The sequence below is a fragment of the Photorhabdus luminescens subsp. luminescens genome (assembly GCF_001083805.1).
GTDB classification, from domain to species: domain Bacteria; phylum Pseudomonadota; class Gammaproteobacteria; order Enterobacterales; family Enterobacteriaceae; genus Photorhabdus; species Photorhabdus luminescens.
On record NZ_JXSK01000006.1, the window covers coordinates 57,672 to 173,014 of the forward strand.

Consider the following 115,343-nt stretch of genomic DNA (forward strand, 5'->3'; position numbering starts at 1 on the left):
GGATTCTTCTAACAACTGAGCTTTATTATTTATACCCGTCATCTTTCAAGTTGCCTCTTTGTTGGCTGTACTTACTCACCCCGGTCACATCGTTATCTATGCTCCCGGGGGGCGCTCCCTTGCCGTCGCGATGCATCTTGAAATCCATAGGGTATATATCTAGATATTACTACGACCATTACCGAATCAAGTACAAATTAAAGAGTTTGAGTTTAATAAAATACCGGGCTCAGATCTTGATGAGCGAGTGATTTAAATTGCTCAATTTTTTTTGGAATAATTCACAAGGTTGGGGTAGTTTTGGCTGTTATATTTTTTGAATAAGTATTAGTTACAAAAATTTTAATTGATCTTACTGAATTTTTTGCAAAATAACTTAATTTTAATAATTTCTGTATCAATGTTTTTTTAACTAGAATGGATACAAGAAATAAGAGAGAGATAATTATAATTCAGTTTTTATATATATGGAAATATTAAATTGGTTATTGAAAATAATAAAATCCAATGCCAAGGATAATTGCGAAACGAATAAAATCAAATCATAATAACCTATAAATAATTCAGTGGTTATATTGACTCTTTTTTTAATAAAATCATTCTCAATTGATATTTCTATTTTCACAATAAGTCCAATTTAATTCTCTCAAGGGAAAACTTTATAGAATAGATAAAATATTATCTGATAATACATATTTCCCTTATTTCTGTGGCCTATTCTAATAGTTACTTAATAAAATCATTAATAATGATTTTATAAGAACTTTTAAGTTCACTGAATTGATAGTTAAAGATGTAATAATTTTAAAAGAAAATACTGATAAGAAATTAGGGATATTTTTTGTCTTAAATAGCAATGTTATATAAAACAATTGCTTATACCCTTCATCTTTCAAGCTGCTGCTTTGTTGGATGCATTCACTCACCCCGGTCACATAGTTATCTATGTTCCCGGGGATTCGCTCCCTTGCCGTCGCGATACATCTTGAAATCCATAGGATATATTTGTTTTATGCTATTTTTATCACGTTTATATTAAAAAAATATGTTAATTGTTTTTTACGTAATTAACTTTAGTGTTACTTTTATGGGAAAGGATTTTTAATTGTGTGGCCGGGATAGCCCATCACTTATAGGTTTTATTGACAGGTGTTTAATTAAATAAAAAGATTTTTATATTTGAGATTTTAACTTATGGAGAAATATATGTCATTAAAGAGGAAGATTTCATATTTGGAAGAAGTTAATGGTTCAGCAAAGGCAAATGAGGTACTGACCTGGTTACAGGCTTATATACCCGGTAAAGATCCTAATATTGTCGTTGGGCATGAGCCAAGTAAAGATGCGGCAAAAGAGTTAATCCGAAGTGATTATCGTTGGGGGCATCAGAGTAATGACAAATCTGAAACTTTCCAATTAACGTATAATTTCCTGGAGAGTGAGCCGGAGAATATGCCGTGGAGTATTTACGGCTTTTCAGCATTTAATGAAGAGCAAAAAGCTGCTGCAAAACTGTCAATTCAATCTTGGACTGATGTCGCCAATATTAAATTCACTGAAACCTCTGATGCGAGTAAGGCGAATGTCACTTTTGGTTTCTTTGATCTTAGTTTAACCGGGGATTATGCGTTTGCTGAGATGCCGTATCCGCATTTGAAACAAGTGGGAACTTGGTATAATGCGGAAAGCCGTACTTTCTTAAAAAATGATATTGAATTGAATGGTTATGGCCGACATACGTTTACTCATGAGATTGGTCATACATTGGGGTTGGATCATCCGGCTGATTATGATGCGTCTGATGATGTAATACCGACTTACAAGAACAAGGCGACCTATTTTGAAGATAGCGGCGCTTATACCGTCATGGGTTATTTCAGTGAAAAAAATACCGGACAGGACTTTAAAGGTATTGATTCTTCTGCGCCATTACTTAACGATATTTCAGCCATTCAAGCAATATATGGCGCGAATAATACTACCCGTGCTGGTGACACGATATATGGCTTTAATTCCAACACCGATCGCGATTTCTTTACGGCAAAAGATGCAAAGAGCAAAATCGTGTTCACTGCCTGGGATGCGGGTGGTAATGATACCTTTGATTTCTCTGGTTTTACTCAGGATCAACGTATCAACTTGAATGAAGCTTCTTTCTCGGATGTTGGGGGTTTGAAAGGAAATATCTCTATCGCCCGCGGCGTCACGATTGAAAATGCGATTGGCGGCAATGGTAATGACATTCTGATAGGGAATGATGCCAATAATACTCTGAAGGGCGGTGCAGGTGATGACATCATTTACGGTGGCTTGGGAGCTGATCATCTTTGGGGTGGGGAAGGCAAAGATACATTTGTCTATCTAAACGTCAAGGAATCACCTTTTCTTGAGCGTGATTGGATCCATGACTTTATTTCCGGTGAAGACAAGATTGATTTGTCATTGTTCGATCTAGGTGAAACAGGGAAAGGTAGTATTAAGTTTGTCGAAGAATTCACTGGTACCGTTGGGGAAGCGGTGATTAGCTATGATAGCGTTAACAAGGTAAATGATTTCGTTATTAATATGGGAGGAGAATTATCCCAAGATGGTTTTGGGGTGAAGATCGTTGGAGAGCCGCTGACAGAGGCTGATTTCATCCTTTCATAACACAACAACACAACCGCATCTGACTGGATGCGGTTATTCGTTTAAATTTTGCTGTATTCCGTATTCCGTACTCTGTCTTCTGTCTTCTGTCTTCCGCATTCTGTCTTCTGCCCATGTGGTTGGAGTTCCTAATCTACTATTTTTCTATTATATAATAAGTCAAATACATTTAAATAAGTAATTAATTGTGTGATCTTTTTATTTAAAAACAATCTCAAAATAATTTATTTTTAAATTAAAATTATTTATTGATGATATTAAACATAATTAATATATACATTGGTCGTATTATTTCATTATGACAAAACAATATATATGGAAGTTAGTTTTAATTTGAAATTGTTTCATATCGGTGTTAAATATAATTAACGTTTACATTAGTTGTATAATTTGATTATTATAAAATAATATGTAATCAGGCAGGTTGATAATTTTTACGTGTATAAATATACATTAATTAATATAACCAAATGATAAATCATGTTTTTTATGGTGCAGTCCGTTTCCTGTTGGAATGCGGGTAGGTTTATTTTGCAGAGAATTATTAAAGTAAATTCGATGTTAATTGGAGGTAGGGAGGTTTAATTTGTCTTTATAACTACTTAATTTTTTTATGAAATAATTTATATATGATATTAATTCTAAATGGACAAAATACCGCAAGGATTTAGCACTCATGCCAGTAAATATATTCAATACATCCATTTTCATATAGTTATGGTAGTTATGAAATTCAGCGTTAGCCAATAAAAAATTGCACAAAATCAAAGGCGCTTATTAAAAAAATAGGAACAAAAATGGAATATCTTTTGCCGGTTCACTGCGTGAACCATTTATTCCGTTGTCAGGAAAATAATTGTCGCAGAATTGTTAATTATCCGGTTGTCAACCGGGCTATTACATCCAGCGTTCAAGAGAATGTGCTGTCTGAGGATCTTAATTGATACCTGGTATGTGCCCATTTTTATTTCTTTGGGGAACGAAAGAAGGGCAAAACATTTGTGATGACTGTTGAGAATGACAGTTTTCAAATAACTAACAGATTCGTTGAGGTAGTAAGTAGATGAGAGATAGCATGGTTAAAGAAGAAATTATCTTTGACGCTAGATTAGTACAAGTACCGCCAGAAAAGGTCGGTGATGACATATCTGTTCAGAAACTTAATTTGTTGTCAGAGGCTGAACGCACACTGCTGCTGGAAACCTGGAATGCCACCGAAACCGTCTATCCTGACCAGTTAGGTATCCATCAGTTGTTTGAACGACAAGTAGAGAAAACCCCGGCAGCGACGGCGCTAATCGCAGGGGATAAAACTCTGAGTTATGCGGAATTGAATGCTCGCGCTAACCGATTGACTCATCAACTGATTAAACAGGGAATTGGCCGCAATGATCATGTGGCAATCCTGTTAGAGCGGTCTATCGAGTTGGTGGTAGCTCAATTGGCTATTCTCAAGGCGGGAGCGGTTTATATCCCTATCGATCCCGGAGTACCGGACGAGAGAAAAAATTGGCTGATAAACGATTGCTTAGCTAAATTGTTGCTCACCAGTGCAGAAGCGGATATCCCGGCTGATCTGGATATTCCGCTAATTCGTCTCTCTGATGAGACAGACGTGAGCAAGGAGAAGGAGGAGGGTTTTAATCTTGACTTACTTTGTGCCAGTACCGCGCCAGCATACATCATGTACACTTCCGGCTCGACTGGCACCCCAAAAGGGGTGATCGTGCCTCACCGCGCGGTGGTTCGACTGGTTATTAATAATGGCTATGTTGAAATTGAACCTAATGATCGGGTTGCCTTCGCAGCTAACCCTGCGTTCGATGCCAGCACTTTTGAAGTTTGGGCTTCTTTGCTTAATGGCGGGGCGCTGGTGGTTATCGACCACACCACTTTGTTGACGCCACAGGAATTTGTACAAGCATTAGACAGTTATCAAATTAATATCTTATGGTTAAGCGTCGGCCTGTTTAACCGGCTGGCGGCGGAGTTGTCTCCCGTCCTTCCACAGATGAAAAACCTGATTGTCGGCGGCGATATCCTTGATCCCCATGTGATTACCCAAGTTTTACGCAATAACCCGCCTCAACAATTATTGAATGCCTATGGACCGACCGAGGGTACCACCTTTACTACCACATATCGGATCGATGCTTTGGCCGCAGGAACAACTAACATCCCTATTGGCCGACCAATTGCTAACACGCGGGTTTACTTACTGGATGAGCAGGGCCAGCCGGTGCCATTGGGTAGTATTGGCGAGATTTATGTTGGCGGCGACGGGGTGGCCTGCGGTTATCTCAATCGCCCTGAATTGACCGCCGAACGCTTTGTGGTTGATCCATTTAGTAATGTATCGGATGCGCGGATGTACCGGACCGGGGATTTAGCCCGCTACCTGCCGGATGGCAATCTCGAATTCCTTGGCCGCAACGATCAGCAGGTGAAAATCCGCGGTTTTCGGATTGAACCGGGGGAAATTGAGGCCCGATTGGTAGAGTATTCGGCAGTACGTGAAGCGGTGGTCTTGGCGTTAGGAGAAGGGCAGAACAAGCAGTTAGTTGCTTATGTGTTGGCGGAGCCGGATAACGAGTTGCCTACTCACTTGCGTGAACACTTAAGTGTGCGGTTGCCTGATTATATGGTGCCGGCGGCTTTTGTACGGCTGGATGAATTCCCGTTAACTCCCAATGGCAAACTGGATCGCCGGGCGTTGCCGGCACCGGGTGAAGAGGCTTTTGCTCGTCAGGTTTACGCAGCACCGCAAGGAGAGCGAGAAATTGCATTGGCTACCATCTGGCGTGAGTTGCTGGGTATTGAGCAGATAAGTCGGCATGACAGCTTCTTTGCACTAGGCGGCCATTCGTTGCTCGGCGTGCGCATGATTGAACAGCTACGCCATTTAGGACTGACATTGGCTGCCCGTGACCTGTTTCAATCGCCAATACTGGCTGAATTGGCCCAAACATTGGGGCAGCATCAGATTATGGCAGTGCCGCCGAATGTCATTACTTCGGGGACCACTGAATTGACACCAGCGATGTTGCCGCTGATTGATTTGACTCAGCCTGAGATTGATCGCATCGTCGAGCAAGTACCGGGTGGGGTGGTCAATATTCAGGATATTTATGCGCTGTCACCGTTGCAGGACGGTATCCTATTTCACCATCTGCTGGCAAAAGAAGGTGACCCCTATTTGTTGGCTTACCCGATGATCTTTGCTGATCGTGATTTGCTAGACCGCTATTTATTTGCGGTACAACAAGTGGTTGACCGCCATGATATTTTGCGTACCGCTTTTATCTGGCAAGGATTATCCATTCCGGCGCAGGTGGTTTGGCGTGAGGCTCCGTTGTCAGTGACTGAACTGACGCTGAACCCGGCTGACGGGACGGTCAGTGATCAACTGACGCAACGTTTTGATCCGCGGCAATACCGTCTCGATCTAAGTCAGGCGCCGTTGTTACGCTTTGTGATAGCACAGGAAACGGATGGCCGCTGGTATGTACTGCAATTACAGCATCACTTGATTGGCGACCATACCACGCTGGAAGTCATGAACCACGAAGTTAGGGCCTATCTTGACGGACAGGACGATAATCTACCGGCGCCGGTACCTTTCCGCAATTTGGTGGCTCAGGCTCAGCAAGGGGTTGACCAGACAGAACATCACCGGTTCTTTACTGACATGTTGGCAGAAGTGGATGAACCGACGTTACCGTTTGGGCTGACTGAGGTACATCGTGATGGTTCTCAGGTTGTACAGGCGCACCGGATGCTGTCTTCCACGCTGAATGACCGCCTGCGTGCGCAAGCGAGACGTCTGGGCGTCAGTCTGGCAACTTTGTGTCATCTGGCTTGGGCACAGGTGTTGTCGCGGACCAGCGGACAAGAGAAAGTGGTGTTCGGCACTGTGCTGTTTGGACGTATGGCGGCGGGGGAAGGGGCTGACAGCGGCATGGGGCTATTTATTAATACCTTACCACTACGGCTGGATATAGATAATACCCCGGTACAGGATAGCGTCAGGGTGGCGCATGCCCGATTGGCTGGACTGCTGGATTATGAACATGCTTCACTGGCGCTAGCTCAGCGTTGCAGTGGGGTACAGGGAGGAACGCCGCTTTTTAGTGCTCTACTGAACTACCGGCATAATGAGCAACCGATGATTCCGTATGAGGCAATGCCGGGTATCGAATTTCTGGGCGAACAGGAGCGGACCAACTACCCGTTTGTTCTATCGGTGGAGGATGGCGGCGCCACATTGGGGTTGACTGCTCAGGTGGTACAACCGTTTGATTCAGAACGGGTATGCGGTTATATGCAACAAGCGCTGGAAAGCCTGGCGGATGCCCTTGAACTAGCGCCGGAAACGTCGATACGAGCGCTAAACGTTTTGCCTGCATCGGAACGCACACTATTACTAGAAACGTGGAACGCGACAGAAACACCCTATCCTGAACAACGGTGTATCCATCAATTGATTGAACAACAGGTGGAGAAAACCCCGGATGCCACGGCGCTGGTGTATGAAAATCAGACGCTCAGCTATGGACAACTGAATGCCAGCGCTAACCGGCTTGCTCATCAACTGATTACCTTGGGTGTCGTGCCAGATCAACGGGTGGCGATTTGCATGGCAAGTTCACCCGCGCGGGTGATCGCGGTGTTAGCCGTGCTGAAAGCGGGTGGGGCCTATGTGCCGTTAGATCCGGCTTATCCGGGAGAGCGACTGTCGCATATCCTGACCGATGCAGCCTCGGCTAGGGGGGTGAAGACAATAGTGCTGGCGGATAGTACCGGGCGGGCCGCATTGGGGGAGCAAGCGCTTGCGGGGCTGACGGTACTGGACCCGAATATCTTACCTGACCAGCCAGACAGCAATCCGCAGGTTCTTGCCTTGACCTCCCGCCATCTGGCCTACGTCATTTACACTTCTGGATCGACCGGGGTACCTAAAGGGGTGATGATTGAACATCGTGGGTTGGTCAATCTTATCCGGGATAAAATCACCCGATTCGATATTTGCCCTGCCAGCCGGATGTTACAGTTTGCTTCATTTGGCTTTGATGCCGGTGTCTGGGAAATCATGATGGCATTAGGTAGTGGCGCCTGTCTGATTATTCCGGCCGAAACCGTTCGTCAAGATCCGCGTCGCCTCTGGCATTACTTGGAAGAGCAATCGGTGACGCATGCCTGCTTGACTCCTGCTTTGCTGCGAGAAGGGGCCGATTTGCCAGCGATAACAACAAAACCGACATTGATATTGGGCGGTGAAGCTCCTAGCCCTGTGCTACTACGAGCACTAAGCCATCAGGCAACGCTATTTAATGCCTATGGCCCGACAGAAATTACCGTCTGTGCCACCAGTTGGCGTTGTCCGTCAGACTATACTGATGTGTTGGTTCCCATTGGGCGCCCGACAGCGAATACACGTCTTTACCTACTGGATAACCACGGCCAGCCAGTTCCATTGGGCGCAGTGGGGGAACTCTATATTGGTGGGGATGGTGTCGCTCGTGGTTATCTGAATCGTCCTGATCTGACTGACGAACGTTTCCTGATTGATCCATTTAGTGATGCTGCTGATGCCCGGATGTACCGGACCGGGGATTTGGTGCGCTACCTGCCGGACGGCAATCTGGTGTTTGTTGGCCGTAACGACCAGCAGATTAAAATCCGTGGTTTCCGCATTGAACAGGGTGAAATTGAAGCCCGGTTGGCAGAACACCCTATGGTGCGCGAAGCGCGGATAGCGGCCTTGGGGAATGGGCAGGATAAGCGTTTAGTTGCCTATGTTGTAGCCGACGAGGATAGCGGACTGGCGGCCAGTTTGCACACCCATTTGAGCGCTATGTTGCCTGATTATATGGTGCCGGCGGCCTTTGTGCGTTTGGCGGCCTTCCCGCTGACGCCAAACGGTAAATTGGATCATCAGGCATTACCGGCGCCGGGGGAGGAAGCCTTTGCTCGCCAAATTTACGTCGCGCCACAGGGGGAAATGGAAATCGCAGTGGCGGCTATCTGGCGTGAATTACTGGGGGTTGAGCAGATCGGCCGACACGATAATTTCTTTGCCTTGGGCGGACATTCCCTATTGGCGGTACGGATGATCAACCGGATAGCGGTTTTCGGCGTCGATCTGCCGTTGGCTGAGTTGTTTATGTTTCCGTCACTGTCTGCGTTTACCGAGAAGATCTGCGAACAACGTCATGCGGGCAGTGATGAATTACCTGAAATTAGGCCGATATCCCGTGATAGTCTCTTGCCCTTATCGTTTGGTCAGCAGCGTCTGTGGTTTCTGGCGCAATTTGAGGGGGTTAGTGATACCTATCATATACCGACCTCCTTGCGTTTATGTGGCCGGCTTGACCTTTCTGCTTGGCAGCAGGCTCTGAATCGCTTGTTTGCTCGTCATGAGGCGTTACGTTCGGTCTTTATCACCGTGGATGGTCAGCCTCAGGTTGAATTGTTACCGGCGGAATTTGGTCTACCGGTGAAAAAATACGATTTGCGTAAAGCCTCTAACGTGGATGAACAATTTAAGCGCTTGTGTGTACAGGAAGCCAAAACGCCGTTTGATCTTGCTCGTGGTCCCCTAATTCGTTGCGCACTGATCCAACTGGCCGATGAAGAGCATATATTCTTACTGACTCAGCATCATATTATTTCCGATGCTTGGTCTTTAAAGATACTTGAATCAGAACTGGTTGCGCTCTACGCGGCTTGTGTAAATCAACAGCCAGATCCGTTGCTGCCATTGACCATTCAATATCCTGATTATGCTGCCTGGCAGCGGCAGGTATTTTCAGGTGAAGGAGTACAGGCACAGTGTGATTACTGGCGTCGGACGCTGGCAGATGCGCCGGTGTTGCTTGAGTTGCCGATAGACAGACCTCGACCTTCCCAACAATCATTTACCGGCGGCCGGGTAGCGGTGCACATTGATGCCCCGTTGGTACAGGCTCTAAAACGTTTGGGGCAACAACACGGCACCACTCTGTTTATGACACTGTTGAGCGCTTGGGCTGCGCTGTTGTCGCGCTTATCCGGGCAGGATGATGTGGTGATTGGTATACCGAGCGCCAACCGCAACCGGCGTGAAATTGAACCCCTGCTTGGTTTCTTTGTTAACACACTGGCGTTGCGTATCGATTTATCCGGTATGCCGGATATGGTCACGTTACTACGGCGTGTACGGCAGACGACATTGGGAGCGCAGGAGCATCAGGACTTGCCTTTCGAGCAGGTAGTGGAAATTGTTCAACCGCCGCGCAGACCGGAACATACGCCAATATTTCAGGTGATGTTTGCCTGGCAGGAGAATGAAACAGAGGAATGGCAATTACCGGAATTGGCGGTAACACCATTCGAACTGGAATACGATATAGCGAAATTCGATCTGCAACTGGAATTAACGGAGAAAGCGGGCGAAATTGTTGGAGAGCTGAATTATTCTTCTGCTCTGTTCGACCATGAAACCATTGAAAGACAGGCTGGTTACTTGCAGGCCATATTGCGGGCAATGGTGAACCAGCCTCAACAACCTGTCACGGCTATCGACATTTTGTCATCCGCTGAACGGGAGTTATTGCTGGAGAATTTGAATGCGACCGAAGAACCGTATCCTACTCAGATATGTGTTCATCAGTTGTTTGAACAACAGGCAGAGAAGACCCCGGATGCCATCGCGGTAATCTATGAAAACCAGACGCTCAGCTATGCAGAATTGAATACCCGGGCCAACCGGTTAGCTCACCAGCTTATCGCCTTGGGCGTAGAGCCAGATCAACGGGTAGCGATTTGTGTGACCCGCTCACTGGCGAGAATAATTGGGTTATTGGCGGTGCTAAAAGCGGGCGGGGCCTATGTGCCGTTAGATCCAGCCTATCCCGGTGAACGTCTGGCTTATATGCTCACTGATGCTGTACCCGCTAGGGGATTGAAGGCAATCGTGCTGGCGGACAATGTTGGGCGGGCAGCACTGAGTGAAGACGTTCTGGCGACGCTGACGGTGCTCGATCCGAATACCTTACCGGAGCAGCCGGATAATAACCCGCAAGTCTCTGGATTGACGCCACAGCATCTGGCCTATGTGATTTACACTTCCGGTTCAACCGGCAGACCAAAAGGCGTAATGATTGAACATCGTAGCGTGGTGAATTTGACGCTGACACAAATTACCCAGTTTGATTTTTGCGCCGCCAGCCGAATGTTGCAGTTTGCCTCATTTGGTTTCGATGCCAGTGTGTGGGAAATCATGATGCCATTGAGCTGTGGGGCCATGCTGGTTATTCCGACAGAAACAGTGCGACAAGATCCGCAGCGCCTCTGGCATTATCTGGAGGAACAGGCGGTGACGCACGCTTGTTTGACACCGGCAATGTTTCACGATGGCGCTGATTTACCGGCGATAGCGATAAAACCAACCTTAATATTTGCAGGAGAAGCGCCGAGTACCGCGCTATTTCAGGCACTGTGCGACCGGGCCGATGTGTTTAACGCTTATGGGCCGACGGAAACCACCGTGTGTGCGACCATTTGGGATTGCCCGTCAGATTATGCTGGGGGATTAATCCCCATCGGCAGCCCGACCGCCAACAAGCGTCTTTATCTATTAGATGAACACCGTCAGCCAGTCCCATTGGGCACAGTGGGAGAATTGTATATCGGTGGCGTTGGGGTAGCGCGTGGCTATCTTAATCGCCCCGAGTTGACCGCTGAACGTTTCCTGAATGATCCGTTCAGTGATGAAGTGGGTGCCCGGATGTATCGGACTGGGGATTTAGCCCGCTATTTGCCGGACGGCAATCTGGTGTTTGTTGGCCGTAATGACCAACAGGTTAAAATCCGAGGTTTCCGCATTGAGCCGGGAGAAATTGAGGCACGACTGATTGAATGTCCAGAGGTAAGTGAAGCGTTGGTATTGGCGTTGGGTGACGGGCAGGATAAACGTTTGGTTGCTTATGTGGCGGCGCCAGTAGATGACGGACTGGCGACCAGACTGCGTGAGCGCCTGAGTGATATTTTGCCTGATTATATGGTACCGGCGGCTTTTGTGCGTTTGGATGTTTTTCCGCTGACCCCTAACGGTAAACTGGATCGCCGGGCGCTACCGGCACCGGGGGAGGATGCCTTTGCTCGCCAGGCTTATCAGGCGCCCCAAGGGGAAATTGAGATAGCATTAGCCGCTATCTGGCGCGAGTTACTGAATGTTGAGCAGATTGGCCGACATGACAGTTTCTTTGCCTTGGGCGGTCATTCGCTGTTGGCTGTCAGGATGATTGAACGTTTACGACGTATTGGGTTGGGTCTATCGGTGCAAACGCTATTCCAGCATCCGACATTAAGCGTATTGGCCCAATCTTTGGCGCAGCATCGTGAAATTAGCGTGCCTGATAACGGTATTACAGCGGATACGACTGTGCTGACGCCAGCAATGTTACCGCTGATTGATCTGACTCAAGCTGAAATTGATCGCATTGTTGAGCAAATACCGGGTGGGATTGCCAATATTCAGGATATCTATGCGTTATCACCGTTACAGGATGGCATTTTGTTCCACCATTTATTGGCAAATGAAGGTGATCCCTATTTACTGATCACTCAACAGGCTTTTGCCGATCGTCCTTTACTAGACCGCTATCTGGCAGCAGTTCAACAGGTGGTTGACCGCCATGATATCTTACGTACTGCCTTTATCTGGGAGGGATTGTCTGCGCCGGCTCAGGTGGTTTGCCGTCAGGCGCCGTTGTCAGTAACGGAATTGACGCTTAATCCGGCTGATGGGCCGGTCAGCGACCAACTGGCTCAACGTTTTGACCCGCGGCGGCATCGTATTGACCTGAATCAGGCGCCGTTATTGCGTTTTGTGGTGGCACAGGAGAGGGATGGCCGTTGGATTGTGTTGCAATTGTTGCATCACCTCATTGGCGACCATACCACGTTGGAGGTGATGAACAGCGAAGTGCAGGCCTTTCTCACTGGGCGAATAGATAGCCTGCCTGCGCCGGTCCCATTCCGTCATTTAGTGGCACAGGCTCGGCAAAGAATCAGTCAGGCAGAACATACTCGCTTCTTTACCGATATGCTGGCTGAGGTGGATGAGCCAACGTTGCCGTTTGGGTTGGTGGAAGCACATCATGATGGTTCACAGGTGACGGAATCTCACCGGATGCTGACCGCAGGACTGAATGATCGCTTACGTGGTCAGGCGCGGCGGTTGGGCGTCAGTGTGGCGGCGCTGTGTCATCTGGCTTGGGCGCAGGTGCTATCGCATACCAGCGGGCAAAAGCAAGTGGTGTTCGGCACCGTGTTGTTTGGCCGTATGCAGGCGGGTGAAGGATCTGATAGTGGCATGGGACTATTTATTAACACCTTGCCGTTGCGGTTGGATATTGATAATACCTCGGTGCGAGACAGTGTACGCACAGCACATAGCCGATTGGCGGGATTATTGGAACATGAACACGCGTCACTGGCGCTGGCGCAGCGTTGCAGTGGCGTAGCAAATGGAACGCCGCTTTTTAACGCGCTGTTGAACTATCGACATAACACCCAGCCGGTCACGCCAGATGAAATCGTGAGCGGCGTTGAATTCCTTGGCGCACAGGAGCGGACCAACTATCCATTTGTGTTGTCGGTAGAGGATGGGGGTTCTGATTTAGGGTTGACAGCTCAAGTGGTACAACCATTCGATCCAGAACGGATATGTGGCTATATGCAACAGGCGTTGGCAAGTCTGGTGGATGCCCTTGAGCAGGCGCCGGACATGCCGGTACAGCAGTTAGAAATTCTGCCGGCAACCGAACGCACATTGTTGTTAAAAACCTGGAATGCTACTGAAACCGCGTACCCTGAGCGGTTGTGCATTCATCAACTGTTTGAACAGCAGGTGGAGAAAGCCCCGGATGCCACGGCGCTGGTGTGTGAAGAGCGATCCCTCAGTTATGCCGAGTTGAATGCTGATGCTAACCGATTGGCGTACCAACTTATTGCACTGGGCGTAGCGCCGGATCAGCGGGTGGCGATTTGCGTAGCAAGTTCACCGGCGCGGATAGTGGCGCTGTTGGCGGTGTTAAAAGCGGGAGGCGCCTACGTGCCGTTGGACCCGGCCTACCCGGGGGAACGTCTGATTCATATTTTGACTGATGCTGAACCGATTATTTTATTGGCAGATAGCGTTGGACGCTCAGCCTTAGGTGAACAAATGCTGGTGGGGCAGACAGTGATTGATCCAAATTCATTGCCGGATCAACCGGATAACAACCCACAACTGTCTACATTAACCTCCCGTCATCTGGCTTATGTGATTTACACTTCCGGCTCGACCGGCACGCCAAAAGGGGTAATGGTTGAACATCGCGGGCTGGTTAACCTTATCCGGGATAAGATCGCCCGCTTCGACATTCTGCCCGCTAGCCGGATGTTGCAGTTTGCTTCATTTGGTTTTGATGCGGGGGTCTGGGAAATGATGATGGCGCTATGCGGTGGCGCCGCTCTGGTTATTCCTGATGAGGCTGTTCGTCAAGACCCACACCGCCTTTGGCATTATCTGCAAGAGCAGTCAGTGACGCACGCCTGTTTGACACCGGCTCTGTTGCGGGATGGAACAGATTTGCCGGCGATAACGATAAAACCCACATTAATACTGGGAGGTGAAGCGCCCAGTGCGGCATTGCTTAAAGCGCTGCACAACAAGGCCACAGTATTCAATGCTTATGGCCCGACAGAAATCACCGTTTGTGCGACCAGTTGGCGTTGTCCACCAGACTATGCCGATGTGTTAGTTCCCATCGGGCGTCCAACGGCTAACACTTGTCTCTATCTGTTGAATGCCCTCGGTCAACCCGTGCCGCTAGGAGCAGTGGGAGAACTCTATATTGGCGGCGTCGGTGTAGCACGTGGTTATCTCAATCGCTCTGAGCTGACTGACGAACGTTTCCTAACTGACATGTTTAGTGAAATTGCGGGTGCTCGAATGTACCGAACCGGGGACTTGGTTCGCTATCTGCCGGATGGCAATCTGGTGTTTGTTGGCCGTAACGACCAGCAGATTAAAATCCGTGGTTTCCGCATTGAGCCGGGAGAAATCGAAGTCCGGCTGACAGAACACTCCGCAGTGCGTGAAGCATTGGTATTAGCTTTAGGTGATGGTCAGGACAAACGGCTGGTGGCTTATGTGGCGGCGGCAGAGGATGACGGGTTGGTTAACCACCTGCGTGAACATCTGAGTGCGCTGTTGCCTGATTACATGATACCGGCGGCCTTTGTGCGACTGGATACGTTCCCGCTGACGCCTAACGGTAAACTGGATCGCCGAGCGCTACCTGCGCCGGGGGAAGAAGCCTTTGCCCGCCAGATTTACGCTGCGCCGCAGGGAGAAACCGAAACCGTACTGGCTAATATCTGGCGTGAATTATTGGGTATTGAGCAGATCAGCCGATACGACAGTTTCTTTGCCTTGGGCGGCCATTCGTTGCTTGCGGTACGCATGGTTGAACGTCTGCGTAACTTGGGATTAACGCTGGCGGTACGTGATCTGTTCCAATCCCCGGTATTGTCTGAATTGGCGCAAACGTTGAGGCTAAATCAGGCGGAGAGTGTGCCTGCCAACGTCATTACGCCGGTCACCACTACGTTAACGCCAGAAATGTTACCGCTGATAGATCTCACTCAGTCTGAAATTGATCACATCATCGAACAGGTACCGGGCGGGATAGCCAATATTCAGGATATCTATGCCTTATCGCCGTTACAGGATGGGATTTTGTTCCACCATTTGCTGGCAGACGAGGGCGATCCTTATCTGTTGGCTGGTCAAATGGCCTTTGCTGATCGGAAGCTGTTAGATCGTTATCTGGCGGCGGTTCAGCAGGTGATTAATCGTCATGACATTCTGCGGACTGCTTTTATCTGGCAAGGATTATCTGTGCCGGCACAGGTTGTTTGCCGTCAGGTGCGGTTGTCGGTGACGGAATTGACATTAGATCCGGCTGATGGACCGATTAGCGATCAATTAGCGCAACGTTTTAACCCACGCCGATATCGTCTCGATTTGGGACAGGCGCCGCTATTACGCTTTGTGGCGGCGCAGGAGGGTGATGGCCGCTGGATTGTGTTGCAACTAATGCATCATTTGATTGGCGACCATACCGCACTGGATGTGATGAGTTACGAAGTTCAGGCATACCTTGACGGGCAGGAAAGCCGTTTGCCTGCCCCGGCGCCATTCCGCAATCTGGTAGCGCAGTCCCGGTTAGGGATGAGTCAGGCAGAACATACCCGTTTCTTTACTGAGATGTTGGCTGAGGTGACTGAACCAACATTACCGTTTGGGTTGGCGGAAGTTCGCCATGATGGTTCGCGGATGACCGAATCGCACCGAATGTTGACGCCTGAATTAAATAACAGTTTACGTGGTCAGGCGCGGCGATTGGGTGTCAGTCTGGCGGCGCTGTGCCATTTGGCTTGGGCACAGGTGTTGTCGCGTACCAGCGGACAGCAGCAGGTGGTCTTTGGCACTGTCTTGTTTGGACGCATGGCGGCGGGTGAAGGGGCTGAAAATGGCATGGGGCTGTTTATCAATACTTTACCGCTACGGTTGGATATGGATGATACCTCGGTGCGAGACAGTGTACAGATAGCCCATCACCGGCTGGCGGGATTGTTGGAACATGAATATGCCTCGTTGGCGCTAGCTCAGCGTTGTAGCGGTGTGCAGGGAGGAACGCCGTTGTTTAGTACCTTGCTGAACTATCGACACAATGCGTCGTCGGCGACGTCGAATGAAATCGTGAGCGGTGTCGAATTCCTTGGTGCGCAGGAGCGGACTAACTATCCGTTTACGCTATCGGTAGAAGATTTTGGCGATGCGCTAGGGCTGACAGCGCAAATCGTCCAGCCGTTTGATGCCGAGCGGGTGTGTGGTTATATGCAACAGGCGCTGGAAAGTTTGGCGGCAGCGCTTGAATACGCTCCAGAAACCCCGGTTCGGCAGTTGCAAGTTTTACCGGCAGTAGAAAAGAAACTGCTATTGAAAATCGGCAATGGCCCGCAAACGGCCTATTCCGATCAGTTGTGCATTCATCACCTGTTTGAACAGCAAGTGGCGAAAAATCCTGCGGCTACGGCACTGGTATATGAAGAGCAGACTTTCAGCTATGCAGAATTGAATGTGTGTGCTAACCGACTGGCTCATCAGTTAATTGAACTCGGCGTAGAGCCTGATCAGCGGGTAGCGATTTGTGTCACGCGTTCACCGTCAAGAGTGGCGGCGTTGCTGGCGGTACTGAAAGCGGGCGGCGCTTATGTTCCTTTAGATCCATCTTATCCGGGGGATCGGCTGGCTTATATGCTTACGGATGCGGCGCCATCAGTGGTACTGGCGGATAATGTGGGCCGTACCGCGCTAGGCGAGCAGGCGCTTGCTGCATTAACGGTACTTGATCCAACGCTCTTGCCTGATCAACCAAATAACAACCCGCACATTCCAGCGCTGACTTCACGGCATCTGGCGTATGTGATTTACACCTCTGGTTCCACCGGCACGCCGAAAGGGGTGATGGTGGAGCACCGCGGCTTGGTCAATCTGATTGGGGAGAAAATCACTCAATTTAACATTCGCGCGAATAGCCGACTGTTGCAATTTGCCTCATTTGGTTTCGATGCCAGTGTCTGGGAAATCATGATGGCGCTGTGTGGAGGAGCGACACTGGACATTCCGGTTGATACCGTTCGTCAGGACCCGCTGCGCCTTTGGCATTATCTGGAAGAACGGCGGGTAACACACGCCTGTTTAACCCCGGCTCTGCTACGGGATGGGGCCGATTTACCGGCGATAACGATCAAGCCCACGTTAATACTGGGCGGAGAAGCGCCCAGTGCGGCGCTGTTGCAGGCACTACGTGGTCGGGCAACGCTGCTTAATGCTTATGGTCCGACAGAAATCACTGTTTGTGCAACCTGTTGGCGTTGTCCGCCAGATTATACGGATGTGCTGATCCCGATCGGGCGCCCGACAGCGAATACACGTATTTATCTTCTGGATAATCACGGCCAGCCCGTGCCGTTTGGGGCCGTGGGAGAATTGTACATTGGCGGCGCTGGTGTCGCGCGTGGCTATCTCAACCGCCCTGATTTGACGGATGAACGTTTTCTTACCGATCCATTCAGTGATCAACCGGATGCTCGCATGTACCGAACTGGAGATTTGGCTCGTTATCTGCCGGATGGCAATCTGGTGTTCGTTGGTCGTAATGATCAACAGATTAAAATCCGTGGTTTCCGCATTGAACCGGGTGAAATCGAAGCACGGTTGATGGAGTATCCTGATGTGCATGAGGCGATTGTATTGGCGCTGGGCGACGGTCAGGATAAACGTCTGGTGGCTTATGTGGCGGCGCCAGCGGATAACGGATTGGCAAACCAATTACATCGTCATTTAAGAGCTTTGTTGCCTGATTATATGGTGCCGGCAGCCTTCGTGCGTCTGGACGCCTTTCCGTTGACTCCGAACGGCAAACTGGATCACCGGGCATTGCCAGCGCCTGATCAGAACGCCTTTGCCCGTCAGATCTATGAGGCGCCGCAAGGAGAAACCGAGACTACCTTGGCGGCCATCTGGCGTGAATTATTGGGGGTTGAGCGGATTGGTCGGCATGACAACTTCTTTACCTTGGGTGGACACTCGCTGCTCGCTATGCGGATGATCAATCTGGCCGCAGAACGGGGATTAATTTGCTCATTGAATAATCTGTTCCAATTCCCGGTACTAGCGGAACTGGCGGCAGAGATCACCTCAGATCCGCTGTCTCATTGGCAAAGCAGCGCCATACCGGTGCGGCCGGGTGGTACCGAGCTACCGTTATTCTTCGTACCAAGCGGCATGGATGATTACTCATACGTTTTCGGGCTGGCTCAACATATTCAGGCGGATTACCCAATTTACGCGCTTCCTTGGCCGTCCATCAATGAAGAACCAGTGTCAACCATTGAAGCTCTGGCAGCCAGAATGATCACCTTTATGAAGGCGGTGCGACCAGAAGGCCCATATCGGATATACGGCTACTCTTCTGGCGGTATACTGGCTTATGCCATTGCTCAGCAACTGTTACATGCCGGAGAGACAGTTAACTTCTTGGGACTAATTGATACACCTGCTCCTCACTGTTTCAAGACACGGGTCGATCAACCTAAACTTCAGTTCCTTGCTGAATTAGCAAGGCAATCAGTGGATGAGCATCCTCAAGAGATTGCTACATTGCATCAGAAAATGGATGAACTGAATTTAGTGCAATTTATTGCAGCAGCGCAGGAGCTGGAATTATACCCATCAAATCTGCGCCCTGACTTAATTGCCAAACGTTGGCTACAGATGGGAAATTATGTCCAAATGGTCAAGGATTATCAGCCGAAAGTTCTGGCGATAACACTGCATCAGTTCTATGCAATGGAATCTTATCCGCAGATCCCGTTTGTTACGGATGTTGCGCTCCAGTCGGTAACAATGGAACCGTCGTTAGGTTGGGAGCAGATAATTCCTGACTCTGCGCTACAGTTAACCTCGGTTCCGGGGGATCATTTTAGCCTGATGGAAGACAGCGAAAATAAAACTGTTTTGGCTAAGACCTTAAGCATGGCGTTGGCAATGAATTGTGAGGCGGAGGCGCTGTAATGCCAGTGATATTGTGGGATTAAAAGTTGTAATTAATTATCCCGGTTAAAGGTTTTTATAATAGCCGGACAATCTTGCTGAATATGGGCGCCGAATGTTAATCACTTCGGCGCCTTATTTTTTTATCAAGTTCCACACCTGACGCTAACGGAGAAATCCTATTTTTCAACATTGCCTACGCTGGTAAACAATGCTTACACCTTAAAATATATCTTAAACACTCATGACGCTTTCATGACGAATGTAATGAGAATTATTTTCTATCATTTACATACTTATAATCTTATAGAGTTTGGAATAATGGTAGGTATGTTTCTATCCTACGAAGCGGAAGATGCTATGTGAAAATGAGAGTAATGACAGTTCTTATTAATCCATCTTGCCAGGCTATTATCACTGTGTGATTGAATTTATTCTCATTCGCATTAACTTAAGCTGATAATCATGCCTTTTTTACCTGTTTTACTAAATATTTTACCTGTTGTGCCGTGGAGGTAAAAATTTTCTTAGTTATTGGTAAGTTGTTTAATCTATTGAAAATAAAATAGAATTTAATATTTTCATCATTAATTAGACCTATTTAAATAATATAACTGACCGGAAGATTAATATTATTAAAATAAGTTCAATTTTTATGAAAATAAATTCAATTTCGTTTAGATTTCGTTGATATATTGTTTTTTTAATCTCTTGATTAAGATGTTTTATATCTGGTGGAGATGAAACAAAAAATGTTTTATGATAAAAAATGACTTGATTTTATATAAAACTGTTTAGAGAATCCTCTTGTCCAGAAAATATCCCACCTGATAAATCTATTTATCTGTTGTAGTGGGTGTTGTCGGTTTTCTCTTATTTTCCGCTTGGTTAGTGCCTGCTTTGAAATATCTGAATCCGGTTTTTGTTTCTGAAATGCGTTGTGGCATGAACATCATGCCGCTCATTCTATTTTGTTGTTGAGGAGTCACTTATGACACATAGTTTTCAAAACGAGATCCCTAAATCGCGTATTAATATCAAATTAGATTTGCATACAGGAGGTGCGCAGAAAAAAGTGGAGCTGCCGCTGAAATTATTGGTAATGGGAGATTACAGCAACGGGCAGGAACAGCGCCCTCTCGCGGAAAGGAAAAAGGTCGCTATCAATAAAAATAACTTTGATAGCGTCCTGGCTGAATTTAGCCCTACGGTTAATTTGACGGTTGAAAATACTCTGGCCGGAGATGGCAGCGAGGAGAATATCGCCCTTGTTTTTCGGCAAATAAAAGACTTCGAGCCTGAACAAATCGCTCGCCAAATCCCGCAACTGCGGGCCCTGCTTTCGATGCGCCATCTATTGCGCGATCTGAGATCCAACCTGCTTGACAACGCCACCTTTCGCCGGGAGCTGGAACATATCCTCAAGGATCAAGCGTTAAGCGATGAGCTACGGGCTGAATTGGCCGCGCTGGCGCCAAAAACTATTTGATTATTACGGTATTTAAATCAGGAGATAGGATTAATGACTGTACCAGAACAAACCTCTGCGGCTACGGTAACCACGACTCACGCCGAAGGCAGTATCTATCAATCATTATTTAAAAAAATCAATTTACAGCCGGTGGAGCAATTAAGCGATATTGAACGCTTTCAGAACAGTGACGCGCTGGCTGATGTGACGGCGGACGAGCGAGTCACGGCGGCAGTCAGCGTTTTTCTCTCTATGCTGAAAACCTCAGCGCAAAAAGTTAAACGGCTGGATAAAGCATTATTGGATAACCATATCCGCGAGTTGGACGAACAAATCAGCCGTCAATTGGATGTGGTCATGCACCACCCTGAGTTTCAACAGGTGGAATCTTCTTGGCGCGGCCTGAAATTCTTGGTTGATCGTACTGATTTTCGTCAGAACGTCAGGATTGAGGTATTGGACATCACCAAAGACGATTTACGGCAAGATTTTGACGATGCGCCGGAAATTGTTCAGAGCGGTTTCTATCACCACACTTACATTCAAGAATACGATACGCCGGGCGGCGAGCCTATCGGATCGGTGATTGCCGATTATGAATTTGATGCCGGCACGCAGGATATTGCGCTGTTGCGTAATATCGCCAAAGTCTCGGCGGCGGCGCATATGCCATTCATTGCCGCTGCTGGCCCGGCTTTTTTTGGCAAACAAACGATGGATGAAGTGGCCGCGATTAAAGATATCGGTAACTACTTTGATCGCGCCGAATACATCAAGTGGCAAGCATTCCGCGACAGTGACGATGCTCGTTATATCGGTTTGACTTTACCCCGCGTGTTAGGGCGTTTGCCCTATGGCCCAGACACCGTACCGGTGCGGACTTTTAACTATGTTGAAGAGGTCGCCGGCCCGGATCACGATAAATATTTATGGACCAACGCCGCCTTTGCTTTTGGCGCGAACATGATCAAAAGCTTTGTCAGTAATGGCTGGTGTGTCCAGATCCGCGGTCCGAAAGCAGGGGGAGCGGTGACTGATTTGCCGATCCATCTCTACGATTTGGGGACCGGTAATCAGGTCAAAATTCCGTCAGAAGTGATGATTCCAGAAACTCGCGAATTTGAATTCGCCAATCTGGGCTTCATTCCGCTCTCTTACTACAAAAACCGGGATTATGCCTGCTTCTTCTCCGCTAACTCGGCGCAAAAACCGGCGTTGTATGACACCGATGAAGCGACGGCTAACAGCCGTATCAATGCGCGTTTGCCCTATATCTTCCTACTGTCACGTATTTCCCATTATTTGAAACTGATTCAGCGGGAAAACATCGGCACCACGAAAGATCGACGTCTGCTCGAAATTGAACTGAACAACTGGATCAACACCTTGGTAACCGAGATGACCGATCCCTCCGATGATTTGCAGGCTTCTCACCCGCTGCGTGAAGCGCACATCACTGTTGAAGATATTGAAGACAACCCCGGTTTCTTCCGGGTCAAGTTGTATGCGGTGCCGCATTTTCAGGTAGAAGGGCTCGACGTCAACCTTTCTCTGGTTTCTCAAATGCCGAAAGGTAAAGGTTAACAATAGGGGGAACATCATGAAAATTGAGCGCCCGCTATGGGTGACAGGCGCCATCTTGTCTCCCCAACAGTTTCAGCAGCAGGCTCGTTGGGAGGCATATGCCAATGAGTCTATTGCTCGTCTGGGACTGGCGCATCCTTGGGGCGTGCTGACCGCGGTGTTTGATCAAAACACCTTAGCGTTGGGGCAGTTGAAAGCGGATCGCCTGTGTGTGCGTTTTGCTGATGGGACGCTGATTGACACCGATCAAGCGGATCGCTTACCGCCGGTGCTGGAATTGGCTGCCGTTTTGCCGGCAGATGCGCAGCAGGTCACGGTCTTATTGGCCTTGCCGCACACTTACGCCAATGGCGGCAACTGCCTTAAACCAGATGAACGCGCCGATCGTCCGGCGCGTTACCAGCAGGAGTGGGTGCCGGTACAGGATGAATTCAGTGATCGCGTTGAATCGATGGCGGTTGCCCGTTATGCGATATCGCTGCGTTTTGACAGCATGGAAAACGGCCAGTATCTCACCTGCCCGGTGGCTCGTCTGTTGCGTGACGCTCAGGGAAAATGGATTTTTGATGAGCAATTTGTGCCGCCATTACTGCGTCTTAACGCGCATGCCGGTTCGATAGCTCGGCTCGATCGGTTGTTGACGCAATTACGTGCAAAACAGGCTCGATTGATGGCAATGCGCCGAGAGAGTAATGAGCGGATGGCGGATTTTGCGGTGGCGGATGTGTCGTTATTCTGGCTGCTTAACGCGCTTAACAGCTATGAACCGATATTGAGTGATTTTAAGGCTCACCCAGAAGCGCATCCAGAACTGTTCTACCGTGAAGCAGTAAGGCTGGCGGGCAGTCTGTTGACTTTCTCACTGGACCATAACGCTGGCGTGATCCCGCGTTATCAGCACGATAATTTGACGGCGGTATTCCCGCCGCTATTTGACTTGCTGAGTCAATTGCTGGAGATCAGCTTGCCGTCGCGGATGGTGACGATTGAGTTGAAGAAACCATCGGAACAGCAGTGGATAGCCACCCTCCACGATGCCCGCTTATGTGAAGCGGCGGATTTTTATCTTTCTGTCCGCTCTTCCATACCGGCGCACCAGTTGTACACCCGGTTCCCGTTGTTATGTAAAGCCGGTGCGCCGGACGAGGTTGACCGGATGATTAGCCGGGCATTAACCGGAATCCCCTTAGTGGCGCTTAGTCATGTCCCGGCTGCGGTCCCGTTGCGGCTGGAGAACCAGTACTTTGCCCTTGATCTCACCCACCCGGCGGGCAAAGCCATGCTGGCGGCGGGGAGCTGTGCTTTCTACGTGCCCGGAGTACTGGGCGAAATTCAGCTTGAATTGTTTGCGGTATTGAGGACATGAATAAATCACCTTTGTTAACTAAAAAATCGCCGCTGGATATCGATGCCTTGTTACAGAACAGCTACCTGTTGGTGGCAGAGCTTTGTCAGGGCGCATCGGTGGAACAGGCGGATGTGGTGTGGCAGCACTGTACCCACGAGATAGAACAGACCCGGCAAGCGCTGCGTGACGCGGATATCAGTGAATCCGCGATTAATCATATCAGCTACGCCCATTGCGCCCTGTTGGATGAAACCGTACTGGAACGGGCGCCGGAACAAGGATATGCAGCCTGGCGGGCAACATCATTGCAGGAGCATTTCTTTGATACCGCCGAGGCCGGTCACCAGTTGTATGAACGGATGCGTACTGTACTGGATGAACCGGCCCCTGATCGGGCAGTACTGACCTGTTTTCACCGCGTGTTGTTGTTGGGATTTCAGGGAAAGTGTCAGGAAGATACCGCATTGATACGTGAACAACTGGTAACTCGTTTACGTCAACAGGTCGTACCTTTCGGCACGGCTCAACAATCACCGGCGTTAACCAATGTGTCGCCGGACCGTCTCAGGTTAGGCGCCATAGTCGGCCGACTAGCCGCGGCGATCTCCGGGATGGTCATCGTGTTGCTCGGTGTCTGGTGGGGGTTAGGCCACTATCTGGCAACGCTATTTCCGGGGTTGGCGAGATGAGTGTCACGTTGCAGCGGATGTTATGGGGATGGGGAGCCGGGCTGGCGCTGCTGCTCTGTCTGGTCTGGTTGCCCTTATCGCCGGTGGGCCGGTGGGTGGGGGCAGTCATTGTCCTGTTCTGCACGCTGGCGGGGCTGCTTTATAACGGGCGTTCTCGACAGCGAGAGTGCCTTAACAGCCTGTCAGCGGCGCTGCCGCCTGAAAGTGATCGCTTGCCGGTCGTGTTGGTATATAGCGACATCCAGGACAGCTTGTTTGGTGATGAACTGTTGCGTCAGACGCCGCAAGGCTACTGGTTGTGCTTACCGTCAGGGACTTCGCTGTCTGACGGGGTGTCAAGCTTACTGGCTGCCCGGCCCTCTTGGAGCGGCCAGTTAAGTGTAATGGCGGTGATCAACCCTCAGCAATACCGTGACGCCGCCGTGTTGGCAGGTTGGGTGCGAGAACTACGCTGGCAGCTATCCCAAGTGCGTCAACAACACGCTGTTTCGCTGCCTTTACTGTTAGCGGGCTATTTAGCCGGGCCATCCCGACAACCTGATGATTCACCGTGGTTTGAGTGGCAATCAGGATGGACCACGGTGACGGCCTGGCGCGAAGGCGCCTCTTTTCAACCACTCGCGGATTGGTTGGAACAGGGCACGCTAACAGAACAGATGGAGCGTTTTCAGCGTGGGGTTGAGTTGACTAGTTGGGCTGATTGGATGAAAGCGCATGTATTGCCCGTCTGCCTGACCCCGGAAGATGGCTTATCTCCTTGTCCACCGCTGGCGATGGTATTGAAGTTTGTATCGGCATTACCGCATTGGTCAACCGGCCATGTCTGGCAACAGTGGCTACAAACCAAAACGGCGCTGAACAGGGCGGGCGATCCGATAGACACATCGGGTACCGGTGATGCTGCCGCTACATTGCCATTCCCGGACAGTGTATTGCGCCTGCTGCCCGCAAGTGCACGGACACCGGTTCAACGGGCCGTGGGGATAGCGCTGGGGCTGTTTCTGTTGGCGGGCATAACCGCGCTAGGTTGCTCGGCCTGGCATAACCGACAGTTATTGCGTCAGGTGGAGAGTGATCTGCGGCATTACCAGTCCATTGCCGTGACGGATGATAACCGCAAGGCACAGGCGGCGGCAGTACTGAGGAGCGACGCTGACCGGCTTGAGCGGTATTACCGGGACGGCGTGCCGTGGCGTCTGGGATTGGGGCTATATCAAGGGGCGCGATTACGTCCGCCATTGGATGCGGCCCTTGCCGGTTACCACGCTAAACCGAGGGAGAAAACGCCGGTAACGCCAGTGGAACCCCAGACGATCAGCCTTAACAGTCTGGCGCTGTTTGATGTGGGACAGGCGAAACTGAAAGCGGGTTCAACCAAAGTATTAGTCAACGCGCTAATCAACATCCGCGCCAAACCGGGCTGGATGATCCTCATCACCGGCCACACAGATTCCACCGGTGATGCCACGAAAAATCAGGCGCTGTCATTGGCACGCGCCGAAGCAGTCCGCGATTGGCTATTGCAAACCAGCGACATACCGCTGGCTTGCTTCACTGTACAAGGCAAGGGAGCAACGAGTCCGATCGCGACTAACACAACCGCTGCGGGGCGAGCAGCCAACCGTAGGGTTGAAATTCGTCTGATACCGCATGCGGCTGCCTGTGCGCGACCGTAGGAAGTACCGGACACCTTATCAACAACGTCGCCGCTACAGGCGACATCACCCAAGTAACAATTAGGAGTAATCATTATGGCGATTCCCGCTTATTTATGGCTGAAAGATGACGGCGGCGCTGACATCAAGGGTTCTGTCGATGTACAGGGCCGGGAAGGGAGTATCGAAATTGTGGCGTTGGAACATATGTTGCACATCCCGACGGACAACAATACCGGCAAACTGACGGGGACCCGTGTGCACGCTCCGCTGGTGTTCACCAAAGAGGTGGATGCATCAAGTCCCTATCTATACAAAGCGGTCACCACCGGCCAGACACTGAAATCCGCTGAAATCAAATGGTACAGCATTGATGACGCAGGTCAGGAGAAAGAGTACTTCATCACCCAACTGGACAACGTGAAGGTGGTGAAAGTGGCGCCGCTGATGCATGACATCAAAGACCCTGCCAAAGAGAAGCATAACCATCTGGAACGCATTGAGTTGCGCTACGAAAAAATCACCTGGACCTACAAAGACGGCAACATCATTCACGCTGATGCGTGGAATGAGCGCACGACGGCGTAACCAGTGTGGCAGACGGTTTAATCCGTCTGCTGTTTATTCATTTTTTGCGTGATAGCGGGGGCGGGAGGCCCCGCTGTAAAAAAATACGAATCTAGATAAATCATAACCTTATGGGCCTCGGTATACGGCTATGGGCGGTAGCGTACCCAAATGACTGAGGAATAATCGGAAGAAAATATGACGAATCCAACACCGATGATCATCTTTGATCACAGCCGCTACAAGATAAAAGTGTGGGGCAATAAAGCGCCGCTGGATGTCCTGACTTTTACCGGGCAGGAAGCCTTAAGCCAGCCGTTTCGCTATGCCATTGAATTCACCAGTGCGGAGAAAGGGATTGAGCCGGCCCAGATGCTGATGCAGAAAGCCTCCTTTACCCTGACTTCGCCTGAGATCAATCCGGGGATACGGTGGATGCCGATTGTGCCTCCGGCGCCGCTGCGCTCAGTTTACGGGGTGATCAGCGGCTTCAAACTGCTCTCCGCCTCGCGGGACGAAAGCCGTTATGAAGTGACGCTGGAGCCACGGCTGGCGCTGCTGGCGAGAAGCCATCAATACGCCATCTACCAAAAACTGTCGGTGCCGGAGATTGTGGAGAAAATCCTGCGGGAGCGGCATGGTTTTCGCGGGCAGGACTTCCTGTTCAGTCTGGCCTACGACTACCCGAGGCGGGAACAGGTGATGCAATACGGTGAAGACGACCTGCGCTTTATACAACGCCTGTTGGCGGAAGTAGGCATTTGGTACAAAGTGACGGCGGATGACCGGTTAAAGATCGACGTGGTGGAGTTTTACGACGACCAGCGTGACTACCAGTTCAACGTCTACCTGCCTGCCCGCAATCCGTCAGGCATGCACGGCGAAGAGGACGCGGTGGTGTGGGGCATGGAGACCGCGTATCAGGTGGTGGAAGGAAAAATTACCACCCGGAATTATGACTACCACGATGCCCGGCTGTATCCCGGCCTGAACACCGGGGCGGATGTGGCGCGGGATGACCGGACGACCTATGGCGAAGCGTACCATTACCGCGATCACTACCGGATACCCGGCGATCGCTACGCCTATCAACCGGAGACGGAAAGCGGGGTGTTTTATGCCCGCCTGCATCACGAGCGCTACCTGAATCAACGCATCCGCCTGCGGGGGATGACCACCTCCGCCACGCTGGCGCCGGGGCAGGAATTGAAAGTGAAGGGGGACGCCCCGGAAGCGTTTCGCAAAGGGGCGATAATCACCCAGATTACCAACAGCGCCCGCCGGGACAGCAGTTTTGAGATGGCGTTCACCGCCATTCCCTATTCCGAAACCGTGTGTTTTCGCCCGGAGCGGATACCGAAACCGGTGATGGCGGGCACGATACCCGCGCGGGTGAGCAGCACGAAAGTGAATGATATCTACGGCGATATCGACAAAGACGGCCTGTATCGGGTGTCGTTTGACTTTGACCGGGAGAAATGGCCGCAGGGGGGCGAAAGCCTGTGGGTGCGTCTGGCCCGCCCGTATGCGGGGGAGAAATATGGCTTTCACTGGCCGTTGCTGGAAGGCACCGAAGTGGCGATCGCCTTTGAAGGGGGCGACCCGGATCGGCCTTATATCGCTTACGCGTTGCACGATTCAATGCACCCGGATCACGTCAATCTCTACAACTACAAACGCAACGTTCTGCGCACCCCGGCGAATAACAAACTGCGGATGGATGACGAGCGTGGTCGGGAACATATCAAGCTGAGTACCGAATACGGCGGTAAAAGCCAGTTAAATCTCGGTCATCTGGTCGATAGCCAGCGCCCACGCCCGGATAAACGGGGAGAAGGTTTTGAGTTGCGAACCGACGACTGGGGCGCGATCCGGGCCGGTAAGGGATTGTTTATCAGTACTGATGAACAATTAAAAGCACAGGGAAAAACGCTGGAGATGCAGGAAGCGTTATCGGCACTGGCACAAGCTAACCAGCAAATGCAGACGCTCAGTGAGGCGGCCACGCAGGCGGCGTCTTTTGCCGCCGACATACAAACACAATTGAACTACGTCCGGGAACAAGTAACGCAGTTGCAGACAGCGGTGCTGTTAGCCAGCTCACCGGCGGGTATTTCTCTGGTCAGCGGCGCACATATGCAAATGGCCGCAAAAGAAAACCTGATGGTCAATGTTGGCAAGCACGCTGATATCGGGGTTATGAAACGTTTGTTTATCGGCGTTGGAGAGGCGTTTGGTTTGTTTGTCGAAAAACTCGGCATCAAGCTCGTTGCCAATCAGGGCAAGGTACTGGTACAGGCCCAGCATGACGAAATGGAATTGATGGCACAACAGGAGATAACGCTCTCCAGTAGCGATAACAACATCACGATTACCACCCCCAAAACGCTGACGCTGAACGCAGGGGGAACCTATTTGAAGATGGATGGCAATGGTATCGAATTTGGGACGCCGGGTAATTATCAGGTGAAATGCCAGGGTTACAACGTGAAAAAAGGTGGCGCATCAATCGACACGAAAGTATCCGCCTTCCCCAAAACAGAATTAAAAGAAACGACCCCCGATCACACGGGTTCAATTTCAGGATAAGGAGCCTGCACGAATGAAAATTTATTTTCCTGTCAGTCGAGAAAACGACGGTCAGCCTTATCAGGCCGCCGATGATAAAAGCCTGCAAGCCATGCTGGCGAAACTGCGTTCTGAGCCCAACGGCGCCTGGCTGATTGGGGCGAATGGTCAATGGCACGGCGGTATACACCTTAGTGACCGGGCCAGTGCGCCGTATGCCAAATTGACGCCGGATTTGTTGCAACAGAACAAAGTGATGCCGCTGCGCTGCATGGTTGAGGGGGAAGTGGTGGCTTACCGGCTAAATAAAGCGTATTTACAAGCCCCCTATTTTCGTGATGAACAACTAAAATATTCCAGCACTTTTGCTCTGGTAAAATCAGAATACAAGGCACAGGATGAAACACTGCTGACATTCTACAGCTTGTATATGCATCTGGCGCCGGTGAGTGATTACCCGGCGTACCCACGGTATAGAGCGATTGTGCAGCACACACTGAATACCCACCGGTTTACTGCAAATAATGAGGAGCAATACGGTATACCCTCTGATGTGACGGAACGGGGTGAACGGCGTGATTATGATATTCCGCCGACAAACGGCCGTCTGAAACACGGTGATGAATTTTTGGTGTATCAGACAGCGGATTTCTTTATGACCACCATCATCTCGACCCGTTATGACAAAGTACGCTTTGGTCTGGCGCAGAAGCTGGAGGGTGGCGTGGTAAAAGATGAGAAGAAATTTTGGGTGGAATTAGATCCTCAGTTTGTTGAGCAGATAGGTGAAGCCTGTCCCCATATGCCGGTTTGGATGCAAGCGGCAGTTAAAAAAGGAACGTTTGACTGCGTACAGACTTTGACCGGTGACGAGGTAATTAAAATTAACGCGGGCGACCCGATAGGCCATCTGGGGTTATTTGAATCGCCGGCGGCCCGGTTGCCTGACCGAATGTCTTACTATTTTACGCATATTGAAGTGTTGAGTGCCGACGATAACTTGCCGGACTTTGTGAATAACACCAAACATCTGGCGGATGGCCGGAAGTATGTTATCTGCGGCCTTGATCAGATGTTGCACAGTTATGATGTAACACACAAGACTTTTACCCCCTTAAAGGTCAGAACGCAGCAAGAAATCGTGCTGGCGAAAGCGCTGACCAGCCCGGTGAAGGATAAAAACGGGGTGAACTGGTACAAAGTGACGCAGACCGGCTGGGTAAAACAGAATGGGGAACTTGTGACGGAGGTCGATCAACATGACCTGAATAAACTGGGATTTCGTTTGTTGGAAGAGGAGGCGACCACGGATTTCAGCAAATTAACGGCAGAGGAATGCGTGAAAGCCCTATTGCGTCATTTACTGGCGGCGGCAAAACAGGACCGACGGATAGACCATGCCTTGGTCCCGGCCCGTTATGAACGTATTTTGCGGAAGCTGGATAAAGACGGCGATGGACAGTTGAATGCTCAGGAAGTGCGCCTTGGATTGTATAACCCGGAGATGATTAACGTGGTGACGCGGTTTATCGTGAAGCACAGCAGTGAATGGTATGAAGACAGTCAGGGAGGAGCGTGGGAGAACTTTTTTACGAATGTGGTAAAGAATCGCACGGCGAATAAGTTCTGGCGGCAGTATCTGGATGATCAGGTATGGATGAAGGCAGTAGAACCATTCAGTAGTGGGAAACCAGTGTGGCATATGCATCCCGTGGTGTTTTTAGATGCATTATCTGAATATGGTTTATGTAAAGATAAGTTCAAAAAAATATCAAGGATAATATTAAAGCATGAAGGAGGATATGTTAATGATCCAGACGATAGTGGAGGTGAGACAAATATGGGTATTACTTTTAATACATGGAAAGCGTATGCGATGAGTGATTTAGGGATTGAACCGTCATCTGAGAACTTAAAACACCTTACTAAAGATCAAGCAGAGATTATTTATTATAATCATTATTGGGAGCCTAGAGGTTTTTGCAAGATAGAAAATTCAAAAATTGCATTAATGATTTATGATTGGACTATTACGTCAGGAAAAGCCATAAAAGAGACAAGAAAGTTAATTAATAGTGAGTTTTACTCAAAATTACCTATATCAAATTCAATCGATGATGACATGATACATTCGATTAATGCAATAGAAGGGCAGGGTAATTTTTTGCAAAGATTAGCTGACGTCAGAAAGAGATATTATGAATCATTAACATATACAAATGGTGTTCGTAATAATCAAATAAAATATCTTGCAGGATGGTTAGGTAGAGTCGATGATTGTTTAAAGGTGGTTATATGAAAAAGATCTTTTTTTTATTGTTGTTTTTTTGCTCCCAATCATTTGCTTTTTCTGGCTATTGGATTTCACAGTATCATAATGACACTTATAAGCTTTATTTAAAGGAAAATAAAAATGAAATAGTAGGTAGGTATTGTTTTATAACAAATAATGGCAATAGAATAGATTGCGAGGATAATGATATATTAAATATAAAAGGTCATATAAATGGTAATGTTGCTGATGTTTATTTTATGAGTACTTTTGGTGGCAATGGAACAGCTAAAATAACAAAAGAAAAAAATAAACTTATATGGATTATTGAAGATTCAAGGCCATTTGATGATGCTAATATGAGCGTGAGAAAAAAAATAATATTTATACGGAGTAAATAAATTTTCAATGACTATTTTGTTAATTTTAATTGTATAATAATAGGTTGATTAATGCCATAAGAGCAAAGGATTGACTATCCTTTGCTCAGATATACAACGGGCCTCGTCAGAATGGATATGATGTAAAAATGAGTAGGAATTATGATGCGATTATATCTCACAGGTAGTTTAGTACTTTTGCTTTCTTTACTTTCTTTTCACAACTTTTATGCTAAGAGTGAAAATAATTCAGATGTTTATTTTTCATGTAATACAAATAAAGGTAATGTAAAGCTGGAAATAAAAGATGGTACGTTATCATACTCTTTGTCAAAAGAGGGAATAAACAGTTTTATATTTAATTCTCTTGGAGATAACTATTCTGGTTTTTTATATAATCATTATACGAGATATCAAGCGGAGTATATTTATGTTTATTTTGTCAATGGAAATTATAGATATACGGTATTTGATAATTATGAAAATAATAAAAAATCTAGTGGAGTAAGTGTTGTAAATAATGATAATAAAAAAGAGTTTCTGCTGATGTGTAAGACAGTGAAAAAAAATAATCTTAGAAATCTCATTACGTTTTTAGAGTGTGATAAGGATAATGCTTTGGGGTGTTGACAATCCAGATTTAATTACAACGGATACAACTATAGGATTAGAAACAGCATTTGCCTTTTGGATAAGTAAAAGTATAAATATTGCTACTGATAATTATGATGTCAAAATAGTAACAAAACTGATAAATGAGGAGTGGCGGGGTGCTTAAAATGATAAAATTAATGGTATTTATTCTATCTTTTTTGTTTTCAATTCACGCTTTGGCATGTGGCGAAGTTAATAGAGATATATTGAATCGGAATTCTCCTGATCAACATTATCAACAAGCTATTAACTCTGATAGGTTGGCTAATAATAGTGCATTACTATTCTTTTATAGTAATAAAAATGAAGATTATCCTGATGTTAAAGCATTTTTCTCACCTGATCGTTGTAATATTAATAATGGTGTTTTTTTCGACTCTTATGGATATAATGCTGGAATTGCAGATGTTATTTCTGTTTTCTGGGGCAAAGGAAAATACACAGACAGATTCTTTACTATAATTAAATGGAATGTTAATGCTGGAGGATCACCATCCTACGGATGGTATTATATGGTAAATGCCTATTTTTTTCCCGGTCAGGACAATTTAATTAAAAAAGACGAAAAACTAACTTCATATTTTGGACAAGGTATAGAAGGAATCAGCAATGGTGAAATCAGTCATTTCAAATACAAAACAGCAAGTGATGTATGGAAAGCATTGGAATGGGTAGATTGATTCTTTTTACCAAACGCCAGGTGGAGCAAATCATGCCAAATGAGTTAAAGAGTTTCTGAAAATTATCTAGTTAAGTTAAATAATGGAGAATTGCTGTGAATAAATTATTTTTTATTTTAAGTGTGTTTTTTGTTTTTGATGTTGGTGCCAGTGAATTAAGGTGTGGTTGGTTAGTTAACCCATCACCATCTAATATCTGGTTACTGGACAGTGAGGGTGAATGGATCATATCAATTCAGGGAAGTTATAGTTCAGAGGGATTGGATAAGATTAAAGATTTTCCTACAAACCAATATATTAAAACAGGCATAAATTATGGTTATGGATGCTCTTGTTTGACTGTAGAAACCAATAAGAAAAAAATGATGATAACCAATATATTGAAATCAAAAAACCTTACTTTATTGGAGTGTAAAACAGACAGGAAACTACAAAAAATGCCAAACTTACATCTCATTAATTAGGTAAAATATTATGACAAAAGCATTAATGTATATTTTATTGTTACCTTTTTATTTGTTTTCATTATAAGTAAACGCTACCAATGAGATTGAGCAGAAATCAAAATAAATTTCTCCATATGCTTTTTTAAATGCGACTAAATGGGAATGCTCACATGTTTCCTCTTCTATAATATATTCAACAATAGAGTTGAATGATAATTTCTATAATAAAATTTTTTCTGGAAAAAATATTCAATTTGAAAATGATATGGTAAGTATTTCTGGAAAATGTTCATATCAATACGCGATTCAAAAAAATCTCCGTTAGAATATTGGCATAGCGAAAAGACAGTTGGTATTTATAAAAAAATTTTTCTGATAATGATGTAAAAATGAGTAGGAATTATGATGCGATTATATCTCACAGGTAGTTTAGTACTTTTGCTTTCTTTACTTTCTTTTCACAACTCTTATGCTAAGAGTGAAAATAATTCAGATGTTTATTTTTCATGTAATACAAAGAAAGGTAATGTAAAGCTGGAAATAAAAGATGGTACGTTATCATACTCTTTGTCAAAAGAGGGAATAAACAGTTTTATATTTAATTCTCTTGGAGATAACTATTCTGGGTTTTTATATAATCATTATACGAGATATCAAACGGAGTATATTTATGTTTATTTTGTCAATGGAAATTATAGATATACGGTATTTGATAATTATGAAAATAATGAAAAATCTAGTGGAGTAAGTGTTGTAAATAATGATAATAAAAAAGAGTTTCTGCTGATGTGTAAGACAGTGAAAAAAATAATCTTAGAAATCTCATTACGTTTTTAGAATGTAATAAGGATAATGCTTTGGGGTGTTGAGAAACTATAAAAGGCTGTAATATAACAGTAAATACTATTGAGTACTTGGAAAGGATTTATTGATTTATTCTAATGTTCGTATTTCTGATCTTTCAAAAAATTAAGGTGGTTGGTATGTTTATAAAAATAATTTTCATTACCTTTTGTTTTTTTCCTTTTTTTTCTAATGCCAGTGTGAATTCTTATGTTAACTGTTTTACTTCCAGTGATCAGAAAGGGATTAATTTAAAGTTTGTTACTATAAATGATGGAGGACGAGATAAATGGTTAGGTGGATATGTAAAATATGAGAAATCTAATTACCCTATAACTGTTGTTCCGATTAAAGAAAGTGCAGAGAAATTTACTGAAGGAAGACCATATGAATATACTACAACCTGGATAGAAATTATCAATGGTAAACCTGAAGGTAAATACATGACTGTAAGACAAGGAGCTATTTTCTCTTCTTTTGTATATATAAACACAAAGTCGAAAAAACGGTACGATTTCACACAGGTATTTGATGCTATGAATGATGGTTCTTGTCAATGGAAAAAGCACTGATTAGTCCGGTAAAGATAAAAACGGGGTGAACCGGTACAAAGTGATGCAGACCGGCTCGGTAAAACAAAATGGGGAGTTTACGGCGGGGGTAGTCAACATGACCTGAATAAACTGGGATTTCGTTTGTTGGAAGAGGAGACGACTACGGATTTCAACAAGTAAACGGCAGAGGAATGCGTGAAAGTCCTATTACGCCATTTACTGGCGGTGGCAAAATAGGACCTGCGGATAGACCATGCCTTGGTCTTGGCCCATTATGAACGTATTTTGTGGAATTGAGGTAAGATTTATGAAGATATTATTTTCCATTATGATTATTTTTAGTTCAATGGCTTATGCAGGTCAGATAGATGATTCCTTAGATGCTTGTTTAGATAAATCATTTTCAACTCCTGATATAAGTTTATGTTACAGCAATGCTACTGATGAATGGGATAAAGAGCTTAATATTGAGTATAAAAAACTCTTAAATATTCTCGATAATAATCAAAGAAAGGAACTAATTAGGGCTCAAAAATCTTGGTTAGAATATCGTGATAATTATTATTCTTTTCTGAGAGATTTTTATACCAGAGATGGAACTATGTGGGGAAACTTAGGCGCAGAAAAAAGAATGGAGTTAGTTAAAGAAAAAGTTAATAACTTAAAGAGTTTATTTGATAGTGTACAGCCTAAGTAAATCCTGTATCGTTCATATATAGAACGAGATCAGGGAACTATGAAAATAAAGCGCGGGTTATCTTATAACCCGCATTGTTTGAACGTTAAAATAGTTTCTTAATGGCGTTTGCATTTTTCAAATCGCATGTAAGTTTTCTCTTTTCTTCGTATGAGTATCCATCTATACATGAAAATTTACTACTTAACTTGATTTCTGGTATGCTTTGCTTTGAAGTATCATAAGAATGAACTTGATATAATGTACCATCAATAGCAGCATTTGAGTCAAATGTTGATGTAAGCACAAATATTTTTGGGTATTTGTTATTGGAAGTTTTTTTTAGTACGACAGTAAGAACTTTAGGCATTTCTTTATAGAGGTCATAACAGTCGATTATAATCTCTTTTTTAGGAGTTATAACTTTAGCGATAATACCTGTTCCTTCTCCACCACAATACTCAGGACCTTCATTGTTGGATGCTTCATAAAACACTAACTGGCTTTTTCCCATAATTGTATTTATGTTAATAATTGGATGAACATAGCTTTGTACCGCAGCAGCGAAAGTCACTCCCTGCAATGAAAAAGTGAATGGAATGATTAGAAAAAGTAGCTTATTCATTGATATCTCCTGTTGATAGATAAAATAGTTTGGTAGATTTACATAATAAGTGCAACATCGTTAATCCGGAAGTAAACATGTTCGTATTCCCTTAAATAATTCATTCGGTGTTTTCCCTCCAGGAGTTTTTCGATGGTGATGATTTAATCGATTTTGGACAAGCAAAACAGATAAACATGGTGTGTATTTGAAAGATCTTGCTAAGCGATCTTCGGTTAGAGAAGTTACTCAAGTTGTAAATGGAGGGCAAAATGGATATGCAGATAGACTAAAAAGATATAATAAAGTGGCATTTCTTCCTGGGCTTGAAATTGAAAGAGAGTGATTGAAATTATGAAACGCATTATATTATTTTTTTTGTGTCTTTTATATGTCAGGCACAAGATAATATTGTACAAGGGCCTTTTTCGCTAGATAAGAATCTAATTATTTCTTTTGTTAAGGAAAGAAATAAATCTATTTCACTTGTAGCAAAATGTGGTAAAAATAGAAAGGTGATTGATAATTACAATGTTTATGATGGTATCCTTGAAATTAAAACTGTTTTCTTTATCTTTGTTGATAAAGTTAAAAATGCTGCTGTTCTTGTATCATGGAATGAGGGAAATATCAGTGCAATTCGTTATAAAGTTTTTTTCTACAGATATGATAGAGATGAATTAGTAATAAACAGAAGACTGACGAATGATGAAAATTTATCAGGATATGATGGTTATGGTTCATCTGGTTTAATATTTTATTATAAAGATTCAGATTCTATAAGTAATTATATAAAGGAAAAATATAAATAAAATTATATTGTTCTATATTCATTAACTAAAGGTTGTAACAAAATCTTATCCCGGTTGAAATTATTAGTTCAACGACGGTTAGCCTTATCAGTCAACTGATGGTACAAGCAAGACTGGCGTGTTTTCTTAGTTCATCATTGCTCGGATATGTATTAATAGGAGTATATCTGAGCAAGGTAAATATAGCATTGAAAAGAGATACTTCTTTTCAACGATTTTTTATCGATTAACCATTTTAAATATGGAGGGCATTTATGCCAACATTTATTCGTAAGGGTGATAAAACTTCATCCGGAGGAACCGTTTTAGAAGGATCTGACTTAATTGAGTTCGATAATATTCCTGTTGCCCGAAAAGGCGATAAAGTTTCTTGTCCTAAACATGGTGAAACAACAATTGCTGAGGGCTGTCCTGATTATTTTGATGATGGACGGGAAGTCGCGCTGAATGGGCACCGTTGTGCCTGCGGTTGTACGTTAATCAGTTCATTTTCAGAGGGGGCAGTAGATTAATATGTCCGTTAATCTTGATGCTATTCCGGATAAAGCTCCACGTCCGGTACGCCCAGTCACTTTACGCTGGTTAATATTTTTAATCGTTTGTCTGGTAACTGGCGCAATAACGACATTATGGTTTTGGAAAGATACGCGTTCAGGCAGTGTGTTCTGGTACTGCTTTTTCGTTTTCCCGTTTTCATTCTGGTTGCTTTGTTTTGGAATACGACGACTTGGCTATAAATGCCAGCAAGTATGGGCCGACGGTTGGGACAGGGAATGTCAGACCATGCGTGAACAGGAAATTCGCAGAGGGCAGCGCAGTGCCCGGTTGATTTTCGTTCACGCGTCTACGCCTGTAGGCGATGATGCCACACAGCTTCCGGGTACATTGCAAGAGAAACAAGTATTGATGTCTGGGGTAACATCAAAAGATCAAGACGCAGTGATCCAGTATGCCCAGCTTTCTGCTGAATTACCTGCTGCCAGACGTTTTATGATAGCTCGGGAGCTGCTTTTGGCCGATGTGCTCCCGCTCATAGAAGCGCTACCTTCCCACTGGCGCCGCTACTGCTCTATTCAACTCAATGTGAGTGAATCTGATGTCATGATGCCGGAGATATCCCTTCAAAATACATTGATTTGTCCGGGACAAGGACTGGCAGTTTTGGATAACTGGCTGGATATGAAGCCAACTTCACCTTCGGTTTTGATCATTATTGCCGCAGAAGTACAGGATGTGCCTTTGGATATTGCCGGGGAAGCCGTTGTGGCACTAGTTTTTTCTAATCACCCCATTCCTGAGGAGATCTCGACTGAACTGGCAATGATCCACAGACCACATTGTGAACCTGTTGTAAAGGCATCCGTGGTTATAGAGCGGGCACTGCTCTGGGCGAAACAAACGGTGGATAACATTCACAATGGCTGGTTAACCGGTTGGGGAACATCGACCGACAGTGTTTGGAATACGGCAATGGAACAACAGGGGTTTTTACTTAAGGATGGAGAGACCTGTTGGTTACTGGAGAAATCCTTTGGCTATACAGGCTGCGCGGCGCCTTGGCTAGCTTTGATTTGCGCCAGTGAGCAAGCCAGACAAGGACAGACCGCACAATTGTATGCGCATAAAACCAGCACTGATCAACTTTGGGCGGGTGTCGCTACCCCCTTATTTTCAGGTAAACAGGATATTTCATGAAACTTCATTCTTTATTTGTATCTATTCTCACGGTCATTCTTGGCATCTTGCTTTGGTTCGGAGGAGCATTGTTGATGTTTCCAGAGCAGGTTGTTCAGTGGTTTGGCTGGGATGCTCTGTTTTGCCGCACGATGTTGATGGCTTGTGGTTTCCTAACTGCATTGTGTGTCATGGTGGGTTGGCTGATAAATATGTGGTTGACCGCCAGTGGGAAAGGAAATGCTCGGTTGAAGTGGGGTAAATTTGAGGCAGAAAGTAATGGCAATAACGAAAAAATTTCTGTAGCGACGCAACTCTCTGAATCAGTCTCCGCTATAAAAGACTTACCTGACCGCTTGCGCCTGCGTTACGGGCGGTTCTGGTGGTATAAAGTGCGGATTTTACTGGTGGTGGGCGAAGCGGAGCAGGTGGAAGCCATTGCGCCGGGACTCGCCACGGCGTATTGGCAGGAAGGTTATCGCTCGTTGTTGCTCTGGGGCGGCAGTTTGCAGGCGGAACCGGATACCGCTCAGTTGATGGCTTTGCGTCGCTTGCGCCGTTACCGGCCGCTCAATGGCATTGTCTGGGCGCTGACCGAACACCAGAGCGCACAACCGGTGTGGATGGATAAAGCGCTGCGGACGTTGCAAAAACAGGCCCAGCAGTTGCGCTGGCAGGCGCCGGTCTACCTGTGGCAGGTGTGTTACAGCCGCTGGTCTCAGGAAGGCCGTATTACTCAGACCGTCGGCTGCTTTTTTCCTGAACGCTGTACCCCGGATATTGTGGCGACACAGTTGCAAGAATTGGTTGACCCGTTGCGCCAGCGCGGGATGCAGCAACTGCTGGAGAAGACCGCCCACGATTTTCTCTGTCGCCTGTCTGCGAACCTAAAGCAACAGGGGATTGCGCACTGGAAACAGGTCCTGACGCCGTGGTTAGCGGAGTATGGCGATGTGGTGTCGCTGCGCGGTTTGATGTTCAGCTTACCGCTCAGGGCGCAGACGACTCGCCTGCCGCAAATCTGGCTGCCCGACACCGCCTGGCAGGGGGTATTGGAGGGCAGCCGTCGTTTCCACGGCCGGCGGGTGGGTATGCTCCACGCACAGACCGTCTGTCGCGGCCTGATGGTGCTGGGCTTGTTATGGGGCGCCGGCATGGCGCTCTCCTTTTTCACCAACCGTGACCAGATAGCCGTGGCGCAGGCGGCGGTCACTGACCTGAAAGTGCGCCCGGAAGGTTCTGATGCCCAGTTGATGGCCTTAAAGGAGCTGCGTAACGAGGTGGGCCGATTGCAATACCGGGCTGAACACGGTGTGCCGTGGTACGAGCGTTTTGGTTTGAGTCAGAATCAGAAACTGTTGACGGCAGTGCTGCCCGATTATGCGCAAGTCAATAACCGCCTAATACGGGACAAAGCCGCTGCGGTATTGCATGCGAAACTGAGCGCGCTGGTGAATTTACCGCCGGGCAGTCCGTTGCGGGCGAAGTGGGCGCCAGCCGGTCACGACCAGTTGAAAGCTTACCTGATGATGGCGCAGCCGGAAAAAGTGGATGCCGCGTTTTTAACCCGGATACTGAATGAAAATGAGCCTGAGCGGGCCGGTATTGCCCCCGGTGTCTGGCTGGATGCGGCGTGGGATTTATGGGGTTTTTATGCGGAGAATCTGCCCGCGCATCCCGAATGGCGGATCACCCCGGATAAGGCTTTGGTTAAACAGGCGCGTCAGTTGTTGCTGCTCCAGCTAGGTAAGCACAATGCCGAAGCGGCGCTTTACCAGCAGATGCTGCAATCGGTGGAGAAGAACTATGCGGACCTGACGTTAAGGCAGATGACCGGCGACACCGATGCGGAACGGCTGTTTACCACCTCTCGCGTGATACCGGGGATGTTTACCCGTCAGGCGTGGGAAGGCGGGATACAAAAAGCGATCGCGGAGGCGGCGGCCTCACGTAAGGAGGCGATTGACTGGGTGCTGAGTGATAACCGTCAGGCCATCTCGGCTTCGGTATCGCCCGAAGAGCTGAAAGCCCGTCTGACGGCCCGTTACTTTACCGATTTTGCCGGGGCGTGGCAGGATTTTCTCAACAGCCTGCGCTGGAACAAAACCCGTAACCTGTCGGATGCCATCGACCAGTTAACCCTGATGGCGGATGGGCGTCAATCCCCGCTGATTGCGTTGATGAACACGCTGGCCTATCAGGGGGAGACCGGGCAACAGGGGCCGACGTTATCGGATTCATTAGTGAAATCCGCCAAGACATTGTTGAATAAAAAAACGCCGTTAATGATTGACCAACAGACGGCTGGCGTGCACGGGCCGATGAATGAAACCTTTGGGCCGTTGCTGGCGCTGATGGGAGAACATCAGGCGGCCGGGGGAATGAAGACCGACAGCACCCTGAATTTACAGACCTTTCTCACCCGGGTAACCGAAGTGCGGCTGAAACTGCAACAGATGAATAACAGCGATGACCCGCCGGCAATGGCGAATGCGCTGGCTAAGACGGTATTCGAAGGGAAAAGCACCGATTTGACGGATACGCAGGGCTACGGGCGCTTGATAGCGGCCAGTCTGGGGGGACAATGGCGGGGTTTTGGTCAGACGCTGTTTGTTGAACCATTGACTCAGGCGTGGCAGGGGGTATTGAAACCCGCAGAGGAAAATCTGAACACCCAGTGGCAGACGGCGATAGTGGACAACTGGAACCGGGCCTTTGCGGGCCGTTATCCGTTTGCCGGCGGCGAGAGTGAAATCTCATTGCCGATGTTGGGGCAGTTTATCCGGTCGGATTCGGGGCGGATAGAGCAGTTTTTGACGCGTCAGTTAGGCGGGATACTGCATAAATCGGGTAACCAGTGGGGGGTGGATGAAGTGAATGGTCAGGGCGTACAGATTAACCCGGATTTTCTCAGGGCGATAAATCAGCTCAGTCAGCTATCGGACCTGTTGTTTGCCGATGGCAGTCAGGGATTGCGGTTTGAACTGCGGGCCAGAGCGGTGCGGGATGTGGTGGAAACCGACCTGACGATAGACGGGCAGAAACTGCGTTATTTTAACCAGATGGAAAGCTGGCAGAGCTTTCGCTGGCCGGGAGAGACCTATAAACCGGGGGTGATGCTGACCTGGATCAGTGTTAATGCCGGGGCGAGGTTGTTCGGTGATTATCAGGGGAACTGGGGGCTAATCCGCTGGCTGGCGCAGGCAAAAGCGGAAAGGCTGGATGAAAGCCGTTATCGATTAATATTTACTGCCCCGGATGGATTGCCGTTGACCTGGATTTTACGCACAGAATTGGGTGAAGGGCCGCTGGCGTTATTAAAACTGCGCGGATTTAAATTGCCGAAAAATATCTTTGTGGTGAAGCCGGGAAATAACGCGACAATATCAGTGTTAAATGACGATGATCTGATAGAGGAATAATGCATGCGATTGGCGATAAATCAGAAAATAGCGTAATCATTAACTGTTTTCGTTAATGAAATGGCTGCCAAGATAAATATCACTACAGATATTCCGATAAAGACGTTTGGCTATATGGGTGAGATCCGTGATTATACTTTTCTCAGTGAAGAGGGAGTTTTGTTATGGGATTTTCTTGATGTTATTGGCTATCTTATTATTCGCATGGTATGAATGAGAGTTATTCTTCTTTATCGTGATGGGATGAATGAGATTTAAAAAGGAGTGATGAGATTGAGATAGATGTAATCTATTGAATAAAATGAAAATAGACATTGTTATATAGGGATATGATTATAACAATGTATTCAGGTTGCCTTCATTTTATGGTAATCAATGCCAGTTTACTTTTGTCAATCAATGTCATTTTATTGTCATGAAGTTTAAATGTTTTATTCGACATGCCGTTATATTGGCGGTGCAAAGGGGGGATGCATTAAAAATCGTATTTTTTTGAAAAAAAGAGTTGATTTCTATAAGCACCCGCCGGGAGGATAAGGAAATTCAGTAATCGCTCATTTTGTTCATGCATTGATGTATTGCGAAAAGATGAGTGGCTTTGTAAATATCGTTGATCCGAACGGACGATCATATATGCAGAATGGAAAAAGCCCCTTGGTAAAAGCAAGTTGGGGTGGAAATCAGCCAATTGAAAATGAAAGATGAGGAGTAAATGATGAGTGAGCCGAAGGAAAATGAGATTTTTATTCACCCTGAATATGATGAACTGGGCCTCCCTTATTACAACGTGCCGAATGCCAGAATTGAAGAAAATCTGGTGGCGACGTGTTTGAAATACGCGACTAAAGTGATCCCGGTGATTTTTCTGCCGGGGGTGATGGGGAGTAATTTAAAATCAAAAGAGGGTAAGTCGGTCTGGCAGCTAAATGGGATATGGAATCTTGATGTTTTAGTTTGGACGTGCAGAGGAGCCTCTTATAGGAAAGATACACTAGATCCTAGTAATACAGAAGTTGATGATTCCGGGGATATCACGCCTGATCACACCGAAAAGAATAAATTCCAGACTTGCCAGCAGCGCGGTTGGGGGGAGATAGCCCATATGAGCTATGGCACTTTCCTGCCCTGGCTTCAGGCGGTGTTAGATGATGAGCGTCTGGCCTTTGAGTACTGTCTGGCAGGAAAGGGGGGAAAAACTCTTCGGCAACGTATGGTTGATATGAACTTGAATGCGGAGTGGGGGGAAGAGCCGCTGACCGAGGCCGAGGTTGACCATAGTTATGATTTTCTCTACCCGGTTCATGTGATGGGCTATAACTGGTTGCAATCTAATAAGGCGTCTGCCAAGAGGCTGAAGCAATATGTGGATAAGGTTTTAGCTTTTTATGGTAAACGGTGTGCAACTAAAAAGGTGATTTTAGTCACTCATTCAATGGGAGGGCTGGTTGCTCGTTATTATTCAGAACTGCTGAATGGCAGAGATAAAATTTTAGGCATTGTGCATGGGGTGATGCCTGATACGGGGGCCCCGACCACCTATAAAAGGATGAAAACCGGTGAAGATGGCATGACCGGACTGGTTGTGGGTTACGATGGTGAAGATATGACGCCGGTACTGGCGCAGTCTCCCGGCCCATTACAGCTTCTGCCGGGAAAGGAGTATGGTAGAGGCTGGTTACATATCGCTGATGGTAAAATGACGCATAAATTGCCGAAATTAGATCCGTATGAAGAAATTTATCTGGAAAAGGAGCGCTGGTGGGGATTATGTGAAACCCGGTTTTTAAACCCGGATAAAAAAGATAAGTGGAAAGATAATGAAAGTTGGGAAAATTATACACATATTATAAGGAAAGAAGTTAGGCCATTTATTGAAGAGTTAACTGGTAAGTATCACTCGAATACTTATGCCTTTTATGGCGCCAGCGAGAAACATTTATCCTATGGAGTTATCTCCTGGCAAGAAGCCAGTAAGGATTATTACAATAAAACGGAAGATTATTCCGGCCTGACATTTGATCGGCCGATATACGATCCTTATAACCTGGAGACGGGCAAAAGCCGTATGGTGCAGTTTTCTGTTGGCCCTTCTTTTCAGGATATTGCGGCGAAAACTTTTAAGCTGGCGCCACCCAAAGATCCGGGCGATGGGACGGTGCCGGTACAGTCTGGCCGTATTTCAGCCAGACATTTACGCAGCTTGCTGGCAACAGAAGTCGACCATGAAGGCGCATATAAAGAGGCTAACGGGACGAAAGAGACGTTTGCCCGGTTATTCACCTTACGCTCAATTGTGAAGATGGTGCAGGCGGTGAAAATTGAATAGGAAAACGACCTTACTGACTTTAGCGGTTATTTGTACCTTATGGTGGTATATGCCGGTATTTTATTACCCAATTTTAACTGAGAAGGAAAAGAAAGTGACAACTGAAATGTTAGCGAATATGCAGCCCCGTTGTGTGGGCCGTTATTTGATAGATCTTCCTGCTGGATTTGACAATGTTATTCATGATGGGATATTTATCGGTGATGCACAAATAGAAACCGAGCGTTTATATCCACCTGCATTTAAACAGCGGATACGGCTAAGAGAGCAGGAGTTAAAGGAGGCTAAAACTATTGACTCTAAAGATATGCCGTTTTTGAAAAAAATCTATTGCTTACAAGGGGAGCAAACTGGTGTAATTTTCGATAGGAATGAAGATATTGATGAGCCCGGTTTTGGCCGGGTGCTGGAAGCACATTTATACGACAATGGTGTTGCATTTAAAATTATAATGAAGATAACAGATTTGTCTGATGCTAAGTATGCGAGTGATAGGGAAAGTTATATCAAGGCTGGTTTTTCTGAGGATAAATTGAATACCACAGATAGAACGATGATGAAAATGAGGGATTTATTATCCAGAATCAGTGGCAGAAAGGATACGGAAATACCTAAGGAGGCAGGTACCTGCATTCCTGATGGTTTTATTGCTGGCAGCCGTTATGAGAAAGAGAGAATCACTTTTGTCTATCAGAGAAATAAGGATGATCATTTTACTTTCAGTGTTGAAATACTAAATTATCTTCAAGAAAAAGACCATCTATTAGAGCGTCTGAGGGGAATGGAAGGTATGTTTTTGGCCGTGCATGCTAAGATTATAAGAAAAGGGAAACGGGAAATTAATGGCACTTATACGGAAGAAGTTTTAACAACTGCGCCGATAAAAAAAGTTGATGAACCAGAAACCAAAATTCTTGGATATGCATTTAGTTTAATTGCTAATGAAACTGCCGGGGATTATAAGAACCCTTTTGTTGCTATTGATCTAGGGAATGACCGGTTATCAGCAACACCATACAGTGAAAATGAACTGATAACGTTTTGGGATGTGGTAACGAGTACTTTTCGTAAAAGACCCGGTGCTTTTAAACGGCAATAATACGCTTCAAATAAAACCCCTTATAGGGATATAAGGATTAACCATCAGGATGAAGACAGATAAACAAGCACGAATACTGATTTATATTCAGTTGTTAAAATAGTGCAGGCGGTAAATATCAGGTAAAAAGAAGATGATTGGTTTTATTCACTATCGTAGCAATTTATGCCTTGTGGCGGTGATATTTCCCTGCTCATTATTATCCTGTTTTAACTTAAGAAGGAAAATGAAATGAAAACTGAAATATTAACTAATATGCCGACGCGTTGTATCGGGCATTATCTGATTGATATTCCTTTAGTATTTGAAAACATCATCAATAATGAGATATATATTGGCGATGCAAAAATAGAAACCAAGCGTATGCATTTATCCGCATTTGAACAGCGGATAGAGATAAGAGAGCAAAAATTAAGGACGACTAAAACTACCGATCTGAAAGATCTGCCCTTTTTAAAAAAGGCCCATCATCTCCAGGGAAACTTATATGGCGTGATTTTTGATAGAAATCAAAATATCAGCGAACCCGGATTTTCCCGAATATTAGAAGCCCATTTATATGATAATGGGGTTGCTTTTATGATAGAAATGAAGTTTACAGAAATATCAGATGATAAATACAGTTATTCACGGGACCGTTATATAAAATCTGGATTGCATGAAAGCCAATATAAAATGCTGTCTCAAACTCTGGATAAAATGCAAAGGCTAATTGCCAGAATCAGTGGCAGAAAGGATAGCGATATTCCGACAGAAGCAGGAATCTGTATCCCTGATGGTTTTATTGCCGGTCATGATAATGATAAAGAGAACATGTTGTTTGTCTATCAAGGAAATCAGGATAGTAATTTTACATTTAGTGTTGCAATCATTAATGACTTTAAAGGGGAAGGGATTTTACTTGAACGTATTAGTGAAATTGAGAGGGATTGGTTCATTAACTATGGCCAGATAATAAGAAAGGGGGAAAGAGAGATAAATGGTATTTATGGCGAGGAGTTGTTAGCGGTAGGTCTGCAATCTTTTGACAATAATCCTCGGTATCGATTTGATTTTATTGAAAATAATATAGTGTTGGATGATAAAAATATCGGTGTTGGTGTTATATTAATGAATTACCAGTTACCTGCAACGCCATATACCGAAGATGAATTGATCATGTTTTGGGAGGCAATAACGAAAACTTTTCGTAAAAGACCGGGAGCTTTCGAATAGTGATAAAGTGATAGTGTTTTAAGTAATTAATTGGAGGTTCAATGTGCTCTGGATTTTATTGCTAATAACTTTTTTTCTTTATCTGTTGATGTTTAGTCCGGCAATATTGGTTATTGATATACTTATCATTCGTCGGATAATTAAACGTGGAGGATGGGGGAAATATAAAATTGTGTTTTTTTTGATTCCTGGCGTTCTATTGATGAGTATCTTGATTGCCGGTGTGGGCTTTTTCACTAACATGTTGTTTGTTTATTTATATGACCATTTTGTGTCGCCATTTTGGTTGAGGTAATAATTTAAAAATCAATGACAAGATATTTCGATATGAAATATAGCTTTTGAATATTAATTGCTTATTGTGTGATTGCTCTGGCAATAAAATAGAAAATGTCGTTATGTCTGGTATTGTTTTTTTTAGGTGGTATCAGACTACGGCTATTTTTCTCTAATATGTTACTTCCCTTCTTTTTATTTATTTTGAACGGGAATCGGTATTTTTTAATAACTTTTTTGGAGGACCATCCTATGGATGATTTAACCCTGCGCTATTATGAGGCAGAAATGCGCTATTTGCGTGAGGCGGGCAGAGAGTTTGCTAAGGCTCATCCTGACCGGGCGGCTGCGCTTAATCTGGATAAAATCGGTATGCGCGATCCTTTTGTCGAGCGTCTGTTTGAAGGCTTTGCCTTTATGATCGGGCGTCTGCGTGAGAAGCTGGATGATGATTTGCCGGAGTTTACGGAAGGGCTGGTCAGTTTATTGTGGCCGCATTACCTACGCACGATTCCGTCCCTTTCCATTGTTGAATTGGGGATGGATTGGGCACAATTGAAAAGTCCGGTACAGGTGAAAAAGGGCTTTGAGATCCTTTCGCAACCGATCGGCCCAAGCAAGACCCGATGTCGTTATACCACGACTCAGGCGGTTCAATTGCTGCCTCTGGCGCTGACCGACGCTTCCTTGCAAGAAGAACCGAATGGACGTTCCGTTATTCGATTGCGTTTTGGCTGTGGGACACTGGTGGACTGGAACCAAATTGATTTGAGCCGTTTACCGCTGTATCTCAGTGCCGACAGCCCGCTGGCCTGTGCGTTACATCGAGCGTTTACGCTGCAAACGCAACAACTTTACTTGCGTTTACCCGGTCAGCCTGATCGGCAGCCATTTGACGGCCGATTCACACCAATAGGATTTGGGGAAGAGGAACGGTTATGGCCGAAAGGGGAAAGTTCATTCAGTGGTTATCAACTACTGCTGGAGTATTTCACCTTCCGTGAAAAGTTTATGTTTGTTGCGCTCTGTGGGTTGGAAAAGTTGACTCTCCCCGAAGGAACGCCGTGGTTTGAGCTGGATGTGGTTCTGCGTGAAAGTTGGCCCTTTGATTTACCATTTTCTGCCGAGCATATCCGCTTGCACTGCACCCCGGTGATTAACCTGTTTCGATTGGAATCCGATCCGCTGCAATTGTCACCATTGCAAACTGAGTATTTGCTGTGTCCGGTCCGTATTCAGGACGGGCATACCGAGGTTTATTCCGTGGATGAGGTGTCCTCTTCGAAACGCGAGGGCCATCGGTATGTGCCGTTCAGTAGTTTCCGTCATAAAGGCGGCATGTTGCGCCATGATGCGCCGGAGTGCTACTACCATACCCGTGTGAAACGAGGGCCGTCAGGTTTGTGTGACACTTGGATTATTCTGGGTGGAGCGGATTTTGAAGATGAAGAGCTGTATCAAGAAGAGATTCTGTCACTTACGCTGACTGGCACTAATGGGCAACTACCACGCAGGGCGTTGCAGGATTCTCTGTTGGATACCGCCGTTAATCCTCCGCTAGCGGAATTTACGGTACGTAACTTGTGTGAACCGACATTGCCCTGCTATCCGCCCAATCGGGACCGTTTTCACTGGCGAGTGCTCAGCCATCTTGGTTCTAATTTTCTTAGCATGATGGATAACCCGGAAGTGCTACGCGGGACGTTGGCTCTGTATGACTGGACCGACAATGAGATGAACTATCGCCGGTTGGAGGCGATTGTCGCGGTGAAGCATTCGTTGATTGAGCGATTTGAGCAGGGATGTTTGCGACGGGGCGTACACATCGAAGTGACGTTGGATAGCAACGGCTTTGCAGGCACCGGTGATATCAGCTTGTTTGGCGAAATGCTCAGCCGTTTCTTTGCCTTGTATACCGATATTCATCTGTTTAACCGACTTACGCTGATTTTACAACCTACGGGGGAAAGACTGTTATGGGAAGAACAATATTGTCAAAACATTCCCGGTTGATGGCAATGCTGGAATCGGACATTTCAACCCTCAATTTCTACCAATTCTGTCAGATTATTGAACTTGCAGTCCCTGATCGGCCGCCACTGGGTAGTACGGAAAATCCGGCTGATGATGCGATACGTTTGCGGCCTGATCCAGGTTTGGGATTTCCCGCCAGTGAACTGAAAGCGATAGAAACTGACAATGAACATCCAGAGCGTCCACCGACGGTCAGAACAACGTTTATGGGGTTGTATGGGGTGGATTCTTTGTTGCCGACCGCTTACCTGAATGATATCGCTCAGCAAAGGGAAGGGAATGAAACAATCGAAGCCTTTCTGGATATTTTTAACCACCGGGTATTCTCCCAGTTTTACCGTATCTGGCGTAAATACTCCTATCCGGCAACGTTTGCTACCGGAGGAACCGATAGAACGTCCCAATGTCTGCTCGGGCTGATTGGTTTAGGGATACCGGGTAGTCAGCAACATATTGCTACGCCGATGTCCCGTTTTCTGGCGTTGCTCAGTGTCATGCGCCTGCCAACGCGAACCGCTGAAGGCGTATCGGCGCTGGTGGCATTGTTGGCGCCGCAAACCCGGATTGTGGTGACGCCTTCTTGCCCACGGCAGATCCATCTAATGCAACCGGCGAATCTTTCAGCTACTCACCGAATTTCCCTTTCGCAGCGTACCGTGTTAGGCAGAATGGGCATTGATATCAATAGCCAGTTGTTGCTGGCGTTGTATACCGAGTGCCCGGATGAAGCGCGGGGTTGGTTGCCGGGCGGGCGGTTGCACACTGATTTTTTGGTGTTGTTGCGGGTTTATCTGGGCTGGCGATACCAAGCCAGATTGCAACTGACTCTGCCGACCCGAATATTACCGCCGCCGATACTGGGTGGTCAGCCGGTTCAGTTAGGGCTGACGGGGGTATTAGGTTTAAAAATTGAAGATAGTCAGGCGACACTGCCTGACAACATTACGGTGAATCTGGGGGATTATCAGGGGATACAGTCAGACAGTAATCAAGACAAAGGAGGAGACTATGTTAACTATCCCTTTTTATAAAATTGCGCCGGCGATAGCGGCGATAACATTACTGCTGACAGGCTGTGGTCTGACTCAGACCGTGACTGATGGCACGGCAGCGGCCACCCGATCCCTTTTTCATAAGCAGGTGAAAACGTTACATCTGGATTTTATTCCACGGGCAGCGGTCAATACCGATGTTGGAGAAAATGTTGCGCTGTCCGTCCCGGCATTGGTTCGGGTCTATCAGTTGCGGGATAACAAAGCTATAGAAAAGGCGGATTATGCGGATTTGTTGGATGACGGCGATCGGATACTGAGCGCTGATTATCTGGCGAGTCAGGAGGTGGTAGTGAAACCGGGTAGTCATGCCTCTCTTGATATGCCGATGGCGGCGCAGGCGAAATATGTGGCTGTAGTGGGGTTGTTCAGAAACCCCGATTTAGCCAAGGGGACTTGGCGTCGGATCATAAAACGCAATGAATTGTTACCGGATGGGCCTCGTATTATCGAGCTCAATGCCAGCGGCTTGACTTTATTGCCTGAAAAGGAGTGAGTAAATGAAAAAACCTTCTCTGTATGAAAGCCTTTTCGGTAATTTTAACTGCGGTTTGGAGTTGCATCAGGTGAGCGAAGAAGATCAGGTCATTTTGTCGGTATTAGACAATATGCAACGTATCCTCAATAGCCGTGCCGGTTCGCTCACCCATCTGCCCGATTATGGTCTGCCTGATCTGCACACCATTCTGCGAGGGTTGCCTGCGTCGTCACAGCGCTTGGTCTCGACGATTGAGCACACTTTGTTGATCTATGAACCGCGTTTGAAACGAGTTGATGTTACGTTATTGCCGGAGCTTGCGCCGGGGCATCTGCGTTATGACATTAACGCTGAACTCAAAGGTGTGGGTCTGGTGCGTTTTAGTACCGAGTTCGTGCCGGAAGGGAATGTGTTGGTCCGCCATTTACGCCAGCAAGGGTATATAGATTAAGCATTTGTGTATATTTTGTTACTCATGACAATTTGTAATACGAGTGAAGGCTTGCCATTGTTGAGCAAGCCTTTGTAGTTTTTAAGAGAGAATTCGATCTAGAAAATCTAAAGCTGATTGAGTATTAGATAAGAATTCATAATGATGCTACGCCGATTTTATTCATTCTTGGTTTTTGCTGTGCTGAAATCGACGCCAGGAAGGCATCAACATAATTTAGCAAGAGCCACATCGATTGCAGTTGTGGTTCCGTGCGACTGTTTCATGCAACGATTGCCAGAGCCGTTCTATTTTATTCAACCAAGGGGAATAACTCGGTAAAAATAAGAGGTTAAATTTCGGATGCTGTGCCAACCAATGTTTGACTTTCTGACTGCTATGGACGCAATAATTATCTAAGATTAATGTGAGCGTTTTCGCATCGGGATAGTGGCTATTAAGCTCATCTAACATCCTGATAAATAAATTAGAGTCCTTTTTTGTCCCTTTAACATAGGTGACTTTCCCTGTTTGGTCATTGAGACAGCCAGCAAGGTAATATTTTTTATTTTTTTCTGGCGTGACAAGGTTTATTTTTACTTGTAAAGATACTTTTTAGCGTATTTTAAGACGTAGGATTATTAGCAAAATCTGTTATAAATTTTCTTCAATGCAAATACTAATTGTCTGTTTATTTTCTGGATGTGTTCTGTCTTTCGGAAAAATAAGGTGTAATTATTTATCTATAACTTAATACTTTAATTTTTTTCGATGTCTGGTGAGTTGAATGTTATTAACAGAAATATAATTAATTGATACTTTGATAAGGCTGTTATTATTATGTGAATCTACCTGGTATTTGATTATTTAAGCGCTTATATTAATGCTTTCGGTAAAGATTTTCCTGAGAAAATCTGGGAAGATGTTTTTTGTAACTGGGTTGCGGGTTTTCTAGAGATATTATAGCGTTGACAATGAGTGGCGATGACTAACTAATAAGATAGAGAAACAGATTGTGGCAAAGAAAGAAAAACGGCCTCACCATGATGCCTTATTCAAACATTTTTTAACGCAGCCTGAAACGGCTAGGGAGTTTTTATCCCTTTATCTGCCCGAAGAGATCCAGTCGTTGTGTGATTTAGCCACATTGAAACTGGAGCCTGGCAGTTTTGTGGACCGGCATTTACGTCAACTGCACAGTGATGTGTTGTACTCGGTTGAAACGGTTCAGGGACGAGGTTATATTTATTGCCTGATTGAACATCAGTCCACTCCTGACCCATTGATGGCCTGGCGATTGATGTATTACGCCATGTCAGCGATGGCGGCTCACCTGAAAAAAGGCCATACTGAACTCCCTTTGGTGGCGCCTCTGCTGTTTTATCATGGTGAGGTTCGTCCTTATCCTTACACAAACCGGTGGCTGGATTGTTTTACGCTCCCTGAACAGGCTGCTCGCTTATACCGTCAGGCGTTTCCGTTGGTGGACGTCAGTGTGCTCAGCGATGAAGAAATCCTGACACATAAAGGCGTTGCGCTGATGGAGCTGGTGCAAAAACATATTCGTTGTAGGGATATGCTGGAATGGGTCCCCCACTTGGTGGAACTTTTGAATGCAGGGTATAATACAACCGAGCAGCGCAATGTTGTGTTAAGCTATATTTTACTGAATGGACATACGCTGGATCTCTCCCAATTTGTCCATCAACTGATTGAACAATCTCCGGAGCATGAAACGATGTTGATGACTATTGCAGAACAGCTTGAACAAAAAGGGCTTGAGCGAGGTATTGAGCAAGGCCGAACAGAAGGTAGAGAGGAAGGTAGAGAGGAAGGTAGAGAGGAAGGTAGAGCTGAAAATAAACTGGAAACGGCTCGCGCCTTATTACGACATGGTGTCAGTCTGGACATTATTGTCACCAGTACCGGGCTGAGCCGGGATAAAATCGAAGCGTTAAAGCATTAAATTAATCTTCTCTTTCACTGTAAAATGCCGATATTCAAGATCGGCATTTTTGTTCTTATTCAAGGTGATGGCTACACAGGGAACTTTTACGTTTACCCAGTTAAGCTGAAACCGGTCAGACTGAAGCAACAATCTCCGGAGCATGAAACGATGTTGATGACTATTGCAGAACAGCTTGAACAAAAAGGGCGCGAGCAAGGTATTAAATTAGGTATTGAGGAAGGTAGAGAGGAAGGCCGAGCTAAAAGTAAACTGGAAACGGCTCGTGCCTTATTACGGCATGGCGTGAGTTTGGACATTATTGTCAGCAGTACCGGACTGAGTCGGGATAAAATCGAAGCGTTAAAGCATTAAATTAATCTTCTCGTTCACAGCAAAATGTGGATATTCAAGATCGGCATTTTTGTTCTTATTCGAGGTGATAGTTATACAGGGGACTTTTACATTTGCCCGGCGAAGCTGAAACCTATCAGACGGAAGCAACTTTATAGAGGACGAAATGGCATCCTAAGTGCATGGGGAACGCGATTAAGTTAGTTGTTTGCGACTCGTTCTGTTTCGTTAAAACTTCAATGTTCATGTGCCTGATATGACCTCTTATTGCTGATTTTGGCCTCCTAACAGAGTTCATGGACCCCTTTGTTGTAAGATATCAAAGTTTAAAAATTCTAGTACCCGGGAATTTGCCACATAATGCAATGATTAAGAGACATTGATATTTTGAAGGTGTTATTGTGACTTTAAAATGTCACTTTTGGAATGAAAGAGTGGGGGGGGATTAGTTTTATCTTCTGAGGAGACCCTTTGCTGTTTTAATGGCGCCTGTAATTAATCTTTATGGAATTTTATTTGCTGTGGTTATTTCAATGTCTATTGCACATTTCCCTGAATGTGCTTTTATTTAATAATAATCGTATCATCGTTTGGGCTGTTTTGTATTTAAGCTTTAAGAGGAAAGATAAGGGGCAATCATGTTTTTTTCAACTAAAATTAATAAATCATTCTTTTATTAAGGGAGTTAATAGGGTAAATTAAGTTGGCTATTTAATTAATTAATCCGAACGCCATCACTGGCAAATTGTCTTCTGAGTAGAAAATTTTCAGTGATGGTTTTTTTAATTTAAGGCAGTAAGCAATCACACCACCTAAAACGGTCAACAGACATCCTGTTATACTTCGGTGGCGCGAATGCGCTATTTGAGAAAGGGTTTTTAATTGCCCATTAATCGTTTCGATGATAAAACACCTTGATAACATGATCTTATCCTACTCTGCCAGCATACGCGCTTTCATGTTACGACGTTTCTGCGTAATGAAAGTGACACTCGTTTTGGCTAAATCGTCTGCCAGTTCCTGGCTGAGATAACCTTTATCTCCATAGAGAGAACCTGTTAAAACCCTCTCATCGAGTTTTTCCTCGTTTTGCGCTCCCCTCAAAAACCTTATGACGGGCAATGCGGATATTATGACAAATACGCAAACTTGCGGAATCAATAAAAGCAATGCTAGTCGGTTTCCCTTTTAATTGGGTCAGATAACTGCACAATGGCGCCAAAATGGAAGGCGCGACACGAATAAAACAGGTATAGCTGAGCAAGGCGGGAAAATCATTGTGGTGATGTTTCCAAATAGGCCCCTTTGCTCCCGGAACAGGCTTCTCGTCAATTTCTTATCCAGAAAACAGGTTATAATTAAATCAATAATGCTATATCCGCGGTAGCCTTAACTTATTAATAAGGCTACCGTTATTTCTTCTGGTATGTCCAGATTGAATTTTATTGTCAGAAGCAGAATAGTGTAATAATTAAATTGCTAGGACAATAAGAATTTCTCTGGTACATAATGATGGAAATTATTTGCTAAACAGTATTCTTCCAGTTGTTGGCTGGAGTGAATACCTATCTTGCCATATATCCGAGCCATATAAGTTTCAACGGTATGGTAAGCAATATTTAATTTCTGTCCAATCTGTTTCCTGGTATATTTTTGTAAAAAGAAAAAAATGATATCCCATTCACGCGGCGTAAAAATATCGCTTGGTGGTTGGAGTATAATTGATGCTGGTAGTGTTTTATAATATAGATGTAGACTGGCTAATGAGTAATCTTTGGCTTTCCATGCATGAAGAAAGATGCCGGTACATTCGTTTTCATCATTATAGAGTGGATATTTTTCCGAGAAATAAGATGATGGAAATGTATCTTTCCCATATGTATGTGTTTCAAGTGAACATATCCTTTGCCCTTGTTTCATAACACTTTTATCGTGAATAACGAAATCTTTTGCAAATTCAGCCCCATTCCAGGGGAGTTCATTATCATATTTCCCCTCGTAATCAAATAAATCTGGGAGATCCTGGATTTGTCTAAATGCCAGATTACCAAAAATCCAACATGAGTCTTTGTCTTTGATTGCCCAAGGTTCATTACTTTGCTGCATGGTGTTAATGACTTGGGATGAAATAGTTAGCTTATTGATTTTTTCCATGGTGAGGTCCTATTGTGCAGTTAATGATTTAAATTTACAATTCCCTGCTGCCAATAGTAAGAAATCTTTCAGGAATATAAAGATGACAGTTATTTTTCTTACAGAAATTTGTTAATTCTATCTGTGGTGATAGATCAAATTTCTGGTAAATTGACTGAATATGGTTAACGACATCTTCACAGAGGGGAAATTTATCACAAATATAAGTTTGTTTAACTTGATGTTCGACAAACTGATGCGTTTCCAGTGAAGTGACGTGTTGCATAGTTTGAATGGCTTCTTGATCCTGATGGTAGAATTCTTCTGCATGTTCGTCAATAGGTGAGGGTAATTCACCCATAGATAGCTCTATAATATCGTAATCTTCAGGAAGATTGAGCAGTTGATAAAAAGCATCGTTAGCATAAATAAATCTTGACTGGTGATCTCTGGCGCCCCAGGGTTCATTACTTTTATCCCACATTAGTGTTAATTGTGGCGTAATATGACAGGATTTGTTTCTTATATTTAACATAATAACTCCTAAATTCCTATTTAGATTATTATCTGAATGGTTGCTTTTCCGATTATGTCTTAAGTGGACTGCTATATAATAGAATATAATGCTTTTCTCGTCAAAAAGCGTATGTTTATTAATTGATTTTTTACTATTTAATAATGAAACTTTAAACATGAGATAATATAACTATATATACTATTTTAGATGAAGATTATTTGAGGAATTTGCCGAAAAAATAGTTGGAGTCCGTTGCTGTGCTTGCTGTTGAGCCTGATATCGGGTGTTTTTTAGTTGGAAATCATCCATCATTAATGGTAAATAAATGCAGATTATACTTGCAATTATCATCACCCTCATTGTTGTCAATGAATGAATAATTATTTTTCCTAATGCTTAATAGCTGTTCTGTTAAATTATTTTATTTACTCTTCTTGGTAATGAAGAACAAATCTGAATAGTAGTATGAAAAAAACAATAGTTTTTGGACACATTTTTGATGTGACTTGAAGATTAAGCTAAGCAGATTACACCTGTTGTGTTAAGTATATACTCTTAGTTTTTCTCATTGTTTGTGATCACTACCCTTTTAAAATAAAAGTTGGCAATGGTGACTCTTATTGGGATTAAGTAGTAAATACTTAATTAATGGAGCTAACGTAAGTTTGGTTTTAATCTTTTCATAATAAAATAATTTTTTATCATTATAAGTAAATTTTATTACTTAATTGCCATAAGTAATAAATGAAGAACTATTTTTTACGCCCCACGGTTTATGACTTATTCCGATTGTGTTAATAATTTGAGGTGATATTTTATAGTTCTTCTTCATAAAAACTCTGTTGTTATTTAGGAGTCAAGGAAACATTTTGCTTTCTGGATGCACAAATCTTTCTGGTACATAGAGATCATAATCATTCGTGCGGCAATATTCTTCCAGTTGTTTGCTAGAATGAACACCAACTCTTTTATATATTCGTGAAAGATGGGTTTCAATAGTACGATAGGAAATATTTAACATCTTACCCATCTGCTTACTAGTATATTTGTGTAACATGAGGAAAATAACATCCCATTCCCGTTGAGTAAATAAATCGGTTGGTGGTTGAAATAATATAGATGCAGGAAGTTTTCCATGAAATAGACGAGTGAATGAGAAATCCTGGGCTTTCCATCCATGAAAAAGGGTGCCGACACATTCGTAATCATCATTGTAGAGTGGATATTTTTCTTGGAAATAAGATGAAAGAAATGTATCTTTCCCATACATATGTGTTTCAAGCGAACAGACTCTTGATTCTTTCTCCATTACACTTTGATCGTGAATAATGAATTCTTTTGCAAACTCAGCTCCATCCCAGGGAATTTCATCATCATACCGTCCTTCATAATCAAATGAATCTGGAAGATTCTGGATATGCTTAAATGCTAAATTACCATAAATAAAACATGAGTCTTTATCTTTGATCCCCCAAGGTTCATTACTTTGCTGCATAGTGTTAATGACTTGAGGTGAAAGATTTAATTTTTTGATTTTGTTCATAATGAGACCCTATTGTATAATTAATTGTCAGTAATTTAAATTTATAACTCCTTACTACCGATAGTAAGAAATCTTTCAGGAATATAAAGGTGGTAATTATTTTTCTTACAGAAATCTGCTAATTCTGTCTCTGGTGGTAAATTAAATTTCTGGTAAATTGACTGAATGTGATTAATGACATCTTCTGTGCTGATCATTAATTCTTTACTGATGCTCTCTTCATCTTGTGAGCGTAAGGTTAGAAAAAGCACTTCCCATTCGGTTTGCGTCAATATATTATTAGGCGGTATAAATTCTAGGGTTGATGGCAATGTTCTCTCATAATAGTAAGAAACAGAAAAATCTTGAGCCTTATACATATGAAAGAAAATCCCAATGCAATCATTATTCCCATCAAAAAGGGGAAATTTATCACAAATATAGGTCTGTTTAACGTTATGTTCGCCAAACTTATGTGTTTCCAGTGAAGTGACGCGTTGCATAGTTTGGATAGCTTTTTGATCCTGACGGTGGGATTCTGCTGCATATTCAGCAATAGGTGAGGGTAATTCACCCATAGAAAGCCCTATAATATCAAAATCTTCAGGAAGGTTGAGCAGTTGATGAAAAGCAGAGTTAGCATAAATAAATCGTGACTGGTGATCTCTGGCGCCCCAGGGTTCATTGCTTTTATCCCACATCATGGTTAATTGTGGCGTAATAAGAGTGGATTTGTTTCTTATATTTGACATAGTAACTCCTAAATTCTTATTTAAATGGTTATCTGAATGGTTGCTTTTTCGATTATGTGTTAAGTGGACTGCTATATAATAGAATATAATACTTTCTTCGTCAAAAAGCGTATGTTTATTAATTGAATTTTTACTATTTTATAATGAAACTTTAAATGGCAGGAAATATAACTATATATATTATTTTAGGTGTGGATTATTTGAGTATTTATTGAAAGAGTCGTTGGAAGCTGTTGCTGCGCTCGCTGTTGTGCCTGATATCAGCCACTTTTTAGCTGGAAAGCATCCATCATTAATAGCAAATAGGTGCAGATTATACCTGCAATTATCAATATCATCATTGTTGTCAATGAATAAATAATTATTTGTCCTAATGCTTAATAGCTGTTTTGTTAAACTATTTTATTTACTCTTCTTGGTGATGAAGAACAAAGCTGAACAGTAGTATGAAAAAAACGATAGTTTTTGGGCACATTTTTGATGTGACTTGAAGATTAAGCTAAGCAGATTACACCTGTTGTGTTAAGTATATACTCTTAGTTTTTCTCATTGTTTGTGATCACTACCCTTTTAAAAGGATAGCTGGCAATAGTTACACTCATTGGGATTAAGTAGTAAACACTTAATGAACGACGCTAACATAAATTTGGTTTTTTCTATTTCAGTGATTTCCAGGTTATTTTTATTGACCGCAAATAGGTTTAAGTTAACATTTCCATCATCTTAGCCTGGGTAATAATTAACCTTAGCTATACCCGTTATCTTTCAAGTTGCCTCTTTGTTGGCTGCACTCACTCACCCCGGTCACATCGTTATCTATGCTCCCGGGGATTCGCTCCCTTGCCGCCGCGATGCATCTTGAAATCCATAGGGTATATATCAATCCTCACCTAGCGTGCTGTCCCTTATTATAGTTAGTGATGTTGTATTTATTGGTTTAATCCAGCTAATAATTTTATTTATGAAAAATTTTTTAATAATTTTAATAAAAAAAATAAGCTAATCTGTAATTTAATCTTATTCTTTACTATCTTATTTATATTGTTAACATCAGTGTGGGGATATAGGGCAATATATGGGGGGTAAACAGACTTTCTTATGTATTAATGTTGATTTTGAATTTTTGCTCTATATTATTTTATTCTTCTAACAGTATTTTTATATATATAAGATCATTGTGTGTCTGAGCTTGGTTTTTTATTTCACTATATGTTTTTAATCTTTGTGAATAAATTTTTTGTTGAGGGGGAAATATGTTTAAAAAATTCGAACAACTATCTCTGATATCAGTTATAAAAAATTCTCATAATTTCATTGATTAGAAAGTAAATAATCAAAGGAATAATAACTTAATAGAGTTAGAGTAATCTGCCTAAATTAGAGAAAATGATATAAATAATACCTAATTGATGGCTGTCATTATATTTTTTTCCGTGGAAAGAACGGTGGATTTGCTCTGCCCACGGAAAACTAGATTCTCGAAACCGCTGCTGTATCTGTCAGATGCAGTGGTTTTCTATTTAACCACAGCTAAATTAAGGGATTATTTATGGGTAAATCATCAAACCGTAGTACAGAATATTTTTTTACTGGGAAATACTACGATGATGATGATGGTAATAATATTGTTGCCATCGGCGTAGGAGGGGTTATTTATGCTAAAGGAGGAGATGATCGTATTACCCTCGGATCGATTGGGGCGACGGTCTATGCTGATTCTGGTAATAAGGTCGTCAATGGCGGCGCCGGATATTTAAAAATAGTGGATAAGGAAGGTAATCTATCAGTACATGGCGCTGCGGGTTATTCGGGTATTGATAAGAGTGGTAATGGTGATATTTCATTTGCTGGCGCGGCGGGAGGGGTTGCTATCGATCACCGGGGGAGCCGTGGTAATCTCAATTTCTCTGGAGCGGCTGCTTATAATGGTCTGAGTCGTAAAGGGCAATCCGGTAAAGTGACTTTTGACGGTGTCGGCGGTTATAACGAATTATGGCATGAAACCAATCAGGGCAATTTAAATTTTGCCGGCGCGGGCGCCGGTAATAAAATTGATCGTACCTGGTATAATCACTATGAGAAAAGTCACGGCGATGTGAAATTTGAAGGTGGGGGAGCGGCAAATAGCATTAGTTCGCGGGTTGAAAGCGGTAATATTAATTTCACAGGTGCCGGGATTGATAATCACATTATACGTAAGGGTAAAGAAGGTAATATTATTTTGCATGGAGCAGGGGCATCAAACCGTATTGAACGCTTGCGCCAAAGTCAAGATCAATATGGACAGACCCACGGTAATATCGAATTTGAAGGGGCTGGGGGTTATAACCGGATTTATTCTGATGTCGCACATGGTGATATTATTTTCGATGGCGCCGGCGCTTACAATGAAATAGCAAGAATTGGTGTAGATAGCGGTTCTCGTGATGGCGCTTTGGAATACGCTAAAGCGGAAGAGATCGTGTTAACGACAGCGACAATAGGAGGAAAATGGCTCCAACAATTCCAACACCAACAGGTGATGGGGATTAAATCAACTGTCGAGCCTAACACTTATCTGTTTGCGTTTGCCGATGAAATGTACACTAAGCTCGTTAAGGTCCAACTTCAAAATGATCCTGAAACCGGTAAGCTCGGTTATTACGCCACTTCTTGGTACAAAGAGGGCAATCACCTTAATAATCTTGCTACGCAGAATATCTCTTCAAATAATGGATTTTTCGATATACGTTGCAATGGGGGCTACCGTCTCTTTAATTTAATCTTTGAACATCATCAACCCGTTACTATTCAGCATACTGTTGAAGAAGATTTGCAGGAAAACCAGTGGGTGACTTATGCCGGTGGAACTAATGCCAGAGCAGGAGATGTCACGCTGGTTGATGCCAAAATGCATGGGCATGCAATTCATTCCGGTGGTTTGGTATTGGATGTTTCAGCGGTGAAATCGAACCGTCAACCAAACACTTATATCTATGCTAAGTATGTTGAGTCATATACCAAAGTGGTGATGGTTGAATTGGTGAATAATCTTGAAACGGGTGCGCTGCAATATTATGCCAGTGCGTGGTACAAAGCGGGTGATCATACCAACAATTTGGCTGCGGAAGATTTTTCCCAAAAAAATGGTTATCGTTCGATGGATGTGGGCGAGTATTCGCTAACCCATCTGCAATACAAAGTGAATTCAGTATGCCGTGTTTCTGAGCATTTAGCCCATACCGAAGAGTACAGTCATCAGGAATTGGTGAAATCATCCACGGATACCGGTGACAGCACCGGTGACATTAATTTCAAGGGTATCGGGGGCGGTAACGTCATTACTTCCAGTGTCACAAGCGGCAATGTCAATTTTGACGGCGCCGGTGCTGCCAATGTGATTGTCAAACGTGGTGAACAGGGCAATCTGACATTCCGTGGCGCAGGTCTGGCAAATGTTCTGGTTCATCAAAGTCAGCATGGGGAAATGGATGTTTACGCTGGCGGGGCGGCAAACGTTCTGGTTCGAATCGGTGACGGGCGGTATCTGGCTCATCTTCTGGCGATGGGTAATATCTCGATCCATCAGGGTAATGGCAATAGCCGAATTATCATGCTTGGGGGGTATAACACCCATAGCCAAATAGGGAATGGCAATGCAAATTGGTTAGGTGCAGGCGGTTTTAATGTGATGACCCAAACCGGTAAGGGGAAGCTCTCCTCGGTACTGGTGGGCGGCGCCAATGTATTGACTAAGCTTAGTGCCGGTGATTTGGTTGCCGGTATGCTTGGTGGCGCCAATATTATCACTCATCTTAACGATGATGAAAAATCAGGTACCACGGCGGTTGCATTAGGCGGCGCCAATATTCTGACGAAAAAGGGCAGAGGTAGTGCTATTGCGCTGATGGGCGGCGGCGCCAATGTGTTTACTCACATTGGCAATGGGAATACGACGGGTGTGATGTTAGGCGGCGCTAATATCTTGACTAAGGTTGGAAACGGTGACATCACGGGTATCATGCTCGGCATAGGTAATGTGCTGACTCATGTCGGTGGTGGTCAGACTCTGGGAGTTATGGGAGCCGCAGGCAATATCTTTACCAAAACGGGTAATGGAACTGCGATTGCGGCCATGATTGGCGCGGGCAATATTTTTACCCATGCCGGCACCGGCGATGCATGGGGGTTGATGGGGGGCTTGGGGAATGTTTTTACCAAAGTGGGTGATGGTAAGGCGCTGGCATTGATGATAGCTGCCGGCAATGTGTTTACTCACATTGGTGATGAAATGAGTGTTGCCTTGATGTTGGCTAAAGGCAATATTGCAACCAAAGTGGGTAACGGCATGACGCTGGCAGCAATGATCGGTGAGGCCAATGTGATGACCCATATTGGTAATGGCTCAACCTTTGCCGCGATGATCGGGCAGGGCAATATCCTGACGAAAGCGGGCAATGATTTAGCGCTCGGTTTGATGGTTGGCGAGGCTAATATCTATTCGCATGTAGGGAATGGCGCCAGTATTGGTTTGTTTGCCGGTGAGCTGAATGTGATGACCAAGGTGGGTGATGGGACAACATTGGCGGCAATGTTTGGTCGAGCTAATATCATGACTCATTCCGGCAATGGCTTAACCGGTGTGTTAGCGTTAGGAGAGGCGAATATTGTCACCAAAGTGGGTGATGATTTTATGGGGGTAGTTGCGGCGGCGGAGGCTAACGTTATCACTCATAAGGGATCATCAACCACTGCTGCTGTGCTATTCGGTAAGGGCAATATTCTAACGAAGGTGGGTAACGGGACAACAATCGGTTTACTTATTTCCGATGTGGGTAACATCATGACCCATGTTGGTGATGGTTTAACCGTGGGTTTCGCCAAAGGTAAAGCCAATATCATCACTAAAGTAGGGGAAGGCACTGGGATTAATGCCGTCTGGGGTGAAGCGAATATCTTGGCTCAGGTGGGTAATGGCGACCGTTATAACTTCGCGAAAGGTAAAGCGAACATCATTACCAAAGTAGGTAATGAGCAGGAAATCACGGTTGTTCAGGGGGATGCCAATATTATCACCCATATTGGTCACGGTGATGATTATACCGGCGCTTGGGGCAAAGCTAATGTGATTACCAAGGTCGGTAATGGGCGCAATGTCGTGGTTGCCAAAGCTGATGCCAACATTGTGACTCAGGTCGGTAACGGTGACAGCTTTAATGCCTTGTGGAGTAAAGGAAATATTGTCACCAAAGTGGGTGACGGCATGCAGGTTACTGCGGCAAAAGGCAAAGCTAATATCACGACCACGGTGGGCAATGGCTTAAGTGTCACGGCGACGCATGGCGATTTTAATGTGAATACCAAAGTGGGTGATGGTGTTTCCGTTAACGCTGCGTGGGGTGAATATAACGTTAATACTAAAATCGGGCATGGTCTTAATGTTGCGATCATGAAAGGTAAAGGCAATGCCAATATTCATGTTGGCGACGGCCTGGGGATTAACGCCTCTTATGCCCGTAATAATGTCGCGATTAAGATCGGTAATGGTGATTTCTACACGCTTTCTATTGCAGAAAGCAACACGCAAAGTAATAACCTGCCCTTCCTGTTTAAAAGTATTAAACAAACTGTGTTAAATGTGGAAGGTAGCTACGCGATTAACTATCTGATTCACGGTAATGAGGCGAATACTTCTGGAACCCTTAAGGGCCGAGGGGCGATTCATTTAACTGAAGTTTCTGCCATTGATGGTTTCCATATGAATGCCATTGATGAAGTTAGTTCGGATCTGCGTGATAAATTAAGCGGTACGGTAACTCAAGTAGAGACTCCTGATACTGAGGCCATCCAGAATGCCTTGCATATTGGAGACAAGGTTAATTCGACTCAGAATGAATCATCATCACAAGCTGATGCGGTTATTAAACATGCAAAACAGGACAGCGCTGCACAAAATGCGTTAAGTGATAAAGAGAAGGCGGAAGAAAATCACCGCATTCTGGAGCAAGAAAGGGATGACCAACTTAAAACAATTTCAAAATCACAATTCCAATTGGAATCAACAGATCAAAATGCGCTGAATATTAATGGGCAACTACAGCGTGATGCAATAAGTGGAGAGTCCAGGGCAGTAACAAAAGAGTTGCTTTCCATGACTCAACGTCTAAATGCGCTTAATGGCTATGGGAGTTACGATGGTCAATCGGGTGATGAGTGGCGTGGCCGGTTTGCTATGGGATATTTGGATCGTACTCAGGAGAAATTAGATGACGCCAAATTTATTTCACAGAAAAAATTAGCTGATTTACAGCCGCTCCTTATTGATAACCAACAACAAATAAAAAATGCCATTGGCAAATCAGAAGCCGGTTTAGATCAAAGTTATCAGCATATAAAGGACTCAGACGACAATATTGAGGATGCGCGTACAAAAGCGAAATCAAGACATAAAGAAGCAGATTTACAACGTCTGCGGGCAATAAAAGCGGAAAGCGACGCCTATGCTGTGTATGAAGAAGCGAAACAACGCGGTGAACATGATAGCTCGATAGCGAAAAATAAAGCCGCTCAGGTACAGGTTGATGCGAAAGGGGCGAAACAGGCTGATGATGCAAAACCAGATCGTAGCGGGGCGACCGGTAGTGGCTTGTCTGGGAAGGCTTATACACCAATCGACGTAGTGAAACCGAAAAGCCATATCAATCCAGAAGCCAAAACGGAAGCTAACGGCTGGAACAGTGAAGATCTGACATTAACAGCCGCAGATTTGGCGGCATTGAATAGTGCGCGACAGGCGATTAATCGATTACAGGTCAACAGGAATATTCGAGCAGAACATGTCGGCGCTTCGATTATTTCCCTGCTTACCGGAACGTCAGCCGATAGGGTTGTGGAACCTATCTCAAATCAACCCAGAAAGTTAATCACAAAAGCACCTGTAATTTCGGGTATTAATTTGCAAGGGTTAGGGCAAGTTGCTGGTGGAGATAGCCTTAAATCCCATTCTTCCATCCTAAGGGAGTTTCAACCTTTCTTACTGAGTCAGGGTAACAAACAGTTTATTGATTCGACGAAAAGATATCTTGGTCAGATAAATACCGATCGGCCCAGTAAGGCGCTGGCGTCAGTACGTGAGGCTTTCAGCAATGCGGTCGAACAACCTGATGAGCAGCATGTGTTGCAGCTTGAGCAAGCGCTTGCTCATTGGCAACAGCATGATCCCAATGAATTTGCCAAGCGTGGCGGATTAGTCAAAAGCCTGCGTTTTGAGATGGGGGAATTGGTTGCCTACCTTCAAGCAAAAAGGGCTGAATCAGCCGGAATTTTAGGGGTTAGTTTATCGCCTGCTCATGTTGCACAGTTTGACCAACAGGTATCTTTTGATGGATTCGGGCGTGTGGTCGGTCTGAAAGGTGATATCGTGCAAAGCGAAATTAATCGTCTTACTGATTTACAAATCAAGCCATTGACCCAGATTAACTCTGTGGCGGAACGGGAAGCGCCTAAAATTGAAAGTGAAAGCCTCATTGTTTTCGTTAGCCGATTGCAACAAGAAGCTATTCCCGAAGGTGTGCCATTAGTTGAACGGGCCAAAAACCTTTGGCTTAGCGGACAAGTAACACGACAGGAAACCATTAAGCTATTTGAGGATGCGGTTACTCAGTTGCAGACATATCCTGAATTACACACGCTAGCTCAGCAGTTACTGACTGATGCCCGTAAAGAAAAGGCGACGGGACAATATATTGACAACCTATTTGGCCGTCATTTTGATTCGGAGTTGGCCTATGAGCTGGTGAAAACGACACCGTCGGAAGCCAGAGATACCGCAGAACGGACAGGAAAGTTCTTGGTGCAGGAATTTGAGCAGTGGATAAGCGGCTATTACCCGGATCAGGTTGTACGTGACAATCATATTGCGGCTAAGATGCGCCTTTTTGCTAGAGCTATCAATCAGGACTTTCGTCCTTGGTTTAGCCGGGCGCCTGAGTTAACCACATTTCTGGACGAGCCGACTTTTGCCAATTTCAAGACCATGATGACCACAGTCAATAACGGTTTTGATGTGATTAAAGTGCCATTTCTGTCGGTAAAAATGGCAATCACCTCAGGGATGGGGATGGAGCGTGCAGCATGGAAGGTTGGAGGAGATCGTTTCTATGAGGATGTTATCACCAAAGCCCGCTCGACCAGTTCTGAACTGACTGCCGGGGCAGATGTTAAATACAGAGTGGAAATTACGGGCAAACAGACCAACGACTATGGCACGGCGCTGCCTTATCAACCTGTGCGCGATAAGCATGACGATTTTTTGTATGGCAGAAAGGTTGCCGTAGGGCGGATTTTGGTCCCCGGATGGGAGACGGAATTTGAACATCATGCGTTAGCGCAAGGCCACTCTGTGGTGACGGGGGCATCTGGTTCAACCAATATCATGGTTCACCTCAATAACTATATCGCCAGTAAACAACCTACTTTCTCGGCTAGACAGAGTTATCTCAACACGCTGGCATTTTTGGTATTTGATGGTGGTCATTCCGTCAACGAAAGTCTGGCGGTTTATCAGGCACTACAGGTAACCGGTGATGAACAACGTAAGCAGGTACTCAACAGCTACACGGCCAATTATCGGGATCTAGTGGATATTGCCGGTGAAGAAAACAAAGTGTGGATAAATCAGGCGCTGGATAACGCTTTCCAAGAAACTGGGGAATTCTATCAGAAACATGCCAGGGTGAAGCCACAAAGTCGTCCAGCGGTGGAAGAGTTAGACAGGTTATCGGGTAAGAATAAGAAACCAGAACCTACGATCATCGACGATACTCATCAGGATAACAAAGTGAGCAGGCAACTCGGTGATTGGCAAGTAGAGAAGGTGACGCCACAAGCTGATGGCCGTGAAACTCGCTTTGATGGTCAGATTATTATCCAAATGGAGGATGATCCGGTTGTCGCTAAAGCCGCGGCCAATCTGGCGGGTAAACACTCAGATTCTAGCGTCGTGGTTCAACTTAACTCTAAGGGCAAATATCGTGTGGTTTATGGCGATCTTGCCAGATTATCCGGTAAGTTACGTTGGCAGATTGTCGGTCATGGCCGTGATGCGTCGGAGCAAAATAACGTTCGTCTGAGTGGTTATGCTGCTGATGAACTGGCGACCAGATTAACGCGGTTCCATCAGAAAATTAATCTGGGTGAAAGGATAATTCATAAACCTGATCACATCAGTATTGTGGCTTGTTCTTTGATAAGTGATGACAAACGGGATGGCTTTGCTCGTCGATTTATCTCCGTGTTGAATAAACAAGGCATTCGCAGCGATGTTTCCGCTCGCAGTAGTGAAGTGGCTGTGGATGCCGGTGGCCGTAAATTTACCCGTGATCAAAATAACCAATGGGTTAACAATCTGTCTGATAACAAAGTCGTATTAAATTGGAATGATAAAAATGAGCTGATCGCACATACCGAACAGATTCGTCGTGGTATTGCTGAAAGTGATATCAACCTCTCCAGGGTAGGACATACCGAAGCTGATACCGTTATTAAAGGCGCGATTACGGGTCGCAATGAAGTGTTAGTTCAACCAAAGAAACGTGAGAATACCATTCAGGTTGATCCTGACGATCAATCGAATAATCAACTCAGTTATTCCGGCAATATCCAGGTAAATGTGGGAGATGGAGAGTTTACTGCCCTCAACTGGGGAACCTCGAACGTTGGTATTAAAGTGGGTAGCGGTGGTTTTAAATCACTGGCCTTCGGTGATAACAATGTGATGGTACACATCGGTAATGGCGACAGTAAACACAGCTTCGATATTGCCGGCTACCAAGCGCTTGAAGGGGCGCAAATGTTTATCGGCAGTCGCAATGTCAGCTTTAATCAGGGCCGCAGTAATGACCTGATTGTGATGATGGATAAATCCATTCCAACGCCGCCGTTGGTTAATCCGTTTGATGGCGCTGCGCGTATTGCTCACGTACTGCAAGGGGTTGCCGGTTCCAGTGAGGAGCAAGATTGGTTGGCGGCACAAGATCAGCAGTGGACCATCGCCGGTGCGAAAAGGTTTGTGGCGGATATGTCCGGTTTGGACCAAACCAGCAACGTGGACTACAACACATTGACTGATCTGGATTCGCAACATGAACGTAGCAGCCGTGGTTTGAAGCGTGACGCTGAATTGACCTTGAATAAGAAATTTAATCAGTGGCTAGGCGAACATGGCACGGGTATGGGCAAAATAAGTCGAATAGAGCAATTTCGTCAGGCCAATCAAAAACTGGCCTTCAACTTTGCTGTAGGCGGTCAAGGCGCGGATATCCAGGTGACAACCGGTAACTGGAACCTAATGTTCGGTGACCATATCCAGTCGATTTTGGATACTAACTTGGGTTCACTGTTTGGCCTGATGACGCAGCAATATTCAGCAACAGGCATGGCGAGGACCACCTTTACCTATCATCCACAGGACTTGCCACGTCAGCTTAAGAATAAACTGATCGGCCGATTAGCGAGTGTAAATGCGGATACCACCTTAGCGGATATTTTTGGCGTGAATTACACCGCAGAGGGGAAAATTATTTCCCGCACGGGCGAATCGGTTGATGGTGAGGCGATTCTGCAAGAGATGCTGGAAGTGATTGGGGAATTTAGTGGTGATCAACTACAAGCTTTTACCAATCCAGAAAAGTTACTTGATAGTCTGGAGGCGGGCATTGATATGGGCGAGGATGGCATCAGATCATTTGCCGAGAGTCATGGTCTGGAGGAGAAAGCTCCCGATGAGCGTCAGGAATCAGGATCTTCGATGAGTATCAATGAAGAAAATGCTCAGACTAATAATCAACCCAAGCCCGTATTTGGTTTTAATTCGCTTAACCTACCTAATCTGTTTGCAACGATATTCAGCGAAGAGAAGCAGCGAGAGATGAAATCGTTAGTGGCTAACCTGAAAGAAAACCTGACGACAGATCTGCTTAATATGGAAGAAAAAACGTTTGATTTTCTGCGTAACAGTGGCCATTTGCACGGTGACGGTGATCTCCATGTATCGCTGGGGAATTATAACTTTAACTGGGGAGGCGACGGTAAAGATCTTGGCGCTTATCTGGGAGATAACAACAACTTCTGGGGGGGCCGCGGTGATGATGTTTATTACTCGTTAGGGACTTCCAATATCTTTACCGGTGGTGAAGGCAATGATCTTGGCATCCTGATGGGGCGTGAAAACTGGATGTTTGGCGGTAAAGGGGATGATATCGCGGTAGTGGCTGGGCGTATTAATCATCTCTTTATGGGGGAAGGCAATGACCAGACGTTTGTCTTCGGTGAAGGCGGTTTTATTGATGCCGGTAACGGGCAAGATTACGTCGTCACTTCCGGCAATTATAACCGGGTGGATACCGGGGAAGGTCAGGATTATGCGGTGATTATCGGTAATAATAATCAGGCCGAACTGGGTGGAGGAAATGACTTTGCCAGAGTATTTGGTAATGACAACCGGATCGATGGTTATGCCGGCAATGATGCGATTAAGTTGATGGGCTACCATGCGGTGATTAATGGCGGCGAAGGCGATGATCATCTGATAGCCGCGGCTATTTCGAAGTTCAGCCAATTTGATGGTGGTGAAGGTCAGGATCTGCTGGTGTTAGGCGGGTATCAGAACCATTTCCGGGGCGGTGCAGGTGTGGATAGCTTTGTGGTCAGCGGAGAGGTGATTGATAACCGAGTGAGCGATATCAGCGCAGAAGATATGATTCTGTTTAACGGTGTTGACTGGCAAAATCTGTGGTTCCAACGTAGCGGGTATGATTTGGTGCTGTCAGTGAATCGCCATACTCAGGACAACACCGCTCAGGGGAGATTTGAATCGGTAGGTTCGGTTACCTTTAATGACTACTTTAATGGCAATCGCGCCAAATTGGTGACTCGGATGAGTGATAAAAACGCCTTAGGGGAGCGTGAATTTACGGTACTGTCAGATAATGCGGTGGATTCTTTGATTCAGGCGATGAGTAGTTTTTCCCCGACAGTGGGTGATAATGGTTTTATTGAGAGTCTGGACAGTCAGGCGAAAGTAACTATCACAACGGCGTGGACCGATGTCACGATTGGTAAGGGGAAATTTGCCTAATTAACTTACGGTAATTAGCTGGTATAAAAGTCAAAATGGCTCGCAAAACGGTGGGCCATTTTTTTGTTCTACTTTATTAAGTTTTTCTATTTTATTTGAAAATAAGGTGGTTATTGTTAATTAACCTGAGCTTCACTTAAATCGGATTTTGGATTAACGCCGTGGATTAAAAAATTTGGGATTTATGTCACATTTATTAAATTAATCAAATGTTAATCACACAAACAGGCGGGACAACATGAATTTTTTATTATATGTTCCTGACTGGATATTAAACAAATAAAACTACTTATCAGTTCAGTTATCTTAACAGCAATGGAATATCCCCGATGTTGCCTGTTCAATACAGGTTATCAATAAGACTATCAGCAACAGACTGCCAGTACCTTTATAGGTCTGACGTAACTTGCCCGGAACTCTTTAACCCTTGGGTAACTTATAACTACGCGCCGTCGGACCGCTGTGCTGTGCGTTGTAAACAGTAAAATGATAAGGGAAGCGAGATGCCATTCAAAAAAAAACCATGCAGACAATTTAGCGCTGGACAAATCGCTGGCCGCCTGAGTGCTCAGCGTGTCAGCAGGCTAACGTGCAACATCCCCCCCTCCCAGCTAAAGCAGATACTCACCATGATGACCTCATTTCATTCCCGTCTGAGTGATGAACCGTAGTGTCCGGGAGGGGTCATGAGCGTATTGATGATGGCCTGGCTGGGGGCCGGCGCAGCACAGCGCACAACCAGAGCGGGGGCAGCCCCGGCGGATAATGCGCCCCCGCAGACCGAAAGCAGCGCTTCGGCCGATACGGCGCTGAATTATCTGGAAAGTGAGGATTTTCAGCATCATTCTCTGGCAGCCGCGATAACGTATGCCGCCGCAGTGGGCGGCGCTCACGCCGTCCTCCCGCTGGTCGCCGGGGTGGCCGCCGGGAAACTGGGGGCGCAGATAGGCAATGATATCGGCGACAGCCTGACGCATGGCGTGATGGGTTTTTTCGGCCAGAGCACGGTCGCCACCGAAGGCCAGGCCCCGGCCCGGCTCGGGGATGCCATTGCCCACCAGAATAAAAGCCTGGGATTATGGGGGGCGCTGGGCGGCGTGGTGTTCGGCGCGCTGGCGGCCGTCGCCGTCGGCGGGTTAATTGTGGCGACCGGCGGCCTGGCGATGGCCGTGGTGGCCGGGGCAGCGGCCGGACTGGCCGGCGGCTTTGTCGGCGGGCTGCTCTCGTCCGTGGGCGCCGCGCTCGGGCAGTACGGGGCGAATACGGGCCAGATTATCGAAGGCTCGCCCAATGTCTTTTTTGAAGGCCGGCCGGCGGCCCGGCAGGGCGACAAAATTATGTGCAGCGACCACCCCGGCCCGGTGGTGATTGCCGAAGGCGCCAAAACCGTGTTCGTCAACGGCAAGCCCCTTGCCCGGCTGGGCCACCGCACCGCCTGTGACGCCAATATCAACAGCGCCGCCGCCTCGATTGCCATCACCGCGCAAACCGGCGATGCCCTGACTATCCTGACCGCCAGCAACAAAGACCTGCGCTGGCTGGTCGCCATTGCCGGCCTGCTCCCGCTGCCGCTTGGCCGGAAAAGCAACGGCGGCAAAGCCAAATCCGGGGCGGAACCCGCCCCGTCGGTGAAAAAAACCGGCTGTGACAGTCAGCTTTGCAGCAAAGCCGGCGAGCCGGTGGACGTGGCGACCGGCGACTTCTTGCAGGTCTGGCCGGTGCTGGCCCTGCCGGGCGTCCTGCCGCTGGCCCTGAACCGCACTTACCGCTCGACGGCCAATCTCGCCGGGCTGTTCGGCCCCCAGTGGGCCGATGACTGGTCGCAACACCTGCGCCGCGACGGCGAGGAAACCCATTTCACCGACGGCGAAGGGGTGATTTACACCTTCCATACCCCAAAGGACAACGTCTTCTCGGTCAACCTCCATGCCGGCCATTATCTGCTGTACGGGCAACTGAGCGGCGAGCTGCGCCTGTTTAACCGCCGCACCCAGCAGATACTGAGTTTTACCGAGGTCCAGGGGGATAAACGCCGCCTGTCCCGGATAGAAGACCGCAACGGCAATCAGACCGTCTTTCATTACGACGAACACCACCGCCTGACTCATCTCACGCATGCCGACACGGCGACACTGACGCTGCGCTATACGCAACAACAACTGACCGCCATTGACTGGCTGCATCAGGGCCAGCGCCAGCGGCTGGCGACCTGCCGCTATGATAACCACGGGTATCTGGCCGAATGTGACGCCTTTCAGTTTCACCACCTGTGGCATGAATACAATCCGCACGGCCATATGACCCGCTGGCACGACACCGATAAAACCGATGTCACCGTGCACTATGACAACGCGGGCCGGGTGACCGCCACCGCCACCCCGCAGGGGTACTGGCAGGACCGTTTTGAATACGATGATGACAATAACGTCACCACCTATTTCGATGCCGAAGGCGGCTGTACCCGCTATCACTATAACGCCGACGGGCTGGTCACCCGGCAAATCGACCCCCTCGGCCATGCATCCCTGACCGAATGGGATTTCAGTTGCAAAGTCGCCGAAACCGACCCGCTCGGCCGGACCACGGCTTATGAGTACAGCCCCTACGGCGAGCTGACCGGCTTGCTGTCGCCCACCGGGGACGTCACCGCTTACGATTACGATGAATACGGCCAGCTTACCCAGGTCACTCAGCCGGATGGCGCCCGCTGGCGACTGCATTACAGCGAGCAGGGGAACCTGAGCAGCGTTATCGACCCTCAGGGCCGGGTGGAAGAGACCCGGTACGGCCCGCAGGGGGAAATCCTGCGCCAGGTCTTGCCGGACGGCCGCGCCTGGCGCTACGGCTATGAACAACAGCAGCTCAGTGAAATTCAGGCCCCGGACGGCGCCCGGACCCGGTTTGACATCGACGGCCTGGGCCGGCTGCGGCGGGTCACCGACGCCCTGTACCAGCAGACGCGCTATCACCACAGCCCGTCTCATGCCAGCCCGGCCGGCAGTGTCAGCGAGATTTGCTTACCGGACGGCGTGCGGCAGACGATTGATTACGACAGCGAGCGCCGGGTCTCGGCGGTCACCGACGGCGAGGGCCGGACCACCCGCTATGCGTATGACGCCTTTGACCTGCTCAGCCGCCTCACCCGCCCGGACGGCTCGGCCCTGACCTTCGGCTACGACAGGCTGACCCGCCTGAAAACCGTGACCAACGCAACCGGCGACACTTACCGTTACACCCGCGACCCGGCCGGCCGGGTTATCCGCGAAACCGATTTTACCGGCCGGACGATTGACTATCAGTACGACGCGGCCGGGCGCCGCCTCATCGCCCGTTACCCCAATCACCAGCTGCTGCGCTGGTGCTACACCGACGACGACCGCCTCACCCGTCAGGAAGTGTGGCAGGAAGCAGCCGACCAGTGCGCGTTACTGTCAGTCACCGCCTACGACCACGACGCGCAGGGACGGCTGGTCCGCGCCGCCAACCCGGACGCCGTGGTGGCGTTTGAATACGATGAATCCGGCCGCCTGATTACCGAGACGATTAACGGGCGCGCCGTCCGCCATCAGTGGGACCCGCAAAGCGGCCTGCCCGCCGGACGCCAGGTAGACGCCCTGCCCGCCTTACGCTGGCACTACGGCCTCAACGGCCGGCTGATGCAGTGGCAGCTTGACGGCCATGCCCCGCTGAACATGCAGTATGACGGGCTGGGCCGGGAAACCGCGCGGGAAAGCGCCGCCGGTTTTATTCAGTCACAGGCTTACACCCCGGTCGGGCTGCTGGCCCATCAGGCCGCCGGGCGCAGTTCAGACTGGTTCAAACAGACGCTGTACGAGGCCGACCCGCATTATCCGCCGCTCGGCAGCGCGGTCACCCGGCGCTGGCATTACACCCCGGCCTACAACGTGGCCTGCATTGAAGACCCGCTCTGGGACGAGACGCGCTACGGCTACAATGCGAACGACCAGGTGGTGACCGCCCAGTTTGGCGGACCGCGGGCCTGTGACGAACAGTTTGTGTACGATGCCGGTCAGAACCTCCATTACCACAAGCGGGTGCCCGAACGGCTCAGCGAAGACCTGCGCCAGAGTTACCACACCCAGCAGGCTGGCCGGGTCGTTCAGCACGGCGCCTGCGCCTATCGCTACGATGAAAACGGGCGGCGGACAGAGAAAACCGAGCAGCGATGGGGTCACCGGCCGCGGACCTGGCGCTACCGCTGGGACGCGCACGACCGGCTGACCGGGGTTATCAGCCCGGAAGGAACACGCTGGCGCTATTGCTATGACGCCTTCGGACGACGGATTAGCAAGCGGAAGGAGACAGACACCGCCGGACCGCCGGCCAAACCCACCGCGATAATCGGCTATGATTACCTGTGGAGCGGGGAGCAGCTGATTGAAGAGACGCCGGTGTATGCGGACGGCACCGTTGACTATGAACAGAGCATTCACTGGCTCTATGAGCCGGGCGCCCTGACCCCTTCGGCACGGTATCAAAAAGGTCAGCTATACTATGTGGTGAGCGACCACCAAGGGACGGTGCGGGAAATCCTGACCGAAGCGGGAGAACTGCTCTGGGCAGGGCGATTACTCACCTGGGGCGAGCCGGAGCGCTGGCCGGTGCTGACGGTCAACGACCCACGGAACCTGACGTGTAATTTACGGTTTGCGGGTCAGTACGAAGACAGGGAAAGCGGTTTGTTTTATAATCGGCACCGTTATTACGAGAGTGAAACAGGCCAGTACTTATCGCCAGACCCGTTGAACTTAGCCGGAGGAGTAAATCCTTACAGTTACGTGCATAATCCGGCAAACTGGATTGACCCTTTGGGGCTAGCAGGTAAAAATTGCCAAGATGTTGGTAATAAGCCTAAAAATGCTCAAGAAATGGCAGAGGAGTTAGCTAATCAACTTAATAAAAATACAGTGACATTCTCAACTCCAACAACTATGGGGCATATAGATTTAAGAGGTAGAGCGCATTTTGATAAAATAACCCAAACGGATATACCAACTCCACATGTTCAAACTTCACCAATAAATATAGCTCCTAATGGAAACCGCTTTCCTTTGAAAAAGCAGGAAGTAGCCAGACCTGCTACTAAGCAAGATATACGTACAGCTAGAGAGCTAGCTAAAAAACAAGGGATATTAAAATGAATGATAATATCATTGAACACCTTCAAAACTGGTATCAATCTAAATGCGATGGAATGTGGGAACATGAGTATGGCTTTGATATCAGTACATTAGATAATCCTGGTTGGAAGGTTAATATATCAGGAGAAAATGGGAAAAACCCATTAAATATTATTGTAAATAACACTGATGACGATTGGGTAAATATAAAGGCAAGTGAAAGAGAATTTAAAGGATATGGAGGTATTGCAAATTTAGAGACAATACTGAAATATGCAGCACAATGGCTTGATAAAGTGTAGAAATATAAATTAATTAAAGCCGGAAAGATCTTTCGAGATCTTCCGGCCTTTTTATGATCTACTTTGGTACATACCCACGGTAAGCCAGAGCAGAGTAAACGTCCGGTCATCTCACCTTGACAAAAAAAACGAGTTTAAGTAAAGCGATTCTCAGGCCAGGGCAGCAGCTCATTCAACCGATTGTTCGGCCAGACAGGCAGCCGGCTGAGAACATCACGTAACCAGACCCAGGGCTCATGTCCGTTGGCTTTGGGTAAACGTCCGTAATGTTCCGGTGAACTCACCTTGCGTTGTCAGATAACTGTAAGAGTCCGGTCATAACCCGGTAAACTAGATTGGCCCTCTGGGGTTGAATCAGTTCTTTATAGATAAAGTTTCATGGACTTCGACTACAAATGAAGGGACTGGCTATACATATGATGTTTATCAACAACAAATTGATTGGGATCTAAAAGTCAAAGGGAAAACTAACTTACAGCGTGCAATGATGGAAGGTAAACCTGCTCATCTAAATCTGCATCATTCACGTCAAGATGCTAGAGGAGCTTTGTTTGAAGTTAGTAATATCACCCATAAAGCACGTAGTGGCAAAGGACAAGAGAAAAATCCTCCATGATCTTCCGGCTTTCTGATGATCTATCTTGGTGCATACCCACGGTAAGCCAGCGCCGATTGGATCTTATCGATGGTATATTTATAAGAGAATGAATCCAATGGTTTAATTCCGCCTCAAAAAAATCCAGTTTATTGTCAAGGTTATATTTCTTAGAAAATGAAATTTTCTTTATCCATGAGCAGGACAATATGATTGGAATGATTCTTAATGATGCTTTTCATCCACATGAAGAAAATATGATTTTAAAAACAATAATCAGATGGATACGAAAAATAAAATATGGTTTGGTTAAGTATCTACAACTAAATGTGGGAGAGTAAATTAATGAAAAATGGGATTATGAAGGCTCCAGGCATGATATGTCTGATTATCTATTAGATAAGAAATGCCCTAATACTTTGTATTTGTTATGTAATAAAATATTGGGAAATTGGGGTTTAATTATTATCAATACAATATGGCTCATATCCTATCTGATAGATTTCTCGATATTATCAATGAGTTTAAATTAAGCGATCATGTTTTAAAAAAATTAATTGCGACATCTATTAAAGATGGAAAAACTATCAATAGCTCATTAAATTATCTTTTTTTTACTGACAAGGAGTTATTTCTGAATGAAAAAAATTCAATATTGGAAAAAGATGAATATGGAAGTTTAATGCCTCATAAATTGTCTTTTCATAATGAATCATTAAATTATGATATTTTTTCAATACGGACTACTTTATTAGCAGGATTTATCTTTATTTCAGAAAAAGTAGCTAACAAATTCAGTAAAGAAAATATCAAAAGAATAAAGCCAATTAAATTAGATGAAGTCTTGAATCACTATTGTGCAGATTTTAGGCACGGCATTAAAACTAATATCAAAAAAGGAAAAATAAAATTACCCTAAGCTAATAGTAAAAAGCCAGAAAGATCCCCGTGATCTTTCAGTTTTGTTATTTTTATGTTTAAAACAAATAGCTTACAGGGTTAGACTTATATATTAAATATATAACTTAAAATCACAAAAATATAAAATAAATAAGAATATAAACAAAGGAATAATACAGAAAAATATAAGATTCATGGTAAATATATACATAGGCTATATTTTAGCTATTTTATTCTGTTTTCTCCCTGAAACAGCAAAAAGCCGGAATTGCTTCCGGCTGGCTTCTTTCTTACCGAGGTGAATACCCATGCCACGCCAACGCCGACGGGTTAGTGCAATGGCAAGACATTAGGGCAACCATCATGGATATACAGATGCAATGAGGAACGCTTTAGATAAAATAGATCTTAAACAATCAAAAGAAGCTATATCGAAACAAGTAGCCAACATACAAAATATAGCTAAAAAAGGAATGGCGGACGGAAGATCTAAAGATATGCATAACACGAAAATATTTGTTAAAGATATTAACCAAATAGGCAGGAAAAGAGTATTTTATCGTTGGAGTGAAATATTAGGGTGATATCAATGAATGAAACAATAGATTTTTATATGGAGCCAATGATATTTTTTAAAAGCTCTGATTTTCTTTCAGGCTCTTCTGGTAAATTAGAAGAGTATGAAATTATAGAAGATAAAGATGATGCTATGAAACTTCTTTTTGATCAAGATATTATGAGTTCATATATAATTTGGGGCGATTTTTTTTCTGAACTTGTATCTGAGTTTTATCTTCATGATGATTATAAAAAGGCAGAAAAAGATATTCTTGATAGAACTAAAGTATCAACTGAGGATTATGTAAAGGAAAATATCAGAAAGAGAAAATTATATCTGATGAGAAAAAAACAAGGATTAGCTGATAACGCAGAATATGATTCTTTCTTAGAAGAAGTTGGCGATGAGTGTCACTATATGTTAAATATGATTAGTATTTATCGATATTTATTTTCTTTTAATAATAATTCTAAATTGGAGGAAGTATTCTCCATATTTAAAAAAGGTTTTATGCCATGTGGTGTTACTAAGGATAAAAAAATAGTCGTTTTTAATCCAATGGTATTAAAAGATAATTGACATAGAAAACATATAATCATGAAAAAGCCGGGAAGCTCCCCGTGATCTTCCGGCTTTGTTATTTTTACGCTTAAAATAAATATTTTACAGGGTTGATATTATATGTTAAATATATAAATTAAAAACACAAAAATATAAAATAAATAAAAGGATAAACAAAGAAATAATACAGAAAAATATAAAATTCATATAAAATATATAAATAAGATATATTTTTTGCTATTTTATTCTGTTTTCTCCCTTAAACAGTAAAAAGCCGGAATCACTTCCGGCTGGCTTCTCTCTTACCGTGGTGAATACCCGTGACACGCCAGTCAGTGGTGGTACATAAAGAGCGTGCGCAAACCGTTTGGTCATTCTATGATCCTAATTTTGGCGCCAAATCGTTTGCTAACTATGATGATTTCCGTCGTTTTATGGATTCTTTTCATAAAGGTTACCTGACCAGCTATAACTTTCAGGCGAGTGAACAGCGGGATCAAAGCTTCTATGTTCAATTCAATCGGTTTGAAGAGGGTAGCATTGCGAAATATGACGGTATCTGGAAAACGGCGCGTGATGGTGAACAGGGCTACATACTGCGAGCATTAAAAGAACAAAATAAGATTTTTACTTTGGGTTCAGGGGTGACTGGACGTGTAGTTGATTACCGTGAAAACCATATAACGTTAGAAGTGACGACTAAACAGGGTGAGAAAATCCTGGTTGAAGTTGCAGATAATAACTTTAAGCAAGCTGTCAACTTTGTGCAGTTGAATATCGGCAAAGTACTGACTTATTCGACGGTAAGTAAATTGACATTTAAAGCCCCGGTTGATAGCGAAGCGTCTCTGCCGTCCTCTACGTTGGAACGATTGTCATCGAGTGACGTTATTAAAAACAAAAATGTCGATGCTTGGGAACGTGTGACTGTCACACCGCAAACTGATGACCGCGAAACGCGTTTTAGTGGGCAGATTATTATTCAGATAGAAAATGATCCGGTTGTTGCCAGAGCTGCGGCTAATCTTGCGGGGAAACATCCGGGTTCTAGTGTCATTGTTCAACTTGATGCTGATGGTAAATATCGTGTGGTCTATGGCGATCCTGCTAAATTATCGGGCAAGTTACGCTGGCAGATTGTAGGTCACGGCCGTGGTGAATCAGAGCAGAATAACAGTCGTCTGAGTGGTTATCGTGCCGATGAGCTGGCAGTAAAACTAAAGCAGTTCAGCCAGCATTTTGGTCACATGGAGAAACTCAGCCACATCAGTATCGTCGGTTGTGCGCTGATCAGTGATGATAAACGGGACGGCTTTGCACGTCGTTTTATCATGGAACTAGATAAGCAAGGTATTCGCAGTGATGTTTCGGCGCGCCGTAGTGAAGTGGCGGTTGATGTAACGGGCCGTAAGTTTACTCGTGACAGAAATAACCAATGGGTTAACAACCTGCCCGATAACAAAATCGTATTCAGATGGAACCCGCAGGGGGAACTGACGAGTAATACAGAAAGGGTAGTACGCGGTATTGCTGAAAGTGATATCAATCTTCCCCACGTTGGGGCAGCCAGTTCAGATGAATCAGTCAGAGGGGCGATTGCGAATAATTCGCATGTTTTCACTGCACCGAAGAAACACCGGGCCAGAATAAGTAGTCATTTAGGTAGTACATCGAATACTCATCAATGGGAATATTCCGGCAATATTCAGATCAATGTGGGAGAGGGGGAATTTACCGCGCTCAACTGGGGAACCTCGAATGTCGGTATTAAAGTGGGTGCTGGTGGTTTTAAATCACTGGCTTTTGGTGACAATAACCTGATGGTTCACATCGGTGATGGTGATAGTCAACACAGTTTCGATATGGGCGGCTATCGAGCGTTTGAAGGGGCGCAAATGTTTATCGGTAATCGTAATGTGAGTTTTAACATGGGTCGCAGTAACGATCTGATTGTGATGATGGATAAATCTATTCCGACGCCGCCATTGATCAATCCGTTTGATGGTGCTGCGCGTGTTGCCGATGTACTGCAAGGTATTGCGCGTTTTGATGAAGGGCAGATGTGGGCAGCCGCTCGAAATGAGCAGTGGACAGTAGCTGGTGCGAAGAAGTTTATTCAGGGTGTGTCTGGTTTGGATCAAACCAGCAGCGTGGATTATCGCACCTTGCTTGATCTGGATTCGCAAAATGGACGTAGCAGCCGTGGATTGGAAGATGATATCGAATTAACCCTGAATAAAAAGTATAACGAGTGGTTAAGCAACACGGGCAACCGTGCTGATGTTGACAATATGAGTCGTGCGGATAAATTCCGGTTGGCGAATGAGAAACTGGCATTCAACTTTGCGGTGGGTGGTCAGGGGGCGGATATTCAGGTGACAACGGGTAGCTGGAACTTAATGTTTGGCGACAATATCCAGTCGATTCTGGATACCAACCTAGGTTCATTGTTTGGTTTGATGACGCAGCAGGTTACGGCAACAGGTTTGACAAAGACCACCTTCACCTATCATCCGCACGATTTACCGCGTCAGCTTAAGAACAGGCTGCTTGGTCGGTTGTCGGAGATTGGAGCGGATACCACCTTTGCCGATATCTTTGGCGTAGATTACACCGCTGAGGGGCGCATGGTCTCCCGTACCGGGGAGCCTGTTGATAGAGTCGCTATTCTGCAAGAGCTGGTTGAAATTATTGGGGGATTCGGTGGAGAACAACTGAAAGCGTTTATTCATCCAGATAAATGGCTTGATGATTTGCGATCTGGCATCAGTATGGGCGCGGAGGGTGTGAGGTCATTTGTCGAAAGTCATGGCTTAAAAGAGAAAAAGGTTGAGGGAAAACAGCAGGTTTCAACAGCGAATAGCGAGATTGCAAAAGTGCAAATCAACTTGTCTGCGACTGACAATAACAACCCGGAACGAATGTTTGGTTTTAATGCATTGAACTTGCCTAACCTGTTTGCGACGATATTCAGTAAAGATAAACAAACAGAAATGAAATCATTAGTCACCAATCTTAAAGAGAATCTAACGGCTGATTTGCTTAATATGGAAGAGAAAACGTTTGATTTTCTGCGTAATAGCGGCCATTTACAGGGAGATGGCGATATTCACGTGTCGTTGGGTAACAGTAACTTTAACTGGGGCGGTGACGGAAAAGATCTTGGTGCTTATCTGGGAGATAACAACAACTTCTGGGGTGGTCGCGGTGATGACGTTTTCTATGCAATGGGCATATCTAATATCTATACCGGTGGTGAAGGTCGCGATCTAGGCATCTTAATGGGGCGTGAAAATATGATGTTCGGCGGTACTGGCGATGATACCTCGGTGATGGCTGGACGTATAAACCATCTATTTATGGGTGAAGGTAATGACCAGGCGTTTGTCTTTGGTGAAGATGGTTTTATTGATGTCGGTAATGGGCAAGATTATGTAGTAGCTTCGGGTAATAGCAACCGGGTAGATACCGGGGAAGACCAAGATTATGCGGTGACTATCGGTAATAATAATCAGGTTAATCTGGCTAAAGGGGATGACTTTGCCAGAGTATTTGGTAATAGCAACTGGATTGAGGGTAGCGTTGGCAACGATGTGATTAAGCTGATGGGCTACCATGCAGTGATTAATGGTGGAGAAGGTGATGATCACTTGATAGCTGATGCTATTTCGAAATTTAGCCAATTTGACGGCGGTGAGGGGCAAGATCTTCTGGTATTAGGTGGTTATCGGAACAATTTCCAGGAGGAACGGGTGTAGACAGTTTTGTCGTGAGTGGCGAGGTGATTGATACGTTGGTCAATGACATCAGCGCGGAAGATATGATCCTGTTTAATGGTGATATTGACTGGCAAAACCTGTGGTTCCAGCGCAGTGGGTATGATCTGGTGCTGTCAGTGGATCGTCAAATTCAGGACACCACCGCTCAGGGAATATTTGAATCGGTAGGTTCGGTTACCTTTAATGATTACTTTAATGGCAATCGCGCCAAGTTGGTGATACAGATGGGTAATGAGGACGTATCAGGCGAGCGTAAATTTACGGCATTATCAGATAATGCGGTGGATTCCTTGATTCAGGGAATGAGTAGTTTTGCCCCGATCGCCGGTGATAATGGTTTTATTGAAAATCTGGAGAGTCAAGCGAAAGCGGCTATCGCAATGGCGTGGATAGATACCACAATGGGTAAGGGAAAATTTGCTTAATTAGCTCTTTATAAATTAGTAAAAAAGTTTTAATAAGGTGGCTCGCAGAAAGGTGGGCCATTTTTGGGAATTTTTATTCAGGAATTATTTCTGGGTTTTATTTTTTAATGCTTTTAATTGATGTTTTATCATTGTTTTAATATTAAATTTAGAATTTCATTATTAAATGGATTTAATTACAACGTTTAATTGTTTCTACTATAGGACTATATTGTTTTTGTATGATCATATTAATGAATTAATTTATTGTTATTATGCCGATTTTGGTTATGTGTCAAAATAGGAATGCCACAAATAATATAAGTTTAAAATGTTATTTAATTACTGTTGTAAAAGTTAATCGTTAAAATCTGAGTAATAACAAACTCTCATAAAATCTTGCCCCTACTAACACAGAGGCAGATTTTGCTTAGTGTTGTCAATCTAGTGTCCAATCTTCCACTCTCAATCCATCAACCCTATTGAATTCCTTTGTGTTATTGGTAACAACTATCAATCCCTTACTTCTTGCATGTCCTGCAATATGCAGATCGTTATCCCCGATTCGTTTTCCAATTTTTTCTAGTGACGCACGAATATTTCCATAGTGAAATGCGGCTTGTTCGTCATAAGGAAGAATAGTTAATCGAGAAACAAAATCTTCTATAACTGCCAGATTTTTCTCAGGATTTCCACTTTTTTCGGCCCCAAAAATCAGTTCTGCTAATGTGATCGTAGAAATAGCCATGTGGTCTGTATTCTTATTGAATTTAGGCAGAATGGATTCAGGGCGCTTTTTTATCGTGGAAATCACGATATTAGTATCGAGCAAATACTTAATCATCGAAAGATTCTCTTTCACTTGTTACTTGATCAGGACGTTCAGGTAAAAAATCGTCAGTTACAGATTGATCAGACAGAAAAAAGCTATCCCATGTATTCTGTGCGGGCGCAATAATTCGTTCCTTGCCTTTTGACCTAACAGTAACTTCTTTAACATTATCAGGGAAACGGAGATCTGCGGGTAACCTTACATTCTGAGTTCGGTTGCTCATAAAAACTTTGCTTTGATATATCATGGCACACCTCTTTGATTGTTGCTATATACTATTAGTATATAGCATGAAGTCGAATATGGGCAAGGTCTATGTTAAATGCAGGTTGTATCAGTTTATTGTAGTTATGCCAGCATCTTCAATTTGAGAGGAACGGATTGATCACCCCTAGCTGATGGAAGACTTTTGGTGGGATTCCATTGTTATACATGGAATTATGAGTGGTATAAGATGTAGCGCTATTTTGGAATTTTATTTTTATACGAAGATCAACAGTGATCATACAGCAACATTTTGGGTTGTGTTGGTTGCTATACATTTTTTAGCCTCAAGATAAAGAATTTTTAAATCTTTAATTCTTTATATATCAGAAATATAGTTTTAACTCATTGACTTTATTAGAATTAACCTTGTCAGGATTGAGTATTTAGAGGTACATTATATGTGTAAATTGCCAGTTTGGTATTTCGAAAAAGTCTTGGAGGTTTCTATGTTTTGCGAAGAAAAAGTAGCCCAAATGGCTGCCTATTTGCTGCATAAGCGCGGCGGGCGCATGGCATATCTGAAGCTTATGAAGTTGCTTTATCTGGCAGATAGGGTATCTATGAATGACTATGGCTACCCTATCACTGGTGATCGAATGGTATCTATGCCTAGAGGGCCAGTTTTATCGCAAACCTTAAATTTAATTACTGGAGATTACGCCAGTGATGAATTTGGGTGGGGGGCATGGATGAAAAGTGAAGAGAATTATGAAATTTCACTCAAACGGAAAGGTGTAACAAGGGATGATTTTGCATCTCTTTCTGATGCTGAATTAAAGGTTCTGGATGCCATTTGGGAACAGTTCGGTCATATGAGCCGCTTTGATATTGTGGAGTATACCCATAAACATTGTACTGAGTGGCAAGATCCAGGCGGCAGTTCTTATCCTATTTCACCAAGTTCTGTTTTTATTGCTGTCGGTAAATCACCAGAAGTTGCTGAGAAATTGGCGCGAGAGTTAATAGAAAGGCAACAACTGGACTGTTTTCTTCAAGGATTGCGGTGATGTCGGGTGGGATTTTAAGGAAAGGAAGTTTACTTATCCCATCCGGGTATACAGATCACTTATATATTATCTGCTGTGATCCCGTTTTTTACCCTAAAAAAACTAAGACATGTTTTCTGGCTGTAAATATCAGCTCTTTGAAACCGGATATACCGTATGATCGAACATGTATATTGAATTGTGGCGATCATCCTTTTATTAGACATCCGAGTTTTGTTTTCTATGGTCGTGCTGATATTTTTGGTTCAGTAACAGTTGAACAGCATATGGCTGCTGGTGATATTAAAATCCATGAACCATGTGGTGATTCTGTTTTTAATCGGATTCTTTCTGGGTTTGATATATCTCCACATGTAACTTTAGAAATTCGAAATTTCTATAAAAAATATTGTATTAACTAAATTTCGTTTTAAATATTAAATTCAAGGCCACACTTTGGTGTGGCCTTGTTTTATGGGTGGAATATGCCAAAAACAATCAAAGGTCAAAAAGGCGATGGCAGTAAGCAACGAACTTCCAATTGAGGCCCCGGATTCAATTCAATCAATATCTAGGACTAAGCTACTAATAGCTCTTAGTGAAGGTGAATTTGCTGGTGGGTTGGATGGTACCAATTGCAACAGTTGCCATATGTAGCGACATTGATAATTGCGCGTGCATTATTAACTGTTACGCACTTGCATTATTAGCTGTTACGCACTTACATTATTAGCTGTTACGTACTTACATTATTAACTGTTACGCACTTACATTATTAGTAGTTACACTCAAATCAGTGAATTTAAGTCCTATCAACTGATTGCTGGTGCTCAACGTGCGGTAAAAGCCAAACAGATGGTTTGGGCGCTGTTTATAACTCCTCAGATCACTCAAACCGGATTGAGTGCTTTCAAAGTGCTCAACTATTTGCAAAGTTATTTATGGCAAATTAACCCTAATATTAATAACGGTATTCTTTACTACAAAGTTATTAATTTTTTTATTTAATGTTACAGATCGCATTTTTGTGAACAAAAGAGACGCTATTATGCATTAGTGAAATCGCTTAACGATGGGTAAAGATAACGTTCTATTTGCCTGTATAACGATGAACCTTATCATTCAATTTTAATAATTACTATTCATTCAGAGGTCTCTATGGGCAGTACCGGAAGTGTCAGTGCGTGGGAGGAGGCGTTATTAATTGCCGCTATTCAATATCCTGTTCCCGTTATTAAAGGGCCTGAAGATATTCAGGTTCAAGTGCGGCAGATTTGTAAAACAATGGATTCAACCAAAGCGGGTTATCCTGATTTAGATCTTATTGTATTTCCTGAATATTCTGCTCAGGGATTAAATACCAAGATCTGGACTTATGATGAAATGTTATTATCGTTGGACGGTCCAGAAGTTGACTGTTTTCGCCAGGCGTGTATTCGCAATAATATCTGGGGCGTATTTTCAGTAATGGAACGTAATGAAGATTCGTCGCAGCCACCTTATAACACCGCGATCATTATTAACGGCAGTGGTGAGATTGTATTGCATTACCGTAAGTTGCAGCCTTGGGTGCCAATTGAACCCTGGATGCCGGGCAATTTGGGTATGCCGGTCTGTGAAGGGCCAAAAGGTGCAAAACTGGCGGTGTGTATTTGTCATGATGGTATGTTTCCTGAATTAGCGCGCGAAGCCGCCTATAAAGGCTGTAATGTTTTTATCCGCATTTCCGGTTATTCTACCCAAGTCAATGACCAGTGGATCTGGACTAACCGCACTAATGCCTGGCAGAACTTAATGTATACCGTATCGGTTAATCTGGCAGGCTACGATGAGGTTTTTTATTATTTCGGTGAAGGTACGATTTGTAATTATGACGGTAACATTATCCAGCAAGGTCAGCGTAATCCGTGGGAAATTGTTACCGCTGAACTGTTCCCGCGTCTGGCGGATAAGGCTCGTGAGAATTGGGCGCTGGAGAATAGTATTTTTAATCTCGGTTGCCGAGGTTATGTTGGTAAACCTGGCGGAGAGAAAGCTAATTATTTGACTTGGGTGCGCGATTTGGCAAACGGTGAATATAAATTGCCTTGGGATGAAAACATCCGTATTCGTGATGGCTGGAAATATTACCCAGAAGGTGTGAAATTGGGGCCATTGCCGAAAATTGATAAGTAAGCTGCGAGACTGATAATGTAGCACCATAGGAATGCTGCTATTCTTCTGGTATGAAAAGTATTGTGGAAATATAGGATGTAATAGTTATCGAATTGGTCGGTGATATTTTTACTTCTATTATGTCCTATATTTATTGATTTGAATTATTTTTTTTGAAATTGAAAATAGCATGAATATTTTATTGAATAATTATTATGGCAAGGTGGGTTTTTATTATCTTTTAATTAATTCCATTATGTTTATTAATTGGTTTCATTATTCGTTTAGTTTTGATTTTTGTGTAAATTAGATATATAAAATCCAAGTTTAATTGAATTAAGATATATACAATAATCATTTTAATTATAAAAGATTTATGCTTTAGTATTGATAGAAATATATATTAACTTTAATAGACATGCTGGTGGATAGTTGAAAAAGAAATAATGCGCCCTGATGTTTGATGATGATCGCTATCTGCCTTTCGAAGGAACAGGAGCCATTTCAACTTGGACATTGGAATTCCCTGATCAGTCTGTGATTGATGTCCTAATTCCCAACATCTACACATCGCAGTTGAAAGATATTCAGATTCATCTCCACTACACCGCGTTAGATGGTGGTAAATCGTTTGCCTCAGAAGTAAAAGGTAAAATGAAGAATGGATAAATCGGCGCCCGGGAGAATAAATTATCAGATGGTCGAATATCAATAGCTTACTGGACAAGATCAGATTTCTGAAATGCCCTATATAGGGCATTTTTAATAGTGAAAGCGGCATTGTGCTATTAATAATTCATTATTCTCAACAGAGTATACTAACCTCTGTTCCTCAGTAATACGTCTTGACCAGAACCCAGTAAAATTGTGTTTAAGCGGCTCAGGTTTCCCAATACCTGTAAATGGCTGTCTTTTTATATCTTTGATTAGGTTGTTAATACGCTTCAATATTGCTCGGTCAGTTTGTTGCCAATAAAGATAATCTTCCCAAGCGTTATTTGAAAAAGTGACTTTCATTAGTCTAAATCCAGCTCCTTGATCTTCCCTTTTCCGGCTCTTAACTGAGAGACAGATTCCATAAGGCGATTGGTGTTAGTTGGTGATCTCATTAAATAAGCTGTTTCTTGCAAAGACTCGAAATCAGCTAATGACATAAGTACGCAACTTTCGCCATTTTTACGAGTGATAATCACTGGGCTACAATCATTTACGACACTTATCATCGTCTTAGAAAAATTTTGTCTTGCTTCTGAGTAAGTTAACACCTTCATTTGTCCCACCTATGTCAAGAAATAACTTGAAAAATACAACGAAATATCCATTAATCGTACAACATATTGTACGATTGTTTTTGTATCTTGCAAGCTTCTAAGTTCGTAATTTGTAGTATAGCGGTCATTATTATCAGATTGACTAAGGTGTAATATGTACAACTTTGACAAATACAAATAAATAAGGTTTCATAATTCCGCTACACATGGTTTTATTCAACCAATTGTTATACATAGGATTATTAGTGGGTAAGGTGTGGTGCCATTTTGGAAAATTATTTATAAAGAGCGAAACGTTGCCCGCCGAAAAAATGCAGGTTGCATTCTTTCTGCCGAAGAGAGCGAGCGTGTTGCACGATTCATTCGTGTGTTTGATGCCGCAGTATAACTTTTTGGCGGAAATAAGAATGAAGCATGGACATGGTTAAAAAGTCCTGTTAAGAGCCTTGGTGCAGTCACTCCAATGTCTCTTATTGCAACTGAAAGTGGCTCACTTGAAGTGTTAGGCCTTATCGGGCGTCTGGAGCATGGAGTATTCTCGTGATTTTTCTATAGAATTATGAAAAATCATTCTCCTTCTTTAACCTGTCTTTTCTATATTAATGCCCAGTCAAATGTGAACTGGGCATTTTTTTAACGTAAGAATAGGTGGCAGGCTTACATTAAATAGAATGCATGTTAATTATTTTAAATTGTTATTATTTTAAATATATATTATTGATTTGGAATTAATATTATTTATATAAATATACTTATGATATTTTTATGAAAATAAAATAAATAATTGATCATAATTAGCGAAACGTTATACCTTATGTGAAAGAAATAGGTTTTCTGCGTTAAATGTTGTTTTTGAATTTTGGCTTTGTTTTATTCTATAAGTTTATTTGAAAGTATTTGTCTATACATCAGATTAGGTATTTTCTGAGTTTGAGGTTTTATTGTGTATTATTTATAAATAAATTGCCTTATAGGCAAAAATGTGTCTAAAAGTTTTATATAAATTCTCTCTGGTTTGCATGTCAATCGGGGAGTGGTTTCCCTTTGTTTTATATTCCGGGAACGAAATTATAGGTGAGTGAAATAATGGTGGGATAACCTACTCATTCTTGTATTAAATATTTCAAATAAAGCCCAATCGTTGAGCAGGAATATCTGTTTCTTCCGAAAAGTTATGCTCTTTGGTTACGGTTATAACGTTACTAATAATTTGCTCTGTTATCTCTTTTTGCTGAGGGAGGGCAAAGGATTTGTATTGTTAAAAAAATGAGATGTTCAACCTAACCATTATATCTGTCGAGTACGGTTTTAACTTCTATTAAACTAAGGGATTGTTTATGGGGAAATCATCAAGCAGGAGTGCGGAATATTTCTTTACCGGGAATTATTTCGCTGATGACAATGATAATGACATTGATGCTATTGGATTTGGCGGCTATATTTATGCCCGCGGAGGAAATGACCATATTACGTTAGGAACGATTGCTGCTAAAGTCTATACCGGCGCAGGTAATGACACCGTAGTCGGTGGTGCGGCATATTTATCTGTTGAGGATTCCACAGGTGATCTGACCGTAAAAGGTGGCGCGGGTTACGCCGATATTAATAAAAATGGTGATGGTGATATTTCATTCTCTGGCGCGGCGGGTAGCGTTATTATGGATCACACCGGTCATCACGGTGATTTGGATTTTACCGGTGCGGCTATTTATAACGAAATGAACCGTGATGGCCTAACGGGTAATATGAGCTTCGATGGCTCTGGCGGCTACAATAAGTTATGGCATGGAACCAATCAGGGTAATTTATTCTTTGATGGCGCCGGAGCGGGTAACAAAATTGACCGCACTTGGTATGACAATTACAACGGAAGCCGTGGCGATGTCACATTTAATGGTGCAGGTGCGGCAAATAGTATTAGCTCAAGGACAGAGTCCGGTAATATTGTTTTCGAAGGTGCCGGGGTTGATAATCACATTGTACGTAAAGGTAAAGAAGGTGATATTACCTTAAGTGGCGCAGGGGCATGGAACAGAATTAAACGTGTTCGCCAAAAGGAAGATGTTTACGTACAAACCCGTGGTGATATTTCTTTCGAAGGTGTAGGTGGTTATAACAGAATTTACTCTAATATTGCACATGGCAATATCAATTTCTCCGGTGCCGGAGCATACAACCAAATATCAAGAATAGGTGTGAATAACGGTTTGCGTGATGAGTCGATGGAATATGCTAAGGCTAAAGATATTGTATTAACTACCGCAACAATGGGCGGAACCTGGATTCAAGAAGCCCAGCAAGTGACAGGCATCAAATCAACGACTGAACCTGATACTTATCTCTTTGCGTTTGCTGACGAAATGTATACAAAAATCAGCAAAATTCAGCTCCGAAATGATCCTGAAACCGGTAAGCTCAATTATTACGCCACCTCTTGGTATAAAGAGGGTAATAACCTGAATGGCCTCGCTTCAACGGAGATTTCTTTCGGTAATGGATTTGTCAATATCAACATCAATGATGCTTACCGTCTTTTCAATTTAATGATTGAACATCATCAGCCGGTGATTATTCATGCTGTTGAAGCGGGGTTATCTGAAAACAAGTGGATTACTTATGCGAGTGGGACAACGGTCAAAGCAGAAGATATCACCCTCTCTGATGCAAAGATGGGAGGGAGTGCGATCTTTTCTGATTGCCAGAAGTTTGATGTTTCCGCAGTGAGATCGAACCGTCAACCCAATACTTATGTGTATGCTAAATATCTGGAATCATATACCAGAGTAGTGGTGGTTGAACTGGGAAATGATCCTATCACGCAGGAACTCAAATACTTTGTCAATGCGTGGTTCAAACCGGGTGATTATACCGACAATCTGGCTAATGAAGATATTTCATCCGCAAACGGCTACCACTTGATAAGTGCAGGTAGCTGCGTGTTAAGTCAGATTCAATATAGCCTTAATGCAACGATGCGGTATGGTTCGGAGCGGTTAGCACATACCGAGGAATACTGTCAGCAAGCACTGGTGGACTCATCTACTAACAGTGGCGACAGCTCCGGCGATATTCAATTTGATGGCGTTGGCGGCGGAAATGTTATTACATCCAGTGTCACCTATGGCAATGTCAATTTTGAAGGTGCGGGTGCCGCGAACGTCATTGTAAAAAAGGGGGAAGAGGGTAAGTTGACATTCCGCGGCGCCGGTCTGGCAAATGTCGTTGTTCACCAAAGTCAGCGTGGAGATATGGATATTCATGCTGGTGGTGCGGTAAATGTTTTCGTCCGTATCGGAGATGGACGATATTTGGCACGTCTTCTGGCGGTTGGCAATATTTCAATCCACAAAGGCAATGGCAACAGCCAGATTTTCATGTTGGGTGGTTACAACACGCACACGCAGATAGGCAATGGTAGAGCAAGCTGGTTAGGGGCGGGCGGTTTTAATGTCATGACCCAAAAAGGTAATGGCAATGTCTCTTCGGTATTGGTGGGCGGCGCCAATGTGCTGACTAAGCTCGGCGCAGGCGATTTGGTTTCCGGTATGCTCGGTGGGGCTAACGTTATCACGCATATCACTGATGATACCGAAATGTCGAATACCAGGGCAATTGCGTTGGGTGGGACTAATGTTCTTACCAAAAAAGGGCAAGGAGATGTGCTGGCCGTGATGGGCGGTGGCGCAAATGTTCTGACTCACATAGGTAACGGGAATACGACAGGCGTGATGCTCGGTGGCGCCAATATCCTGACCAAAATAGGAGATGGCGATACTACCGGCACTATGTTTGGTATAGGTAATGTACTGACTCATGTCGGCGGCGGTCAGACTTTGGGTGTGATGGGGGCAGCAGGCAATATCTTTACCAGAGTCGGGGATGGGACTGTGATTGCAGCCATGATTGGTGCAGGCAACCTCTTTACTCATGTCGGTAATGATGATGCATGGGCGCTGATGGGGGGCGCAGTAAATATTTTTACTAAAGTGGGTGATGGTGATGCGTTGGCGCTGATGGCGGCGGTTGGCAATGTGTTTACCCATATTGGCGAGGGGACGAGTGTGGCCCTGATGCTGGCAAAAGGCAATGTCGCGACTAAAGTGGGTAATGGTATGACATTGGCCGCAATGATGGGGGGCGCCAATATCTTTACCCATATGGGAGATGGCAATACCTTTGCTGCCATGATCGGTGGGGCCAATGTGTTGACCAAGATCGGTCATGATCTGACAACTGCTTTGATGATAGGTAAAGCGAATATCTATTCGCATGTGGGTAATGGCCCCAGTATTGGTTTGTTTGCCGGTGAACTGAACGTGATGACTAAAATCGGTGATGGTACAACGTTGGCGGCAATGTTTGGTCAGGCCAATATCATGACCCATGTCGGCAATGGTTTAACCGGTGTTTTAGCGTTAGGAGAAGCGAATATTGTCACCAAAACCGGTAATGATTTTATGGGGGTTGTTGCAGGGGCGAAAGCTAACGTTATTACTCATGTGGGCAACTCGACGACCGCTGGCGTACTGTTTGGCGAAGGCAATATTCTGACCAAAGTTGGAGAAGGGACGACTGTCGGTCTGCTCGTGTCGAATGTGGGTAATGTTATGACCCATGTCGGTCATGGCGCAATGGTGGGGTTTGCTAAAGGTAAAGCCAATATCATTACCAAAATCGGGAATGGCGCCGGTATTAATGCGGTTTGGGGAGAGGCTAATATCCTGACGCAACAGGGGCATGGCGATCGTTATAATTTCGCGAAAGGTAAAGCGAACATCATAACCAAAGTCGGTGATGGACAAGAAGCGACGGTCGTTCAGGGTGACGCCAATATTATCACTCATGTCGGCCACGGTGATGATTACACTGGCGCCTGGGGTAAAGCTAATGTTATTACCAAGGTCGGTGATGGGCGCAATGTGGTGCTTGCCAAAGGTGAGGCTAACATTGTGACTCAGGTAGGTAACGGTGACAGTTTTAATGCCTTGTGGAGTGAAGGAAATATTGTCACCAAAATGGGTGACGGTATGCAGGTTACCGCGGCAAAAGGCAAAGCGAATATCACCACTACGATGGGGAATGGCTTAAATGTAACGGCGACGCATGGCGACCTGAATGTGAATACCAAAGTGGGTGATGGTGTTTCCGTTAACGCAGTGTGGGGTGAATATAACGTCAATACCAAAATCGGGAATGGTCTTAATGTTGCGGTCATGAAGGGCAAAGGCAATGCAAATATCCATGTGGGTGATGGTTTGGGGATCAATGCTTCCTATGCGCGCAATAACGTAGCGATTAAGGTGGGTAATGGCGATTTCTATAGTTTCTCTGTTGCGGAAAGCAATACGCAAAGCCACAAACTCTCTTCTTTCTTTGGACATATCAAACAGACAGCGTTAGGTGTGGGGGGCAGTCAGGCGATCAACTATCTGGTTCAAGGCGGTGAGGCTAGTACATCTGGAACCCATAAAGGCCGTGGGGCGATTAACTTAACCGAAGTTTCCGCTATTAACGGTTTCAAGATGGATGGAATTGCGCAGGTAAGTTCAGATTTAAGCAGTCGTCTGAATGGTTCTGTAACAGCGGTCGAAACGCCTGAGCTCGAAAATATCCATAATTCATTGAATATTAATGAAAGCGATGATCCGCAACAGGAAGCCAATCTGATTATCAATGGTAATTTTGAACAAGGTAATCGCGGCTGGTTGGCAACTAATGGTATTGAAGCGTATCACTCAGCCAGTGCTTATGGTCTTGATAACGAAGGGCATGGCGAGCGGGTCAGTGAACTTGATGCGGATAAAAACACCACTATTTATCAGGATCTACAAAACTTGTTTGAGGGAGAAGTTATTTCACTGAGTTTTGATTTTGCCAATCGTCATAATTCTTATCTTACCAACAATGGCATGGAGGTTTTCTGGAATGGTGAACGGGTATTCTCAACTTCTGGAGATGCCGCTGGATGGCAAAACAAAACGCTGGAGCTGACAGCAAAAACCGGTAGTAACCGAATTGCATTTAAAGGTACAGGCTTAAGTGATGGCGTAGGTTATATTCTCGATAATATTGTTGCGAAATCTGAGAGCTCACGACCAGCTAAGGTTGTTATTGAACACGAAAAACAGGATAAAGCCGCGCAAAATGCGTTAAGCGATAGAGATAAAGCCGAAGAAGATCGTTGTATCTTAGAACAAGAAAATGAGGAGCAACTGGCAGCAATTGCAGGAGCACGGTCTCAATTGGAATCAACGGATCAGACAGCGTTAAATACCAATGGGCAAGCGCAGCGTGATGCTCTAAAAGGGGAGTCAAAAGCAGTAACAGATGAACTGCTCTCCATGACTCAGGATCTGGATGCACTGAATGACTTTGATAATTACCGCGGTAAATCAGGTGACCAATGGCGTAATCAATTTGCTGCCGGATTCTTGGAGAATGCTCAGAGTAAATGGGATCACACTAAATCTGCTACACAGGAAGAACTATTTAATGTTCAACAAAGTATTACCGGTAACCAACAAAAAGTAAAAAAAGCGATTGCGCAATCGGAGGCCGGTATAGCGAAAAGTGAGCAGCATCGTATTGGTGTGCAACAAGATTTAGTAAACGCCTATAAAAAAGCAGAATTAAGCAAGGAAGAAGCACGGTTACAACAGCAGCAGGCAGAAAAAGCTAAAAATGATGCTAACGTTGCCTGTCAGGAGGCGGAGAATCGAGGCAAACAAGATATTACTGTGGCTGAGGATAAAGTGGTTCAGGCACAAACTGATGCGAAGAGCGCGAAGCAGAGCGACAATGCTAAGCCGCCGCGTATGGGCGCACTTGGCAGTGGTTTGTCTGGAAAGGATTATCAGTCAACGGCTATACCTGAAACTAACAGCCATGTTAACCCTGAGCTTGTCGTACAGGCTGATGGGCGCTTTAGTACAGGATTGATGGAAGAAGATCTGCGCTTGCTGAAAGATGCAAAAAATATGATTGACCGGTTGCAGGTTAATAATCAATTCATGGTGGATAAAAATCTGCTGGCAAAATCTGATGGCAATGTATTGGGAGAACAAACTACTTATTTTCAAAATCGTGAGACGATAAAAGGGGATGTTTTACAAAAAATTGATAATAAAATTTTTGACTTTATAGCTCATGGAAAAGAGTTAGAAGATTATTCATTCCATTTTAGCCAGGATAGCAATCTGTTGGAGAAACTGAGGAAAATTATTCCTGAGATTGGCAGTGTACTCCTGACTAACGGCAATAAAGTTGAGTCAAAAGAGTTCCTTGAGGGAGTGTGCTTTGCCCTGTCGGCCCGCTACTTGATCGAAGAGCGGGTGCATGGCTTGGGGGGCGGTAAGGCCTATATGCAGTGGTTGAAAGATGCGGTTAAAGCTTACAACGATAAATCAGTCAATAAGAAAACCGATATCCACTCGATTGAATCTGCTTTGCTCAACCAATATCGTCGGCAAAATATGGGTTCAGCGATTGAAGATTTATTATCAATGCAGTACAGCCAGGCGATGGATAACTCTACAGTGGCTATGCAGCGAAAAGCCAACGCGGCTTATGGCGGTAAGTTAAAAGCCAATGGACTGACCGGGCCGAATATCAATAATGCATTGAATTATGAGGCTGAAGGTTATGAATCTGTCATGGATAAGCTGCGTAATGTAAGAAAATCGACCTACATGACATTTATGTCTGAACAACATGCTATGTCAGTGGTGGTACATAAAGAACACGCGCAAACCGTTTGGTCATTCTATGATCCTAATTTTGGCGCCAAATCGTTTGCTAACTATAACGATTTCCGTCGTTTTATGGATTCTTTTCATAAAGGTTACCTGACCAGCTATAACTTTCAGGCGAGTGAGCAGCGGGATCAAAGCTTCTATGTTCAATTCAATCGGTTTGAAAAGGGAACCATTGCGGGATATGACGGCGTTTGGAAAACGTCACGCGAGGGAGAACAAAACTACGTATTGCGTGCATTAAAAGAACAAGGTAAGACGTTTACCTTAGGTTCCAATGTCACTGGGCGTGTAGTTGATTACCGAGAAGGTGATATCACCTTGGAAGTGGCAGTTAAACAAGGAAAGCAAACTAAGACAGTTTTGGTTGAAGTCGAGAGCGGCAACTTTAAGCAAGCTGCCAGCTTTGTGCGGTCGAATATCGATAAAGTCCTCTCTTATCCGGCAGCGAGCAGACTAATACTTAAAGCGCCGGTTGAGGGTGCTGCGGCGAGTCCCTTACTGGAAAAACTATCATCAAGCGACATCATCAAAAACAAAAATGCAGGGACGTGGGAGCAGGTAGCTGTCACACCACAAGCCGATGAGCTTACAACGCGTTTTAGCCATCAGGTCATTATTCAAATGGAGGATGATCCGGTCGTTGCCAAAGCCGCCGCTAATCTGGCGGGTAAACACCCGGATTCCAGTGTGGTGGTGCAACTCGATACTGACGGTAAATATCGTGTCGTTTATGGCGACCCTGCTAGAGTATCCGGTAAGTTACGTTGGCAAATTGTCGGTCATGGCCGTGATATGTCAGAGCAAAATAACATTCGCCTGAGTGGTTACACTGCCGATGAACTGGCAGTGAGACTAAAACAGTTTAGTCATGATTTTAAACCGGCGAGTAAACCTGACCATATCAGCATCGTGGGTTGTTCTCTGATAAATGATGACAAGCGGGACGGTTTTGCCCGCCGTTTTATCACAGAGTTAGATAAACAGGGTATTCGCAGTAATGTTTCTGCCCGCCGTAGCGAAGTCGCGATTGATGCAACAGGTCGTAAATTTACCCGTGATGCAAATAACCAATGGGTTAATAACTTGCCTGATAACAAAATTGTATTCGAATGGGATAAACAGGGTGAATTGACGACGAGTACGGAAAGAGTTGTTCGCAGTATTACTGAAAGTGACATCACCCTTTCCAGGGTGGGATACACTGGGGCTGATGCGGTGACGAGAGGGGCAGTTGCGGAATATCATCGTCCTTTTACTGCGCCAAAGAAACGTGAAAATACCATGCAGATTGACTCCAACGATAAATCGAATAATCAGCTCAGCTACTCTGGCAATATTCAGGTCAATGTAGGTGAGGGGGAATTTACTGCGCTCAATTGGGGAACATCAAATGTTGGTATTAAAGTGGGTAGCGGTGGTTTTAAATCACTAGCCTTCGGCGATAATAATGTGATGGTTCATATCGGTGACGGCGACAGCAAACACAGCTTTGATATCAGTGGTTACCAAGCGCTTGAAGGGGCGCAGATGTTTATCGGTAATCGTAATGTTAGCTTCAATCGGGGCAGCAGCAATGATTTGATTGTGATGATGGATAAGTCTATTCCAACACCGCCGCTCGTTAATCCATTTGATGGTGTGATGCAGGTTACCGGCGTATTACAAGATATTGCCTACTCCGGCAAAGAACAGGATTGGTTAATCGCACAAGAGCAGCAATGGACCATAGCCGGCGCGGAGAAGTTTGTACAGGACATGTCCCGTCTGGATCAAACCAGCAGTGTGAACTACAAGACGCTGGTTGATCTGGATTTACAGCATGAACGTAGTAGCCGCGGTTTGAAGCGAGATATTGAAGCGACGTTGAATAAAAAATATAGCCAATGGCTAACTAGCAACGTTACTAATATGGGTACCATGAGCCGTGCGAATAAGTTCCGTCAGGCTAATGAGAAGCTGGCTTTTAACTTTGCCGTCGGTGGTCAAGGGGCAGATATCCAGGTGACCGCCGGTAACTGGAATTTTATGTTCGGTGACCATATTCAGTCGATTATGGATACCAATCTGGGTTCGCTGTTTGGTCTGATGACTCAGCAATATTCAGCAACCGGTATGGCGAAAACGACCTTTACCTATAATCCGCAAGACTTGCCGCGTCAGCTTAAGAATAAGCTGCTTGGCCGATTAGCAAGTGTAAACGCGGATACGACCTTAGCGGATATTTTTGGGGTGAATTACACCGCAGAAGGGCAAATTGTTTCCCGCACAGCAGAACAAGTTGATGGCGAAGCGATTCTGCGAGAGATGCTAGAGCTTATTGGAGAGTTTAGTGGTGAGCAATTGCAAGCCTTTACTAACCCGGAAAAGTTGCTTGATGGTTTGAAAGCGGGCATTGATATGGGCGAGGATGGCATCAGATCGTTTGCGGCAAGTCATGGCCTGCAAGAGAACGCGCCTGAGACAAATCGTGAACCGGAATCTTCGGTGAATATTAATGGACGGAACGATCAGGCCGATGATAAAGCAAAACCTACATTTGGCTTTAACTCACTAAATCTACCGAATCTGTTTGCGACAATGTTTAGTAAAGATAAACAAACAGAAATGAAGTCTTTAGTCACGCATTTGAAAGAGAACTTGACGACTGATTTGCTTAATATGGAGGAAAAAACCTTTGATTTCCTGCGTAATAGCGGTCATTTGCATGATGATGGCGATATCCATATATCGTTGGGGAATTATAACTTCAACTGGGGTGGCGATGGTAAAGATCTCGGTGCCTATCTGGGAGATAACAACAACTTCTGGGGTGGTCGCGGTGATGATGTTTATTATTCAATAGGTACTTCCAACATCTTTACCGGCGGTGAAGGAAATGATCTGGGCGTCCTGATGGGTCGGGAAAACTGGATGTTTGGCGGTAAAGGGGATGATACTGCGGTGGTGGCTGGGCGGATTAACTATGCCTTTATGGGTGAAGGTAACGACCAGATGTTTGTCTTTGGTGAAGGCGGTTTTATTGATGCTGGTAACGGACAGGATTACGTCGTCGCCTCCGGCAACCATAACCGAGTGGATAGCGGTGGAGGTCAGGATTATGTCGTCACCATCGGTAATAACAACCAGGTTGAGTTAGGTGAAGGTAATGACTTTGCCAGAGTATTTGGTAATGACAACCGGATCGACGGTTGTTCCGGCAATGATGCGATTAAATTGATGGGCTACCATGCAGTAATCAACGGCGGAGAAGGTGATGATCATCTGATTGCTGCGGCTATTTCGAAGTTCAGCCAGTTTGATGGCGGCGAGGGGCAGGATCTACTGGTGCTAGGCGGGTACCAAAACTGCTTTCAGGGAGGCTTGGGTGCCGATAGCTTTGTGGTTAGCGGAGAGGTAATTGATACGTTGGTTAGTGATATCAGCGCAGAAGATATGATTCTGTTTAACGGCGTTGACTGGCAAAATCTGTGGTTGCAGCGTAGCGGATATGATTTGGTGTTGTCGGTGAATCGCCATGTTCAGGACAACAGTGCACAGGGGATCTTTGAATCGGTGGGTTCTATCACCGTTAATGATTACTTTAATGGAAATCGTGCCAAATTGGTGACACAGATAGGTGATAAGAACGCATTCGGGGAGCGCGAATTTACGGCGCTGTCAGATAATGCGGTGGATTCTTTGATCCAGGCAATGAGCAGTTTTGCTCCGACCGTGGGTGATAATGGTTTCATTGAGGGCTTGGAGAGTCAGGCGAAAATGGTTATTACAACAGCGTGGGTAGATGTCACGATTGGTAAGGGGAAATTTGCCTAATTAAATTCCTGATAATCAAGTGGCTCAAGATAAGTGAGCCACTTTTATCGCTAATTAACCGATTTCCTACATTAATTCCATATTGGTATTAAGAAAACGATGAATTGCCTTTAAAACTGCGTCTGGTTTTTCTGCGTGAACCCAGTGATCGCAACCGGCGATAACCCAGGCTTTGGCTTGTGGAAATTGTCTGGCGATATCATTCCGGTACTCTTCCTGGATATAAGAGGAGAGGCCGCCACGAATAAACAGGGCAGGATGAGGCCATGTAGGAATTTCTTGCCAGCCGCTGATCTTTTCATACTGGTCAATTAATACCGGTAAATTGAATTTCCATTCCCCCTGATGGAATGATTTCAGTAAAAACTGAATGACACCTTCTTCCTGGATATTTTCTCGCATAGCTTTAGCGGCATCTTGACGGGTTTTAACACCGGCTTCTGTCACTTTGTTCAGTGCGGTAAAAATTTGGTCATGACGGCGAACTTGGTAGGCGATGGGGGCTATATCAATAAGAACAATTTTTTCTATCCGTTCTGGCGCTAGTGCGGTCATTGCCATAGCGATCTTACCGCCCATTGAATGACCAATAATAATGGCAGCCTGAATTTGTAGATGATCCAGCAGGGAAATAACATCTTGGGCCATATCGTAGTAATCCATGTTATTTGCCCGTGGAGATAAGCCGTGATTGCGTACATCGACTTGAATGACGGGATAGTATTGCTGTAAATCACGGGCCAAGACCCCAAGATTATTGAGATCGCCGAATAACCCGTGGATTAATACCACAGGGGTAGAAGAGCGTGGATTTTCCGGTATCTGCATATGGTAATTTAACGGGGCGTCTAATTTCATGATGAGAATTGTTTTCTTTCAGGTATTGATATCATGTTATGTATATTGTTGCTTAAATTATAAAAAAGCAACCAAGCTGTACAATTATAGTTAATAATTTCTTATAATTGTATTGTTATCAAAATGTTTATGTATCAAAAACTTGTTAGTTTTTTCAAGGTAATACTTAATGGATTGAAAAACAAACGTTCTTCAAGTAAATAATATTTTTAAATGGAAAGGTTTAAATAACTTATGAGATGATTATTGGTTCAATCATCTTAGTCAGGTTATTGATTGTGTGTTTATGTGATCTATATCTTAAAAAATTGTGTGTTAATTTTAACTTTTTGTGAAAAAATGATGAAAATTTACTTTATATTTTATTAAATAAAGGTATAAAGTACATTTAACAACAACAACACCGTTCTAATAAGAATAAATAGAATCTGATTTTTACTATGGATTAGGGAATTAAGAAGTGAAGAAAAATTTACTAAAGAGTCTTTATTTTCAAGTTTTGGTTGCAATAACCATCGGTATACTTTTGGGGCATTTCTACCCACAGCTTGGTGCGGAAATGAAGCCATTAGGTGATGGATTTGTTAAATTAATCAAAATGGTTATTGCTCCTGTTATTTTCTGTACCGTTGTCACCGGCATTGCAGGTATGGAAAGTATGAAAGCCGTTGGTAAGACAGGCGCTATTGCACTGGTATATTTTGAAATAGTTAGCACAATTGCTTTGATTATCGGATTGATTGTCGTCAATGTTGTACAGCCTGGCGCAGGAATGAATATCGATCCCTCTACGTTAGATGTTAAAGCGGTATCCCTATATGCGGAGAAGGCTGCTGAGCAAGGGATAATAGCATTTTTACTTGATGTTATTCCGGCTAGTGTCATCGGGGCGTTTGCTAGTGGCAATATCTTGCAGGTCTTATTATTTGCTGTGTTATTTGGTTTTGCCCTTCATCGTTTAGGAGATAAAGGAAAACCAATCTTTAATATTATTGATGGTTTTTCTCATGTTATCTTTGGCATTATTAATATGATAATGAGATTAGCTCCTTTAGGGGCTTTTGGCGCAATGGCATTTACCATCGGGAAATATGGTATTGGCACATTGGTGCAATTAGGGCAGTTAATAGTTTGCTTTTATATCACCTGTATTCTGTTTGTGGTATTTGTTTTGGGAACAATCGCAAAAGCCACAGGGTTTAGTATATTCCGGTTTATTAATTACATTAAAGAAGAGCTATTAATCGTATTGGGAACATCATCTTCTGAATCTGCATTACCTCGGATGCTAGATAAAATGGAGAAAGCGGGATGCCAGAAATCTGTTGTTGGATTGGTGATACCGACGGGATATTCCTTTAATTTGGATGGTACTTCTATTTACCTGACAATGGCTGCGGTATTTATTGCTCAGGCAACGAATACTCACATGGATATTGTGCATCAAATAACGCTATTAGTTGTATTGCTCTTATCCTCTAAAGGTGCGGCTGGTGTAACAGGTAGTGGGTTTATTGTATTAGCTGCGACAATTTCTGCTGTTGGGCATTTACCGCTAGCAGGTCTGGCGCTGATACTAGGAATAGATCGTTTCATGTCAGAAGCAAGAGCTTTAACAAATCTAATTGGCAATGGTGTTGCAACGATTGTGGTCGCGAAACGTTGTCGTCAGCTTGATGAAGGCAAATTAAATGAAGTGTTAAATGCCAAATAAGCAAAATCTTTAGGTTTTTGTCTATTCGATGATTCATTAATAAAATGATGCCGGTTTTTGACCGGCATCAGACCGCTGACAAACCCCGTTATTTTTAATGAGGTTTGTCAGTGGTCTGAAGCGCCAAGTAAGGCGCTTATTTTTTGCATGGATAAGAGAATCAATAATGATTGTATTTAGATTCCACTAAAACAAAACCGGACTTGCTTAGACAAGCATTGAGTTTATTTACATGATTTAATTGGGAAAATTTAAATTTATTAACCTTGGTGGGATGTGCTTCTGGCGTCCCCTGCTGGAATCGAACCAGCAATTAGCCCTTAGGAGGGGCTTGTTATATCCATTTAACTAAGGGGACATAGCTTTATTATAACGGTTTTTTCTTCCTAAGATAAGGCGTTATAAACTGTTTGCCTATTTAGTGATCACTTAAATTGAGTACCATTCAAGTTAGATTGTCAGTAATATTCACATTATTGATGATCATCGGCGAGTCGTGCAACAAACTGATCTGCCGGATCTAGAAGGTTATTACTTGGAGAGATGTATGAAGTATCGTTTGGGCGGAATCGCTCTTACCGCCGCATTACTAGTGGGATGCGCTAATTCATCTGATACTGTTGAACAGGGGCGTTCAGACCCATTGGAAGGCTTTAACCGTACAATGTTCAACTTTAATTATGATGTTCTTGACCCTTATGTTTTACGTCCAGTCGCGGTAGCGTGGCGTGATTATGTGCCGATGCCTGCTCGAAATGGTTTGGGTAATTTTCTGAGTAATCTTGAAGAGCCGGCTAGTATGGTAAACAGTTTCTTGCGGGGTAACCCATATCAGGGAATGAAACATTTTAATCGTTTTTTCCTAAATACCATTTTGGGTATGGGGGGGCTGATTGATGTTGCAACGATGGCAAACCCCAAATTGGCAAAAGAAGAGCCAAAACGCTTTGGGAGTACTCTGGGCTATTATAAAGCGGGGTATGGTCCTTATGTTGTATTGCCGGGCTATGGCAGTTTCACCCTACGTGATGAAGGGGGAAATTGGGCGGATATGACTTACCCAATGCTGAGTTATCTGACTATTTGGATGTCAGCCGGCAAGTGGGCATTTGAAGGAATTGAAACCCGTGCTCGTTTACTGGATTCTGATGGCTTGTTGAAGAACTCGTCAGATCCCTATTTGATGATGCGTGAGGCTTATTTCCAGAGCCATGATTTTATGGCAAGCGGTGGTAAACTGGAAGCCACGAAAAATCCAAATGCCGAAGCATTACAGGATGATTTAGATAGTATTGATGATTGATAACGCTTTATTTGGTTTTTAACTGCGTAGATAAAAAAGGATAGCAGTGTCGCTATCCTTTTTTAGAGTGGAATATTATTAGAATGCGTAGTTGAAGTTCACACCATACAGCCAGGCCGTGCCTTTAGCTTCGAATTCATATGCGTAAGGCAATGCTTCAGACAATTTCTCTTTGACAGTGACTTTCTGACCATGCATATATGAAACACCTACATCAACAGAAGCATCTTTGTTAAATGCGTAGGTTGCGCCAGCACTCAGCCAGAAACGATCTTGATCCGGAATAGAGATAGAACGGTTTTCAGCCGGAATTGGGCTGTCATCAAAGGCGATACCTGTACGGAATGTCCAGTTGTCGTCGTGATAATAAGTTGTACCTAAAGCAATACGGTAAGCATCTTTGAAGCCTTCATGTTTACTGAACAGGACGGAGCCGTCTTTATTTCTGGTCCCTTTCAATTCATTAAACTCACTCCAGCCTGTATACGCCAGGCTATAGTGGATAGCCCATTTAGGCGCTACGCGGTTGTAACCGGAAATCTCCCAGATATCCGGCAAATTGAGATCTAATCTACCGCCAATGGTTTTGCCTCCAGTAGCAGGTAAATTCACTCCCGCCTTTTCCAGCATTTGACCTAGCGCAACAGGTACGTCATTTTTATAATCGCCGTCTTTAAACTTAACTTTAACTTTAGAACGGTAAGTCAGGCTGTAACGGTTATTTTCATCCACTTCATACATGATGCCTGCGTTCCAACCATAGCCCCAATCTTTACCTGACAGATTAGCAACTTCATCAGTTGGTTTTATGAGACCTTTTGGTAATTTAGGGTGATATGACAGAGCGCCCGCATGACGGACGATTTCTGCATCCGCATAAACAGCGTTCAGTCCTAAACCAAAGCTGAAGTGATCATTCAGTTTATAAGCACCGCTTAAGTTGAAGTTCAACGTTGTCAGGTCAGTTTTACCGCCGATGGGGCCTGCTTCATAGTTATTGCTAAAATCCGTTGCCAGACCGAAGTTGGTGGTGACCGAAGTACCAACAAACCATTGATCATCGATTGGCATAATGAAATGTATGTTAGGTATCCAGGCGGTAGGAGCAATATTTTTAGCGTTAGTACTTTTGCCTGTTACTGGGGATTTACCGGTAATATCAACATCTGGATTGATATAGACGGCGCCAATAGAGAATGATGGGCGATCAAACAGTGTCATTGCCGCTGGGTTACGGCTTCCTACCGCTGCGTTATCAGCAACAACGCCTTCCCCGGAAAAAGCGCGGCCCAAAGCCGAAGTAGAAAATTCATTTAACTGGAAACCAGCAGCGCCAGCATTCGATGAAATTATTGCCACTGCAACCGCTAATGCTGAACGGGTGAACAGGTTTTTCTGGTTCATAACCAAAACCCTCTTGTTTATTATTTAACTATGCCACTTATCTTAGCAAGGAGCGCAGGATTGTAGGGTCGGTTTGTCTCGTTGACAAATCAGACCAGTCGTGAAGTATAGGTCTGATGACAGTTGATGTTGCAAGGATGTTTTTAAAATATTACCAAGTTGATATCAAAAACGCGACTCAGTTAACAAAAAAATGATTTTTGATATTAATAAAAACGTTTAAAAATGATTTTTTAAGATCAAATTTCGGCAGATAAATATTCTTTAAGAGGTAGTGCGAGTTTCCCGATAGCTAAGAGGGATAAGATATTAAAATTCATTATGAATTATTTTAGTAATGAAATTATGGCTGGTGTAATAGACCAGTATCGCAAAAAGCAGCTTGTGAACATGTTCGAATAAGTATTGAAACCATTTAGCTATTAAATAAATTAAAGTTGCGCTTCCTCTCATTTTTGATTTATTCAGGTTTGCTATTTATAAACATTACGCTAACAATGATCTATCAGGTCAGACCTGTCCAGATTGGTTGAAAAGTTTTTTCAGTAATTTGATTCAGTTAACGATAATCTTTCAGGAGCCGTTATGAGTCGTCCTTTAACAAAAGTGACACAGCAAGGTGATCGTATCGCCATTGTCAGTGGGCTACGCATTCCATTTGCTAAACAGGCAACATCGTATCACGGCATACCGGCTGTGGATTTGGGTAAATCAGTCGTCAGCGAACTTGTGACTAGGAGTGGTTTACTCCCTGAAAAGATTGACCAACTGGTGTTTGGGCAAGTGGTGCAAATGCCTGAAGCGCCGAATATTGCCCGTGAAATCGTTCTCGGTGCTGGGTTGAGTGTGAGTACTGATGCTTACAGCGTATCCCGTGCGTGTGCTACTAGTTTCCAGGCGATTGCCAATGTGGCTGAAAGCATTATGGCTGGCACGGTGAATATCGGGATTGCTGGCGGAGCTGATACTTCGTCTGTATTGCCGATTGGCGTGACTAAATCCCTGGCTCGTACTTTGGTGGATATGAATAAGGCTAAAACGCTATCGCAACGCCTTAAATTACTTAGCCGCCTTAAATTTCGCGATTTATTGCCTGTGTCTCCGGCGGTAGCGGAATATTCTACAGGTCTGCGTATGGGAGATACTGCGGAACAAATGGCGAAGACTTACCGTATCAGTCGAGAAGATCAGGATGCGTTAGCACACCGCTCCCATATTCTGGCAGCGAAAGCTTGGGAACAGGGATTGTTGGCTGATGAAGTCATGACAGCTCACTTCCCACCGTACCGTGAAGCATTGCTTGAAGATAATAATATTCGTAAAAGTTCTGTACTGACCTCTTATGCGAAGCTGCGTCCGGCGTTTGACCGTAAGTACGGCACTGTCACTGCTGCAAATAGTACACCGCTGACGGATGGCGCAGCGGCGGTCATATTGATGCGTGAATCAGTGGCTAAGGCATTGGGAACAAAACCGCTTGGTTATCTGCGTAGCTATGCATTCTCAGCCATTGATGTCTGGCAAGATATGTTATTAGGGCCGTCATACGCCACGCCAATAGCGCTCGATCGTGCAGGTATTACACTGAAAGATCTGACTTTAATCGATATGCATGAAGCGTTTGCGGCTCAGACACTGGCAAACCTGAAAATGTTTGCCAGTGATGAATTTGCTCGTAATAAATTAGGGCGTGCTCAGGCGATTGGTGAAGTCGATATGGACAAATTTAATGTTTTAGGCGGCTCAATCGCTTATGGGCACCCATTCGCAGCGACAGGAGCTCGTATGGTGACGCAAGTATTGAATGAGTTGCGTCGTCGTGGCGGCGGGCTTGGGTTGACAACCGCTTGTGCTGCTGGCGGGTTGGGCACAGCTATGGTATTGGAGGTGGAATAATGACTCAGGCTCAACATGATGCTGCACCCATCACGATGGATACAAACCAAACTGCTTCTGTTTTCAGTTTTAATGTCAGGCCAGATAAGATCGGCGTTATCACCATTAATGTGCCGGGAGAAAAGGTAAATACGCTGAAAGCAGAATTTGTTGATCAATTTCTGAATGTTTTCAAGCAAGCTCAGCAATCTTCTGGTCTTAAAGGATTAATATTGATTTCCGGTAAGTCGGATACGTTTATTGCCGGTGCTGATATTTCTATGATTGCCGGATGTAAGACCAAAGAAGATGCGCGAGATTTGGCTGAAAAGGGTCAGAAACTATTTTCTCAGATAGCTAATTATCCTTTGCCTGTCGTAGCAGCAATTCATGGCGCTTGTTTGGGAGGCGGTTTGGAACTGGCGCTTGCATGTCATTGGCGCGTGTGTTCACTGGATGATAAGACTCGTCTTGGATTACCTGAAGTTCAACTTGGGTTATTACCGGGTTCCGGTGGTACTCAGCGGTTGCCAAGACTTATTGGCGTCAGTTCAGCGTTGGATATCATTCTGACTGGTAAACAGCTACGGGCGAAACAGGCATTACGGCTCGGATTGGTGGATGATGCTGTGCCGTCGGATATTCTGCTGGACATTGCTATCGAAAAAGTCAAAAAGGGTATTCCTGTGCGTAAGCCTTTGCCGTGGCAACAGCGGTTATTAGTTGGCCCCTTGGGAAGATACTTTTTGTTTAATATCGTTCGTAAAAAGACACTGGCGAAAACGCGTGGGCATTATCCTGCGCCTGAACGAATTATTGATGTTGTCAAAGAGGGTGTTGAAAAAGGCATGAGCCAGGGTTTACGGGCTGAGGCGGTAGCATTTGGTGAACTGGCAATGACACGGGAATCTACCGCTTTACGTAATCTGTTTTTTGCTGCCACTTCATTGAAGAATGAAACGGGTTCATCAGAGAAACCGGCGGAAATCAAGCGCGTTGGTATATTAGGCGGTGGTTTGATGGGCGGAGGCGTGGCGAGTGTAACAGCCACCCGTGGCAAACTGCCGGTACGGATTAAAGATATTAATGAGAAAGGCATTAGTCAGGTACTGAAATATACTTGGGATTTGTTGTCCAAACGGGTGAAGCAAAAACGGCTGCGCCCGGCAGAACGTGCTCAACAAATGATGCTAATTTCAGGAACGACGGATTATCATGGTTTCGCACAAACCGATATTGTTGTTGAAGCAGTGTTTGAAGATTTGTCACTGAAACAGCAAATGGTGGCGGAAATAGAAAAGAATGCTAAACCAGAAACCATATTTGCATCTAATACATCTTCATTACCTATCCATCAGATTGCTGAAAAAGCTCAACGACCAGAGCAGGTTATTGGTCTGCATTATTTTAGCCCAGTGGATAAGATGCCGTTGGTGGAAGTGATTCCACATCAAGGGACCAGTGAGAAAACGATTGCTACAGCAGTTGCTTTGGCGAAAAAACAGGGTAAGACTGCTATCGTGGTTGGTGATAAAGCTGGATTTTATGTAAACCGGATTCTTGTCCCTTATATTAGTGAGGCCGCGCATTGTCTGGTAGCAGGAGAACCCATTGATCATATAGACAAAGCTCTGGTTAATTTTGGTTTTCCGGTCGGCCCGATTAATTTATTAGATGAAGTAGGTATTGATGTTGGCACCAAAATCATGCCGATTCTGGTGGAACAACTAGGTCCGCGTTTTGCTGCGCCTGAATCTCTCGATGCTGTACTGAAAGATGGTCGTAAGGGTAGGAAAAATGGCCGTGGTTTCTATTTGTATGCGTCAGAGGCCAGAAAATTCTGGCAGTTTGGTAAGAGAGGCAAAAAAGTTGATAGCTCAATTTATACCTTGCTGAATATAACACCTGAGTCGCATATGCTCTCGTCAGAAATTGCTCAACGTTGTGTGATGCTAATGCTTAATGAAGCTGTTCGTTGTTTGGATGAAGGTATTATCAGAAGTCCGCGTGATGGTGATATTGGGGCAGTATTTGGCATTGGTTTTCCGCCATTCTTTGGTGGCCCATTCCGTTATATTGATAGCCTTGGTTGTGCCAGAGTAGTGGAGATTCTGCGTAGGCTGGAAAATCAGTATGGCGATAGATTCGTACCTTGTGAGTGTTTAGTGAAAATGGCTGAACAGAATAAAAGTTTTTATTCATAGTGGCCTATACTGCATTGATGAAAAAATAAATTCCGGTGTCGTTAAGGCGCCGGAATTGTATTGAGTGTTTTTGAATAAAAAAAATCTCTTTATATGCCCTATGGATTTCAAGATGCATCGCGACGGCAAGGGAGCGAATCCCTGGGAGCATAGCGAACTATGTGACCGGGGTGAGCGAGTGCAGCCGACAAAGAGGCAACTTGAAAGATAACGGGTATAGATTCAAGCAACATCCATTGGGTTATCGTTCAACCATTTTATTTGTTTTTGTTTTGAGTAGAATGCTTGTTCACCCTGTCTGAAATGTTTTTGTAGTGGCAATTTTTATTGTATACCCTATGGATTTCAAGATGCATCGCGACGGCAAGGGAGCGAATCCCCGGGAGCATAGATAACTATGTGACCGGGGTGAGTGAGCGCAGCCAACAAAGAGGCAACTTGAAAGATGACGGGTATATAACTCAGATTGAGATTACTGATATTTATTAGCGGTAAGATAGCTGTGCTTACTCATTCATACGGTGGACTATGCAAATTTTTATTATGCGTCATGGTGACGCGGCTTTAGATGCAATTAGCGATGCTGCCCGGCAACTCACTCCTCGCGGCTGTGATGAATCACAAAAAATGGCTTGTTGGTTAGCACAGCAAAAGCATCAGATTGATCTCGTATTAGTAAGTCCTTATATTCGCGCTGAACAGACGTTACAGATTGTTCGTAAATCCTTATCTTTACCGGATGGTGAAGAAGTGTTGTCGGGGTTAACGCCATCAGGTGATGCTGCGACGGTAAGTAGTTATCTCCAGTTTCTTGCTGAACAAGGATATAACGCTGTTTTGGTTGTCTCTCACTTACCGTTAGTCAGTTATTTAGTGGCTGAATTATGCCCGGCAGAAACACCACCAATGTTTGCAACTTCTGCAATGATATGTGTGGATTTAAACAGCCAGACTGGCAAGGGTACTCTTGTCTGGCAGATCAGCCCGTCGCAATTGGCAGCAAAAGCCTAATAATTCAGCGACATATAGGCTCAAGGCTCATCAAGTTCGATAAGCATCAATAACGCGGCGTTACCTCCCCATTCCTTTGGCGCTTGATGGAAGGCTATGATATCTGGGTGTTGAGCTAACCACAGAGGCGTTTGCTGTTTGAGAATGCGTTTCCCGTGACCGTGCATGATGCAGGCACAATAGACATGTTCACGACGGCAAGCAGCGATCAATGCCCCAATTTCCTGTTTGGCTTGCATTTGAGTTAATCCGTGTAAATCAAGGAACAATTCGGGTGAATAGTCGCCTCGGCGTAATTTCTTCAATTCGTAATGGTTTGTGTCTTCCCTTACATAGCGAGTAGGGCCTTCGGTATCAAGGTTAGGCTGAAATTCATCAGAAAAATAGTAGCTGGCGTCAATTTGCTCTTGCTGAATTCGTTCAGGGGCAATATAGCTGGTTTTTTTTCTTCTGGAAGAATGTAAGACGGTATCCTGGTTGATGCGTTTGGCGCCTGCTACCGATTGTTGAAATAAGCTAATTTCTTCCTCATCCAAGGAGTATTTATTTTTCATCATTTTTCAGTTAATTAAACCATTTTGTGACAAGTGTACTGCATCTTTTTAACTATTAAACCTGATTATATTTAATGAAACCTGATTTTACAGAGTTTGTGGTTTAAAAATGCTGATAAGAAGGTATATCCAGGTAGTTAACAAAATAATTTGACAATGATAGTTGGTTGGAAAATAAATGTATATACAACTAGAAACCAATACAGGATGCTGATCATGGCAATAGAACTGCGTGATACTGATATCATCTGGCGTAATGCTAGACTGGCAACAATGGACCCTACTGTCAATGCGGCTTATGGATTATTAAAAGAACATGATCTGCTGGTGCGTGATGACAAAATTTTAGCTATTTTGCCCACAGCAACATTACAGACGAGTCGTTGTCAGGTAATTGATGTCCAACAACGCCTGATTACCCCTGGTTTAATTGATTGTCACACCCATTTAGTATTTGGTGGTAACCGGGCTTATGAGTGGGAGCAGCGTTTAAATGGTATGTCCTATGCTGAACTCAGCGCTCAAGGAGGGGGAATTAATGCGACAGTTTCTGCGACTCGGGGCAGTTCTCATGAACAACTTGAACATGCTGCACAGCAGCGTCTTGCTGCATTTATGGCCGAAGGTGTAACCACTATTGAGATTAAATCGGGTTATGGATTAAATCTAGAAAATGAAGAAAAATTGCTACAAGTTGCGCAGAACTTAGCGCGACATAATCCGATAGAAATCAGTCCCACATTGCTCGCTGCTCATACTTGTCCACCTGAATATAAGCATAATCCCGACGCTTATATGGATCTGATTTGCGAAAATATCCTGCCGCAACTCTGGCAAAAAGGGTTGTTCGAGGCAGTAGATGTTTTTTGTGAAAGTGTAGGATTTAATCTGACTCAAACTGAGCGGCTCTTTCAGGAAGCGCAACGTTGGAACATTCCAGTAAAAGGTCATGTGGAGCAGTTATCTCATTTAGGCGGGAGTGAACTGGTCGCTCGCTATCATGGTCTTTCCGTGGATCATATTGAATATTTAGATCAGGCAGGAGTTGAGGCGCTTAGTCACAGTGGTACGGTAGCTGTTTTGCTTCCTGGCGCATTCTACTTTTTGCAGGAAACACAACGTCCACCTATTGATTTATTGCGGCAATTTCATGTGCCGATAGCCGTATCTACCGATTTTAATCCTGGAACCAGCCCATTTGCCTCTTTGCGAATGGCCATGAATATGGCATGTGTCCAATTTGGATTGACTCCTGAAGAGGTATGGTTAGGTGTAACCCGACATGCGGCTCGTGCATTGGGTAGAGAGCAGAGTCACGGACAATTGCGTGCCGGAGCTTACGCTGATTTTGTTGTCTGGGATGCAGAAAATCCCGTTGATATTTTCTATGAATTAGGTCGTAACCCTTTGAATATCAGAGTGTTTCATGGCGTTATAACTCATTCCGGCATATAACAGATAAGGAGCAGTAAATGAATTTATGGCATGCTACTTCGCCGACGATTTGGCAAGGGCGAAATGATTTGTCAGAAGCGGATAATGCACTACGGCTTTTTCAAACAGTTAAACTATCTCCGTATTTTACGCCGGAAGAATTTTCTCACTATATTGCTCTATTGGGGTTTGAATGTGATGAAGGGGTAAAACGCAATCAGGGTAGGCCGGGCGCCAATCAAGGTCCTGATTATTTGCGGCAATCTTTGGCAAATATGGCGAGTCATAAAGGGCATGATCGATTGGTGGACTTGGGAAGTATTCGTGCTAATCCCAATCAATTAAGTGAAGCACAGCAAGCTTTGTCTGATGCCGTTACCCAATGCCAACGTCAGAATGTACGTACCCTGGTGCTTGGGGGAGGACATGAAACGGCTTTTGCTCATGGGGTTGGAATTTATGATGCTTTTCCACATCAACGTGTTGGTATTATTAACTTTGATGCGCATCTTGATTTACGGCGGTCGCCGCAGCCTACTTCTGGTACACCATTTCGTCAACTTGCTGAATATTGTCAGCAGCATCAACGTCTGTTTCACTATACTTGCATTGGCGCAAGTTTGGCGTCTAATACGCAGGCATTGGTGGATGAAGCAAACCGCTTGAACGCCACGATTATCTGGGACGATCAATGTCGTGAAACTATGTTGGACAAGGTACAACAGCAGATACAAGATATACTCCAGCAAGTTGATTTGATTTACATGACAATCGATTTGGATGTATTACCTGCTTATCAGATGCCAGCAGTCTCTGCGCCTGCCGCATTGGGGGTGCCATTGGAACGTCTTCTGCAATTAATTCAGCCAATTTGTCAGAGCGGTAAACTACAGGCGGCTGATTTGGTTGAGCTTAATCCAATATTTGATATACAAGGCATAGGTGGAAAAGCCGCAGCACGTATTGCTTGGCAATTAGCACATTGGTGGTATTGATTATCTAAGATAACAATACTATTGTGTTTTTTATTTTGGCGAATATAGCCTGATAAAGTGAGTGTAATTAATCACTTAACATTTTTACAGCATAAGGAATTTATTGTGACGACTCACTTATCAGGATCATTTGCCAAACCTGCTCCTCTGTATGCCAGAGTGAAACAATCCATCATTGAAAAAATCTACACTGGTGAATGGAAATCAAATGATCGTGTCCCTTCTGAAGCTGAACTAGTTAAACAGTTTAACTGTAGCCGTATGACTGCCAATCGTGCGTTGCGTGAGTTAACTGCGGAAGGGTTATTAGTGCGGCTGCAAGGCGTAGGATCATTTGTTGCTGCACCGAAGGGGCAATCTGCGTTGTTCGAAATTCACAGTATTGCTGATGAGATTTCAGCTCGTTCTCATCAGCATTGCTGTAAAATATTAAAATTATCCGAGCTGAATGCGGATGTGAAACAGGCTGCTGAATTAGACATTATTGCTGGTACGCCGATTTACCATTCAGTTATTGTCCACTATGAAAACGATGTTCCTGTTCAGATAGAAGATCGTTATGTCAATGCTCAAGCGGCTCCTGGCTATTTGCAACAGGATTTTACCAAGCTTACGCCGCACGATTATTTGTCAATGATTGCACCACTAACGGAAGGTGAACACATTGTAGAAGCTATTGCTGGCGATCCTCGATCTTGTAAGTTGCTGCAAATTGAGTCGGGTGTTCCTTGTTTATTAATTAGTCGCCGAACTTGGTCGACGCATTACACTGTTTCCAGTGCCAGGTTGTTATTTCCCGGTAATCGCTATAAATTAAAAGGACGTTTCAGCTCATAGTGATATGCCTATTACTCACAACTGAGCTTTTTCCGTATGAGCTGATAGGATTGCCATTACACCTGAATTTGTCGATAAGATTATTGAGTATGATTGTAGTATTAATCTGACGGGGCCAGAAATGCCAGCCCCGTTAGCTATAATTAAATTATATTGATATTATCCTTAATTAATAGCGTGTTGATTATTTCTGCGCTAATAATGGAAATAGCTTCAATAATATTTTCATGATAATAATCATTAAGCAATGTAATCACTAATGGATTGACTGTCCATTGGGAGATATTATTATCCGGTATCTTTATTATCAATTTACCCATAGCTAATTGAATTTCATCTATACAATATGGAGTTATTTGGCCAGCTTTAAATAAGGTAATATTGGTATGGGCTAATTTCCCGCTTAAATTGCAGTTAGTTATTCCATGTTCAAATGGCATTGCTGCCAAAACTTTATTAATATAAGTATCATTTGCTCCCATTTTCCGCAATTTTACAACAATAGGGCCATGCTTGCTTGATATATCTAAGTTATCTCTGAGCTCTTTTATCCCATCATTATTGATTATTGTATCTAACAAGAACAATTGAATTTCTTTTGCACCTAGCTGTTCTAATTGAAATGCAATCTCCATCGCTAATTGTCCACCTAATGACCATCCTAAGATGCGAATAGGTTGATCAACAGAAGTTTCAGTCAGAATTAATTCCCTATAAATTTGAGATATTTGGTGTAGTGAACCTATATGATTATTTGTACAGAGATTATAATTATCGATGCCTATGCAGTTATACGCACCAGATAAATCATTTGCCAGAAATTCATAGACTTCACTACCTGCATTAGCTGGATGAACCATAAACAACTTATTTTTTGCCGTTGATTTTGGTGTTAATAAATTAAGCAAGCTGGATTTTGTATTGCCTGTTTCCAACCATTGGGATAATAGAGAAATGCATTTGCAGCTAAATAAAATATTTAAAGGAATATCAATCCCCATTTCATGGCGTATCGCTGTGGTCAGCTTAATTGCCATTAGGGAATTCCCACCGATACGGAAGAAGTTATCATCAATACTCACCCGCTCCAGCCCCAGGACGGTTTGCCAAATGGCACAGAGCCGGGTTTCCAGTGCATTGCGGGGCGCCACGTATTCCTCTTTGTTTCCCCAGACTGGTTCTGGCAGTGCCCGCCGATCCAGTTTACCGTTCAGGGTCAGTGGTACCGCTTCAATACGGGTAAAGCTGGCCGGTACCATATAGTCTGGCAGGCGGGAAGATAAGTGCCTGATGAGCTCATCGTCTGAAAGTTTCCCTTCCGTCGCCAGATACGCTACCAGTACTTTATGGCCGTTATGCTCATGGTCAATCACCACCGCCTGTTTT

At 44.6% G+C, this 115,343-nt stretch carries 66 protein-coding genes, 1 tRNA gene and 6 pseudogenes (1 of these 73 only partly in view); 56 read left to right on the forward strand and 17 right to left on the reverse strand.

Features of this window, described 5'->3' with window-relative positions:
• Positions 1-1,206 precede the first annotated feature (1,206 nt).
• From prtA to TI10_RS15140, 17 genes are all read left to right on the forward strand, one after another.
• Positions 1,207-2,649 (forward strand): serralysin, encoded by a 1,443-nt coding sequence (gene prtA / locus TI10_RS15060; RefSeq protein WP_049584239.1) that lies wholly within the window; start codon positions 1,207-1,209, stop codon positions 2,647-2,649.
• A gap of 1,063 nt (positions 2,650-3,712) precedes the next feature.
• Positions 3,713-19,324 (forward strand): non-ribosomal peptide synthetase, encoded by a 15,612-nt coding sequence (locus TI10_RS15065; RefSeq protein ID WP_049584240.1) that lies wholly within the window; start codon positions 3,713-3,715, stop codon positions 19,322-19,324.
• A 970-nt stretch (positions 19,325-20,294) separates the two neighbouring features.
• Positions 20,295-20,792 (forward strand): type VI secretion system contractile sheath small subunit, encoded by a 498-nt coding sequence (tssB, locus tag TI10_RS15070; RefSeq protein ID WP_049584241.1) that lies wholly within the window; start codon positions 20,295-20,297, stop codon positions 20,790-20,792.
• Positions 20,793-20,825: 33 nt separating this feature from the next.
• Positions 20,826-22,358: a type VI secretion system contractile sheath large subunit gene (tssC, locus tag TI10_RS15075; RefSeq protein ID WP_049584242.1), complete on the forward strand. Its 1,533-nt coding sequence runs from the start codon at positions 20,826-20,828 to the stop codon at positions 22,356-22,358.
• A 16-nt stretch (positions 22,359-22,374) separates the two neighbouring features.
• The gene (gene tssK, locus TI10_RS15080) at positions 22,375-23,724 is read left to right on the forward strand and encodes a type VI secretion system baseplate subunit TssK (protein WP_049584243.1); all 1,350 of its coding nucleotides are present in this window, start codon (positions 22,375-22,377) and stop codon (positions 23,722-23,724) included.
• Positions 23,721-24,395, forward strand: a complete 675-nt coding sequence (gene tssL / locus TI10_RS15085; protein WP_049584244.1) for a type VI secretion system protein TssL, short form — start codon at positions 23,721-23,723, stop codon at positions 24,393-24,395. The genes tssK and tssL overlap by 4 nt, the downstream gene beginning before the upstream one ends.
• Positions 24,392-26,071, forward strand: coding sequence for an OmpA family protein (locus tag TI10_RS15090; RefSeq protein WP_049584245.1), 1,680 nt, complete (start codon positions 24,392-24,394; stop codon positions 26,069-26,071). Before tssL ends, TI10_RS15090 begins: the two co-directional genes overlap by 4 nt.
• Positions 26,072-26,146: 75 nt before the next feature.
• Positions 26,147-26,638: an Hcp family type VI secretion system effector gene (locus TI10_RS15095; RefSeq protein ID WP_036779179.1), complete on the forward strand. Its 492-nt coding sequence runs from the start codon at positions 26,147-26,149 to the stop codon at positions 26,636-26,638.
• Positions 26,639-26,815: 177 nt separating this feature from the next.
• On the forward strand, positions 26,816-29,206 hold the full coding sequence (locus TI10_RS15100) for a type VI secretion system Vgr family protein (RefSeq protein ID WP_049584246.1): 2,391 nt from the start codon (positions 26,816-26,818) through the stop codon (positions 29,204-29,206).
• Positions 29,207-29,219: 13 nt separating this feature from the next.
• A complete protein-coding gene (locus TI10_RS25150; RefSeq protein WP_049584247.1) occupies positions 29,220-31,484 on the forward strand; it encodes a glycoside hydrolase family 108 protein in 2,265 nt (754 codons plus the stop codon).
• A complete protein-coding gene (locus TI10_RS15110; protein WP_049584248.1) occupies positions 31,481-31,858 on the forward strand; it encodes a hypothetical protein in 378 nt (125 codons plus the stop codon). Before TI10_RS25150 ends, TI10_RS15110 begins: the two co-directional genes overlap by 4 nt.
• A 144-nt stretch (positions 31,859-32,002) precedes the next feature.
• The gene (locus TI10_RS15115; protein WP_244161610.1) at positions 32,003-32,467 is read left to right on the forward strand and encodes a hypothetical protein; all 465 of its coding nucleotides are present in this window, start codon (positions 32,003-32,005) and stop codon (positions 32,465-32,467) included.
• Between the two features lie 140 nt (positions 32,468-32,607).
• Positions 32,608-33,171 (forward strand): hypothetical protein, encoded by a 564-nt coding sequence (locus TI10_RS15120; RefSeq protein ID WP_049584249.1) that lies wholly within the window; start codon positions 32,608-32,610, stop codon positions 33,169-33,171.
• Between the two features lie 95 nt (positions 33,172-33,266).
• Positions 33,267-33,635: a DUF4087 domain-containing protein gene (locus tag TI10_RS15125; RefSeq protein WP_049584250.1), complete on the forward strand. Its 369-nt coding sequence runs from the start codon at positions 33,267-33,269 to the stop codon at positions 33,633-33,635.
• Positions 33,636-34,022: 387 nt separating this feature from the next.
• Positions 34,023-34,454, forward strand: coding sequence for a hypothetical protein (locus TI10_RS15130; protein ID WP_049584251.1), 432 nt, complete (start codon positions 34,023-34,025; stop codon positions 34,452-34,454).
• A 146-nt stretch (positions 34,455-34,600) separates the two neighbouring features.
• Positions 34,601-35,032 carry a hypothetical protein gene (locus TI10_RS15135; protein WP_139180576.1) on the forward strand — a complete coding sequence of 144 codons (432 nt, stop codon included), beginning with the start codon at positions 34,601-34,603 and terminating at the stop codon, positions 35,030-35,032.
• Between the two features lie 289 nt (positions 35,033-35,321).
• Complete coding sequence (locus TI10_RS15140) at positions 35,322-35,711, forward strand: lysozyme inhibitor LprI family protein (protein WP_049584253.1); 390 nt, start codon at positions 35,322-35,324, stop codon at positions 35,709-35,711.
• Positions 35,712-35,796: 85 nt separating this feature from the next.
• Here TI10_RS15140 and TI10_RS15145 read toward each other — a convergent pair whose 3' ends face one another.
• The gene (locus TI10_RS15145) at positions 35,797-36,315 is read right to left on the reverse strand and encodes a hypothetical protein (protein ID WP_049584254.1); all 519 of its coding nucleotides are present in this window, start codon (positions 36,313-36,315) and stop codon (positions 35,797-35,799) included.
• 187 nt (positions 36,316-36,502) lie between these two features.
• Here TI10_RS15145 and TI10_RS24535 point away from each other — a divergent pair, with 187 nt between their 5' ends.
• The 13 genes from TI10_RS24535 (at position 36,503) to tssE (ending at position 51,133) form a co-directional block, all read left to right on the forward strand.
• Positions 36,503-36,640, forward strand: coding sequence for a hypothetical protein (locus TI10_RS24535; RefSeq protein ID WP_175445374.1), 138 nt, complete (start codon positions 36,503-36,505; stop codon positions 36,638-36,640).
• A 34-nt stretch (positions 36,641-36,674) separates the two neighbouring features.
• A complete protein-coding gene (locus TI10_RS15150) occupies positions 36,675-37,106 on the forward strand; it encodes a hypothetical protein (protein ID WP_049584255.1) in 432 nt (143 codons plus the stop codon).
• 254 nt (positions 37,107-37,360) lie between these two features.
• Entirely contained in the window at positions 37,361-37,618 is a 258-nt protein-coding gene (locus TI10_RS15155) for a PAAR domain-containing protein (RefSeq protein ID WP_049584256.1), read from the forward strand.
• 1 nt (position 37,619) lies between these two features.
• Positions 37,620-38,801, forward strand: a complete 1,182-nt coding sequence (locus TI10_RS15160; protein ID WP_049584257.1) for a hypothetical protein — start codon at positions 37,620-37,622, stop codon at positions 38,799-38,801.
• A complete protein-coding gene (locus TI10_RS15165; RefSeq protein WP_049584258.1) occupies positions 38,798-42,202 on the forward strand; it encodes an ImcF-related family protein in 3,405 nt (1,134 codons plus the stop codon). Before TI10_RS15160 ends, TI10_RS15165 begins: the two co-directional genes overlap by 4 nt.
• A 60-nt stretch (positions 42,203-42,262) precedes the next feature.
• Positions 42,263-42,415 carry a hypothetical protein gene (locus TI10_RS25155; RefSeq protein WP_155416488.1) on the forward strand — a complete coding sequence of 51 codons (153 nt, stop codon included), beginning with the start codon at positions 42,263-42,265 and terminating at the stop codon, positions 42,413-42,415.
• Between the two features lie 502 nt (positions 42,416-42,917).
• Positions 42,918-44,528: an esterase/lipase family protein gene (locus tag TI10_RS15170; protein ID WP_049584259.1), complete on the forward strand. Its 1,611-nt coding sequence runs from the start codon at positions 42,918-42,920 to the stop codon at positions 44,526-44,528.
• A gap of 49 nt (positions 44,529-44,577) precedes the next feature.
• Positions 44,578-45,627 (forward strand): T6SS immunity protein Tli4 family protein, encoded by a 1,050-nt coding sequence (locus TI10_RS15175; RefSeq protein WP_049584260.1) that lies wholly within the window; start codon positions 44,578-44,580, stop codon positions 45,625-45,627.
• Between the two features lie 231 nt (positions 45,628-45,858).
• Positions 45,859-46,842 (forward strand): T6SS immunity protein Tli4 family protein, encoded by a 984-nt coding sequence (locus TI10_RS15180; RefSeq protein WP_049584261.1) that lies wholly within the window; start codon positions 45,859-45,861, stop codon positions 46,840-46,842.
• 528 nt (positions 46,843-47,370) lie between these two features.
• Positions 47,371-49,131 (forward strand): type VI secretion system baseplate subunit TssF, encoded by a 1,761-nt coding sequence (gene tssF / locus TI10_RS15190; RefSeq protein ID WP_049584263.1) that lies wholly within the window; start codon positions 47,371-47,373, stop codon positions 49,129-49,131.
• Positions 49,095-50,183 carry a type VI secretion system baseplate subunit TssG gene (gene tssG / locus TI10_RS15195; RefSeq protein WP_049584264.1) on the forward strand — a complete coding sequence of 363 codons (1,089 nt, stop codon included), beginning with the start codon at positions 49,095-49,097 and terminating at the stop codon, positions 50,181-50,183. The genes tssF and tssG overlap by 37 nt, the downstream gene beginning before the upstream one ends.
• Entirely contained in the window at positions 50,161-50,700 is a 540-nt protein-coding gene (gene tssJ, locus TI10_RS15200; protein WP_049584265.1) for a type VI secretion system lipoprotein TssJ, read from the forward strand. Before tssG ends, tssJ begins: the two co-directional genes overlap by 23 nt.
• Positions 50,701-50,704: 4 nt before the next feature.
• Entirely contained in the window at positions 50,705-51,133 is a 429-nt protein-coding gene (gene tssE / locus TI10_RS15205) for a type VI secretion system baseplate subunit TssE (protein ID WP_049584266.1), read from the forward strand.
• 136 nt (positions 51,134-51,269) lie between these two features.
• Here tssE and TI10_RS23985 read toward each other — a convergent pair.
• Positions 51,270-51,700 (reverse strand): annotated as a pseudogene (locus TI10_RS23985) (IS630 family transposase); the annotation flags it as partial.
• A 427-nt stretch (positions 51,701-52,127) separates the two neighbouring features.
• On the opposite strand from TI10_RS23985, the gene TI10_RS15210 reads away from it, so the two are divergent.
• Both TI10_RS15210 and TI10_RS23990 read left to right on the forward strand, forming a co-directional pair.
• On the forward strand, positions 52,128-53,078 hold the full coding sequence (locus tag TI10_RS15210; protein WP_049584267.1) for an Rpn family recombination-promoting nuclease/putative transposase: 951 nt from the start codon (positions 52,128-52,130) through the stop codon (positions 53,076-53,078).
• 117 nt (positions 53,079-53,195) lie between these two features.
• Positions 53,196-53,432: pseudogene (locus TI10_RS23990) on the forward strand (ISNCY family transposase); the annotation flags it as partial.
• Between the two features lie 690 nt (positions 53,433-54,122).
• On the opposite strand, the pseudogene TI10_RS23995 reads toward TI10_RS23990, so the two are convergent.
• The 5 genes and pseudogenes from TI10_RS23995 to TI10_RS15245 form a co-directional block, all read right to left on the reverse strand.
• Positions 54,123-54,708 (reverse strand): annotated as a pseudogene (locus tag TI10_RS23995) (transposase); the annotation flags it as partial.
• Between the two features lie 182 nt (positions 54,709-54,890).
• Positions 54,891-55,565: a PAS and helix-turn-helix domain-containing protein gene (locus tag TI10_RS15230; RefSeq protein WP_049584271.1), complete on the reverse strand. Its 675-nt coding sequence runs from the start codon at positions 55,563-55,565 to the stop codon at positions 54,891-54,893.
• Between the two features lie 34 nt (positions 55,566-55,599).
• A complete protein-coding gene (locus tag TI10_RS15235) occupies positions 55,600-56,079 on the reverse strand; it encodes a PAS domain-containing protein (protein WP_049584272.1) in 480 nt (159 codons plus the stop codon).
• A gap of 838 nt (positions 56,080-56,917) precedes the next feature.
• The gene (locus TI10_RS15240) at positions 56,918-57,604 is read right to left on the reverse strand and encodes a helix-turn-helix transcriptional regulator (RefSeq protein ID WP_049584273.1); all 687 of its coding nucleotides are present in this window, start codon (positions 57,602-57,604) and stop codon (positions 56,918-56,920) included.
• Between the two features lie 41 nt (positions 57,605-57,645).
• Positions 57,646-58,335, reverse strand: a complete 690-nt coding sequence (locus TI10_RS15245; RefSeq protein ID WP_049584274.1) for a PAS domain-containing protein — start codon at positions 58,333-58,335, stop codon at positions 57,646-57,648.
• Between the two features lie 1,549 nt (positions 58,336-59,884).
• On the opposite strand from TI10_RS15245, the gene rtxA (TI10_RS15250) reads away from it, so the two are divergent.
• The 4 genes from rtxA (TI10_RS15250) (at position 59,885) to TI10_RS15260 (ending at position 75,893) form a co-directional block, all read left to right on the forward strand.
• Entirely contained in the window at positions 59,885-70,450 is a 10,566-nt protein-coding gene (gene rtxA, locus TI10_RS15250; protein WP_049584275.1) for an MARTX multifunctional-autoprocessing repeats-in-toxin holotoxin RtxA, read from the forward strand.
• A gap of 503 nt (positions 70,451-70,953) precedes the next feature.
• Positions 70,954-71,121 carry a hypothetical protein gene (locus TI10_RS25160; RefSeq protein ID WP_155416489.1) on the forward strand — a complete coding sequence of 56 codons (168 nt, stop codon included), beginning with the start codon at positions 70,954-70,956 and terminating at the stop codon, positions 71,119-71,121.
• 15 nt (positions 71,122-71,136) lie between these two features.
• Positions 71,137-75,612, forward strand: coding sequence for an RHS repeat-associated core domain-containing protein (locus TI10_RS15255; RefSeq protein WP_244161611.1), 4,476 nt, complete (start codon positions 71,137-71,139; stop codon positions 75,610-75,612).
• Positions 75,609-75,893, forward strand: coding sequence for an Imm53 family immunity protein (locus TI10_RS15260; protein ID WP_049584276.1), 285 nt, complete (start codon positions 75,609-75,611; stop codon positions 75,891-75,893). Before TI10_RS15255 ends, TI10_RS15260 begins: the two co-directional genes overlap by 4 nt.
• A gap of 134 nt (positions 75,894-76,027) precedes the next feature.
• Here the strand turns inward: TI10_RS15260 and TI10_RS24005 are convergent.
• Positions 76,028-76,144: pseudogene (locus tag TI10_RS24005) on the reverse strand (transposase domain-containing protein); the annotation flags it as partial.
• A 98-nt stretch (positions 76,145-76,242) separates the two neighbouring features.
• Between TI10_RS24005 and TI10_RS15265 the strand changes: the two are divergent.
• The 6 genes and pseudogenes from TI10_RS15265 to TI10_RS15285 all read left to right on the forward strand — a co-directional run.
• Positions 76,243-76,509, forward strand: a complete 267-nt coding sequence (locus tag TI10_RS15265; RefSeq protein WP_049584277.1) for a hypothetical protein — start codon at positions 76,243-76,245, stop codon at positions 76,507-76,509.
• Between the two features lie 320 nt (positions 76,510-76,829).
• Entirely contained in the window at positions 76,830-77,021 is a 192-nt protein-coding gene (locus TI10_RS26680; RefSeq protein ID WP_139180579.1) for an Imm43 family immunity protein, read from the forward strand.
• Positions 76,940-77,407 carry an Imm43 family immunity protein gene (locus tag TI10_RS15270; RefSeq protein WP_074525104.1) on the forward strand — a complete coding sequence of 156 codons (468 nt, stop codon included), beginning with the start codon at positions 76,940-76,942 and terminating at the stop codon, positions 77,405-77,407. The genes TI10_RS26680 and TI10_RS15270 overlap by 82 nt, the downstream gene beginning before the upstream one ends.
• A gap of 361 nt (positions 77,408-77,768) precedes the next feature.
• Positions 77,769-77,972 carry a hypothetical protein gene (locus tag TI10_RS15275; RefSeq protein WP_049584279.1) on the forward strand — a complete coding sequence of 68 codons (204 nt, stop codon included), beginning with the start codon at positions 77,769-77,771 and terminating at the stop codon, positions 77,970-77,972.
• A 5-nt stretch (positions 77,973-77,977) separates the two neighbouring features.
• Positions 77,978-78,526: a hypothetical protein gene (locus TI10_RS15280; RefSeq protein ID WP_049584280.1), complete on the forward strand. Its 549-nt coding sequence runs from the start codon at positions 77,978-77,980 to the stop codon at positions 78,524-78,526.
• 929 nt (positions 78,527-79,455) lie between these two features.
• Positions 79,456-82,712: pseudogene (locus TI10_RS15285) on the forward strand (C80 family cysteine peptidase); the annotation flags it as partial.
• A 418-nt stretch (positions 82,713-83,130) separates the two neighbouring features.
• On the opposite strand, the gene vapC reads toward TI10_RS15285, so the two are convergent.
• Together vapC and vapB are read right to left on the reverse strand one after the other, a co-directional pair.
• A complete protein-coding gene (gene vapC / locus TI10_RS15290) occupies positions 83,131-83,535 on the reverse strand; it encodes a type II toxin-antitoxin system tRNA(fMet)-specific endonuclease VapC (RefSeq protein ID WP_049584281.1) in 405 nt (134 codons plus the stop codon).
• Positions 83,528-83,770 carry a type II toxin-antitoxin system VapB family antitoxin gene (gene vapB, locus TI10_RS15295; protein ID WP_049584282.1) on the reverse strand — a complete coding sequence of 81 codons (243 nt, stop codon included), beginning with the start codon at positions 83,768-83,770 and terminating at the stop codon, positions 83,528-83,530. The genes vapC and vapB overlap by 8 nt, the downstream gene beginning before the upstream one ends.
• Before the next feature lie 418 nt (positions 83,771-84,188).
• On the opposite strand from vapB, the gene TI10_RS15300 reads away from it, so the two are divergent.
• The 4 genes from TI10_RS15300 to TI10_RS15320 all read left to right on the forward strand — a co-directional run bounded on the left by TI10_RS15300 (position 84,189) and on the right by TI10_RS15320 (position 87,599).
• Positions 84,189-84,797, forward strand: a complete 609-nt coding sequence (locus TI10_RS15300) for a Panacea domain-containing protein (RefSeq protein ID WP_244161612.1) — start codon at positions 84,189-84,191, stop codon at positions 84,795-84,797.
• The gene (locus TI10_RS15305; protein WP_049584284.1) at positions 84,797-85,198 is read left to right on the forward strand and encodes a hypothetical protein; all 402 of its coding nucleotides are present in this window, start codon (positions 84,797-84,799) and stop codon (positions 85,196-85,198) included. The genes TI10_RS15300 and TI10_RS15305 overlap by 1 nt, the downstream gene beginning before the upstream one ends.
• 736 nt (positions 85,199-85,934) lie before the next feature.
• Positions 85,935-86,951: a formamidase gene (locus TI10_RS15315; protein ID WP_049584286.1), complete on the forward strand. Its 1,017-nt coding sequence runs from the start codon at positions 85,935-85,937 to the stop codon at positions 86,949-86,951.
• 435 nt (positions 86,952-87,386) lie between these two features.
• Positions 87,387-87,599, forward strand: coding sequence for a Tc toxin subunit A-related protein (locus TI10_RS15320; RefSeq protein ID WP_049584287.1), 213 nt, complete (start codon positions 87,387-87,389; stop codon positions 87,597-87,599).
• Positions 87,600-87,692: 93 nt separating this feature from the next.
• On the opposite strand, the gene TI10_RS15325 is transcribed toward TI10_RS15320, so the two are convergent.
• Positions 87,693-87,947: a Txe/YoeB family addiction module toxin gene (locus TI10_RS15325; RefSeq protein WP_049584288.1), complete on the reverse strand. Its 255-nt coding sequence runs from the start codon at positions 87,945-87,947 to the stop codon at positions 87,693-87,695.
• The gene (gene yefM / locus TI10_RS15330; protein WP_049584289.1) at positions 87,947-88,201 is read right to left on the reverse strand and encodes a YoeB-YefM toxin-antitoxin system antitoxin YefM; all 255 of its coding nucleotides are present in this window, start codon (positions 88,199-88,201) and stop codon (positions 87,947-87,949) included. The genes TI10_RS15325 and yefM overlap by 1 nt, the downstream gene beginning before the upstream one ends.
• A gap of 400 nt (positions 88,202-88,601) precedes the next feature.
• Between yefM and TI10_RS24545 the strand changes: the two are divergent.
• Positions 88,602-88,745: pseudogene (locus TI10_RS24545) on the forward strand (antitoxin Xre/MbcA/ParS toxin-binding domain-containing protein); the annotation flags it as partial.
• 793 nt (positions 88,746-89,538) lie between these two features.
• Positions 89,539-99,768, forward strand: coding sequence for an MARTX multifunctional-autoprocessing repeats-in-toxin holotoxin RtxA (gene rtxA / locus TI10_RS15340; RefSeq protein ID WP_049584291.1), 10,230 nt, complete (start codon positions 89,539-89,541; stop codon positions 99,766-99,768).
• A gap of 66 nt (positions 99,769-99,834) precedes the next feature.
• Here rtxA (TI10_RS15340) and ybfF read toward each other — a convergent pair whose 3' ends face one another.
• Positions 99,835-100,596 carry an esterase gene (ybfF, locus tag TI10_RS15345; protein ID WP_387555276.1) on the reverse strand — a complete coding sequence of 254 codons (762 nt, stop codon included), beginning with the start codon at positions 100,594-100,596 and terminating at the stop codon, positions 99,835-99,837.
• 490 nt (positions 100,597-101,086) lie between these two features.
• On the opposite strand from ybfF, the gene TI10_RS15350 reads away from it, so the two are divergent.
• Positions 101,087-102,340, forward strand: a complete 1,254-nt coding sequence (locus TI10_RS15350) for a dicarboxylate/amino acid:cation symporter (RefSeq protein WP_049584293.1) — start codon at positions 101,087-101,089, stop codon at positions 102,338-102,340.
• A gap of 283 nt (positions 102,341-102,623) precedes the next feature.
• Here TI10_RS15350 and TI10_RS15355 read toward each other — a convergent pair.
• Positions 102,624-102,698 (reverse strand) — tRNA-Arg (locus tag TI10_RS15355).
• A gap of 189 nt (positions 102,699-102,887) precedes the next feature.
• On the opposite strand from TI10_RS15355, the gene mlaA reads away from it, so the two are divergent.
• Positions 102,888-103,643, forward strand: coding sequence for a phospholipid-binding lipoprotein MlaA (gene mlaA, locus TI10_RS15360; protein WP_049584294.1), 756 nt, complete (start codon positions 102,888-102,890; stop codon positions 103,641-103,643).
• Positions 103,644-103,721: 78 nt separating this feature from the next.
• Here mlaA and fadL read toward each other — a convergent pair whose 3' ends face one another.
• The gene (fadL, locus tag TI10_RS15365) at positions 103,722-105,047 is read right to left on the reverse strand and encodes a long-chain fatty acid transporter FadL (RefSeq protein WP_049584295.1); all 1,326 of its coding nucleotides are present in this window, start codon (positions 105,045-105,047) and stop codon (positions 103,722-103,724) included.
• Positions 105,048-105,632: 585 nt separating this feature from the next.
• Here fadL and fadI point away from each other — a divergent pair.
• The 3 genes from fadI (at position 105,633) to sixA (ending at position 110,137) form a co-directional block, all read left to right on the forward strand.
• Complete coding sequence (gene fadI, locus TI10_RS15370) at positions 105,633-106,943, forward strand: acetyl-CoA C-acyltransferase FadI (RefSeq protein ID WP_049584296.1); 1,311 nt, start codon at positions 105,633-105,635, stop codon at positions 106,941-106,943.
• Positions 106,943-109,126 (forward strand): fatty acid oxidation complex subunit alpha FadJ, encoded by a 2,184-nt coding sequence (fadJ, locus tag TI10_RS15375; RefSeq protein ID WP_049584297.1) that lies wholly within the window; start codon positions 106,943-106,945, stop codon positions 109,124-109,126. Before fadI ends, fadJ begins: the two co-directional genes overlap by 1 nt.
• A gap of 528 nt (positions 109,127-109,654) precedes the next feature.
• Complete coding sequence (gene sixA, locus TI10_RS15380) at positions 109,655-110,137, forward strand: phosphohistidine phosphatase SixA (RefSeq protein ID WP_049584298.1); 483 nt, start codon at positions 109,655-109,657, stop codon at positions 110,135-110,137.
• Between the two features lie 20 nt (positions 110,138-110,157).
• Here sixA and smrB read toward each other — a convergent pair whose 3' ends face one another.
• Positions 110,158-110,691 carry an endonuclease SmrB gene (gene smrB / locus TI10_RS15385; RefSeq protein ID WP_049584299.1) on the reverse strand — a complete coding sequence of 178 codons (534 nt, stop codon included), beginning with the start codon at positions 110,689-110,691 and terminating at the stop codon, positions 110,158-110,160.
• 216 nt (positions 110,692-110,907) lie between these two features.
• On the opposite strand from smrB, the gene hutI reads away from it, so the two are divergent.
• The 3 genes from hutI (at position 110,908) to hutC (ending at position 113,957) form a co-directional block, all read left to right on the forward strand.
• The gene (gene hutI, locus TI10_RS15390) at positions 110,908-112,146 is read left to right on the forward strand and encodes an imidazolonepropionase (protein WP_049584300.1); all 1,239 of its coding nucleotides are present in this window, start codon (positions 110,908-110,910) and stop codon (positions 112,144-112,146) included.
• A 17-nt stretch (positions 112,147-112,163) separates the two neighbouring features.
• Positions 112,164-113,120: a formimidoylglutamase gene (gene hutG / locus TI10_RS15395; RefSeq protein WP_049584301.1), complete on the forward strand. Its 957-nt coding sequence runs from the start codon at positions 112,164-112,166 to the stop codon at positions 113,118-113,120.
• A gap of 105 nt (positions 113,121-113,225) precedes the next feature.
• Positions 113,226-113,957, forward strand: coding sequence for a histidine utilization repressor (gene hutC / locus TI10_RS15400; RefSeq protein ID WP_175445376.1), 732 nt, complete (start codon positions 113,226-113,228; stop codon positions 113,955-113,957).
• Positions 113,958-114,100: 143 nt separating this feature from the next.
• Here hutC and TI10_RS24020 read toward each other — a convergent pair whose 3' ends face one another.
• Positions 114,101-115,343 carry the final stretch of a non-ribosomal peptide synthetase gene (locus tag TI10_RS24020; RefSeq protein WP_075262248.1) on the reverse strand. 7,418 nt of this gene lie beyond the right edge of the window, so only the last 1,243 of its 8,661 coding nucleotides appear in the window; the start codon falls outside the window, past its right edge; the stop codon is at positions 114,101-114,103.

Excerpts from the sequence above, each read along its gene's own strand:
- TI10_RS15230 (WP_049584271.1), bottom strand. The coding sequence starts at position 55,565 with ATGGAAAAAATCAATAAGCTAACTATTTCATCCCAAGTCATTAACACC.
- TI10_RS15235 (WP_049584272.1), bottom strand. The coding sequence starts at position 56,079 with ATGTTAAATATAAGAAACAAATCCTGTCATATTACGCCACAATTAACA.
- TI10_RS15280 (WP_049584280.1), top strand. The coding sequence starts at position 77,978 with ATGAATGAAACAATAGATTTTTATATGGAGCCAATGATATTTTTTAAA.
- tssC (WP_049584242.1), top strand. The coding sequence starts at position 20,826 with ATGACTGTACCAGAACAAACCTCTGCGGCTACGGTAACCACGACTCAC.
- TI10_RS15110 (WP_049584248.1), top strand. The coding sequence starts at position 31,481 with ATGAAAAAGATCTTTTTTTTATTGTTGTTTTTTTGCTCCCAATCATTT.
- TI10_RS15180 (WP_049584261.1), top strand. The coding sequence starts at position 45,859 with ATGAAAACTGAAATATTAACTAATATGCCGACGCGTTGTATCGGGCAT.
- TI10_RS15130 (WP_049584251.1), top strand. The coding sequence starts at position 34,023 with ATGCGATTATATCTCACAGGTAGTTTAGTACTTTTGCTTTCTTTACTT.
- TI10_RS25155 (WP_155416488.1), top strand. The coding sequence starts at position 42,263 with ATGGCTGCCAAGATAAATATCACTACAGATATTCCGATAAAGACGTTT.
- ybfF (WP_387555276.1), bottom strand. The coding sequence starts at position 100,596 with ATGCAGATACCGGAAAATCCACGCTCTTCTACCCCTGTGGTATTAATC.
- TI10_RS15300 (WP_244161612.1), top strand. The coding sequence starts at position 84,189 with ATGTGTAAATTGCCAGTTTGGTATTTCGAAAAAGTCTTGGAGGTTTCT.
- tssJ (WP_049584265.1), top strand. The coding sequence starts at position 50,161 with ATGTTAACTATCCCTTTTTATAAAATTGCGCCGGCGATAGCGGCGATA.
- TI10_RS15275 (WP_049584279.1), top strand. The coding sequence starts at position 77,769 with ATGAGGAACGCTTTAGATAAAATAGATCTTAAACAATCAAAAGAAGCT.
- fadJ (WP_049584297.1), top strand. The coding sequence starts at position 106,943 with ATGACTCAGGCTCAACATGATGCTGCACCCATCACGATGGATACAAAC.
- smrB (WP_049584299.1), bottom strand. The coding sequence starts at position 110,691 with ATGAAAAATAAATACTCCTTGGATGAGGAAGAAATTAGCTTATTTCAA.
- TI10_RS25150 (WP_049584247.1), top strand. The coding sequence starts at position 29,220 with ATGAAAATTTATTTTCCTGTCAGTCGAGAAAACGACGGTCAGCCTTAT.
- tssE (WP_049584266.1), top strand. The coding sequence starts at position 50,705 with ATGAAAAAACCTTCTCTGTATGAAAGCCTTTTCGGTAATTTTAACTGC.
- fadL (WP_049584295.1), bottom strand. The coding sequence starts at position 105,047 with ATGAACCAGAAAAACCTGTTCACCCGTTCAGCATTAGCGGTTGCAGTG.
- TI10_RS15145 (WP_049584254.1), bottom strand. The coding sequence starts at position 36,315 with ATGAATAAGCTACTTTTTCTAATCATTCCATTCACTTTTTCATTGCAG.
- vapC (WP_049584281.1), bottom strand. The coding sequence starts at position 83,535 with ATGATTAAGTATTTGCTCGATACTAATATCGTGATTTCCACGATAAAA.
- fadI (WP_049584296.1), top strand. The coding sequence starts at position 105,633 with ATGAGTCGTCCTTTAACAAAAGTGACACAGCAAGGTGATCGTATCGCC.
- rtxA (WP_049584275.1), top strand. The coding sequence starts at position 59,885 with ATGGGTAAATCATCAAACCGTAGTACAGAATATTTTTTTACTGGGAAA.
- vapB (WP_049584282.1), bottom strand. The coding sequence starts at position 83,770 with ATGATATATCAAAGCAAAGTTTTTATGAGCAACCGAACTCAGAATGTA.
- TI10_RS15065 (WP_049584240.1), top strand. The coding sequence starts at position 3,713 with ATGAGAGATAGCATGGTTAAAGAAGAAATTATCTTTGACGCTAGATTA.
- tssF (WP_049584263.1), top strand. The coding sequence starts at position 47,371 with ATGGATGATTTAACCCTGCGCTATTATGAGGCAGAAATGCGCTATTTG.
- tssG (WP_049584264.1), top strand. The coding sequence starts at position 49,095 with ATGGGAAGAACAATATTGTCAAAACATTCCCGGTTGATGGCAATGCTG.
- tssB (WP_049584241.1), top strand. The coding sequence starts at position 20,295 with ATGACACATAGTTTTCAAAACGAGATCCCTAAATCGCGTATTAATATC.
- sixA (WP_049584298.1), top strand. The coding sequence starts at position 109,655 with ATGCAAATTTTTATTATGCGTCATGGTGACGCGGCTTTAGATGCAATT.
- TI10_RS15305 (WP_049584284.1), top strand. The coding sequence starts at position 84,797 with ATGTCGGGTGGGATTTTAAGGAAAGGAAGTTTACTTATCCCATCCGGG.
- tssL (WP_049584244.1), top strand. The coding sequence starts at position 23,721 with ATGAATAAATCACCTTTGTTAACTAAAAAATCGCCGCTGGATATCGAT.
- TI10_RS15095 (WP_036779179.1), top strand. The coding sequence starts at position 26,147 with ATGGCGATTCCCGCTTATTTATGGCTGAAAGATGACGGCGGCGCTGAC.
- rtxA (WP_049584291.1), top strand. The coding sequence starts at position 89,539 with ATGGGGAAATCATCAAGCAGGAGTGCGGAATATTTCTTTACCGGGAAT.
- hutG (WP_049584301.1), top strand. The coding sequence starts at position 112,164 with ATGAATTTATGGCATGCTACTTCGCCGACGATTTGGCAAGGGCGAAAT.
- hutI (WP_049584300.1), top strand. The coding sequence starts at position 110,908 with ATGGCAATAGAACTGCGTGATACTGATATCATCTGGCGTAATGCTAGA.
- TI10_RS15115 (WP_244161610.1), top strand. The coding sequence starts at position 32,003 with ATGCGATTATATCTCACAGGTAGTTTAGTACTTTTGCTTTCTTTACTT.
- TI10_RS15325 (WP_049584288.1), bottom strand. The coding sequence starts at position 87,947 with ATGAAAGTCACTTTTTCAAATAACGCTTGGGAAGATTATCTTTATTGG.
- TI10_RS15160 (WP_049584257.1), top strand. The coding sequence starts at position 37,620 with ATGTCCGTTAATCTTGATGCTATTCCGGATAAAGCTCCACGTCCGGTA.
- TI10_RS15320 (WP_049584287.1), top strand. The coding sequence starts at position 87,387 with ATGTTTGATGATGATCGCTATCTGCCTTTCGAAGGAACAGGAGCCATT.
- TI10_RS15090 (WP_049584245.1), top strand. The coding sequence starts at position 24,392 with ATGAGTGTCACGTTGCAGCGGATGTTATGGGGATGGGGAGCCGGGCTG.
- TI10_RS15175 (WP_049584260.1), top strand. The coding sequence starts at position 44,578 with ATGCCGGTATTTTATTACCCAATTTTAACTGAGAAGGAAAAGAAAGTG.
- TI10_RS25160 (WP_155416489.1), top strand. The coding sequence starts at position 70,954 with ATGCCATTCAAAAAAAAACCATGCAGACAATTTAGCGCTGGACAAATC.
- TI10_RS15165 (WP_049584258.1), top strand. The coding sequence starts at position 38,798 with ATGAAACTTCATTCTTTATTTGTATCTATTCTCACGGTCATTCTTGGC.
- TI10_RS15140 (WP_049584253.1), top strand. The coding sequence starts at position 35,322 with ATGAAGATATTATTTTCCATTATGATTATTTTTAGTTCAATGGCTTAT.
- TI10_RS15170 (WP_049584259.1), top strand. The coding sequence starts at position 42,918 with ATGAGTGAGCCGAAGGAAAATGAGATTTTTATTCACCCTGAATATGAT.
- TI10_RS15100 (WP_049584246.1), top strand. The coding sequence starts at position 26,816 with ATGACGAATCCAACACCGATGATCATCTTTGATCACAGCCGCTACAAG.
- TI10_RS15315 (WP_049584286.1), top strand. The coding sequence starts at position 85,935 with ATGGGCAGTACCGGAAGTGTCAGTGCGTGGGAGGAGGCGTTATTAATT.
- TI10_RS15155 (WP_049584256.1), top strand. The coding sequence starts at position 37,361 with ATGCCAACATTTATTCGTAAGGGTGATAAAACTTCATCCGGAGGAACC.
- yefM (WP_049584289.1), bottom strand. The coding sequence starts at position 88,201 with ATGAAGGTGTTAACTTACTCAGAAGCAAGACAAAATTTTTCTAAGACG.
- TI10_RS15260 (WP_049584276.1), top strand. The coding sequence starts at position 75,609 with ATGAATGATAATATCATTGAACACCTTCAAAACTGGTATCAATCTAAA.
- TI10_RS15245 (WP_049584274.1), bottom strand. The coding sequence starts at position 58,335 with ATGTCAAATATAAGAAACAAATCCACTCTTATTACGCCACAATTAACC.
- TI10_RS15135 (WP_139180576.1), top strand. The coding sequence starts at position 34,601 with ATGTTTATAAAAATAATTTTCATTACCTTTTGTTTTTTTCCTTTTTTT.
- tssK (WP_049584243.1), top strand. The coding sequence starts at position 22,375 with ATGAAAATTGAGCGCCCGCTATGGGTGACAGGCGCCATCTTGTCTCCC.
- TI10_RS15240 (WP_049584273.1), bottom strand. The coding sequence starts at position 57,604 with ATGAACAAAATCAAAAAATTAAATCTTTCACCTCAAGTCATTAACACT.
- TI10_RS15255 (WP_244161611.1), top strand. The coding sequence starts at position 71,137 with ATGAGCGTATTGATGATGGCCTGGCTGGGGGCCGGCGCAGCACAGCGC.
- mlaA (WP_049584294.1), top strand. The coding sequence starts at position 102,888 with ATGAAGTATCGTTTGGGCGGAATCGCTCTTACCGCCGCATTACTAGTG.
- prtA (WP_049584239.1), top strand. The coding sequence starts at position 1,207 with ATGTCATTAAAGAGGAAGATTTCATATTTGGAAGAAGTTAATGGTTCA.